The organism is Paenibacillus endophyticus, from assembly GCF_014192395.1.
GTDB lineage: Bacteria > Bacillota > Bacilli > Paenibacillales > Paenibacillaceae > Pristimantibacillus > Pristimantibacillus endophyticus.
On sequence record NZ_JACHXW010000008.1, the window covers coordinates 57672 to 173014 of the forward strand.

At 48.4% G+C, this 115343-nt stretch carries 107 protein-coding genes, 3 tRNA genes and 1 riboswitch (2 of these 111 cut by a window edge); of the genes, 23 read left to right on the top strand and 87 right to left on the bottom strand.

The genetic code is table 11. The annotated features are described in order from the left end of the window. Together FHS16_RS14870 and FHS16_RS14875 are read right to left on the bottom strand one after the other, a co-directional pair. Nucleotides 1-614 carry the 5' end (the start) of an extracellular solute-binding protein gene (locus FHS16_RS14870; RefSeq protein WP_183563687.1) on the bottom strand. The gene continues 679 nt to the left of window position 1, outside the view, so the window shows 614 of its 1293 coding nt (coding positions 1-614); the start codon lies at nucleotides 612-614; its stop codon lies off the left edge, out of view. A 130-nt stretch (nucleotides 615-744) separates the two neighbouring features. Then, nucleotides 745-2076, bottom strand: coding sequence for a PhoH family protein (locus FHS16_RS14875; protein WP_183563690.1), 1332 nt, complete (start codon nucleotides 2074-2076; stop codon nucleotides 745-747). A 115-nt stretch (nucleotides 2077-2191) separates the two neighbouring features. Here FHS16_RS14875 and FHS16_RS14880 point away from each other — a divergent pair, with 115 nt between their 5' ends. Then, entirely contained in the window at nucleotides 2192-2686 is a 495-nt protein-coding gene (locus FHS16_RS14880; RefSeq protein WP_183563693.1) for a YhcN/YlaJ family sporulation lipoprotein, read from the top strand. Nucleotides 2687-2770: 84 nt separating this feature from the next. Here the strand turns inward: FHS16_RS14880 and FHS16_RS14885 are convergent, their stop codons facing one another. From FHS16_RS14885 to FHS16_RS14915, 7 genes are all read right to left on the bottom strand, one after another. Continuing rightward, nucleotides 2771-3013 (bottom strand): hypothetical protein, encoded by a 243-nt coding sequence (locus tag FHS16_RS14885; protein WP_183563696.1) that lies wholly within the window; start codon nucleotides 3011-3013, stop codon nucleotides 2771-2773. A gap of 80 nt (nucleotides 3014-3093) precedes the next feature. Then, nucleotides 3094-4143: an LCP family protein gene (locus tag FHS16_RS14890; RefSeq protein ID WP_183563699.1), complete on the bottom strand. Its 1050-nt coding sequence runs from the start codon at nucleotides 4141-4143 to the stop codon at nucleotides 3094-3096. 17 nt (nucleotides 4144-4160) lie between these two features. Continuing rightward, nucleotides 4161-4433 (bottom strand): hypothetical protein, encoded by a 273-nt coding sequence (locus tag FHS16_RS14895; protein ID WP_183563702.1) that lies wholly within the window; start codon nucleotides 4431-4433, stop codon nucleotides 4161-4163. Continuing rightward, a complete protein-coding gene (locus FHS16_RS14900) occupies nucleotides 4430-4741 on the bottom strand; it encodes a YlaH-like family protein (RefSeq protein WP_183563705.1) in 312 nt (103 codons plus the stop codon). Before FHS16_RS14900 ends, FHS16_RS14895 begins: the two co-directional genes overlap by 4 nt. A gap of 184 nt (nucleotides 4742-4925) precedes the next feature. Next, nucleotides 4926-6767 (bottom strand): translational GTPase TypA, encoded by a 1842-nt coding sequence (typA, locus tag FHS16_RS14905; RefSeq protein WP_183563708.1) that lies wholly within the window; start codon nucleotides 6765-6767, stop codon nucleotides 4926-4928. A gap of 39 nt (nucleotides 6768-6806) precedes the next feature. After that, nucleotides 6807-7289 carry a hypothetical protein gene (locus tag FHS16_RS14910; protein WP_183563711.1) on the bottom strand — a complete coding sequence of 161 codons (483 nt, stop codon included), beginning with the start codon at nucleotides 7287-7289 and terminating at the stop codon, nucleotides 6807-6809. 158 nt (nucleotides 7290-7447) lie between these two features. Continuing rightward, nucleotides 7448-8119 (bottom strand): TerC family protein, encoded by a 672-nt coding sequence (locus tag FHS16_RS14915; RefSeq protein ID WP_183563714.1) that lies wholly within the window; start codon nucleotides 8117-8119, stop codon nucleotides 7448-7450. Nucleotides 8120-8258: 139 nt separating this feature from the next. Here FHS16_RS14915 and FHS16_RS14920 point away from each other — a divergent pair, with 139 nt between their 5' ends. Further along, nucleotides 8259-8957, top strand: coding sequence for a TerC family protein (locus FHS16_RS14920; RefSeq protein ID WP_183563717.1), 699 nt, complete (start codon nucleotides 8259-8261; stop codon nucleotides 8955-8957). Nucleotides 8958-8981: 24 nt separating this feature from the next. Here the strand turns inward: FHS16_RS14920 and FHS16_RS14925 are convergent, their stop codons facing one another. The 21 genes from FHS16_RS14925 to FHS16_RS15025 form a co-directional block, all read right to left on the bottom strand. Beyond that, nucleotides 8982-9872 (bottom strand): glycoside hydrolase family 43 protein, encoded by an 891-nt coding sequence (locus FHS16_RS14925; RefSeq protein WP_183563720.1) that lies wholly within the window; start codon nucleotides 9870-9872, stop codon nucleotides 8982-8984. 21 nt (nucleotides 9873-9893) lie between these two features. After that, nucleotides 9894-11543: an MGH1-like glycoside hydrolase domain-containing protein gene (locus FHS16_RS14930; RefSeq protein ID WP_183563723.1), complete on the bottom strand. Its 1650-nt coding sequence runs from the start codon at nucleotides 11541-11543 to the stop codon at nucleotides 9894-9896. A gap of 112 nt (nucleotides 11544-11655) precedes the next feature. Beyond that, on the bottom strand, nucleotides 11656-12987 hold the full coding sequence (locus tag FHS16_RS14935) for an ABC transporter substrate-binding protein (RefSeq protein WP_183564207.1): 1332 nt from the start codon (nucleotides 12985-12987) through the stop codon (nucleotides 11656-11658). A gap of 134 nt (nucleotides 12988-13121) precedes the next feature. Next, nucleotides 13122-13961 (bottom strand): carbohydrate ABC transporter permease, encoded by an 840-nt coding sequence (locus FHS16_RS14940; RefSeq protein WP_183563726.1) that lies wholly within the window; start codon nucleotides 13959-13961, stop codon nucleotides 13122-13124. Between the two features lie 5 nt (nucleotides 13962-13966). After that, a complete protein-coding gene (locus FHS16_RS14945; RefSeq protein ID WP_183563729.1) occupies nucleotides 13967-14881 on the bottom strand; it encodes a carbohydrate ABC transporter permease in 915 nt (304 codons plus the stop codon). Nucleotides 14882-14944: 63 nt separating this feature from the next. Next, complete coding sequence (locus FHS16_RS14950; RefSeq protein ID WP_183563732.1) at nucleotides 14945-16549, bottom strand: response regulator; 1605 nt, start codon at nucleotides 16547-16549, stop codon at nucleotides 14945-14947. Next, nucleotides 16524-18344, bottom strand: a complete 1821-nt coding sequence (locus tag FHS16_RS14955) for a sensor histidine kinase (protein WP_183563735.1) — start codon at nucleotides 18342-18344, stop codon at nucleotides 16524-16526. Before FHS16_RS14955 ends, FHS16_RS14950 begins: the two co-directional genes overlap by 26 nt. 168 nt (nucleotides 18345-18512) lie before the next feature. Next, entirely contained in the window at nucleotides 18513-19733 is a 1221-nt protein-coding gene (gene thiI, locus FHS16_RS14960; protein ID WP_183563738.1) for a tRNA uracil 4-sulfurtransferase ThiI, read from the bottom strand. A gap of 2 nt (nucleotides 19734-19735) precedes the next feature. Further along, the gene (locus FHS16_RS14965; protein WP_183563741.1) at nucleotides 19736-20884 is read right to left on the bottom strand and encodes a cysteine desulfurase family protein; all 1149 of its coding nucleotides are present in this window, start codon (nucleotides 20882-20884) and stop codon (nucleotides 19736-19738) included. 92 nt (nucleotides 20885-20976) lie between these two features. Next, complete coding sequence (locus FHS16_RS14970; protein WP_183563744.1) at nucleotides 20977-21651, bottom strand: lytic transglycosylase domain-containing protein; 675 nt, start codon at nucleotides 21649-21651, stop codon at nucleotides 20977-20979. A gap of 102 nt (nucleotides 21652-21753) precedes the next feature. After that, nucleotides 21754-22467, bottom strand: a complete 714-nt coding sequence (locus FHS16_RS14975; protein ID WP_183563746.1) for an HAD family hydrolase — start codon at nucleotides 22465-22467, stop codon at nucleotides 21754-21756. A 136-nt stretch (nucleotides 22468-22603) separates the two neighbouring features. Beyond that, nucleotides 22604-23206, bottom strand: coding sequence for a nitroreductase family protein (locus FHS16_RS14980; RefSeq protein WP_183563749.1), 603 nt, complete (start codon nucleotides 23204-23206; stop codon nucleotides 22604-22606). Nucleotides 23207-23340: 134 nt separating this feature from the next. Then, entirely contained in the window at nucleotides 23341-24945 is a 1605-nt protein-coding gene (locus FHS16_RS14985) for a DUF2339 domain-containing protein (protein WP_183563752.1), read from the bottom strand. After that, nucleotides 24926-25675, bottom strand: a complete 750-nt coding sequence (locus tag FHS16_RS14990) for a YwaF family protein (protein WP_183563754.1) — start codon at nucleotides 25673-25675, stop codon at nucleotides 24926-24928. The genes FHS16_RS14985 and FHS16_RS14990 overlap by 20 nt, the downstream gene beginning before the upstream one ends. A gap of 81 nt (nucleotides 25676-25756) precedes the next feature. Next, nucleotides 25757-26455 (bottom strand): LuxR C-terminal-related transcriptional regulator, encoded by a 699-nt coding sequence (locus FHS16_RS14995; protein WP_183563756.1) that lies wholly within the window; start codon nucleotides 26453-26455, stop codon nucleotides 25757-25759. After that, nucleotides 26448-27848, bottom strand: a complete 1401-nt coding sequence (locus FHS16_RS15000; protein WP_183563759.1) for a sensor histidine kinase — start codon at nucleotides 27846-27848, stop codon at nucleotides 26448-26450. The genes FHS16_RS14995 and FHS16_RS15000 overlap by 8 nt, the downstream gene beginning before the upstream one ends. Before the next feature lie 15 nt (nucleotides 27849-27863). Beyond that, nucleotides 27864-28598 (bottom strand): DUF6081 family protein, encoded by a 735-nt coding sequence (locus FHS16_RS15005; protein ID WP_183563762.1) that lies wholly within the window; start codon nucleotides 28596-28598, stop codon nucleotides 27864-27866. 28 nt (nucleotides 28599-28626) lie between these two features. After that, entirely contained in the window at nucleotides 28627-29538 is a 912-nt protein-coding gene (locus FHS16_RS15010; protein ID WP_183563765.1) for a prenyltransferase, read from the bottom strand. Nucleotides 29539-29795: 257 nt separating this feature from the next. Further along, the gene (locus FHS16_RS15015) at nucleotides 29796-31139 is read right to left on the bottom strand and encodes a GH1 family beta-glucosidase (RefSeq protein WP_183563768.1); all 1344 of its coding nucleotides are present in this window, start codon (nucleotides 31137-31139) and stop codon (nucleotides 29796-29798) included. Nucleotides 31140-31329: 190 nt separating this feature from the next. Beyond that, nucleotides 31330-33087 (bottom strand): methyl-accepting chemotaxis protein, encoded by a 1758-nt coding sequence (locus FHS16_RS15020; protein WP_183563771.1) that lies wholly within the window; start codon nucleotides 33085-33087, stop codon nucleotides 31330-31332. A gap of 84 nt (nucleotides 33088-33171) precedes the next feature. Beyond that, nucleotides 33172-33256, bottom strand: a riboswitch (cyclic di-GMP riboswitch). A 74-nt stretch (nucleotides 33257-33330) separates the two neighbouring features. Continuing rightward, complete coding sequence (locus FHS16_RS15025; RefSeq protein ID WP_183563774.1) at nucleotides 33331-34101, bottom strand: DUF1836 domain-containing protein; 771 nt, start codon at nucleotides 34099-34101, stop codon at nucleotides 33331-33333. A 257-nt stretch (nucleotides 34102-34358) separates the two neighbouring features. On the opposite strand from FHS16_RS15025, the gene FHS16_RS15030 reads away from it, so the two are divergent. Beyond that, nucleotides 34359-35678 (top strand): hemolysin family protein, encoded by a 1320-nt coding sequence (locus FHS16_RS15030; protein ID WP_183563777.1) that lies wholly within the window; start codon nucleotides 34359-34361, stop codon nucleotides 35676-35678. A 166-nt stretch (nucleotides 35679-35844) separates the two neighbouring features. On the opposite strand, the gene FHS16_RS15035 is transcribed toward FHS16_RS15030, so the two are convergent. Continuing rightward, nucleotides 35845-36978 (bottom strand): glycerate kinase, encoded by a 1134-nt coding sequence (locus FHS16_RS15035; protein WP_183563780.1) that lies wholly within the window; start codon nucleotides 36976-36978, stop codon nucleotides 35845-35847. 94 nt (nucleotides 36979-37072) lie between these two features. Here FHS16_RS15035 and FHS16_RS15040 point away from each other — a divergent pair. Further along, nucleotides 37073-37148 (top strand) — tRNA-Thr (locus FHS16_RS15040). 8 nt (nucleotides 37149-37156) lie between these two features. Next, a tRNA-Pro gene (locus FHS16_RS15045) sits at nucleotides 37157-37233 on the top strand. A 65-nt stretch (nucleotides 37234-37298) separates the two neighbouring features. Here the strand turns inward: FHS16_RS15045 and FHS16_RS15050 are convergent. From FHS16_RS15050 to FHS16_RS15060, 3 genes are all read right to left on the bottom strand, one after another. After that, nucleotides 37299-38681: a M48 family metallopeptidase gene (locus FHS16_RS15050; RefSeq protein WP_183563783.1), complete on the bottom strand. Its 1383-nt coding sequence runs from the start codon at nucleotides 38679-38681 to the stop codon at nucleotides 37299-37301. A 346-nt stretch (nucleotides 38682-39027) separates the two neighbouring features. Next, nucleotides 39028-41790, bottom strand: coding sequence for a glycoside hydrolase family 2 protein (locus FHS16_RS15055; protein WP_183563786.1), 2763 nt, complete (start codon nucleotides 41788-41790; stop codon nucleotides 39028-39030). A gap of 250 nt (nucleotides 41791-42040) precedes the next feature. Next, nucleotides 42041-43768: a hypothetical protein gene (locus tag FHS16_RS15060; RefSeq protein ID WP_183563790.1), complete on the bottom strand. Its 1728-nt coding sequence runs from the start codon at nucleotides 43766-43768 to the stop codon at nucleotides 42041-42043. A 166-nt stretch (nucleotides 43769-43934) separates the two neighbouring features. On the opposite strand from FHS16_RS15060, the gene FHS16_RS15065 reads away from it, so the two are divergent. Further along, nucleotides 43935-44144 carry a YrzA family protein gene (locus FHS16_RS15065; RefSeq protein ID WP_183563793.1) on the top strand — a complete coding sequence of 70 codons (210 nt, stop codon included), beginning with the start codon at nucleotides 43935-43937 and terminating at the stop codon, nucleotides 44142-44144. A 99-nt stretch (nucleotides 44145-44243) separates the two neighbouring features. Here the strand turns inward: FHS16_RS15065 and FHS16_RS15070 are convergent, their stop codons facing one another. The 4 genes from FHS16_RS15070 to FHS16_RS15085 all read right to left on the bottom strand — a co-directional run bounded on the left by FHS16_RS15070 (nucleotide 44244) and on the right by FHS16_RS15085 (nucleotide 48517). Further along, nucleotides 44244-45695 carry an amidase family protein gene (locus FHS16_RS15070; protein ID WP_183563796.1) on the bottom strand — a complete coding sequence of 484 codons (1452 nt, stop codon included), beginning with the start codon at nucleotides 45693-45695 and terminating at the stop codon, nucleotides 44244-44246. Nucleotides 45696-45864: 169 nt separating this feature from the next. Continuing rightward, nucleotides 45865-46602 carry a twin-arginine translocase subunit TatC gene (gene tatC, locus FHS16_RS15075; RefSeq protein WP_183563799.1) on the bottom strand — a complete coding sequence of 246 codons (738 nt, stop codon included), beginning with the start codon at nucleotides 46600-46602 and terminating at the stop codon, nucleotides 45865-45867. A 1-nt stretch (nucleotide 46603) separates the two neighbouring features. Then, nucleotides 46604-46819, bottom strand: a complete 216-nt coding sequence (locus FHS16_RS15080) for a twin-arginine translocase TatA/TatE family subunit (protein ID WP_183563802.1) — start codon at nucleotides 46817-46819, stop codon at nucleotides 46604-46606. 72 nt (nucleotides 46820-46891) lie between these two features. Further along, complete coding sequence (locus FHS16_RS15085) at nucleotides 46892-48517, bottom strand: PhoX family protein (protein WP_183564210.1); 1626 nt, start codon at nucleotides 48515-48517, stop codon at nucleotides 46892-46894. Between the two features lie 279 nt (nucleotides 48518-48796). Here FHS16_RS15085 and FHS16_RS15090 point away from each other — a divergent pair, with 279 nt between their 5' ends. The 4 genes from FHS16_RS15090 to FHS16_RS15105 all read left to right on the top strand — a co-directional run bounded on the left by FHS16_RS15090 (nucleotide 48797) and on the right by FHS16_RS15105 (nucleotide 52382). Further along, complete coding sequence (locus FHS16_RS15090; RefSeq protein ID WP_183563805.1) at nucleotides 48797-49813, top strand: alpha/beta hydrolase; 1017 nt, start codon at nucleotides 48797-48799, stop codon at nucleotides 49811-49813. Between the two features lie 61 nt (nucleotides 49814-49874). After that, nucleotides 49875-50465, top strand: a complete 591-nt coding sequence (locus tag FHS16_RS15095; RefSeq protein ID WP_183563808.1) for a DUF1989 domain-containing protein — start codon at nucleotides 49875-49877, stop codon at nucleotides 50463-50465. Nucleotides 50466-50592: 127 nt separating this feature from the next. Further along, a complete protein-coding gene (locus FHS16_RS15100; RefSeq protein ID WP_183563811.1) occupies nucleotides 50593-51366 on the top strand; it encodes a YqcI/YcgG family protein in 774 nt (257 codons plus the stop codon). A 161-nt stretch (nucleotides 51367-51527) separates the two neighbouring features. After that, nucleotides 51528-52382, top strand: coding sequence for an SDR family oxidoreductase (locus FHS16_RS15105; RefSeq protein WP_183563814.1), 855 nt, complete (start codon nucleotides 51528-51530; stop codon nucleotides 52380-52382). Nucleotides 52383-52454: 72 nt separating this feature from the next. On the opposite strand, the gene FHS16_RS15110 is transcribed toward FHS16_RS15105, so the two are convergent. The 4 genes from FHS16_RS15110 to FHS16_RS15125 all read right to left on the bottom strand — a co-directional run bounded on the left by FHS16_RS15110 (nucleotide 52455) and on the right by FHS16_RS15125 (nucleotide 57246). Beyond that, nucleotides 52455-52796, bottom strand: a complete 342-nt coding sequence (locus FHS16_RS15110) for a hypothetical protein (protein WP_183563817.1) — start codon at nucleotides 52794-52796, stop codon at nucleotides 52455-52457. 133 nt (nucleotides 52797-52929) lie between these two features. Further along, entirely contained in the window at nucleotides 52930-53811 is an 882-nt protein-coding gene (locus FHS16_RS15115) for a LysR family transcriptional regulator (RefSeq protein WP_183563820.1), read from the bottom strand. 91 nt (nucleotides 53812-53902) lie between these two features. After that, the gene (locus tag FHS16_RS15120) at nucleotides 53903-54541 is read right to left on the bottom strand and encodes an HD domain-containing protein (RefSeq protein WP_183564214.1); all 639 of its coding nucleotides are present in this window, start codon (nucleotides 54539-54541) and stop codon (nucleotides 53903-53905) included. 119 nt (nucleotides 54542-54660) lie between these two features. After that, nucleotides 54661-57246 (bottom strand): adenosylcobalamin-dependent ribonucleoside-diphosphate reductase, encoded by a 2586-nt coding sequence (locus FHS16_RS15125; RefSeq protein ID WP_183563823.1) that lies wholly within the window; start codon nucleotides 57244-57246, stop codon nucleotides 54661-54663. A 278-nt stretch (nucleotides 57247-57524) separates the two neighbouring features. On the opposite strand from FHS16_RS15125, the gene FHS16_RS15130 reads away from it, so the two are divergent. The 3 genes from FHS16_RS15130 to FHS16_RS15140 all read left to right on the top strand — a co-directional run bounded on the left by FHS16_RS15130 (nucleotide 57525) and on the right by FHS16_RS15140 (nucleotide 61324). Then, nucleotides 57525-59348, top strand: a complete 1824-nt coding sequence (locus tag FHS16_RS15130; protein ID WP_183563826.1) for a DEAD/DEAH box helicase — start codon at nucleotides 57525-57527, stop codon at nucleotides 59346-59348. Beyond that, complete coding sequence (locus FHS16_RS15135) at nucleotides 59345-60307, top strand: YqhG family protein (protein WP_183563829.1); 963 nt, start codon at nucleotides 59345-59347, stop codon at nucleotides 60305-60307. Before FHS16_RS15130 ends, FHS16_RS15135 begins: the two co-directional genes overlap by 4 nt. Nucleotides 60308-60430: 123 nt before the next feature. Next, nucleotides 60431-61324: a hypothetical protein gene (locus FHS16_RS15140; protein WP_183563832.1), complete on the top strand. Its 894-nt coding sequence runs from the start codon at nucleotides 60431-60433 to the stop codon at nucleotides 61322-61324. On the opposite strand, the gene FHS16_RS15145 is transcribed toward FHS16_RS15140, so the two are convergent. After that, a complete protein-coding gene (locus FHS16_RS15145; protein WP_246431763.1) occupies nucleotides 61315-61581 on the bottom strand; it encodes a YqzE family protein in 267 nt (88 codons plus the stop codon). The genes FHS16_RS15140 and FHS16_RS15145 overlap by 10 nt on opposite strands. A 65-nt stretch (nucleotides 61582-61646) precedes the next feature. Here FHS16_RS15145 and FHS16_RS15150 point away from each other — a divergent pair, with 65 nt between their 5' ends. Further along, nucleotides 61647-62348: an N-acetylmuramoyl-L-alanine amidase family protein gene (locus FHS16_RS15150; protein ID WP_183563835.1), complete on the top strand. Its 702-nt coding sequence runs from the start codon at nucleotides 61647-61649 to the stop codon at nucleotides 62346-62348. On the opposite strand, the gene FHS16_RS15155 is transcribed toward FHS16_RS15150, so the two are convergent. The 3 genes from FHS16_RS15155 to FHS16_RS15165 form a co-directional block, all read right to left on the bottom strand. Next, a complete protein-coding gene (locus FHS16_RS15155) occupies nucleotides 62313-63215 on the bottom strand; it encodes a divergent polysaccharide deacetylase family protein (protein ID WP_312890914.1) in 903 nt (300 codons plus the stop codon). The two genes, FHS16_RS15150 and FHS16_RS15155, sit on opposite strands and share 36 nt — an antisense overlap. 177 nt (nucleotides 63216-63392) lie before the next feature. Then, entirely contained in the window at nucleotides 63393-63821 is a 429-nt protein-coding gene (locus FHS16_RS15160; RefSeq protein ID WP_183563837.1) for an Rrf2 family transcriptional regulator, read from the bottom strand. Between the two features lie 79 nt (nucleotides 63822-63900). Beyond that, complete coding sequence (locus tag FHS16_RS15165; RefSeq protein WP_183563840.1) at nucleotides 63901-64500, bottom strand: xanthine phosphoribosyltransferase; 600 nt, start codon at nucleotides 64498-64500, stop codon at nucleotides 63901-63903. A gap of 81 nt (nucleotides 64501-64581) precedes the next feature. Here FHS16_RS15165 and FHS16_RS15170 point away from each other — a divergent pair. Continuing rightward, nucleotides 64582-64665 (top strand) — tRNA-Leu (locus tag FHS16_RS15170). 67 nt (nucleotides 64666-64732) lie between these two features. Here the strand turns inward: FHS16_RS15170 and FHS16_RS15175 are convergent. The 3 genes from FHS16_RS15175 to FHS16_RS15185 form a co-directional block, all read right to left on the bottom strand. Continuing rightward, nucleotides 64733-65044, bottom strand: coding sequence for a hypothetical protein (locus FHS16_RS15175; protein ID WP_183563843.1), 312 nt, complete (start codon nucleotides 65042-65044; stop codon nucleotides 64733-64735). A gap of 244 nt (nucleotides 65045-65288) precedes the next feature. Continuing rightward, a complete protein-coding gene (locus FHS16_RS15180; RefSeq protein WP_183563846.1) occupies nucleotides 65289-65543 on the bottom strand; it encodes a hypothetical protein in 255 nt (84 codons plus the stop codon). Between the two features lie 786 nt (nucleotides 65544-66329). After that, nucleotides 66330-67337: an oxidoreductase gene (locus tag FHS16_RS15185; RefSeq protein WP_183563849.1), complete on the bottom strand. Its 1008-nt coding sequence runs from the start codon at nucleotides 67335-67337 to the stop codon at nucleotides 66330-66332. A 363-nt stretch (nucleotides 67338-67700) separates the two neighbouring features. Here FHS16_RS15185 and FHS16_RS15190 point away from each other — a divergent pair, with 363 nt between their 5' ends. Then, complete coding sequence (locus FHS16_RS15190; RefSeq protein ID WP_281379122.1) at nucleotides 67701-68258, top strand: TetR/AcrR family transcriptional regulator; 558 nt, start codon at nucleotides 67701-67703, stop codon at nucleotides 68256-68258. A gap of 379 nt (nucleotides 68259-68637) precedes the next feature. Here the strand turns inward: FHS16_RS15190 and FHS16_RS15195 are convergent, their stop codons facing one another. Continuing rightward, nucleotides 68638-69036: a hypothetical protein gene (locus FHS16_RS15195; protein WP_183563855.1), complete on the bottom strand. Its 399-nt coding sequence runs from the start codon at nucleotides 69034-69036 to the stop codon at nucleotides 68638-68640. A gap of 155 nt (nucleotides 69037-69191) precedes the next feature. On the opposite strand from FHS16_RS15195, the gene FHS16_RS15200 reads away from it, so the two are divergent. After that, the gene (locus FHS16_RS15200; protein ID WP_183563858.1) at nucleotides 69192-69833 is read left to right on the top strand and encodes a copper amine oxidase N-terminal domain-containing protein; all 642 of its coding nucleotides are present in this window, start codon (nucleotides 69192-69194) and stop codon (nucleotides 69831-69833) included. A 413-nt stretch (nucleotides 69834-70246) separates the two neighbouring features. On the opposite strand, the gene FHS16_RS15205 is transcribed toward FHS16_RS15200, so the two are convergent. The 3 genes from FHS16_RS15205 to FHS16_RS15215 all read right to left on the bottom strand — a co-directional run bounded on the left by FHS16_RS15205 (nucleotide 70247) and on the right by FHS16_RS15215 (nucleotide 71590). Beyond that, nucleotides 70247-70483, bottom strand: coding sequence for a hypothetical protein (locus FHS16_RS15205; RefSeq protein WP_183563861.1), 237 nt, complete (start codon nucleotides 70481-70483; stop codon nucleotides 70247-70249). Between the two features lie 134 nt (nucleotides 70484-70617). After that, complete coding sequence (locus FHS16_RS15210; RefSeq protein WP_138752003.1) at nucleotides 70618-70938, bottom strand: hypothetical protein; 321 nt, start codon at nucleotides 70936-70938, stop codon at nucleotides 70618-70620. An 82-nt stretch (nucleotides 70939-71020) separates the two neighbouring features. Further along, nucleotides 71021-71590, bottom strand: coding sequence for a xanthine phosphoribosyltransferase (locus FHS16_RS15215; RefSeq protein ID WP_183563864.1), 570 nt, complete (start codon nucleotides 71588-71590; stop codon nucleotides 71021-71023). A gap of 274 nt (nucleotides 71591-71864) precedes the next feature. On the opposite strand from FHS16_RS15215, the gene FHS16_RS15220 reads away from it, so the two are divergent. After that, entirely contained in the window at nucleotides 71865-72575 is a 711-nt protein-coding gene (locus FHS16_RS15220; RefSeq protein ID WP_183563867.1) for a hypothetical protein, read from the top strand. A gap of 4 nt (nucleotides 72576-72579) precedes the next feature. Here FHS16_RS15220 and FHS16_RS15225 read toward each other — a convergent pair whose 3' ends face one another. After that, on the bottom strand, nucleotides 72580-73869 hold the full coding sequence (locus FHS16_RS15225) for an ArsB/NhaD family transporter (protein ID WP_183563870.1): 1290 nt from the start codon (nucleotides 73867-73869) through the stop codon (nucleotides 72580-72582). A gap of 119 nt (nucleotides 73870-73988) precedes the next feature. Here FHS16_RS15225 and FHS16_RS15230 point away from each other — a divergent pair, with 119 nt between their 5' ends. Then, nucleotides 73989-75029 (top strand): YkvI family membrane protein, encoded by a 1041-nt coding sequence (locus FHS16_RS15230; RefSeq protein WP_183563873.1) that lies wholly within the window; start codon nucleotides 73989-73991, stop codon nucleotides 75027-75029. A 28-nt stretch (nucleotides 75030-75057) separates the two neighbouring features. On the opposite strand, the gene FHS16_RS15235 is transcribed toward FHS16_RS15230, so the two are convergent. The 3 genes from FHS16_RS15235 to FHS16_RS15245 are packed head-to-tail and all read right to left on the bottom strand — an operon-like array spanning nucleotide 75058 to nucleotide 80777. Further along, complete coding sequence (locus tag FHS16_RS15235) at nucleotides 75058-78282, bottom strand: AAA family ATPase (RefSeq protein ID WP_183563876.1); 3225 nt, start codon at nucleotides 78280-78282, stop codon at nucleotides 75058-75060. 47 nt (nucleotides 78283-78329) lie between these two features. Continuing rightward, nucleotides 78330-79616, bottom strand: coding sequence for a metallophosphoesterase family protein (locus FHS16_RS15240; protein ID WP_183563879.1), 1287 nt, complete (start codon nucleotides 79614-79616; stop codon nucleotides 78330-78332). A 33-nt stretch (nucleotides 79617-79649) separates the two neighbouring features. Next, the gene (locus tag FHS16_RS15245) at nucleotides 79650-80777 is read right to left on the bottom strand and encodes a glycosyltransferase family 4 protein (protein WP_183563882.1); all 1128 of its coding nucleotides are present in this window, start codon (nucleotides 80775-80777) and stop codon (nucleotides 79650-79652) included. A gap of 130 nt (nucleotides 80778-80907) precedes the next feature. Here FHS16_RS15245 and FHS16_RS15250 point away from each other — a divergent pair, with 130 nt between their 5' ends. Then, nucleotides 80908-82080, top strand: coding sequence for a GGDEF domain-containing protein (locus FHS16_RS15250; RefSeq protein WP_183563885.1), 1173 nt, complete (start codon nucleotides 80908-80910; stop codon nucleotides 82078-82080). Nucleotides 82081-82088: 8 nt separating this feature from the next. Here the strand turns inward: FHS16_RS15250 and FHS16_RS15255 are convergent, their stop codons facing one another. The 10 genes from FHS16_RS15255 to FHS16_RS15300 form a co-directional block, all read right to left on the bottom strand. Continuing rightward, nucleotides 82089-82886, bottom strand: a complete 798-nt coding sequence (locus FHS16_RS15255) for a helix-turn-helix domain-containing protein (RefSeq protein ID WP_183563888.1) — start codon at nucleotides 82884-82886, stop codon at nucleotides 82089-82091. Nucleotides 82887-82920: 34 nt separating this feature from the next. Beyond that, nucleotides 82921-83172, bottom strand: coding sequence for a hypothetical protein (locus FHS16_RS15260; RefSeq protein ID WP_183563891.1), 252 nt, complete (start codon nucleotides 83170-83172; stop codon nucleotides 82921-82923). Next, nucleotides 83144-83398: a DUF2164 domain-containing protein gene (locus tag FHS16_RS15265; protein ID WP_183563895.1), complete on the bottom strand. Its 255-nt coding sequence runs from the start codon at nucleotides 83396-83398 to the stop codon at nucleotides 83144-83146. Before FHS16_RS15265 ends, FHS16_RS15260 begins: the two co-directional genes overlap by 29 nt. A gap of 4 nt (nucleotides 83399-83402) precedes the next feature. After that, a complete protein-coding gene (locus tag FHS16_RS15270) occupies nucleotides 83403-84194 on the bottom strand; it encodes a PhzF family protein (RefSeq protein WP_183563898.1) in 792 nt (263 codons plus the stop codon). Beyond that, the gene (locus tag FHS16_RS15275) at nucleotides 84191-84670 is read right to left on the bottom strand and encodes a hypothetical protein (RefSeq protein WP_183563901.1); all 480 of its coding nucleotides are present in this window, start codon (nucleotides 84668-84670) and stop codon (nucleotides 84191-84193) included. The genes FHS16_RS15270 and FHS16_RS15275 overlap by 4 nt, the downstream gene beginning before the upstream one ends. Before the next feature lie 119 nt (nucleotides 84671-84789). Continuing rightward, nucleotides 84790-85242 (bottom strand): GyrI-like domain-containing protein, encoded by a 453-nt coding sequence (locus FHS16_RS15280; protein WP_183563904.1) that lies wholly within the window; start codon nucleotides 85240-85242, stop codon nucleotides 84790-84792. 145 nt (nucleotides 85243-85387) lie between these two features. Next, nucleotides 85388-86296 (bottom strand): HPr(Ser) kinase/phosphatase, encoded by a 909-nt coding sequence (gene hprK, locus FHS16_RS15285; RefSeq protein ID WP_183563907.1) that lies wholly within the window; start codon nucleotides 86294-86296, stop codon nucleotides 85388-85390. A 91-nt stretch (nucleotides 86297-86387) separates the two neighbouring features. Then, entirely contained in the window at nucleotides 86388-87170 is a 783-nt protein-coding gene (locus FHS16_RS15290; RefSeq protein ID WP_183563910.1) for an ABC transporter permease, read from the bottom strand. A 4-nt stretch (nucleotides 87171-87174) separates the two neighbouring features. Further along, nucleotides 87175-87978, bottom strand: coding sequence for an ABC transporter permease (locus FHS16_RS15295; protein ID WP_183563913.1), 804 nt, complete (start codon nucleotides 87976-87978; stop codon nucleotides 87175-87177). After that, nucleotides 87978-88955, bottom strand: coding sequence for an ABC transporter ATP-binding protein (locus FHS16_RS15300; protein ID WP_312890917.1), 978 nt, complete (start codon nucleotides 88953-88955; stop codon nucleotides 87978-87980). The genes FHS16_RS15295 and FHS16_RS15300 overlap by 1 nt, the downstream gene beginning before the upstream one ends. Before the next feature lie 153 nt (nucleotides 88956-89108). On the opposite strand from FHS16_RS15300, the gene FHS16_RS15305 reads away from it, so the two are divergent. Beyond that, on the top strand, nucleotides 89109-89264 hold the full coding sequence (locus FHS16_RS15305) for a hypothetical protein (RefSeq protein ID WP_183563916.1): 156 nt from the start codon (nucleotides 89109-89111) through the stop codon (nucleotides 89262-89264). A gap of 60 nt (nucleotides 89265-89324) precedes the next feature. Here the strand turns inward: FHS16_RS15305 and FHS16_RS15310 are convergent, their stop codons facing one another. From FHS16_RS15310 to nrdI, 11 genes are all read right to left on the bottom strand, one after another. Beyond that, nucleotides 89325-91328: a glutaminase family protein gene (locus tag FHS16_RS15310; RefSeq protein WP_376769672.1), complete on the bottom strand. Its 2004-nt coding sequence runs from the start codon at nucleotides 91326-91328 to the stop codon at nucleotides 89325-89327. Between the two features lie 76 nt (nucleotides 91329-91404). Then, the gene (locus FHS16_RS15315; protein WP_183563922.1) at nucleotides 91405-93072 is read right to left on the bottom strand and encodes a type 2 periplasmic-binding domain-containing protein; all 1668 of its coding nucleotides are present in this window, start codon (nucleotides 93070-93072) and stop codon (nucleotides 91405-91407) included. A gap of 54 nt (nucleotides 93073-93126) precedes the next feature. Then, nucleotides 93127-94020 carry a carbohydrate ABC transporter permease gene (locus tag FHS16_RS15320; RefSeq protein ID WP_183563925.1) on the bottom strand — a complete coding sequence of 298 codons (894 nt, stop codon included), beginning with the start codon at nucleotides 94018-94020 and terminating at the stop codon, nucleotides 93127-93129. 13 nt (nucleotides 94021-94033) lie between these two features. Then, nucleotides 94034-94945 carry an ABC transporter permease gene (locus FHS16_RS15325; RefSeq protein WP_183563928.1) on the bottom strand — a complete coding sequence of 304 codons (912 nt, stop codon included), beginning with the start codon at nucleotides 94943-94945 and terminating at the stop codon, nucleotides 94034-94036. An 18-nt stretch (nucleotides 94946-94963) separates the two neighbouring features. After that, nucleotides 94964-98032: an alpha-mannosidase gene (locus FHS16_RS15330; protein WP_183563931.1), complete on the bottom strand. Its 3069-nt coding sequence runs from the start codon at nucleotides 98030-98032 to the stop codon at nucleotides 94964-94966. A gap of 25 nt (nucleotides 98033-98057) precedes the next feature. Then, a complete protein-coding gene (locus FHS16_RS15335) occupies nucleotides 98058-100247 on the bottom strand; it encodes a hypothetical protein (protein ID WP_183563934.1) in 2190 nt (729 codons plus the stop codon). Nucleotides 100248-100710: 463 nt separating this feature from the next. After that, the gene (locus tag FHS16_RS15340) at nucleotides 100711-101853 is read right to left on the bottom strand and encodes a GntR family transcriptional regulator (protein ID WP_183563937.1); all 1143 of its coding nucleotides are present in this window, start codon (nucleotides 101851-101853) and stop codon (nucleotides 100711-100713) included. 163 nt (nucleotides 101854-102016) lie between these two features. Beyond that, nucleotides 102017-104074 carry a GxGYxYP domain-containing protein gene (locus FHS16_RS15345; RefSeq protein WP_183563940.1) on the bottom strand — a complete coding sequence of 686 codons (2058 nt, stop codon included), beginning with the start codon at nucleotides 104072-104074 and terminating at the stop codon, nucleotides 102017-102019. A 394-nt stretch (nucleotides 104075-104468) separates the two neighbouring features. Further along, complete coding sequence (gene nrdF, locus FHS16_RS15350) at nucleotides 104469-105425, bottom strand: class 1b ribonucleoside-diphosphate reductase subunit beta (protein WP_183563943.1); 957 nt, start codon at nucleotides 105423-105425, stop codon at nucleotides 104469-104471. 46 nt (nucleotides 105426-105471) lie between these two features. Then, complete coding sequence (nrdE, locus tag FHS16_RS15355) at nucleotides 105472-107556, bottom strand: class 1b ribonucleoside-diphosphate reductase subunit alpha (RefSeq protein WP_183563946.1); 2085 nt, start codon at nucleotides 107554-107556, stop codon at nucleotides 105472-105474. Beyond that, nucleotides 107543-107902, bottom strand: coding sequence for a class Ib ribonucleoside-diphosphate reductase assembly flavoprotein NrdI (gene nrdI / locus FHS16_RS15360; RefSeq protein ID WP_183563949.1), 360 nt, complete (start codon nucleotides 107900-107902; stop codon nucleotides 107543-107545). Before nrdI ends, nrdE begins: the two co-directional genes overlap by 14 nt. Before the next feature lie 277 nt (nucleotides 107903-108179). Between nrdI and FHS16_RS15365 the strand changes: the two genes are divergently transcribed. After that, nucleotides 108180-108401 carry a hypothetical protein gene (locus FHS16_RS15365; RefSeq protein ID WP_183563953.1) on the top strand — a complete coding sequence of 74 codons (222 nt, stop codon included), beginning with the start codon at nucleotides 108180-108182 and terminating at the stop codon, nucleotides 108399-108401. Between the two features lie 218 nt (nucleotides 108402-108619). On the opposite strand, the gene FHS16_RS15370 is transcribed toward FHS16_RS15365, so the two are convergent. Beyond that, on the bottom strand, nucleotides 108620-109060 hold the full coding sequence (locus FHS16_RS15370; RefSeq protein WP_183563957.1) for a MerR family transcriptional regulator: 441 nt from the start codon (nucleotides 109058-109060) through the stop codon (nucleotides 108620-108622). A 351-nt stretch (nucleotides 109061-109411) separates the two neighbouring features. Between FHS16_RS15370 and FHS16_RS15375 the strand changes: the two genes are divergently transcribed. Next, nucleotides 109412-109696 carry a hypothetical protein gene (locus tag FHS16_RS15375; protein WP_183563960.1) on the top strand — a complete coding sequence of 95 codons (285 nt, stop codon included), beginning with the start codon at nucleotides 109412-109414 and terminating at the stop codon, nucleotides 109694-109696. A gap of 111 nt (nucleotides 109697-109807) precedes the next feature. Here FHS16_RS15375 and FHS16_RS15380 read toward each other — a convergent pair whose 3' ends face one another. From FHS16_RS15380 to yqeH, 8 genes are all read right to left on the bottom strand, one after another. Further along, entirely contained in the window at nucleotides 109808-110575 is a 768-nt protein-coding gene (locus FHS16_RS15380) for a class I SAM-dependent DNA methyltransferase (RefSeq protein WP_183563963.1), read from the bottom strand. After that, nucleotides 110572-111519, bottom strand: a complete 948-nt coding sequence (locus tag FHS16_RS15385) for a CvfB family protein (RefSeq protein ID WP_183563966.1) — start codon at nucleotides 111517-111519, stop codon at nucleotides 110572-110574. Before FHS16_RS15385 ends, FHS16_RS15380 begins: the two co-directional genes overlap by 4 nt. Further along, the gene (gene rsfS / locus FHS16_RS15390) at nucleotides 111516-111863 is read right to left on the bottom strand and encodes a ribosome silencing factor (protein WP_183563969.1); all 348 of its coding nucleotides are present in this window, start codon (nucleotides 111861-111863) and stop codon (nucleotides 111516-111518) included. The genes FHS16_RS15385 and rsfS overlap by 4 nt, the downstream gene beginning before the upstream one ends. Before the next feature lie 21 nt (nucleotides 111864-111884). Then, on the bottom strand, nucleotides 111885-112439 hold the full coding sequence (gene yqeK, locus FHS16_RS15395; protein WP_183563972.1) for a bis(5'-nucleosyl)-tetraphosphatase (symmetrical) YqeK: 555 nt from the start codon (nucleotides 112437-112439) through the stop codon (nucleotides 111885-111887). Beyond that, nucleotides 112429-113019 (bottom strand): nicotinate-nucleotide adenylyltransferase, encoded by a 591-nt coding sequence (gene nadD / locus FHS16_RS15400; RefSeq protein WP_183563975.1) that lies wholly within the window; start codon nucleotides 113017-113019, stop codon nucleotides 112429-112431. The genes yqeK and nadD overlap by 11 nt, the downstream gene beginning before the upstream one ends. Nucleotides 113020-113132: 113 nt before the next feature. Continuing rightward, on the bottom strand, nucleotides 113133-113438 hold the full coding sequence (gene yhbY / locus FHS16_RS15405) for a ribosome assembly RNA-binding protein YhbY (protein WP_183563978.1): 306 nt from the start codon (nucleotides 113436-113438) through the stop codon (nucleotides 113133-113135). Between the two features lie 67 nt (nucleotides 113439-113505). Next, nucleotides 113506-114375, bottom strand: a complete 870-nt coding sequence (aroE, locus tag FHS16_RS15410; protein WP_312890920.1) for a shikimate dehydrogenase — start codon at nucleotides 114373-114375, stop codon at nucleotides 113506-113508. A 30-nt stretch (nucleotides 114376-114405) separates the two neighbouring features. Next, on the bottom strand, nucleotides 114406-115343 hold the 3' portion of the coding sequence (gene yqeH / locus FHS16_RS15415; RefSeq protein ID WP_183564228.1) for a ribosome biogenesis GTPase YqeH. It continues 187 nt past the right edge of the window; only the last 938 of its 1125 coding nucleotides appear in the window; its start codon lies off the right edge, out of view — the gene reads right to left on this strand; its stop codon occupies nucleotides 114406-114408.

Here is a 115343-nt window from a genome sequence, read left to right on the forward strand (position 1 = left end):
TGCAGCTCGATCACCTTTAGCGCAGCTGCCTGGTAGGATGGCCAATCGGTAGGCGGCGCTTCAAGATCTGCTTCTTCGAGCAGCTCCTTGTTCCATACAATCAAATAAGGATTCACATCCTTCGGAACAGCCCATAAATAGCCGTTCCATTTAAGCGGCTCGAGTAAGCCAGTCATCTGATCGGATAGCGCATCACCAGTCATGATGCTGTCAGCAGGCTTAAGAAAGCCACGGACGGCATACGGCCTAATCCAGCCGTTGCTAAGCAGCATAATATCTGCAGCCTCTCCTTGCTGGCTTTGAAGCGACCACATGCGATAGGCGTTCTCCTTGGAGGCCTCGTTAGCCAGCTTAACCTGTATATGCGGATACTTCATCATGAAATTGCTATTCTGTCTTTCCAGCTGCTCGAACTCGGCATTTGTTAAGGAAACGTTTACATGTATGTTTGAAAGCTGATCGACCACCAATTCACCAGGTACGGGCTGAACGTTCGATTTGCCATCGGGTTTGCCGACGCTCGCAGGGTTAGCATTTCGTGAGAAGGGGATTAACAGCAATGCGGCCAGCAGTAGAGCGCCAAGTAAAAAAGGCACGTATTTTCTGGGAGTCACAGCTTTCTTCCTTTCTTCCTTAAATCTACTAAAAACAGGATAACAATAAAATGAAGGTTTGTCCAAATGAACCTCATCACTCCTTGTTTTATGATGCAAAAAGTCCCCTCTTAGCGAGGGGACTCATGAATTATAGGAGGTCTGCGGCGAGCTGTGCCAATTTCGAGCGCTCACCCTTCTCCAGCGTCATATGACCGCTGGTTCCTTCGTTCTTGAAGCGTTCTACAATGTGAGTCAAGCCATTGCTTATCGAATCCAGATAAGGATGATCAATTTGCTCTGGATCACCCATTAAGACGATCTTGCTCCCTTCACCGACCCGTGACACGATCGTTTTCACCTCGTGCTTCGTTAAGTTCTGCGCCTCGTCAATAATAATGAATTGGCCCGGGATAGAGCGGCCTCGGATATAGGTCAGCGCTTCAACTTGAATACTGCCCATGCCCATCAATATTTTATCGATATCACCCGACTTCTTCGTATCGAACAAATACTCCAGATTATCATAGATCGGCTGCATCCAAGGCCGCAACTTTTCTTCCTTCTCCCCCGGCAGGTACCCGATATCTTTGCCCATCGGAACGACCGGACGCGCGATCAGCAGTTTTTTGTATTTATGCTCATCTTCCGTCTTCAAGAGGCCCGCTGCAAGCGCCAGCAGCGTTTTACCTGTGCCCGCCTTGCCTGAGAGCGTTACGAGCGGGATATCGTCATTCAGAAGCAGCTCCAGCGCCATCCGCTGCTGCGCATTGCGAGCCGTGATGCCCCATACCGGATCGTTGCTTAAATATAAAGGCTCAAGCCTTGCGCCATCCTGGCTGACCTTGAGCAGCGCCGACTTGGACGTTCCCATTTCATCGCGCAATATAACGAACTCATTGGGATTGAGACGAATGTTCAAATGCATGTTGTTAACGGTCAGAAACCGATACGTATAAAACTCATCGATGACTGCCGGATGCACGTAAAGAGTCATATAACCCGCGTAAAACTCGGATGACACGACCACTCTGTCAGACAAATAATCCTGCGCCTGCAGCCCTAGAACATCCGCTTTTATGCGAACCAGAACATCCTTGCTGACGAGGACGATGCTTTGCTTCTCCTCTTCATTTTCTTGCTCTATATGATAATTTAGCGCTACCGCCAAAATCCGATTATCATTGGACATTTCACCAAACATCTCTTGGACTCGAATAAAGCTCCGATGGTTCAGCTCTACTTTAAGCAAGCCGCCGCTAGGAAGCTCTATCCCTTCGTGAAGATGTCCTTTCTCTCTCATCTTATCCAGCAAACGAGAAATTTGGCGCGCATTGCGGCCAAGCTCATCAGCCAACCTCTTCTTTGAGTCAATTTCCTCCAACACGACCGCGGGAATTATGACTTCATTATCTTCGAAAGCAAAAATCGCTTGCGGATCATGAAGCAGCACATTTGTATCGAGCACGAATATTTTTTTCATGAGAACCCTCCCGGCGTTGGATATCATTAGAGGCCATACATAGCAAATCGCTGCTGCGGGTACACTATGGCGGACAAGTAACTTTCGTTTTCAACGAGAAAAAGAGGTGGCAAACATGTTCAAATGGCTTACTTCAGCGATTATTGTTGCGATTGTAGCGACAGGTTGCAGCACTGTCGCACGTAATGAGACATCACCCTCTCCACGAAATAATGGCCGTGTCCAGGCTCAGCAAACCGAACCGAGAAAAAAAGAAATCAAAAACTCGGAGCAGGTTGCGGCACATCTGGAACAGTTGGCCAAAGGAATTGACGGAGTAACGAACGCGCACTGTGTCGTGTTCGGGAATACAGCCATTGTCGGCATCGATGTCGATGCCAAGATGGAGCGTTCAAGAGTTGGAACCATTAAATACTCGGTTGCCGAAGCCTTTCGCAAAGACCCTTACGGCATAGATGCACTCGTTACGGCAGATATGGATCTTTCCCAGCGAATCAATGAAATCGGTGCCGACATCAAGCGCGGAAGGCCCATTGCCGGCTTCGCTGAAGAAATGGCCGATATAATGGGAAGATTGATTCCACAGCTGCCACGTGACATTATGCAGTAGAGCCAAAACAGCAAGCAACCCTAAAAATGAATAAGAAATTGTAAATACAACCCTAAAGACACAAAAAGCCTAGTGAACATACCACTAGGCTTTTTTCATAGCCGCAGAAACTTGTACAACCAAGTTGTCCACAGCGAGGTTCTTATTCGGTTTATCGCACGCAAGAGTAGTGGACAAGCACGCGGCGTCAATCATTGCGTCCTCTGCTCTTGGAATGCTCGAGGTCCAATCGTCAGAATCCATATCCATGTTGAGCATAGGAACGATAGCTTGTTCAGACAAAACTGCGGTCGTTAGCTTGGATAGTTCAGATACGGTATGGGTCATTCGCATGACCTCCTTCTGGACAGATTCTATATTGGCCTCTGTAGTTGTATTATATCTAACATATTAACGGACGTCTACGGTTATTCAGCCAATTTTGATTGAAGCGCAGCCCGTGCTTCATCAAGCTTCGCATCATCCAAATAGACATAAGGGCTTCTCCAGGTGCCTTCAAGCGGAATAAATGTAATATCAGCCCGGCTAATGCCTATATAAGTTGACATCATATTTTTAATTTCCTTGGAAGGCATATCCATCGTTAAGTTATTGCCGACTGCTTCAATCAAAGATGGGATTTTAGTTACGCCACCGAATGATTTCAATTTGTCGGTAAGCGCCCCGATGACTTTACTTTGACGTTCGTTGCGTTCAAAGTCGCTTGACATGTTTTTGCCGTTATTGGACTTCCGATAGCGTACGAAATCGAGCGCTTTCTCGCCGGTTAGCACCTGTAAGCCTTTTTCCAAGTCAATATTCGTGCCATCTGCACTGTCCTTGTATTTCATGCGCATGTCAACGTCCACTTCAACGCCGCCCATCGCATCGACTACATCGGCAAAACCTTGAAAGTTGATAACAGCAGAATATTTAATATCAATGCCGAACAGCTTGCTCATTACATTACGAACCTCTTGCTTGGCATCCGCATACGCTGCTTCTTTTTTCAGCTTTTTCTCGTTTAGCGCATTCATATAAAAATCTGCATAAAAGCTATTTGCTTTGCGCGCCCTGTAACCATCAACATCTATGTTGGAATCACGGGGGATCGTTACAATTGTCGCCGATTTCGAATTCGGGTTGAATACGGCAACCATCATGACATCCGTGTTCAAACCTCCACCGTGAGATCTTGCGTCTATGCCCATCAGCAGCATGGCAACAGACTTCTTATCTACCGTTTCACCGGCAGGTATGTCGACCTCATTATCGACAGGTGACGATATATGGTCAACCGCTTCATCTGCTTTAAACACTAAATAAGCAAGTCCAGCAGCCACGATAAGGAGTATCGCGAACAGAAGAACAAAAAATACTTTAAGCACGGAGCGCTTTTTGCGCGGCTTTTGTTTTTTTGGTTTTGCCGGTTGGCGCGAACCCGTTCTTGGAGGTAATGTCGTTGTTCCTTTACTCATATGCTCCACCTTCAAGTTCAGTTGTATTTAGGATTGGATTCAATGTCCGAAAGCAGCTGCTCGCCACGCTCAAGTGGATAGAATTGCAGTTTCGTCCTTCCATCCTTCTCGTATTTGACATGAATCATCGTATCATCGGTCTTCGTTATCGCGTAATTCGACAAACCATGGTCCTCAGTCAAAATCTGCTCGAAAAACGTCAGCGTATCCAGCGCGGCTTGATCATCAGGCCTGGCAATGGCAACGAGTTTGATTTGAAGCCAGTTGAACAATGCGTCCTCGAGCTTCATTTGCCGGATTCCGCTTCCTGAGGCGAACGGCGTGCAGCTTTATTGTCTTTCCACTTGTCATAGAGCTGCCGCCCTCTCAGCATCAGCATCATAAGAACCGCCACGCCCATGCATTGAATAATGGGAAGCTTATCCACCTGGAGAATCATCAGGACGAAGGAACCGAATGCAATCAGCGCGTACACCAATATTTCTTTGAATAACGGCAATTTCTGCTGAGCGCGAAACACTTTGTTGAATATGTATATTGTAAAGCCGAGAATGATCAAATACGAAATGAGCTTATGGTCGCTTAGCCATGCCTGCATGCCGCAAACCCCCTTCAGTGAATGTTAACGGCTTTCGCCGTCATTTAGTTGCAACGCAACGAGGAATTGGGTGAAATATAAGTGGGATTATAAGCTTCATCACTTATAATCCCACTTATATTCTTAAAGAAAACGTAAGGCTTTGCATAGGTGCAAAACCTTACGTTTGTTTAATGGTTTGCTCTTAGACGCTTGCTTGAGCATTTTTGCGGTTTTTGTCCGCACGCTCGCGCTCGCTCTTATTCAAGATTTTTTTGCGAAGACGAATCGACTTCGGCGTAATTTCGCAATACTCATCATCATTCAAGTACTCTAGCGCTTGCTCTAGGGAGAATAACCGAGGGCTCTTCAGCGTTACGGTATCATCCTTACCAGCCGAACGGATGTTGTTCAATTGTTTTACTTTACAGATGTTAACGATGATGTCGTTCTCGCGCGTATGCTCGCCCACGATCATGCCCTCGTAAATTTCAGTACCCGGCTCCAAGAACTGAATGCCGCGATCCTCAACGCCCATCATGCCGTAGAATGTTGATGTACCGTTCTCGCTTGCAACCAGAACGCCTTGGTGACGTCCGCCAACCCCTGAACCTGCAAGAGGTCCGTAGCTGTCGAAAGCATTGTTCATGATGCCGTAGCCGCGTGTCAGCGTTAGGAACTGTGTACGGTAGCCGATCAAGCCGCGAGCTGGGATTTTGAACTCAAGACGAACTTGGCCATTGCCATGGTTAATCATATTAAGCATCTCAGCCTTGCGTGTTCCAAGACTTTCCATTACAGCGCCCATGCTTTCTTCAGGCGTGTCGATTAGTAGACGCTCGTAAGGCTCTTTCTTCGAGCCGTCAATTTCTTTGATGATAACTTCAGGCTTGGAAACTTGAAGCTCGAAGCCTTCACGACGCATGTTCTCGATTAGAATACCAAGGTGAAGCTCACCGCGGCCTGAAACGACGAATGCATCAGGGCTATCTGTTTCTTCTACGCGAAGGGCAACGTCCGTCTCAAGCTCTTTGTAGAGACGCTCGCGAAGTTTACGGGAAGTAACCCATTTTCCTTCACGGCCTGCAAACGGGCTGTTGTTGACTAGAAACGTCATTTGAAGAGTAGGCTCGTCGATTTTGAGAACTGGCAATGCTTCAGGCTTCTGCGGATCAGCAATCGTTTCACCGATATTGATCTCACGGATACCCGCGATTGCGATGATATCGCCTGCGCCAGCTTCTTCGATCTCAACGCGCTTCAATCCAACGAAACCGAATAGCTTCTCGATACGGGCTTGCTTATTGCCGCCTTCGCGAGTCATAACGGCTACCGTTTGGCCTTGTTTAATAATTCCGCGGTTTACGCGTCCAACAGCAATACGGCCAAGGTACTCGTTGTAATCAAGCAAAGTAACGAGGAATTGCAACGGCTGCGTTACGTCTTCTGTTGGAGAAGGAATGTTGCTTACGATCGTCTCGTAGAGTGCTTCCATGTTCTCGTCTTGCTTCTCTGGATCCATGCTTGATGTACCCATTAGCGCAGAAGCGTATACGACCGGGAATTCCAACTGCTCGTCGTTAGCGCCAAGCTCGATGAAGAGGTCAAGAACCTCGTCTACTACCTCTTGAGGTCTAGCGTTAGGACGGTCAATTTTGTTTACGACAACGATTGGCGTTTGGTTTGATTCAAGCGCTTTGCGCAATACGAACTTGGTTTGCGGCATACAGCCCTCGAATGCATCGACAACCAATAGCACGCCGTCAACCATTTTCATGATACGCTCAACCTCGCCGCCGAAGTCAGCATGTCCAGGCGTATCCACGATGTTAATCAAATAGTCTTTGTAGTTGATCGCTGTGTTCTTAGCCAAAATCGTAATACCGCGTTCACGCTCAAGATCGTTTGAATCCATCGCGCGTTCCTGAACTGCTTCATGGTCGCGAAACGTTCCTGATTGTTGTAGCAGTTTGTCAACCAATGTTGTTTTACCGTGGTCAACGTGGGCAATAATGGCGATATTCCGTAGGTTCTCTCTTGCTTGCATAACTAGTAATCCACTCCAATTGTTTTTTATTTAAAACTTTTACCAACGCTTGCGTTTGCTTAGCATCATCCAAACACCTGCTGCAATCAGCGCAACGGCAATCGCATAAATCCCCCAGCTCCATAGGAGCACAAGAACGACAAACACAGCCGACGCGGCAGCAAGCGCAATGGATGCCGAAAGCACAACACGCGGTCTGGATGAACCGAACAAATAATATTCGTAAAGGCCTGCTGCTACACCAAAAATAAACAACGGCCACAAATATTTCAAGCTATCCCATCCAAAAAGGTTGCAAACGACAAACAGCAGGGCATATACGACGAGCATTCCGCCTGGCACAAGCACAACTGCAGGAACTAATCTGCCGAAGTATAACACATGCAGAAGCACTCCGGGGATTAAAACGAGCAGCGGCCAAAAAACTGCGCCCAAAAAGCTGAATACACCTAACTTGCCCAACAAAATAACGAGCCCGGCTAACAGCAAAATAATTCCAGTGGAATATTTGTTATTAGGCATTCGCGCTTCCGCTCCTTACAACGCCAATCGCATATGTTGACGAAAGACGACAGTTTTTATCTATATTAGTTTATAGGAATTGTTCCGAAAATACCAGTACGTAGCGGGGGTCTGCACAAAAAAAAACCGAGCCGCCCTATTTTTCCCGAGCGGAACGGTCAATAAACGTCAAAATACCGGCTTTTTTTGACTATGGCAAGTGCGATGACGAGTGGCACGCAGAGCAAAGGTATCGCTTCGGCAAGCGTTTTGGACCCGTGGAACAACAGCTTGTTCAATCCCGGGTCATGCATTAGCATTTCGCCGGCGGCATAAGCGAGCAGCGCAGCGCCGATGTAAGACAGGGCAGGATACTTCTGCAACAGCTTGCCGAGCATCTGGCTCCCCCATATAATCATCGGAATGCTAAGCGCAATGCCGAGCATAATCAGGATCGGATCTCCTTCAGCGACAGCCGCAATCGCCAAGACGTTGTCTAGACTCATAACGAAGTCCGCCACTACGATGGTCCAGATTGCCGCGCCGATTGTTTTCGCCTTTTTGACTGTATGGTTATCCTGTTGTCCGCCTGCCTCAGCAAGCAGCTTCACCGCGATATAGAACAACAGCAACGCGCCAATCGCTTGCAAGAAAGGCACCTGGAGCAGCTTGATCGCCACCAAGGTAAGCACGCACCTAAGGCCAACAGCTGCGGCTGCTCCCCACCAGACCGCTTTTTTTCGCTGCTCCGGCGGCAGCTGGCCGCTGGCCATCGCGATAACAATGGCGTTGTCTCCGCTAAGCAATACGTTAATAAGCACGATTTCAACAAAAATGATCAGGCTGTCCAAACCGCATACCCCCTCTCATTCAGATGTATGTACAAGCTCGACTGAATATGTCCGAAAAAAAAAGGAATCTAACGCCAATGCTGGTCGTATCATTGTACAATCCAAGTCGTAATTGTTAATGGAAGGTGGGCCATGATTTATGGATCTATTTTCAGTCGAGTTTTTCTCGGCACTGTTGACGATCGTATTCATCGATCTGATCTTGGCCGGGGACAATGCCATCGTGATCGGACTGGCGGCACGCAACCTGCCGAAGGAGCAGCAGAAAAAAGCCGTGATATGGGGGACTGCGGGAGCGGTTGGCATACGGGTAATTGCCACGTTGTTGGTCGTGCAGCTGCTGAACGTGCCTTGGCTCAATCTGGTTGGCGGACTGCTGCTTGTATGGATTGCTTATAAGCTGCTCGTGCAAGAGGATCCCCATGACGGGATCAAATCCGGCAATACGCTCTGGCAATCGATTCGGACGATCATAATTGCCGACGCTGCTATGGGCATCGATAATGTCATCGCGGTTGCCGGTGCCGCGCATGGGGATACCTTGCTCGTCGTGCTGGGGCTCATTATCAGCGTGCCGGTTGTGGTTTGGGGCAGCACGATCTTTATTAAGTTAATCAACCGCTTCGCATGGATCGTTTATCTCGGCTCCGCGGTGCTTGCTTACACCGCCGCCAAGATGATTACGCACGAAAAATCTTTTAAAGCTTTTTTTGAGAATCCTTTTTATTTATGGGCTTTTATCCTACTCGTCGTCATTATCACGATCTTAGCCGGCTTGTTCACCAACTACTATAGAAAAAAGAAGCATGAACAGCAAAAAAGCAGCGAATCCCTATAAGGGATTCCTGCTTTTTTGGCATGCTCAAGGATGCCCGATGCTCCACTCTCCATCGACTTCAAGCAATTCAACGAATATCGCCCGCTCATCCGGGGTTCGGTTGGGTGTATGAATGGCGAGCAGCAAACGCTCTTCAAAGGTGTGAAAAACCATCCCATGACCGCCATCGTTCCGGTACAGCGCTTGCTCAGAATGAATCCATGGACCTGTCACGAGACCCGATTCCGATTCCGAGATCCCGAGCGCATATTGATTGTCAATGAAGCTTGCCCAAAGCATCATGAGTTTGCCTGACTTCGAAGTGAACAGATAGGGACCATCCGTCACAAAGTTGCTTCTCTCCGGAAATCTAGGCGAAACATAAGGGGTCGTCCAAGCCGCCTGAGACGCGGTAAACAGCAGCACCGGCTCCGAAACGGCTTCTTTTAAATCGCCGCTAAGTCTAACTGCACAAATTTCGCCATCGGCAACCTGCTGCCATTCATGGCAGAATACCATCCAAGGCTGTCCCTCCGCATCTATATATAAACTCCCGTCTAATGAGCTCCAGCTGGCAGGCGTTACAGGACCATCGCTTAATGGCTCGAAAGGCCCTAATGTGCTATCGGCCATCAGTACCGCTGTCCCAAGAAAGCCATTATCTAATCTCCTGAAAGTAGCGAACATATAGTAGCTGCCTCGATAGGAATAAACCTCGGGCGCCCAAAAGTTCGTATCCGCAAAAAAATCAACGGAAGGTCGAAAAACGGTAAAAGGACCTTCCCAACTTATCAAATCCGTGCTCACATAAGCTTCGAATCCTGTTCCTTTTCCCCATATATTTTTATCTGTGCTGCCGTACAAATAATAGTTGCCTTCCTCTATGACAGGCAATACATAGGGGTCTCTGATTTGTATTTGATCAATGGTGAGCATTGCGCGCACTCCTTTCTTTTCTTATCGATAGGCGGGGTTTATTATGCCGATATCTGTCCCTTTGACAAAAGAATGATTTTCATAATACTGCTGTTCATTCCCTTTTATTTGGAAATTCAATTCCTTATCGCCATAGTTGACCACGCCTGAAACAAGCCTAGTGCTCATCCCGACGATGCCCTTCAAGCTTCCATCACGCGCTGTTAGGATTCGGATGCCGCTAGGAAAGGACATGCAGCGTTCTCCATCCTTATAAATCTCGCAGCGGAGTCTCGTATTTACGAGTTCAAAGGTAACGCCATCGACTATGCGGCTATAGCCGGTCTCTCCCGCCAGCTCTTCCCCATGATCCATGTCATAAGGAAGCAGTCCCGTAAACCAAAGCTCGCCAGCCGGCGTAGGCAGGATGCCGCATAATCGCTCCACGTAATCAATCAAACAAAGGATGGAAGGTGAATAGGTCTCTGTAAAGCCCTCATCCCCTGTCCATGGGCTAATAGCCTGGGAGAAACGCGTAGCTTTGGCAAAGGACGCAAGAATCGGATAGATGATCCACGTAAGCTCCACATGGCGCCCATGATGCTCAAAGGCATGTGGCGTTCTGATTAAGCTGAGGAAATTCGATGGGCCGCCCCAGCTGTTGTAGCTCGAAAATGGATCAAATCTCGGATCATCCATTGCCAAGGACGTAAACGGATATTTAGCAAAAAACTTGCTCGTATTCAACAAATAACGCTTCAGCATCACGTCAAAGAACTCCCGTTCTCCAACCTCGCAAGCCATCACGCGCAACAACACATCCGACTGCACGCGCACCCATTCATCATTTCGGTCGAGGTCATAGAAAAAGTGATCCTCCTGGTCAAAGCAGTGGCGGAACAAGCTGGATAGGCTCTCCTTTGCTTTCGCGAGCCACTCGTCTCCAGAATGACCGAGCTCCTCGGCTATTCTCGCTAAGTACAAGCGCTGGCAATACATATTGGCCGTTAAATCCGGCGCAAGAAAAGGCAGGATTGGTGAATCCGGATTGAATTGGGAAGCATCGCCTAAGTGCGGGGTATCGGGAACATGCCAGAATCGCGGCGATAGATCATGCCCGGTGTCAAACGTACTGAAAGCTTCCACGCAGCCGCTGCCTCTCGTGTTGCGATTGGCGGCAATCCACACATCGTAGCTGGACATTGCGTCGTACATCGTCTGGAGAAATGACTTGTCCGGCTGATTCAGCTTGTAATGATTCCACACGCTGCGCGCAAGCGGCGTCACGAGCTGAATTTGCCGGTATGACGGCCCCTGCTCCGTTACTTTGTAGGGAATCAACCCGTCCTCCCGCTGGTTCTTTGCAAAAGATTCGAAAGTACGCTCCGACACTGACGGGATAAACCGAGACAGCAGCTCTGCATTAATGGTTCCTGTGCTCTCAAGCCAGCAGCCCAGGTAAATTCCCCCTTCATGCAGAATCGGCTCCTCACCTCCCGTCGGCACGATGCAATCCAGCAGCTTCTTTACGGCAGCATAATAAACCTGCTCCAGCTTGCCTGAACGCGCTGAGAACTTTACTCCCGAGCGGCTCCATTCCTCGATTACTTTTTTGTCAGATGATTTCCTAAGCTCCCCGATCCGCGCTTCAACCGAAACCTCGCGAAGCTTGTGCAGCATCCCATCGTTCATTATTTTCGCCTCGCCTTCTATTTCTTTCATGCAGGACGCATAGCCATTATAAGAAAACAGGCTGCCGCAGGGCAGCCTGTTCTCGTGGACACAGCTATTTATCATGCCGTGCTTATTGGTTGTTATTAAAAATTTTCAACGTACCGTTATAGAAATCTTTGACTGCTGCATCTACTTGCTTGCGCCCGAAGCCGATTTCATACATCGTCGTTTCGGCAAGCTTGGAATATTCGGAGAAGCCTGGCGGATTGTAGCTGACTGCGAACGGCTCCGTCTTCGTTGCGGAAGATACCCGGCTTGTGTAGTCGTATACAATTTTCTCCACTTCGTTCGCTTCTGCCTCAAGCAGTGTACGATTGGCTGCAGTTACGGGAACCCCGCGGTCATTACCCAATGTTTTGGCAACATCAGGGTCATTGATAAAGAAGCTTAGCAGCGTGGCAACCTCCTTCGGGTGTTTCGACTTTGCATAACCGGATAAGCCCTGGCTGGATTCAAATACAACGCCAGTCCCTTTCTCGCCTCTTGGCAGCTGGACCATGATCAATTCATCCTGCGTCAGCCCTTGCAGCGCAGCCAGCTGGTTCGACGGAATCAAACTCATCGCTACTTTGCCCGTAACCACCAAGGATTTGCTCGTATCACCCGGCGGATTCGATACTTGAAGCTCGGATGGTACGACTCCGCCCGCTTTGGAGGTATCCTCCCAATACTGGAACCATTTCAGCGCGTCAGCTTCTTCAAAGCCAAGCGTCCCTTTTTCCATATCGTAGAGCTGCTTCCCTTGCTGCTTTAGGCCGATGTCCATCCCGTCGATCGACATATTGTAGGTGCCATAAATACCGCCGCCGAGCTTGCTGGAGATATCTTTGCTGACAGCTGCAAATTCCTGCCAATCCCAGCCATCCTCAGGGACCGGCATTCCCGCTTTCTCAAACATCGTTTTATTGACAACGATGCCGCGCGCGTTGGCTCCTGCCGAGATGTGAAGCAGCTTGCCCTTAATGGTACCGTACTCCACCATCGATTTATCCATATCGCTTAAGTTCAGCTCGTTGCCGACATATGGCGCCAGATCGAGAAGCACTTCCTTGTTGGCGTAATCCACGACATTGCCACCTAAGAAGAAAACGTCTGGGGCCGTGCCCGAAGCCAGCTGCGTGTTAAGCTTGTCGAAATAACCCGTAGATGGCGCAAACTCTCCGACTACCTTAATGTTCGGGTACTTGCTTTCGAATAATTTTAACGCTTCATTCGTAATATCCGCTCTTTTTTGGTCTCCCCACCACATCATGCGAAGCTCGACCTGCTCGCCTCCTGCCGCATTGTTCCCGCCATTGGATGGTTGGCCATCAGAAGCGCCTCCGCTGCCCGTACCTCCTGAGCAGGCTGCCGTAACGACCATCAGCAAGCCCAAAGCCAGTGCCGCCATTCTTTTTTTCATCATGCTTCCCCCTAATGAATTAGTATGAATCCGTTCTCAAAATCAATGCTACCCTTGATTGTGCCCAATCGGAATTTGATTCCTTCGGTTGTTGACTATCATTTTTTTTGGAATCGCTTTAGCGCTCCTGTGAGCTACTTCAATCCGGTCGTTGCAATTCCATCCAAGAAATAGCGCTGGAAAATAAGAAAAATAAGTGTGATCGGAACGAGCGAGAGAGCAGACATTGCAAGCAGCGCTCCCCAATCGGATTGTCCTGTCGGGTCGAACAATGAGCGGATGCCTAGCTGTACAGTGAACAGCTTGATATCGCTCAAGTAAATCATTTGGCTGAAGAAATCATCCCATGACCAAATGAACGTGAAGATCGCTGCAGAAATTAACGCGGGAACCAGAAGCGGCATAATGATGCGGAAATAAATTTGTCGCTGGCTGCACCCGTCGATCGTTGCGCTCTCATCAAGCTCTCTCGGTATGCCTCGGATAAATTGAACCATCATCAAGATAAAGAAGGAATCATGAGCCAGCCATTTTGGCAAAATGAGCGGAAAATACGTGTTAATCCATTGCAGCTCATTGTAAATGACATACTGCGGAACCAGCGTCACATGGTAAGGCAGCATGATCGTGACGAGCATAAGCGCAAACCATAGCTTCTGGAACTTAAAATTCAGACGCGCAAAGGCAAAAGCAGCGAACGAGCACGTAATGACATTTCCGAGCACGCTCAATATCGAAATCAACCACGAGTTTGCAAAAAAGCGGCCAAACGCAATGCCCTGAAACCCTTGCCAGCCTTTGATGTAATTGTCGAGCGTGAACGACGAGGACCATAACCCCGGTTCAGTAAAGATAAGCTCGTTCGGCTTGAAGGAGCTGCTGATCAACCAAAGTACGGGATACAGCATCGCAATGCCGAAGAGAATAATCAACGCATGCTTCGTAAATCCCCTTAATCCTGATGCTTGAACCATAATGTTTATCTCCCCTCTTTGCTGTCGCCATAAAACACCCAATACTTGGAGGTCAAAAAGATAATGCCTGTAAAGATTCCGATAATGAGCAGCATAATCCATGCCAGCGCGGAAGCATATCCCATATCGAAGAAGGAGAAGCCCTTCATGTACAGATACAAAGTATAGAACATGGTTGCGTCAAGCGGACCGCCTCTGCCGTCCCCGATTACGAATGCCGGCGTGAACGCTTGGAAGGAATTGATGATGCTCATGACCAGATTAAAAAAGATAACCGGCGACAGCATAGGAAGCGTTATGCGGAAAAACTGCCTTGCCTTCCCCGCTCCGTCCACCTGCGCCGCTTCGTAAAGATCGGCCGGCACCTGCTTAAGGCCTGCAAGGAAGATGACCATCGCTGATCCGAATTGCCATACCGAGAGCGTAATAATTGTGTGCACGATATAGTCGGGATGGGAGATCCATGACGGCCCTTGAATGCCGAACCAGCTCAGAAACTGATTGACCAGCCCGTTGCCGTCAAAAATCTGCCGCCATACGATTGCGATCGCCACGCTGCCGCCGAGAAGCGATGGAATGTAATATACCGTCCGGTAAATGCCGAGTCCGCGTATCCCTTTGTTCAGTACCATCGCTACAAGCAGCGCAAAAGCCAAGCGAAGCGGTACTGAAATAAACACGTATTTGATCGTCAGCCACAAGGAGTTTCTAAAAGTATCGTCCTCCTTGAATATTTCCATATAGTTGGCAAATCCAATCCATTCTGGCGGGGTTAGCAAATTGTATTTCGTTAGCGATAAATACAGCGAACCGAGCATCGGTCCGAGCGTGAGACAGAAAAAACCGATTAACCATGGGAGCAAAAAAGTATAGGCTGTCAAATTATGCTGGCTGCCTAATGCCTTGCGGCTTGATTTCATCGCGAATACCCCTCTCTTACTGATGTAGTTCCATCATAAGGGAGGGGTGGATTCGGTTGAATGCTAATTTTTCGGGTGTTCGCTATCGTTTTTTTCAGATGGGCGCAATCGGAACTCGGAAGGCGTCACGCCGTACATGCGCTTGAATTTCGAGCTGAAATAGCTCGCGTTCGAGAATCCTGTCAGCTCTGCAATGTCCCAAAGCGTTAGCGTCGTGTTCTGCAAGAGGTGGATCGCTTCCGCCATGCGCGTCTCATTCAAATAAAAAATGAAGGTTTTGCCTGTTTTGGCTTTGAAAATTTCCGAGAAATACGATGCATTGTAATTGAATTTCTCTGCAATCATCGACAAGTTCAGATCATACATATAATTCTCGTCGATAAACTGCTGAGCGGCCTTGATGAATAAAAATGGATCCGTCTCGTTCGACTCCATCTGCCGGTTGCGCTCTATTCTGTCCGCTATGCCCATCAGAAAACGCTCTGCCTTCTCGACACTGTCGAGGCTTAAGGTCATTTCCGGCCTGAGCCATAGCTGTTCTCCGCCTTCCAGCGCAGTATGCGACGCTTTGGCGATCGGCTCAAGCATCAGGTACAGCTGGAATATAGCTTTAACGAAGCGCGGCTGCGAGCCATGAGCGGCAACCAGCTCTTGCCTGACGGCGGCTTGAAACGCCGCGAGCTCGCCGCGCACCAAATACCGCTCAATAACCTTTATGGCATGGTCAGCTTGCTCGCCTTGCGCGGCGCTGCTTCGTGCTTCATCCTTGCTTCCATCATACGGCAGGCTCCAAGCAAGCAGCGAGCTCATATAACCTTCTTTCCATTGCTTGAAGCCAGTAACGGCTTGTCCGACACCGATCCTCAAGTCGAACCGCATCAGGCTTCTCACATGGTCCTCCAGCGCTTCCGTAAATGTCCGGATAAGCTCGGCATCCTCCCGGAGGACGGCATGCATAAGTCCCGGATAGCTCAAATCCCGGAATACCTGCATCAACGCATGCTGCATGGACGCACATTCCCTGACTACCATTTCGAAAGGAAGCCGGAATGCATCCTCTGCCCGGTTATTCTTCCCTGCTGGCCCAGCCTGGTCCTTCAAGCCCACCGTCAAAAACCGCACCTGGCCCATGTTCCACTCTTCCAGCTCAAACAACCTTGATCGCTCCAAAACCAATGGTGCTTGCACAAGCTCCTCTTTCACCAGATGAACGATGAAGTGCTCCTTCATCTCCTTGTAATATTGGGATAAACGCCACTGGATCAGTGCAGCCTGGTCCTCGTTACTCCGATCCCTGTCCAGCTCGTTTCGAACGCCTTCCAAGGATTTCGTCAGTTCATCCCTCGTAACCGGCTTAAGCAAATAATCACGGGCTTGATTGCGAATGGCAGCTTTGGCATATTGAAAATCCTCGTATCCCGTTATGACGATTAGCCGCAATGAAGGAATAAGCTCATGACAGGCATCCATAAAAGTCATGCCGTCCATAATTGGCATATTCATATCGGTAATCACGACATCTATCGGCTCATTCGCCAATTTCTCCAGCGCCTCCCTTCCGTTCGATGCTTCGCCTGCAACATAGAAGCCAAGCCCCTCAAAGCTCACCTTTAACTGCAGCCCTTGACGAATTTCCGGCTCATCATCCACGATCAATACTCGGTACATGCCCATTCACCTCCTGTGCGGGTAAGATTAATTCAATTGACGTTCCTTCTTCGGATGAGGAGTCGATGCGAACCTCAAACAGCGATTCATAATAAAGACGGCAGCGCGAGAGCACGTTGCCAAGTCCGATTTGACTGCTTCTGCTTGTCAGTATTTGATCAAGCTGAGCCGTAGTGGAGCTCTCCAGCACCTGCCGCTTCTTCTCCGGTGTAAATCCCGGGCCGTTGTCAGAGACGACAAGATGGACCTTTCCTTCGGCATGCCTTACCGAAATATGAACCTTTGCTTCCTGCCGGTATGCGGCGCTGTATTTGACCGCATTTTCAATCAAAGGCTGAAAAATAAACTTGACTACCGAAAGCCTCTCCAGATTGCCTTCCTTCTCCATGGAGATGCACAAGCGCTCGCCAAAGCGAATCCTCAGAATGGAAATGTAATAATCAACGTAAAGGAGCTCCTCCTCCAGTCGAATAAGATCGTCATCCATCTTAAGCGAGAATCTCATCATTTTACCGAGTGACTCGATAACCTGCACCGTATCCTCCGTACGTTTCTGCATCGCAAGACTGCTCATCAGCTCCAGCGTATTAAAGAGAAAATGCGGGTTAATCTGCATGAGCAGCGCTTTGTATTCGGCTTGCTGCCTAAGCAGCTTCAGCTCGAACTCGGTCTTGATATGCTCCCGCAATTGATGCACCATGCTGCGGAAGGTCTCTGTCGCAAAGCCTACCTCGTTGCGCACGCTCCGCTGCGGCAGCAGCCTGCTCTCTGCGTTAGCGAAATCTCCCCGCTGAATATGTCGCATGGCGAGCACCAGCCTCGAGAGAGGCTTCGTAATGCCATGCGACAGCCAAGAGGCCAGAACCAATGACAATAGGAGTAGAATGCTCGCCACAATCCATATTGAGCTTCTCAGGCGGAATAGCTGCGCGTACAGGTCATCCTCGGATACGAAGCCGACGAGCATCCAATTCGTCTGCGCCAGCTTCTTGTATACCAAAATCTCTTTCTCGCCTTGCGCATTATTCATGTACAGAACGCCTTGCTTCCTCCAGCCCTGCCTAATTTCTTGCACCTGTGCCAGCATGTCCGAGCGCGTTTCGTAATCGGCCTGCGACAACATCGGTTTGCCGTTTTGATCCAGCAAATAAATAGTCCCGCTCTCCCCCAGATGAATGCGGCCGAGCGGCTCCAGAAAATAGTCAGCGCTTACATTGATCTTCATGACGCTTTTCGTCAGCGAAGGCTCATACGAGCCGATGGGCATAAGCATGCTTACAACCGGGTGTTTATTATTATTTCTTAATTCCGCTGCGTCTGTATGTGCCGAGATCCAATACTCTTCCTTGTTTTTGAAATTATTGTACCAATCTTCCTGCAAGAAAGAAGGATTCGTTACGACGAAGTTGCCGCTGCTGACCCACAGCCCTTCCTGTCTATAGATGGCAACGCTTGAGACGCTGGAGTAGCTGTTCGTCGTTTGCGTCAAAAACTGGCTCATATGGAAATGCGCCAAGTTGCGTTCCCCATCCGTAGCGCTCGGATCCGAGGCAATGGCGTTCCAGCTATTCGTTATATCGCTGTTGAACACAATGGAAGCCAGATCGTAAATCTGTGTTTGAACCATATCGATATAGGAACCGTATTCATCCATCTTTTCGAGAGCCGAGGATTCGATGTAAGAACGGATAATCGAACGTGACTGATTGAACAACAGAAATGAAAGCGTAACGAAGGATAAAACAAAAAGCAGCACAAAAATGGCGATCAACCGGCTTTTCAGCGAATAAAACATCAGCGCTTCTCCTCTCCTGCATGCCAATCAGCTGTTCCTTCCCAGCATTCAATCCATTTGCACTTCTTTCATAACCGATAGATTCATAACGAATGAAATAAAAAGCTGCTCCGATAGACGGTTAAGCCATCTCCGAGCAGCTCCATGAAATCCATAATGAAAAAGAGACTAGAACCAACTGTCCTCTCCCGCAGCTTGCACAGCGGTTTGATGATGAGGGGAGAGCAGGAGCTGCTCCGTGCCTTCGACTGCATCCAAGAGAAGCTGCTTGTAATTGGGAATGAGAGACTCAATCTTCTCTACAATCCTCAGATTCGGATTTGTGCTGGGCGACTTGGGCAAAAACAGCGTACAGCAATCCTCATAAGGAAGGATCGAGGTCTCAAAGGTTCCGATACGCTCTGCTAATCGAATGATTTCGTGCTTGTCCATCATAATCAATGGCTTCAGCAGCGGCAAATCCGCCGCGCGGCCTATGACGTTCATGCTTGGCAGCGTCTGGCTGGCAACCTGCCCGAGGCTCTCGCCCGTCACGATGCCGTTTGCTTTGTTGCGCTCCGCAAGCTGTTCTGTGATACGCAGCATGGCCCTGCGCATCAACGTAATGATCAGATTATCGCTCTTCGCCTGAACAAGCGTCGTTTGTATTTCCGTGAATGGAACCAAATGCAGCTTAATCGGCTCGCCGCTAAAGTACGATAATCTTTTCGCAAGCTCAATCACTTTATCCTTTGCCTGCTCGCTCGTGAACGGATAGCTGTGGAAATGTACGGCTTCCACTTCTAGCCCTTTGCGAAGCGCAAGCCAGCCCGCTACGGGACTGTCGATTCCCCCAGAGAGCAAGAGCATCGCTTTGCCATTGGACGAGAAGGGAAAGCCTCCAGCGCCAGCTATTACATCATAGAACACGTAGGTCGCTTCCTCTTGAATATCGACACGGAGTTCAACATCCGGCTTGTTTACATTTACTTTCAGATCAGGCATCGCGCGCAGTACATGACTGCCGACCAAATGATTCATTTCCTGCGAATTATGCGGAAACTTCTTCCATGCGCGCTTGGCGCTGACCTTGAATGTGCTGGGCTTCTCAGGCAAGGACTGCATCAATGTCAATGCTGCCAGTCTGATTTTCTCCAAATCCAATTCCGTGCTTATAACTGGACTTAACGACACAATGCCGAATAAATCCTTTAACCGGTCAGCAATAGGCTCGTAAGGATGCCCATTCAGCTTCACGAACAAGCGCCCGAATGATTTGAAATACGTAATATCCTCATAAGAAATTAACGCCTGCTTTACCTGCTCCAGCATCTTCTTCTCGAATCTATTGCGGTTTCTTCCTTTTACCATTAAATCTCCGTAGCGGAGTACGATTTGATCATAAAGCAAAATTAGGTCAATCTCCTCTCAAGCGGCTTCAGCTGTCTCACGATATCCGCAAGCGCTGCCGCCAACGCATTAATATCCTGCACCGTGTGCTCTTCGCCCAGGCTGATTCGTATGCCGCCGGCTGCATGCTCGCGACTTGCACCTAACGCAAGCAGCACGCGGCTTGGCTTATCATCCTTGGATGAACACGCGGATTTTGTCGATGCCATTATACCATGCTGCTCCAGCATATGAATAACCACCTCCGGCTTCATTCCTGGGTAAGAGAAATGGATGATATGCGAGGCGGATGGCTCAGCGCCATTAAGCTTAAGCTCCGGCATGCCATTTATATGTTGAATCAACTGCCGCTTCAGCTCTGAAATACGCCTCTCACGCTGCTCCATTCTCTCCATCGACATGCGCAGCGCCTTCGCGGATGCTACGATGGCAGGTACGTTCTGGGTGCCCGCGCGATATCCATTCTCCTGGGTGCCTCCATTCAGCAGCGGATAAAGAGTCACGCCTTCACGAATATATAAGAAACCTACGCCTCTTGGCCCACCAAGCTTATGGGCAGAGCCTGTCAGCAAATCAATGCCCGATTCCAACAGCTTGATCGGCTGCTTGCCCATGCTTTGAACCGCATCTACATGAAACATGATTGTGGGAAACCGTTTCAGCAGCCGGCCAATTCGTTCAATAGGCTGTATCGTTCCGATCTCATTATTAACATGCATAACGCTTACTAATATCGTCTCAGCGGTTAGCGCTGCTTCCAGCTGTTCCACGTTCACGTGACCCGTTTCGCCAACGGGCAAATAAGTGACGCGGTATCCCTCGTCTTCCAGCTGTTTGAATGCTTCATAGACCGATGCATGCTCGATTTGAGTGGTGATCAGATGCTTGCCCCTGCCGGCGTATTGCCGGGCAATGCCTTTGATGGCCATGTTGTTGGATTCCGTGCCGCCCGACGTAAATATCCAATTGCCGCTGCCCGTCTGCAGCCGCTCTGCCAGCACCGAACGCGAGCGTTCAATTAATTGGTCTGCCTGAATGCCAGCCCGGTGCAGGGAGGAAGGATTCGCATAAACGGATTTCATTACCTCTATCATCGTCTGGACGACCTCCTCATACGGAGGGGTCGAGGCGCAATGGTCGAAATATAACATACTTGTATAAACTCCTCTCCAAAAAGAAAAAGACCAGCGATTGCTCCAGCCATTGAGGCCGTAAGCGTAATCGTGATCTTATAGCTTCCGTTTTACTTCGCTTGCAGCACCTTTGCAACATAGCGCTGCGTTTCTTCGGGAAGCGCCTCAAGATTCTCGATTAATTGCTCGTTCGTCCTGATCCCCGTACGGTCAACCCTGCCTGGACCTGCATTGTATGCAGCCAGCGCTACCTGCTCATTCCCGTTGTACTTTTTAAGCAGCATGGCTAGGTACTTGGTTCCGCCATTAATATTCTGCGCAGGATCGAATGAATCCGTTACGCCGAGACCTCTAGCCGTGCCATCCATAAGCTGCATGAGGCCCTTGGCGCCTGAGCCCGATTGCGCATCTGAACGGAATCCGGATTCCGTCTTGATTACCGCTTGAATCAATGCCGGATCAATGCCATATCTCGCAGAAGCTTGCTGGATAAGCTCGTCGTATGCCGAAGGTTCGGCTTTGGATTCGCTTCCTTCAAGAAAAGAAATATTCGGCAAGCCGTTCAACGCGTCCAGCTGTGCTAGCGCGTCCGCCGGAAGCACGGGGACCGAAGATCCGTCCTCGGAAGCTGTGTCTGACATATATTGTGAGAGCAGCGTATCGAACAAGGAAGCTGAGCCATCGCCTGTCGTCGCCTGCAGCGGGTTCGATGCTGCCTTTAGATCCAAGCTTGGAGCCAGCTGGAGCTGCAATAATGTTTTGATAATGCGAGGGTCAATGCTCATGATATCCTCCTGGCTGTTTGTAATAGGCATAATAATGTCTGTTAAAACGTATATCGGTTTTTATTGTACATGTTTTTAGAGCAAACAGCCAATATCCATCAATTACTTGGATTGGATGAGAGAAAAAACTTCACTCATGTCCCCGCATTCCCAATATGCAAACTCAGATTCGCCATCATCCGGCTGCCGCCTTCTGCCGTTAAACCAGATAGGCCTCCAACCGGCAAGATATGATGGAACTACATCGTTATGCCAAGCATCACCGACATACGCGAGCTGAGCAGGCAGGAACGCCGTCTGCGCATGTACATGCCGGAAAACCTCCGGGTCAGGCTTGGCAAGTCCGATTCCATCCGATATGTATATATCATGCGGGTCAATCCAGCTGCGTAAACCAAGCGTTTCTATTTTTCCCCATTGATGCTCGACTGGGCCATTCGTAATCAAGCCAAACGGGATATTTTTTTCATGAAGCTGTTCAAATAGCCGTACCACGCCTTGGCGAAGAGAGATTGCTGTCTGTTCATGTTCGTAACTCTCTTGCAGATGCTGTGCCCATTTAGGGGATACATGCAGGCCCATATCCGCAAATGACGCTGTCGTACGCTCGATCCGAAGCTCCGTTAGAGAAAGTTGACCGTGTGCATGGTTGACCCATAACCGGTCGCTATGCCTTCTCATTTGCTTGAACAACTGCTCAAGCCGCGCTGCGTCCCCTGCAACCTCTCCGAAGCCGGCTGCCTGTAACGCCGAGCGTAAAGGAGCCAACTGGTCGTACAGCGTATCGTCCAAATCGAAGTAAACCGCTTTGATCACTTAAGCTCTAACACCTCTTTCCTCGTATTCCTCCAATCATACATAAACAAAACCGGCATGCGCAGCTGTTTCCAGTCCGCATGCCGGTTTTTCTAAGCAGTTCGCATAACCCATCAGTGGGCATTCAATCTGCTGCTTATTTGAATACTTTTACGCGCTCTTCGATCGGCTGGAACGTTTTCTCGCCTGGCTCTGCCGTCGGCTTGCCGAAAGGCATTTGAGCAACTAGCTGCCAAGAATCAGGCAGTGACCATGTTTTCTTAACCTCTTCATCAATAAGCGGGTTGTAATGCTGCAGCGAAGCACCGAAGCCTTCTTTTTCAAGCGCTGTCCATACGACCAATTGATGCATGCCTGACGCGTGTCCGGACCAGATCGGGAAGTTATGGGCATACGCAGGGAAGCTGGCCATCAAGCCGTCAACCACCGTTTTATCCTCAAAGAACAAGACCGTACCGTAGCCGCTTTTGAAAGAGCCCATTTTTTGCTCAGTCGCTTCGAATTGGTCTGCCGCTACGATAGCGCGAAGCGTGTTCGTCGTCAGATCCCAGAGCTTGTCATGATTGTCGCCTAGCAGTACGACTACCCGCGCGCTTTGTGAATTGAAGGATGAAGGTGTATGCAAAACCGCATGCTCCACGATTTCTACAATTTTCTCGTCAGAGATAACGGACTCCTTGCTAATTCCATAATAAGAGCGTCTTGCTTTTACTGCTTCCAAAAATGCTTGTGATGACATTGTTTCTCCTGCCTCTCAATTGTGTAATCAAAAATGCTCGTGCAAACCAGTCAATAACTTTACGTAAGTTACTATAAAATATATTCATCTTTTTGTCAAGGTGAACACAATCATTATTCCCGCCCGGTTTATTATTATGAATCGCTCGTTGCTTGTTTATCTTCGCTCGGCTTTTCGTCTGACTGAACCCGCCATTTCCCGTTAATCCACGTAATAACGAACGATATGGCGCCTAAGGTCAACAGCACGCCAACCTTATACAGCGCTTCTTGTCCGCTCAAATCCATAAAAATAGCTTTTATCGCTACGAGCACCAGAATGAACGAACCAAACCATTTGAACAGCACTTCTCTGTAATAGGCTCCCCATAATATGAGCAGCAGCGAATAGCAGCCCCAAGATACGGATAACGCTAAGGCCAAATAGACAGCATGCGACCCCGGCATATATTCTGTGAAAATATTTTCGATCTGCCTCGTCAGCAATCCGCCTACGATTAAGTGTGCCAGAAGCGCATACACATGTCCTAAAATGCGGTTTGCCTTCTCCGGTAAATGTGGAATAACAAGTGTTCTGGAGAAGTAGAATCCGAGCGCAGCAAGCAGTATCCATGCGATAGCTCCCCAGTTTAAAAAAGGCACATACATGCCGAACCACTCGCCGCGCGGCGTGTCCCAAGTGACGATATACCAATAGCAGCCAACGATAAACCATGCCATAATCGAAGCTAGGCTAAGCATCAGCCAGCCTTTGATTCGGCCGATCACCGCCGCCGCTGCGGCGATAAACCCCCAAAGCAATACGGTGACCAAAGGCTTTGAATCATATCCGCCTCCTATACTGCTCACTGAGATAAGGACCAACAACAAACCGACCAGAAAGAAGCTGGCTGCAGCAGGCGTTATCTTTTCCGTGGCGATATAAATGACGTAACTTCCGAGAAGGTATACGATCCCGATAAACGTTAGGATATATCCGTACGACACCTCGTGATTCAGAATAAGCAGCGCCCAGAAGGTAAACAGAATGCCGTTTGCAGCGTTGAGATAGAGATCGATGCCGTCGAAGCTTAGCTTGTTCAACCAGGATGACATCATCAAGCCAACTGTATAAAAGAGAAAGGCTGCCAGCGCATAACGTATCGGCATGCTCCATAGTCCTTCTGTTGAAGGCGTATAATGGATAAAATATACGATATACATCAGCCATGTGCCTATGAAGCTGACAACGCGAAGCTCATGCCACCCTCGCACGATGCTGAGGAAAAAGAAAGCCACATTAATCACCAGCATATACAAAAACAATGCAAACACCTGATCCGTCTCCGGCCGCATCAGGAGCGGTGAAAGCAATGCCCCTGCCATCGCAATATTGATGAGCAATCTCGAACTGTACTTATACGCATAGGCGGATATGAGTGCCGTCACGGCACTCATGCCCAGCATCACCGTCATAGGCTCCCAGAGCCGATAAAAGATGCCTGCAAAAGCGAAGGTCGCATATAGGATGCAGGCACTAAGGCCAATCATGATTTCACCTATCAAGCTGCTAGGCCTGCGCACCGCCAGTTTCAAACCGATGACACCGATGCCTGCTCCGCTCAACAAGCCGAATCCGATCTTCATCGCTTCTGTGATCCAACCTTGATCGAGTGAATATTTGAACAAGGTAATAAATGCGGTCATGACGAACAAGGCACCCAGCAGAGATGTCCAGTGTTTACTCATCGTCTCTTTCATGTCTTAGCTCTCCATTCATCCTTTTCTTTGTTCCTGATCTGCTTTTTTCCGCCCAAAGATCCACTCCCTTAACCAAGCCATATAAGCTAGTAAATAAGCAAAACGCGATTAACTCGAGCTGCAGCAAATACCATGGCCATGGAGCAAGCCAATCGAGTATGGACGCCGTTACTGGTTTGCGGGCGAGAAACATGAAATTCGTCGTGCCCGTCCATTCATTCGTAACAGCTGCTGGAATAGCCATTACATGCAGCCATAGCATCGCACGGAGCACGGAACGAAAAGTCGGACGGTACCGTTCAACGGCCACAATGAACAAAGCTGCACCCATGATGCTGATATGCGCGATAAAAAACTGGAAATAGCGGAAATGCGGGAAGGTCTCATCCAAATTAGGCGTTAACAGCGCTTGCAGGGCGCCCATGCTTCCAAGAAAAAAAAGCGCATCATACAGTCCCTTGCGTTTCGTTAACAGTACGACAGTGCCCACGAACAGCATGAGGCTGCACAATTGGAATGGAAGCGAGTGAATTGCCCAGCGATTATCGAGGATGTACGACAGCTGCAGCGAAATCTCACTGCAAAGAAGCAGAGCAGCAAGCGTCCACCTTGTCGCTTGATTCCGCCTTGGCTCACGCAGTTCGTTCCGAAAAATAACAACCAATAACGTTATGACGCCAAACAATACGAGCCCTGCTGCATGCGCAGCTGAGAACATCTCAAATCGCATTCACAATCCCCCTTACTTTTGCGAAAGATATGTTTATATTTCCATTTTGTAGAAAAAGGCATAAAAAAAATAGTACCATCTTTATCTGGTACTATCCTTGTCATTCTTCTTATGGAATAAGCCCATCTCTTTGGCTTTATTCGCTGCTTCGCGGGAGCCGCTCAGATTCAGCTTTTTCAAAATATGATTCACGTGATTTTTGACCGTTCGTATCGATACAACAAGCTTGTCGGCAATCTGCGGCTGTGTATACCCCTGATCGATGAGATCAAGCAGTTGCAGCTCGGAAGGCGTGATCAGATCCCCAAGCTTCTTCACCTCGAACTCTCGCTCCAACTGCTTCAGACGCCGGAATTCCTCCCGCATGTTCTCTGCTACTGCCGCATTGATTGGCGACTGGCTTCGATAAGCGGACCGTATCGCTTCAGGCAGCTTCTCGAAATCCGATTTGATTTGGTAATCGATGGCTCCCGCTTGGAAAGATCGGAAGATCAGCTCTTTCTCCTCCATCGAGGTGAGCATGATAACCTTTGCTCCCGTGGCAAGCGCGGCCTCTTCGGCAAGGAGCACACCTTCGGGGCGGCCTTCCAGCATGATGTCCATCAGCACCACATCCGCTGGCGTAGATTGCTGCAAGCCGTTCTGCAGTGCAAGCCTGACGTCTTCCGGCTTGCTGGACGTCCAGACGACCTCCAGATCAAGCTCTTTATTAATGTAAGCGACTAACCCCCGAAGCCAGTCAAGGTCATCCTCAACAATCCATACCTGGATTTTATTCATTTGTATTACTCCTTTCCGCATAGGCGGCAGAACGTTCAGCTTGAATCGCTCGTTTAACGAATATGAGAAAGACGGACGTTCCAACCCCCGGCTTGCTTCTTAGGTTTAACATTCCTTTGTGCTTGCGCATGACATGGTAAGCGTAAGGCAAGCCTAATCCAAAATTGATGTCGCTTCCGCTTTTTGTCGTATAAAAGGGTTCCAACACTTTCGCTGCTTCACTTTTGCTAAGGCCCGGCCCCGTATCTTTAATCTCGACTATAAGCTCGCGCTTCGTCTCGCTTAATTGGACAAGCAGCTCTCCTTCGCCCTTCATCGCTTCCAAGGCATTCGCTGTAATATTGCCAAGCGCCTCGCTAAACTGGGCAGGATCGATCCGGCATACCCATCCTTTAATCAACGATGTCTGCAGCGTAACAGACCCAAGTACGGGTCCATAACTCTTCATGGTCTGTTCAATAATCTCTGCCAAGTCCACAGCCTCCACGCGGAGCATCAGATCCTCCGTGCGCCGATGAACGCGCTGCAGCATCTCCTGCATATGGCGCGATGCGCCAAGCACCGTCTCGATGTCAGCCAGCAGTTCCTTCTGATCCGTAGCAATCGCATATGCCTTCATCTTCTCGGAGAACAGCCTCATTTTGCCTGCATCGTTTTTGATGGCATGATTTAGTATGGCAGTACCCGAGGTAACCGCTCTCAGCGTAGAGTCATATCGCCTGCGATCGATGTTGACGCGAACGCCCATGAATCCGTATGTAAATAATGCAATGACAAAAACAGTCACGCCTAATCCGACGATCCACGTGTTATATACCCACATTCTCAGCATACCAAAGCTTGGAAACACATAATTCATGACCATGCTGAACATGACTGGAGGCAGCACAACGGAACAAATGATCCAGTGCGTTCGTGAAAAGGAGGCTTGAAGCTGACGCTTCAGCAGCACTTGAACCGCCCCATACACAATATATGGCACCGCCCACCACACCACGATCTGAAAGGAAATAGGATACATTCTCGTATAAAACGGCGTAAAAACAACACATAACACAATCGGTATAAGCAGCAGAAAAGGCATTAACGCCTGTATGCGTTTGGTCATGCGAACCGGGCGATACGCGTTGGCAAACAAAACGAAAGAATAGGGAAGCCCATAGTAGGATACTAGAGAGGAGACTGCTTGCAGACGGTAAAGGAGCTGCTGCGCAACCTCATTCATTCCGGCTTCTGCTGCAGCAGGCAGCCATTGCAAATCCAAAACGGCAGCAAGGGCGCCTGCGCCTCCCGTAAACGCGACAGCGCCCAACCAACGATTAACGGCCGATCGCCGATCAGAGAGCCATATGATGGCTGCTATTGCCCACAGTGCGATGAGAACGAATAACATAAAGCAGCTCCTCCACTATCCTTGCTCAGTTATTTCAATGGTGATCGGAGACCATTCCCCAATAACTGTCTGTCCATGCACAGAAACGCTTCCTTCAGGCGTCAAATCCTTCTCCGTCATGATGCCGAGAGCCACGGTGAATTGATTGAACTTAACCGGAACGTTCCTCTCTCTTCTGACTTCGTTTCCGTTAACGAGAAAGACCACTTCATCCTTTGCGCGATTGTAAGTGATTTTGTACACATTGAATGCTTGCGCCTCAAAGTCTGTGTCTTCCTTGAACACGCAGAAATACCTAGTTTTATCGGATTCAGGCACCTTGACGCCTGGAAAAGGAAGAACCGCGTACACGCTTGCGTACTTATCGTTCCCGGCAAAAAAGTCGAGTGCCCCGCCTGTTGTGAAGTCGAGCAAATTCAATGAGACAAACCCGTCATATAAATCATTTGGCGCCGTGTGCTGCGAACGTGCGCGAATTTGAAGCTCGAAGCTGATGACACCTGATTCGGGAACGAGCACGGGTTCTGCGGAATAATACATATGCTTCGCATTGTCCAGAATTTGAATTTGATCATTCGAGCGGCTAAGCGGCGCGCGTACGTAAAGCATGCCATTTCGTACGATAACGACCGCATTCGGCTCGCGGTATTGCCAGAAGCTTCCATCCTGAAGCGGGAAGCCGCCGATTTTCCAAACCTCTCCTTCATTTAATATCGTATGAAAATCACCTAACGTCCATTGTTTATCCATCTTATTACCCACCTTCTCAGTTGATTGCCTACACAAGTCCTTGAATCCATAAAGCAGCTATCAGTACCGTTCCGCAGCGAAACGTCGCTTTCACAGAGGCGCCCATTAATGGAACGTACGCTGCCGAATCATTGCGCGTCGATAACCGGCCGTATACGCGGTAAAGCGGGACAGCTGTCGGCAAAGCGAGCAAAGCATATACTGGGAGCGAGTCCAATGCCACGCAAACAACGAGAGTAAAATAAGCGAGCGCCAGCAAAACACGCGAGAATAGCAAAGCCCTGCGTTCCCCCCACACAACGACTAACGTCCGTTTACCTGCTTGCTTGTCCGCTTGCCAATGCAAAAAATGATGGTTGAACAAAATGAGAGTCGTCAACAGACCAATCGGCAATGAAAGCAGTAATGCGCGGTAATCGAGCTGCGAGGTTTGTACGAAGTAAGCGCCGACGACAGGCAGTACCCCGAATGAGATCAGAATCGCAAGCTCGCTGTAGCCTTTGCCGCGGTAACCGAACTGGATAGGCGGCGCCACATAGAAATAAGCGATTAACGCCCCAAGAATGCCGAACACTAGCGCAAGCCAGCCGCTTAACACGCTTAGGATAACGCCGCATATCGCTGCAATGCCGAACAAGCCCCACGTAACTGCTGCAAAAGCGCGAATGCTCCAGGTGCCTTTCGTCAAATACCCCGAATTTGTCGGAATGACGCCATCCGTTGTTTGAGCAGCCGTATCCGTGCCGTTATAATAATCCCATAAATCATTGATCATATTAGAGAACAAATGCGCCGCTCCTGCGCCAATAATCGTAATCACGAACAAAAATGGATGGAAAACGCCGTTCCAAACATATGCGCCGAGTGCGCCTAGCGCTACTGGAATAAGCATCACGGGCAACACGCTGACCCTGGATGCCTTTAGAAATTGTTTAAACATGGATGTAGTCACTGCTCCCTTTGATGTCGATGGTTCAATTGAACCACTTCTATTTGCTGTAAGTCAACAATTGGATTAGGATCGGCTCCGCTTTGGCTTGCTTATGCATGTCGCTGTATGCATTCAGCTTCCGGCTCTGTATTTGCCCGCTGCCACTCCTTCATTTCGGCGAATGGCATGCGTATCCTACTTTTCCAGCACAAAGAAGCAGGCAGAATCCCCTTCTCGGGCTCTGCCTGCTTGATACGGCCTGACGATTAAATCTCTAATTGGTTGGCAGCCACGAGCTGGCTATACCAATGATAGCTTGCCTTTGGCGTTCTCTCCAGCGTATTGAAGTTGACATGAACAAGTCCGAACGGCTTCGAATAACCAAAGGCCCATTCGAAGTTATCCATCAATGACCACACCATGTAGCCTTTGACGGGAACGCCAGACGCAATTGCGCGGTGCAGAGCCATTATGTGATCGCGAAGGAAGCTAATTCTCGCTTCGTCATTGATTTTCCCATCTTGCAGCTCTGCCTCATAACAAGCGCCATTCTCGGTAATGTAGATTGGAATTTGACCATAGGTTTCAGTGATCCAAGTCAGCACATGGTAGAACCCGTCAGCATATATGTTCCAATCAAAATCCGTTTTGGCAAAGCTTGAGCTGATTTCTTCGCTGTCATACATATCATTGCCTGCCGCATGACGAATCAAGCTGCCTGTATAATAATTGATGCCTAAGAAATCAATTGGCTGCGAAATAATAGCCATATCCCCAGGTTCAACCTTCACCTTGAAGCCCTTGCTCTCATACCAATCCGTCAAGAGCCTCGGGTACTCCCCCTTCAATACAGGCGAGAGAAACCATTCGTTAAAAGAACCGTTGCGTAGCTGAGCAGCCTTCACATCCTCTGGGGAAGAACTGTAGGCCGTTCTCCATTCCGTATTCGGCGCATAACCAATCTCGCCTTCGATGCCAAGCTCACGGAATCGTTTAACCGTTAAGCCGTGTGCGACTAGAATATGGTGAGCGACATCAAGAGCAGCCTGCATATCCTGCTTGCCTGGCGCATGTGCGCCTAGGTAGTTGGATAGTATGGAAATGCACCAAGGCTCGTTAAGCGTAATCCATCTTTTCACCTTGCCGTTGAATTTACGGAATACCGTTTCTGCATATTGGACAAAAGCATCCATTGTCGCACGGTTTTCCCATCCGCCCTCATCCTGAAGCGTCTGAGGCAAATCCCAGTGATATAGCGTTACAAATGGTTCAATGCCATTCGCAATAAGCTTGTCGATCAGCTCCTCATAGTAATCAAGGCCAGTCGGATTAACATCTCCTCTACCTTGAGGAATAACGCGCGGCCAAGCTATCGAGAACCGATAGACGGAAACGCCAAGCTCCTTCAGCAGTCGAATGTCATCATCTACGCGGTGATAACTGTCGCATGCCACATCACCGTTGTCTCCATTAAGCACCTTGCCCGGTGTTTTCGCGAACGTGTCCCATATGCTGGCACTCCGTCCTTCCTCATCAAACGCGCCTTCGATTTGGTACGCAGCAGTCGCCGTTCCCCATTTAAAATCTTTTGGAAATTGTACAGTCGTCATTCTCCACTACCTCCAGCTGTTTTCTATCTATCTTATCGGTACAACGGTTTATTATACTGCTCGTACAATGACTAACCTAACGCCCTTGTGACTTTTTTATGACAAACCAATAGGCCCTCTATCGACAAGCTTGCAAAAAAAGAACGCTTCAGCATGTCGCTGAAGCGCCTGTTGTTTATGTGTCTTCCTTTTAAAGCTTGAATACAGATGCCTTTTCTTTCAGCTCATGCGATGAGCCGGTCAGCTTCTCTGCAAGACTGCGAAGCTCATCAGAAATATCGTTTTGCTTCACAGACAGCTCACTCATATGCTCCATTTTCCCATTAACGTCCGTGGATGTGTTCAGCAGTTTGTCAACAGCGGAAACGATATGCGTCATTCCTGCTGTTATCTCGCTTATTGCCGTTGAAATCTCGCTCATCTGGTCAGACAATACGCTGCTTTGAGATTCCAAAGCTTGGAACGTGCCGCTTGCCGTCTCCGATGCTTGTCTTGTCGATTGAATCACATTGGCAAAGCTTCCGATCGTTCTGCTGCTAGAGGCAACATCGCTTTGGATAAGCGTCAATTCCTTTGTAATTTGCTTGGATATGGTATCCGTCTGGCTTGACAGCTTCCTAATTTCCTCCGCCACAACTGCAAAGCCCCGACCGTGCTCCCCTGCCCTTGCGGATTCTATGGATGCGTTAAGCGACAACAGATTCGTCTGCGTATTCAAATCCTGAATGCCGTTCAAAAACTTGGAAACATTGTTGTATCGGCCATTCATCGCTTCAAAAGCTTCCGTCAGCTTTGCGAATTGCTCAACGGTTTCGTTAACCATGACGACAACGCCTGCCATTTGCTGGGAGCCGCTCTGGGACGACTGCTTCATTTGACGCATGTCATTGTTTATGTATTCGCTTGAAGCAGCAATCTGCTCGGAGCTTGCGGATATTTGCTCCGTTACCGCCGAAATCGATGAAGCATCATCATATTGCGATAGCAGTGCTTCACGGCCCAGGTCAACCTGACCCTTCACATCCTCTGAAGCTTGGCGGTTGCTTCCAATCATCGTATCCATGTTGCGCGATACGTGAAGGACAGATTCGCTGACATTAAGCGTGGCCTTTATCGTGTCTCTTAAATTGTCTCCCATTGCGGCTAACGCTTGATCAATTTCTCCGAATTCATCGGAGCGGGCCAGCTTCTCCTGACTTGTGAAATCATTGCTGCCATATGCGCGTATGCGTCTTGTAATGCCGGTAAGCCCCGTTTTAATCGATTGGGTGACGCCATAAATCATAATTGCAGGCAATATGGCAAGCAGAATGACGTTTATAAGCACGATGATATTGGCGCTCGAAACATCGCGGTTCAGATCGTTTTGGGTAGCTTCTGCGTCATGCGTGAGCTTCTCATGCATGGTGTCGTTCGAATAGCTGAGAATAACTGTATATACGCTGATTAGATTGCTGATACGCAAGGACTTCTCTTCAGCTGTTAAACCTGATACATCGGTATTGGTTTGATTGAGATTATCGAGTGCAAGGCGAAGAACGCCTATTTGATTGGCATAAAGCTGGTCGCCTTCTTTGGCTGGAGGATATTTCTTGTCCATTTCGATCAGCTGCTTTTCAAGCTCATCGATATTGGCAGGGAGGGTTTCCAAGTCTTTCATAATAGATGAAGCATCGCTATTCCCGTTCTCGATTGCATCCACCATTAGAAGCATGGCTTTCAGCAGTTTATTAGATATTCCTTGATAATTCCTCTCGGCACGCGACAAGTGATCCGAATCCTCGACAGAGCCTGCAACCGATACGTTCTGAACATAAATAAATGCGCCTGCTCCTAGATTAAAGAGGGTGATGATTGCCGTAATTAGAAATAACCTGGTCGTAATTTTCCTCATGTTCATTTTCTTCGACAGCATGCTCGTTTTCCTCAACCAGTCTTTCAACACCATTCCACTTTCTCTCCTCTGTCCTTCTGAAAAAGCAAAAAAGCTATCCAGCCACAGGAGGCGGACAGCTTCTTAGCTCTATATCCTTCCGGCGGTCTGGCGACCTTAGCATAAATGCTTTAGGCCCATAACTTTGCGTCCTAGCCTTTCGGCAAGTTTGCCATTTTCAGATTGTCTATGTTTGTATTTACAACATAATCCAGTATAGGACAATAAAGAGTTTCTGTATATCCCTATAGAACTATTTTATTCGGGACTTAGAAACAAAGTCGCATTGCAATAACGCCTGGAGAGAGAATGAAAATAGGACGTTTGTATGGAAATGACAGCAATCAGCAAAATATTGCGCACGGCTTCCCATTGATTGTCCGTTAAATTAGGCAATTGGTTCGCGAACTGATTGGCTGACGAGCGAATAGCTTCCTCAGTCAAAATATCTTGATGCGGATTTTCCTTCAAATGTCCGGAAATATCGAGCAGCTGATCATTGTTTGCATCCAGTTCTTCAAACATACTCGTGTACGATGCATATAATTGAATAGGACCGACCAAATCGGCCTTTTCATCCTCAGGTTTTTTAAAAACAATCTCAAATAGCTTGCGAATGGATTCAAAATCAAGATTTGACTTTAAATCATCAATAATGAACAATAACGCAGCCTGATTGAGCGAATATTTTTTACCCGCCTTCGGGCAATCGAAATAAGGCTTAAAATCGCGCTTTACCCAATTTTGCATGGACGTTATCGACAGATTCGAATATTCGATCAGCTGGCCGAGCGCAGCAATTTCATGAAGCGAGAAACCTTTGAGCTCATTGCCTTTAATAAGCTTCTCAATGATCGGAGGCAGCAGCGTAGACAGAAATGCCGGCAATCCTGCACCCTTCTCCAAATCGTATTGATGCGTCTTGGTCCATGCGGCTTGCAATACCTGCAGCGGCTTCTGGTTATGCTTCCCGTCCAGCGCAAGCAGCAAGCAAGCCATCTCTTTTCGAGTAAGCGTAAAGGACTCCATTTCCCTTCCTCCTCGCGCTTTCGTCATATGTACCTTTTGTTACAAGTTCATATGAACTCATCATATGCCGGAGAATGACAGTTGTAAAGGCTCGAAAATCAATGAGAATGCGCTTTTCCATCTCGTAAAATCGCTCTAATAGCGCATAAAAGGCTGTTACCGTTTGAAATGGCGTTTGTCATTTGCTGTAATCATTCGTTATAGTAGATCATAAGAATACAAAAAATATAAATATAAAAGGGTAGTGAGAAACGAAAATGGGTATAGGATTCAATTTATTCATGATTGCTCTTCTTATTTTATTAACTGCTTTTTTCGTCGCAACGGAGTTTGCCATCATTAGACTTCGCTCCAGTCGGATCGATCAGTTAGTGCTTGAGGGCCGGAAGAACGCGCTTGCCGTTCAACGGGTTACGAGTAATCTGGATGCCTACTTGTCAGCCTGCCAATTAGGTATTACCATCACAGCACTCGGGCTGGGCTGGCTGGGAGAACCAACAGTTGAAAAAATGCTTTTACCCTTGTTTGAGCGTCTGTCCATAAATGATGACATCAGTCATATTCTATCCTTTTTCATTGCATTTATTTCGGTCACATTCCTGCATGTTGTAGTCGGAGAGCTCGCTCCAAAAACGTGGGCGATTCAAAAAGCCGAATTTATCAGCTTCCTTACCGCAAAACCGATTATCTTGTTCCACAAAATTTTATATCCTTTCATTTGGTTGCTTAATGGCTCGGCCAACACGCTAGTCCGCCTATTCGGACTCAAGCCCGCCACTGAGCATGAAGAAGCGCATTCAGAGGAAGAAATTCAAATTATTCTAAATGAGAGCTACCAAAGCGGAAAGATTAATAATACAGAATACGGTTATGTGAGCCGCATCTTCGCATTCGATGAGCTGCTCGCCAAGGAAATTATGGTACCCCGCACCGATATGATTTGTTTATACACGAATAAATCGCTTGCCGAGAATATGCAAATTATTCGCAAGGAGCAATATACGCGTTTCCCTGTTGCGCTTGAGAGCAAGGACAATATCGTCGGAATGATCAACACGAAGCAGCTATTCTTGGAGTACGAAACGGATCGCGACCTTGATTTCAAAAAGCTGGTTCATCCTGTGTTAAGCGTATCAGAGGTAACACCTGTCAAAATGCTTCTGAAACGAATGCAGCTTGAACGCGTTCATATTGCCATCCTAGTCGATGAATACGGCGGTACTTCCGGCCTAATTACCATTGAAGATATTTTAGAAGAAATCGTCGGTGAAATCCGTGACGAATTCGATGCAGACGAGCGCAAGGAAATCGAGCAGCTTGCAGATAACTGCTACTTGCTTGATGGCAAGGTATCACTCAGCGAGCTGAGCGACCTTACAGGAATGAACTTTGAGGAAGAAGACGTAGACACGGTTGGCGGCTGGCTGTACAGTCAAGTTGCGGACCCTAAACCTGGCAAAGAGCACTTCTATGAAAATTATAAATTTATTATTCGTGAAACAAGCAAAAACCGGATTCGCAAGGTTGAAATGCTAATTGAGCAGCAAGAACAAAGCATTGAAGGCGAAACGGCATAAGCGAGCTTGCATTCTCAAATGCCGATTTTGAATCATTCGATTTCCGCTTGTTCTATAATATTGCGTAAATAAGACCCTTCAGCTCCGCTTTTATAGTGGCGTTGAAGGGTCTTTTGCCCATTTTATACCATTGGCTGTTACTGGTTTACCCTATCTGTCAGCCTTTTCAACGCGGCGGATGAATAAGATGAATGATCTGTGCCATTCGTTCCTGCATCCATTGCTCTGATTGCGACATCGCTTCCCCTAGTGTACAGGGGCCCGGCACGATCGAGAAGCATGCTCGCAAGCCAAGCTTTGTGGTCGAATCCTGATCAACTGCAACCGAGCCGCAGACGGCAATAACCGGGATGCCTTGTTTTGATGCCGAGTCGCACACCGTTTCGATCACTTTACCAGACCCGGTTTGACCATCTAACCTTCCTTCACCAGTTACGATCCAGTCCGCACCGCGAATTTGCTCATCGAAGTTAATCCTTGCCATGACCAACCGTGCTCCAGGCTCCATAACAGCATCCAGAAAGGCAAATAACGCAGCAGCAGTTCCTCCAGCAGCACCGCTGCCGGGCATATTCGCCACATCCAGCCCTGTATGGGATTCGATCACTGCCGCGTAATGCAGCAGTGCGAGGTCAAGCTGCTCTACTTGATTCTCGCTCGCTCCCTTTTGCGGTCCATAAATACGGGATGCGCCATGCTGCCCGCATAACAGATTGCGCACATCGCAAGCGATGGCAAATTGACTTTCACGTGCACGTGCATCAAATGCCGATTCGTCTATAGTTTGAAGCTGTGACAAATACATACCGCCTCTTGGAAGCTCTGCTCCCTCCCCGTCAAGCAGCTTCATACCCAGTGCCTGCAGCAGCCCCGCTCCGCCATCGTTAGTCGCACTGCCTCCCAAGCAAATAATAAACTGACGGAAGCCCTTATCCAAGGCGTGAAGAATCAACTCACCGGTTCCATAAGTCGAAGCAAGCGCTGGATTCCGCTCATCGTCATGCAGCCGGGTGAGCCCCGATGCTTCCGCCAGCTCAATGACTGCCGTCATGCCATCCCCCAGTATCCCATATTGGGCTTCTACACGCCGATGGAGAGGATCACGTACTTCCGTTTCCAAGAAAAGCCCTCCCGTTGCGCCTACCAAAATCTCCATAGTCCCCTCTCCGCCATCTGCCATCGGCATAGCAACCAGCTCGGCGCTGGGCATGACCGAGCGTATGCCTGCTGACATCGCTTGAACCATCTGAAAAGCATTTGCCGAGCCTTTAAAAGAATCCGGTGCCAGTACGATTTTCATTTATTTCATCCTTCGCATCTTTTTTTCAAAAAAAGACTTGCAATTATATTGGTATATATGTAATAATACATCTTGTGTTTAACGAATCACACATGCCGTTGTAGCTCAACTGGTAGAGCAACTGACTTGTAATCAGTAGGTTGGGGGTTCAAGTCCTCTCGACGGCACCATCTTTTCTCGGGACGTAGCTCAGCTTGGTAGAGCACCTGGTTTGGGACCAGGGGGTCGCATGTTCAAATCGTGTCGTCCCGACCATCCCTTACGAAATACATAACTGACATACATAGAAGGAAGAAGCTTGATTGCTCAAGCTTCTTTTTTTATACCCGCTTGCCGGTTTCCTGCAGCAGCCGCGCAATTTCCTCAAACCCGCTATCCATCGCATAATCCGCAGCTGTATACCCCGTCTCGTCCACTATAAGTGGATCAGCGCCTGCTTGCAGCAGAAGCTTCGTCGATTCCATATCGCCTTCTGTCGCGGCTGTCATCAAAGGTGTCCAGCCCGTACTGTCCTGCAGATCAGGATTCGCGTTTCCCTCCAGCAGCAGCTCGACCACATCCACGCTGCCATTATAAATCGCAATCGTCAATGCCGTCTCTTCATAGGTATGCTCGAATAGATTTAGATCCGCACCCGCATCGATAATTGCAGAACCGCTAGCCGTATCATTTAACTGTGCCGCCCACATAAGCGCTGTCCAGCCCTCAGCATCCGCTGCATCCGGATTGACACCGGAAGACAATAATTGCCGGACAAGGTCGGCATCCCCTTCCAATGCTGCGCCAAGCAGCTCTTCTTCTGCATTAGCACCATCTTCAAACTGGCTCATAAAGGTAGCGATTGATTTTGAGAAAATGATGCCAGTCGAAACAGAGCCCAGCAATACGAAAACAGCGGCTACTGCAATGACAATTCCAATGCGTGAAGTATGGAACACGATACTCGATGAGTAGCCAGCGAATTGCTGAAGTGCATGAATTCGTTTCGGCAGCGGCGGATGAGTGGAGAGCCTTTCGGCAAGCCATACGAAAAAACCATTTTCATAGCTGCTTTGCAGCAAATACTCCTCCCGGTCGACACGTCGATATAGCGTTTTGCCAATCGCTAATATCGTCAACCCATTCATTGCTGCCTCAGCATCGTCAATGTAATAAGCTGCCATGCGATCACAAGTATATTCACATGCCCTTGAATAAGCCTCTCCAAGAAAAGGGAGCCACATAGCCGGAATAATGAATAGTTGCTTCATGATATGATTGCGCTTGATATGGGCAAGCTCATGGGTCAGTACAAAAGCAAGCTCCCGCTCACCGCCGGATTGAATCAGTTCGAACAAATCAGCGTAAAGAACTACCATGTTTCGTCCAAAAAAACGGGAAGCGAACGCGTTTAATATGCCGCTCGACTCCATAACGTATAAATCCGGAACAACCGTAAACCCCATTTTGGCGCATTGCTCCTCGGCAACCGCGAACACTTCAGGAAATTGCCTAGGTGTGATGCGTACGCCGTTCATTCGTATATTCGCCATCATAATCGCTTGGGCTATCAAAGGTATGACAACAAGAATAGGAATTAATAACATAAAAATAATAGAAAAAAATAAGGCTAAATAAACAATAATACTGAAAATAAGCGCAAGAACATAATAACGCTCCTCTTTCTGGTAAATCAATATCGGTTCGTTAGCATTTGCATTCAACAATAGGCAGCTCCTTCAAAAATAGTATCCACATTATACACGATTTCCCATTGTTATTATATAAGAAAAGGAGCCAGCGCTGCTGCGCGCTGGCTCCAAATGCTTAAAACATCTATTGATCCGATTCATCCCATTTTTTGGAATAGGCCTTTTTAGTAATCCACAAAGTCAACCAAGTAAGCAACACTACAATTATAGCCGCAAATATCCATACGCCAGCAGGAACGTCCATCCGTATGTACCCCCTTTTATCATATGAATCTATTTTACATGATAAAAGGTTGGCATGACTGCTATAATCGTTAACAATTTCGCAATTATTCTTTTATGCTGAAGCATTCATTCATCAAAACGAGCCTTTGCTTTGCACGAGAATATCGATTGGGTATCGCCCGGCATTTCGTCCATATAATGCAAGCCCGCCTTCATCTGCTGCGAGCACCAGCTTAAAGCTTCTTGAGGCATTCAGCTTCGCGGTAACCGTGCTCGGGAGAGTGACCTTGCATAAGTAACCGTATGAGCCTGCCTCCTCCAGCTTATTGTTAACGGCCTGATAGTGCCATGACAACGCGCCTCGGCTATCTGCTGGATTGTCGCGAAGGATGAAGGTCTCAACCAGCTCATCATCGATTAGAATGCTCAGCTTCGCCTCGTGGCGTTCAGAATCCGTCATATAATAAGTATTCGGATTGAATTCCGGCTCGTCAAGCGCGCCATGCATATAAGAAATATCATGCTGCTTCTCGATGCTTCCTTCCACATTGCGCTTCAGCAGCCGCTTGGAGCTTGCTTCAAAGGCGAGCTCGATATCATAGATGGCCGATTGCTCGGACACGGATGGCAGCTCCACCTGATAAGTAAAGCGGCCAGCTCCACCGCCATTTGCCTTATTGTCTTGAAGTGCATTCCAGCTAATAGGAAACGTACTCTCTGCGTAGCCTGCAGCCGGAATGCTGATTATGCGGCCTTCTGCTGTATATTTGCCATTAGCTGCTTGGCTGCGTACATCAAAGGTCACAAAATTGCGTGTAATAATGATGCCGTTAGCAGTCATTAGGCGAACCGCAAGCACGGATACGGCATCCTGATCTGGCATGATCAAGGAAAGAGCCGTTAAACGTTCCACGCCGTACCCCTTCCAATTAACGGTTTCATTGCCGGATGCGTGAACAATCCGCGTTCCAAGGTTGTCATGCCATAGCTCCCATGACAGCTGAAGCTCCTGACCGTGATATCGTTCCGCGAAGCTTGAGCCAAGCAGTTCAATAGCGAGATGGGCACCTGCTTGCAGCGTCTGGCATGGAGGTGCGTCAATGACGACAAAATCAGGGGTGTGAAGATCCGCAACCGTCATCCCTGGCACGTACCATTCATAGCCAAACAATTTATCTGACCCATCTAGACGATAATACCCGTTATATTCATTGACGACGTCACGGAATTCGGTAAATACGAAGCCGCACATTTTGTCATGGCGACGGAATTCATTCATCATGTAGCGATAATGCCAAGCAAGATCGCTCTCCCCCGCGCCGCCATCGATCCCCCACACATTCCCGCATTCGCTGTTCATAAGCGGTGCATCGGATTGCGTGTTGCCTCCAATATAATTGAAGGTAGAGCCACGGTATGTTTTTTCTACCACTTCAGTAACATGTGCTCGAAGCTCATTGTAGCCATTAATGTAGAAATGCCAGGTATTGATATCCGATTCCACATGATCGTAATTGCATGGCGAATTGTCTTCGATAATCCGCGTTGGGTCAACCTGCTTTGCAAACCGGTACATGGAGCGAACCCACTCCTGCGTCTGCGGCAAGAAGTTATTCGGATGCGTGGCGTCTGTCGTAAGCGATGTCGATTCGCTGTTCGTCTTTAAGCCCCAGGTTTCATTGAACATGACCCATGAAAAAATAGATGGGTGATTGTAGTCTCGATCAATAATCTCGCGCGCTTCGTTTTCATACGATCGCTTAGCCTGATCATCCGGGTCTCCCCAGAAACAAGGCATATCCTCCATTACAAGAATGCCGAGCTTATCGGCCCAATAGAGCTTGCGTGGCTCTTCCGGCTTGATATGAATGCGCACGAAGTTTAAACCAAGCCGCTTCATTAAGTGGATTTCATTTTTCATTTCTTCATCGGACGGGTAGGTGAAGAAGCCGGTTGGATGGAAAGATTGATCCAGCGTTCCATTCAAATACACTGGTTTTCCGTTTAACGTAATCCAGCGATAGCTACGATCACCTACAAGCGCGGTGGAGATTTCGCGAATCCCAAAGTAAGTGCTGACGGTATCGGTCTGCCCGTTGCTGCTTAGAACAACCTGCCCTTCATACAAATATGGAGATTCCGGACTCCATAGCTTCGGTGCTTCAACCTTAATCACAGCCTTGATGACATTCGTGCCTTCAGCAAGCTCAGCCTCAACTAGGTGGGTTACGGACCCTTCAGCGAATGTGAAAGCAAGTTCCGCTGAGCCACTCTTATTAGCGATAACGGTTGTAACGATTTCAACCTTGCCGTCTATACTTGTATTAAATTTTGAATCTCGAACATAGTTTTGTGGACGAGCCTCCAGCCATACAGGCTGCCAAATGCCGCGGATTTCCCCATAGCCTTGCTTGCCCCGAGCTTGGTAATCATGATCGTAATCCTCAGCACGCACGATAATCTGATTGCTTCCTTCCAAGGACCAAGCATCCGTTACATCAAATTCAAACGTACCATATCCGCCTGAATGGGAACCCACTGCTATCCCGTTTACCCACACATCCGATTTGTAATCAACCGCGCCGAAGCGCAGAAACAGCCTTGACTCGCTTGCTGCTGGAGCCCATTGTACTTCTTTGCTATACCAAGCGATGCCCTTCTCATTGCTTCCTATGCCCGAAAGCGGGCTTGCCCATGAGAAAGGAACGATAATTTCTGAAGCGAATGACTTTCCTTTGGCTTGATGCCAACCTTCCGCCTTGCCTTGATTGCCATGATCAAACGAAAATGACCAGGTACCGTTCAGATTCATCCAATCCGCACGCTGCCAATCTGGGCGCGGATACTCTGCTCTCGGTATGCTTACTTGCGATGTTTGAACCATATTCGTAACCATTAACATCACACAACCTTTCCAATTTGAGTACAGGATCAATATCCATCAAATGTAGTTTTAAGTTAATCATAAATGCAAAAATAAACTATTTCGTAACAAGAATACGTCTTCATTTGCATATTTGTCAACTTAATGTTTACCTTCATGCCTATAGTCAACTAGTTATTAATATTTAAGTTAACTTAAAGCACAACTGACCTTATGCAACAATAAAAAAAGAGCTGTAATCAAACAACCCTCTCGTAAAATGCTATAGTTTTCTCATCTGGCTCGTTAACACTTCTGAAGTCAGCCAGCGTCGAAATAGGAAAAACAAAAGAATCGAAGGTAAACTTAACCATGCGCCTAGCTGCATGACCTGCATCGCCGACACCTCTCCTCCTGAAAAAGTCAGCTGTTGAAATTGTGCGATTGGCGATTGCTTCTCAGGCTCTGTGATATAAAGATAGGATGGATAATAGCCATTCCATAGCGCGACAAATTGCAGTACACCTAGCGCCAGAAGCGGCTTCCATACCTTCGGGATAAAGAGCGTGAAAAACGCATGCAGCTCTCCTTTTCCGTTTGACTCGGCCAAATCTTTCAATTCGCTATGCCGTGCATTAAACATACTTTTGAGCACAAATACTGCAGCAAGGTTAAAAAAACCTAAAAATAGCTGCGGGAATATCGTACCTAGCATTCCCAGATTTCGTATGTATAACAATTCGTTAACCATTCCGCTAGCCATCACCATCACGATTAACAAAAACAGCTTATATACGCTTCGGCCAGGCAGCCGTTTCACCGTGAGCGGAAAGGCGAGCGTTACCGTCATCAATAAAAAGACAATAACGGCTGCTATATCCACAGCGAGATAGACAATAACATTCCAAAGAGTGACAATCCCCTTCAAGGACTGATCGGGATTTCCAGAGCCTGTAAACGGATAAATAACAAGCATATAGAGCACAAGAACAACAAGAACGCTATAGAAACCCGCTAATACGATGCCCACTACGTTTCTTTGCGAAGAATTTGCCGCTATTTCGGTTCTATTCATTGTCGTTTGAAACAGCTCATTCAGAAAACGTCCTTTTACCACACGATACGCGGCAAGCGTGAAAACCAGCTGGATAATGAACTGGATGAACCATGCCGCCGTCGTGTGACTTGCTTCCATCGACATGATCCCCATTTGTTGATTATAAATATCCAACGTTGCCCCGGTCGATCTCGTCAACGGACTAACGATATTGGTAATAAACTCATGATCTAACGTGAAAATAGTGGAAAGCTGCAGCAGCATAAACGCAGATACAGCTCGAAGGGCCGGAAGTACGTTCAATTGTACATAGCTGTTTGAATGGACTTTAGGCAAATGGCTTGAGCTGGCATGCTTGGATGCAATCGCTGCGAGTGCAATAACGATCGGGATTCCGCATGTTTTGACGCTCTCAGCCACTATGATGATCACCCTAATCCATTCAGTGTCAGCAGCCACAAAAGCTTCCAGCGTGAAAAACGGCGAGCTAGTCGGCGAAAGCATGTAGATAACGATATAGGCAAACACTACGGATGGAATGAAATACGGGATGAGAAACATCGTTGCGAATATTCCTCTCAGCTGCTTGGATTTCAAACTGCTCAATGCCAGTGCAAGTATGAACGAAGCAGCACCACTGAGCCATATATAGCTGGTTTTGATTACGATTGTATTCAAAACGACACTGCGGAAATCCGGATTTCCGAATAAATCAAAGTAATGGTTTAATCCCACCCAATCACTTTCAAACAAGCCTTGAAATACTTTGTAATCGACCATGGAAAGGATGACCCCATAAACAAAGGGAATAATCTTGAATATTGCAATTAACAGCATCGCAGGCAATACGATTACATAATGCAGCTTGTATTTCCATATCAGCTGCGGAATGCTTGCTTTGTTGCTTTGCGGCTTCGTTTCATTTTTCTGAATATTTGTTGATGCCTGTTCCATGCTGGACCCCTCATTCATTTCCTAATTTTTTACTAAATTATAAGGTTTATCCGCTAAATTGTATAGATATCTATTGATCTCGCTGCTTCAGAACCTATTTGTAGTGTGCAAGCTCTGCGCTGTATAATAGGAGAATCAACTTATATGATCGTTAGGAGAAACGCGAATGGACTTCCGATTGGATCTCATTGAAAACAAGGTTGAATTTTTCGAGGCGTATGATTTAAAAACATTGGAGCAAAAGATTGATCAGCAAATCGAAAATAATAAAGGCTTGCTGCTAGAAATCCACCATATTAGCCATCATGCCGTATTTCATCCTAAAGCCGAAAAAATGCTCTACAGCGCCGTCGTTCATTTTAAAGCCAAAAAATAATGCCTATTTCATCAAAACGCTCCCGGCACTAAGCTGCCGGGAGCGTTTTTGTGTTGTTTTTCGTTAAGGAATCTATCCTGCTGAAACCATCAATTCCAATTATATAAAGCTCCTTAGCGAAGGCGGCCGCCTGACGAGACTAGCCTGCTCGTATGAGTATGCCAGCTTGATCAGCTTCGGCTCCTCATATGCTCTCGCTGCAAAGGAAACGCCAAAGGGCACGCCTTTCTCCGTATAGCCTGCCGGTACGACGATGGATGGATAACCTGCACGCGATGTGATTCGCGCGCCGAAATCCGCCGGGAACAGCAGTGCGTCCAATTCATATTCCTTCATAGTCGCATCGAGCCCCCCATCCTTGCATAAACGGAGATCCGCTGCCCTATCCCGCAAATAAGTCGTTTCTGTCTGTGTGCCCGATGTCGTCGTTTCAGCAGACAAGAGTGTCGATTGCCCGTACTTCAGCGTCTCGACTGGATGCTCGTTGTTGAACGCGATAATGTCCTTAAGCGTACGAATTTTACTTCCTGGCGGCAATTTGGACAGATAAGCATTTATCGAGGATTTGAACTCATTCAAAACGACCGATGAATATTTGATCTCCCTAGCCGTGCGAATATCGGCAGGATCCACAATAACCGCACCTTGCTTTCTCATTACCTCGACAGCATCTTGAAATATCGCTAGCTGATCTTCCGTCAATTCCTCAAAGAAATAATCTCTTGGAATGCCGATGCGTGCACCTGCAAGCCCCTTTGAGTCAAGAAATTGGCTGTAATCGGTCTGCTTGTGCCAGATGCTCGTACCCATCGCTGCGTCTGATTCATCATATGCGGTAATGGCATTCAATACATGAACGGCATCCATGACCGTCCTAGCCATCGGACCTGCTGTATCCTGCGAGTTCGACAGTGGCAGTATGCCCGAACGGCTTACTAAGCCAACAGTCGGTTTGATGCCAACGGTCGAGCTTAAGTTGCCAGGGTTCAATATCGATCCCGAGGTTTCCGTTCCAATGGAAGCCATGCAGAAATTGCACGCCACCGCTACGCCTGAGCCGGCACTTGAGCCGCCCGTTGGAGCAGATATATTGTAAGGGTTAAGGACTTGTCCGCCGCGGGAGCTATAGCCGGATGGCATCCCGTCCGTCATAAAGTTGGCGAATTCCGTCATGTTCACCTTGCCCAGCAGAACGGCACCGGCTTCCCTCAGCTTTTTCACGATAAACGCGTCTTCTCCTGCAAAAGAGCCCGCCAGCGCGAGTGAGCCTGCACTCGTATGCATGTGGTCGCCGGTATTGATATTGTCCTTCAGCATGATGGGAATGCCATGCAAAGGTCCTCTTGGTCCCTTCGCAGCACGCTCGCTGTCTAGTGCTGTAGCAATAAATAAGGCATCGGGGTTCAGCTCCAGCACGGAATTAATCGTCAGGCCGTCTTTGTCATGGGAGGCGATTCGGTCGAAATAACGCAATACGAGCTCGCGTGAAGTAAGCTCGCCTGATTGCAAAGCTGATTGAACAGATGAGATGGTTGCCTCAACGATTTCCATATCCCTATTGCCCCTTATATATTCCGAATGTGTGCGGTACGAGCCTAGTATATACTATATTTTGGCAGCTAACATCTTCTACTTCTATAGTCCCGCATGGAGCAATCGGTTTTAAAACAAAAAAAAGAGAAAGTCCACTGTGGACTCACTCTTACTTGCTCATATGGTGCTATGCCGTCATTCCGCCTTCGCCTGCAAGCTTCAACTGCTTCCGATAAACGATCTTAGAGATTGAGATGCTGATCTCATAGAGCAAAAACAAAGGTACGATGACGATGATATCCGATAGAATATCTGGAGGGGTAATCGTGATTGCGACAAGCGCCAATATGAAATAGGCAAGCTTACGCGCTTTCGCGAGCCTATTCGGATTCAACAGGCCAAGCTTCGTAAGGAACATGACAATGGCCGGCATTTCGAAGAGAAGACCAAAAGGAACTGTCATATGAATCATGAATGTAAAATAATTCTGAGCCGTATACATCGTTACAAACGATTGAGCTGCCATTTGATTCATGAAATGCAGCACCATGGGGAACAAAATGAAATATCCAAAGCAAATACCGATAATAAACAATAAACTAATTCCCGGTATGAACAAAAGTGCGGCGCGTTGCGCCTCCTTTGGAATGGCAGGCGTAACAAACTTCCAAGCCTGATAAGCTGCAATCGGAAGCGTAACAGCAATGGCAACCACGCCTGCGATCATCATATATACCCAAATGACATCAGAAGGTCCTAGCAGAACAAGCTTCTGATCCATATTCCTTACCAACCATTGATATATATCCTTAACATAAATGAATGCCGCAGCCATCGCCACTAGGAAAGCCGCAAGCGTGCGAATGAGCCGTGACCGCATTTCATCCAAGTGGCCGATTAAGCTTTGATCGTTCGGGTTGACCATCTTATTTGGCGTTCGACGCAGCCGTCTCAGGCGTCTTCTCTTCCGGTCTCTTATCCTCATCTTCACCATTCACAAGACCGCGCGTTGCCCCTTTGAACTCGCTGAGCGTTCTCCCGAAAGCACGTCCCAGCTCTGGCAGCTTCGATGGCCCAAATATAATCAGCGCAATGATCAGGATTAGTACTAATCCTCCGATTCCAATATTGCCAAACGGCATATGCTCAGCCCCATTCTCAGTTAATGGAGCCGCAGACAAATCGTCTGCGGCTTCCCGCAAAACAAATTTCTGTTAGCCTAATTTAAAACCGCTAATCGCGACGACCGCGCATCTCGCTTTTTTATCTCCAGCACGATGCGGCCACAAGCTCGAAGGCTTGCTTAAATCAGATGTATTCTCCCCTGGATGCTGAACCGATAAAAACAGGGTCTGTTCATCTGGCGTGAAAAATGGTCCTGTAAGCTCGCTCTCAATGGGAGCGGATGCAAATTGCAGCGCCATTGCCTGATCCGGACCGCTTGTCGGGATCACGAATAGGCCGTTGTTCATAAATGATTTATGAACGCCTTTATTTTGACTGCTGCTTGAAATATCCGTGACGACCCACAGATGCCCGTTAGAGTCAAATGCTAAGTTATCAGGCGAGCTGAATCCTGATTGCCTGCCGCCGGCTGCAAAAATCTCAAAGTCGAATTCCAAAGCGCCCAAATCGCTGTTCGATTCGAAAATACGCGTAATATGACCGTGAATATTGCCGTGATTATCGTTGTTTGTGTGACAGATAAATACCGTATTGTCAAAAGGCGAGATTTCGATATCCTCCGGTCGATCTGTAGGCGTTCCGCCAACTAATAGCGCAGCCTCTTGGCAGAAAGTGACAACATCGCCTTGGGTTTTGAACTTGCTCAGCACCTCCGGCTTGTCCTTGGCTGCTTTCGTTACCTCGGCAAGCGTGACCGGCATCCACTTCCCGCTCTTCAGATTGGCGACATAAAGAGTTCCGTCCTCAAGCAAAGCGGAGTTAGCCCGACCTTTCAGCTTATCGAATTTGCCCTTGCTTATGAATTTATAGATGCATGCATCCTTCTTGTCATCCCCCATATACACGACTACTCGTCCATCCGGAGCTAGTCCCATTGCCGTATTCTCATGATTGAAGCGGCCAAGCGCCGTATGTTTTTTCAAATAAGACTTATCAAAGGGATCCACCTCAACAACCCAGCCATAATGCGTCTCCGGGAGTTTGGAAGCAGCAGCCGTCTCTGCGAAGTTTTCCTCGCACGAGAGTACGGTATTCCAAAGCGTCACACCGCCGGAGCAATTCGCAAACGTGCCTACTGCCGTAGTTGCTCCGCCAACAGCTGTGCTGCCTTTTGCGGGACCTGTAAGATCGAATTTGGTGAAGCCATTAATCCTTCTTGCATACGATGAGGTTTTATCCATTTTCCATGTACCCTTCTCATCGCGGTAAACCTCGATAACAGACATCCCTTGGTAATAGAGATTTTTATGCAATTGATCTGCCGTCATCTTCCCGTCCTTCACGGGTCCTATTGAAAATATCGTGCTGTATTCATGATTGTTAACGAGCAGACCTCTAACATTTGAGCCTTTCAGCGGAAAAAAAGCGTTATAGTCGCAGCCTGAGCCAAACTTTTCGCCCGCTTCATTAATCACATCGTCGAAAGCGGCTACTACGTCGTATTTGAAGTTTTTAGGCAGCAGCAGCTGGTCTTCCTTGGAGGGGGCAATTGGCTCGAAATAGCCACTCACACGATTCGTGTTAAACCCAAACAGATGATCGGCCGTAGAAGACATCGCTGACGCCTTTCCGTTTAACACTCCCAAGCCTGCTGAAGCAGTTGCGAGCGCAGCTGCGCCCGTACCTAAATACGAAAGAAAGGTTTTGCGGTCCATCGTTTTATTCAACTTTTCCACTCCTCATTAATGTGATCCACTCATAGACAAGCATAATAAGGAAATGTTAAGCCACTGTCACCTTAAACTGGAATTATTGTAAACGAGGGAATGATTCTCATTGCTGTTTTTGCTGTAATGCAGTGACAACGAGATGACAATACTGTATTCGAAACGGACTGTATCCGCTCATGCCCTCCAAATTGCTTTAAAGCAGCATCCCTGTTATTTTTAAATCAGTTTTTGATTTCCGAACAATAGACGGAGGAATGAATAAAGATGCCTTGGTACACGATTGGAATAGGAATCGCAGGTTTGGCTGTTCTGCTAGTCGTTTTATTAACTGCGATCAGCTACTACTTCTATAACATAGCCATAAAACGAAATGCGAAGGATTTTCTTAGCGGCAATCCAGATTTGGCGCAAATCCAAAGCGACGGCAACGAAGCAGAAGGTCCCTCATCGCTAGCGGGTGCCTTTGAGTCTGCGCCGATGGTGGAAACAGGCGCCGAATGGGTCGAGAAGCAGAGCTATGAAACCTTGCGCATCACCTCACATGACGGACTACGCTTAGTCGGTTATTATCTAGCCGCTAAAAACCCGACAAACCATATCGTCATTCTCGCGCATGGATATTCCGCGCAAGGCAAGGATATGGGCATCATAGCCAAGTTTTACTATGAGAAGCTAGGGTTCAACGTGCTGATGCCTGATGATCGCGGCCATGGCAGCAGCGACGGAAACTATATCGGCTTTGGATGGCCGGACCGCAAAGATTATTTGCAATGGATTGGTAAGATGCTCGAGGTGGTTGGTGCACGCGCGCAGATTGCTTTGCATGGCATTTCGATGGGAGGGGCTACCGTGATGATGGTAAGCGGCGAACAGCTTCCGAAACAGGTAAAGGTCATTGTGGAAGATTGCGGATATACTTCGGTCCATGACCAGCTACGCTACCAACTGAAACGCATCTATAAGCTGCCGGCTTTTCCCATTCTTTCAGCCACCAGCTTGCTGACCCGTCTACTGGCAGGCTATCGCTTCAAAGAAGCGTCCGCGCTTACGCAGCTGGAGAAAAACAAGCTTCCCACGCTTTTTATTCACGGTTCAGAAGATACCTTTGTTCCTGTCGAGATGGTGTGGCGGCTGTATGAAGCCTGTAAGGCAGATAAAGCTTGCTACATAGCAGAAGGCGCGGGGCATGGACTTGCTTATGCTACGAACACGCCGGCATATGAACAAGCAGTTGTCGACTTTATTGGCCGCCATATGAGAGTAGGCCAATCTCCTGCATGACACGCTGCTTCGTGAGCCATACTGTGTAGATATACAGGCTACATGAAGCAGGGGGATGACAATGAATGAGCAAAAATGGCGGATACCGGCTAATGAAGGCGTCGGCTTGCGTTTAGAAAGAGGACAGATTTTAAGAGTAACAGACGTGGAAGGCGAACAAGTTGCTGACCTAGTCGCATTTCTAGCAGACGATAGAAGTGAACGGCTAGATCCCGGGGTAACGATGGACGTCCTTCATGCGATGAAAGTGAAAGTCGGCGATATGCTTTACTCTAATAAATACAGGCCTATACTAACTATTATTGCCGATAAAGTCGGACAGCATGACTTTATCAATTCCGCCTGCCGCCCCGAAATGTATGAGTTTTCATACGACAAACCAAAGCATGCGAGCTGCTACGACAACTTGAACCAGGCGCTTGCACCATACGGTATTCCTGCGCCTGATCAGCATTATTCCTTCAACCTTTTTATGAACACGGTTATTGATCCTTCCGGCCAAATCAGCGTCGAGCGCCCGCTTTCCAAAGCTGGTGACTATATCGAGCTGCGTGCTGAATTGGATTTGATTATTGCCATATCTGCTTGCCCCTGCTCCGAGAGCGCCTGCAATGGTTTCATATGCACGCCTATCGAAGCAGAAATCGTTTAGCTTCTTCTACCTCGAACGCTTCGTTTATCAGCCATTTTTGCAGCTTTGCCGCTGACGCAGGCATTCACCTATAAAACCTCCTTCGCATAGTATGCTTCGTCGTACTTTCTGAAGGGGGTATTTATTTATGCCCAAGTTAACAAGCAAAGCATGGCTTGATGAGCACTTATACGAACTGCCAGACTGGCAGCAGGAAGCTTTCCGCCAATTTGCCAACATGATCGACGATCCGGCTGGCAGCTTTCCCTGCATTCCAGGCCGCCATGGCTTTCTCAATAACAATTTAAGATTCGGGTTCGCATCTGATCCAAGGGAAGAGAATGCCATTAACATCGTATCGGAATTGCTTCAGCAATATGGCGATATTTCGCGTGAGACGGGAAAATACGCCTCTCTCGTCATTTTTTTCGAAACGCCTGCTGAGTGCCTAGATACTTATACTATGGATCAGTACGAGGTTCTGTTCTGGTCCGTTCTAAGCCGCATCAGCGCAAAGGACGATGCACCTTGGCCGGAAGGTATCTCCACCGATCCTGCCCATCATTCTTGGGAATTCTGCTTTAACGGGCAGCCATATTTCGCCTTCTGCAGCACGCCTGCTCATACCGTTCGCAGAAGCCGTCAATCCCCTTATTTCACCATCGCCTTTCAGCCGCGCTTCGTATTCGAGAAAATCAATGATTCCACAGCCTTTGGGCGCAATATGAGGAAGCTCATCCGCGAGAAACTGGTGGAGTATGATGGCATACCTGCACATCCATCGCTCAAATGGTATGGGCAGGAGGATAATCAAGAGTGGAAGCAATATTTCTTGCGGGATGATGAGAGCGCTCCTTCCAAATGCCCTTATACTTATATGAAAAAAAAAGTTAAAGGACTGGGTCGGCTCTTTCATAAATAAGGTTAGGGCAAGAGTAAGTATGAAGCTTGCTCTTGCTTACCAACCCTCTATATCGTGTGATCCGAATAATGAGCGGGCTTTTCTCGGATCGCCCATACATAACCGGAAGCCCGCTTCGATATGCTTAACTAAAAGCATGCGAGTGCAAAGGAGGCTGAGGAATGGGTCCTTTCTCCCCTGATTTGTTACAGGGAAAAGTCATTTTAATTACAGGCGGCGCGACCGGCCTTGGGCGGGCAATGGGTGAGACGTTCATCGCACATGGGGCGAAGCTTGCCATTGCCAGCCGCAAAGAGTCTATGCTCCAGCAAGCAGCCGATGCGATGGGATCCGAAGCTTGTCCCGTGTTCTACAAAAGCTGCGATGTGCGCGACCCCCTCCAAATTCAAGCACTTATCGATGCCGTCGAAGATCAGCTCGGGCCAATCGATGTGCTCGTCAACAATGCTGCCGGCAATTTCATCAGTCCAACAGAACGCCTCTCTCCGAAAGCGGTGGATTCGGTTCTGAACATCGTGTTGCATGGAACCTTCTATACGACACTAGAGGTAGGCAAGCGATGGATCGAACAAGGAAGAAACGGCACCATGCTGAATATCGTAACCACTTATGCTTCTACCGGCTCTGGCTATGTCGTCCCTTCCGCAGCCGCGAAAGCAGGCGTCCTGGCTCTCACAAGATCGTTAGCGGTGGAATGGGCGAAATACGGCATTCGTCAGGTTGCAATAGCACCTGGACCCTTCCCTACTGAAGGCGCTTGGTCACGCCTGTCTCCCACTGCTGCGCTGGAAGAGCAAATGAAAGCTCGAATTCCTCTCGGTCGCGTAGGAAACAAAGAAGAGCTGGCAAACCTAGCCGCTTATCTCGTTTCTGATTATGCGGCTTATATGAACGGCGAAGTGGTTACGATTGACGGCGGGGAGTGGCTGCAAGGAGCCGGTCAGTTTAACGGACTATCCGCAGTGGCAGATGAGGAATGGGATTCGCTTGCTGAATTAACACGCAAAGGCAAGTAAGGATACAAAAAAGAAAAACAGCTCATTTCTCAAGGAGAAATGAGCTGTTTTAGGGATTTAAACGATTGGTTGTTATTCTCCGTCAGTCTGCTCCATCGGACGAGCGCCGGGACCTCTGCCGCCAGAGCGGTTTCCACCGGTGCGATTGCCTTCAGTGCGGTTGCCACCAGTGCGATTGCCTGCAGTACGGTTTCCACCTGTGCGGTTGCCTCCAGTGCGGTTTCCACCACTGCGGTTGCCTCCAGTACGGTTGCCACCGGTGCGGTTGCCTGCAGTACGGTTTCCACCTGTGCGGTTTCCACCAGTGCGGTTGCCTCCAGTGCGGTTTCCGCCTGTGCGTTCCCCTCCCGTGCGATTGCCGCCTGTACGATTGCCATTCGAGCTGCTTGCTGCTTTTTTCTTGTCTTTTGCCATATGCGTAATACCTCCTAATAGAAGCTACTTACAACATATGATGCAACTCTAGCTTTTGTAACAAGGCAAATGATTGTTTTATAGAGTTATAGAATCGAAGGCCTCTTGTTCACCGAATGGAAGCAGCTTGAATCTAAAATGAAGAGACTCGGCTTCTTATTAGTTCTATAAACTTCCTTGCCGCAAAACCAATATATTTTTCCTTATGATAAATCAGTCCAATCGTTCGTTTAATAGAGGGATTGATGATCTTAACGGTTTGAATGGCATCCGATTTATGAATCGATATTAACGTTCTCGACAGTATCGAAACGCCTGCTTTTGCCTGAATAAGGCTGAAAATGGTCTCCATCGCATCCGTTTCAACGATTGGATTCAATACGATGCCGACTGCTTTGTAAGCATTGTCCGTCTGCTCCCTGCATTTATAGGTTTTGGGGAACAGAATAAATGGCTCTTGTGAGATATCTTCCAATTGAACGGATTCGAGCGCAGCGAGCGGATGTTCATGGGAAAGCGTTAAAAACAATTCCTCCTCATACAACGGTACGGAAACGATCCGCTCATCGATGACAGGCAATATAGTGAGCGCCACATCGAGCTCATTGTGCACGACACGCTCTACGACTTCATCCGTCCCCCATACCTTCATCTGGATGTCAGGGAACTGCGCATGGAATTGCACCGTGGCTGCCGACACAAGCGCGTTCAATTCACCCGGCAGCGCGCCTATTGAAAGGCTGCCGCGCTTGAGCGTTTGCAGCTCTTCCATTTCACCCTTTGCACTAGCCATGCTTTGAAAGATATGTTCGCAGTGCTTTAATAAAATAGCTCCTGCTTCCGTAACCATCGTTTTTTTACCGATCCTGTCAAACAGCTGAACACCCAGCTCATCCTCCAAGGCCTTTATTTGATGGCTTAAAGTTGGCTGAGTAACACCGAGCCGTTCAGAAGCACGAGTGAAGTGAAGCTCCTTGCACAATGCCTTGAAATACTCCAATTGTCTAATTTCCATAGAACCTCCGCGTACCCTTTTGATTCCCCATTATAAACAACAAAAACAGAAAAAACACCCATAAGCAGCGATGTCTTCCCTGTTTTGATTATTACTCATTCCAAGGCGAATGCAAAACACAATCACAAAAGTTAGCCGGCTTAAATCCAGGAAGCAGCAACGTACAAACATCGGCTTTAATATTCCCGAAGGTCGTCTCCGGCTTATGCTTGAAGCCATCAAGGAAAGAAGGCAAAATTTTGCTCTTGAATTGATCGCGCGGATACGCTTTTACTACTTTTTCACGGATCTCCTCCGCTATACTTTCAAAGTTCTCTCCCATCACGTCGTACCCGACTCCCGAATAGATAAGAGCCACCTCCGGCTCCTTGAACTGAGCAATGCCAATCGTTGTATGCAAGGCAATCGCATCCCAAACAAGCCGAATGGAATCGTTAGGCACGCCATGCTGCTGGAGATAGCTCTTTGCTGCGTCGGCGCCGTCTACTTCAAAGCGTTTGTCCGGACTGCTATAATGCTTCGTTAGCCCCAAGTCATGAAACAATGCGCTAATGTAAAGCAGCTCTGGATCGAATGCAATGCCGGCATTCCTGCCTTGCAGCGCTCCGAACACATATACCCGATGGGAATGGTTCCACAATAAATCATTGCCATGCTCGCGAAGAAGCTCTGCAGCCCCAAGCGCCAGCTTGCTATCTGGAATCTTGATATCCGCAACCAAATTTGATATTACAACCAGCCTCCTAAAAACATTTATTAAGATAGCTTGATTGTAATGGAGGAATAATCATTGATCAATATTATCGTTTCTATCAATATGATAGATAAAACACATGATTCATTACAAATCTAACACCTGCTATACCCGCAATTCGTACATTGCTTGCAGCCCTCGATGTTGATCAAGGCCGCCGAACCGCAGGATGGGCATAAATCTCTTAAGGACGCAGCTGCAGGATGATGGGCCTTACTCAGAGCTTTATCTAATGGAATATGGGTAGCAGCAGCTGTCTCCTCTCCGCTCTCCGCATGCAGCTCCAGCGCTTTGGCGACGGCGTCCGCAATGGACTCCACCCGGTTGGCGCCGAAACCGATTGCTCCCGAACCTCCAATCCCCTTTAAGTGCTTTACGAGCAGCTTCACCTTGTTCCCATGATCGCCGTAACGCAGAAATAATGAGCATACGCGCCCCAGAGCCTCCGCCATTGCGAATACGTCGGAGCCCGCTTTGCCTACATTCAGAAAGATCTCGCCCGGTGTGCCGTTCAAGTCATTAATCGTAATATAAGCCATGCCGAAAGGTGTGTTCACTTTATAGGTAGCCCCTCTTAACACCTGCGGTCTCCGCTTGTATTGTTTATCGAGCACTTGTTCAGCCGCTAAGTCGGGCACAACCGCTTCTACAAGATCCGCATCGAAATGATCGTCATGATCGGCGTCAGACGCCATAACAGCTGCCGACTCCGTCTCAACAGCTGTATGTTCATCCTCAAGCAATGCTCCGTTCTTCTCCGTTGACAAGACTTGTACATCACGGCTTCCATCCCGATAGATCGTCACGCCTTTGCAGCCGAGCTCAAATGCAAGCTCATACAGCTTCCCTGTTTCTTCAACCGTAAAGTCAGCCGGGCAATTCGCTGTTTTCGAGATCGAACTGTCTACCCAGCGTTGGATAGCCGCCTGAACGCGAATGTGATCCTCCGCGGATAAGCTCATCGCCGTGACATAATAATCGGGGAGCTCCAACCCAGGATTGGCAGCCTTCCAATCTGCTGCAATAGGCACGTCTTGCTTGTCGTAGCCTAATCGGCTTTGTCTGTAATACTCGAATGCAAAATAAGGCTCAATCCCTGTCGAGGTTCCGACCATTGTCCCTGTGCTACCTGTCGGAGCCTGCGTAATGACCGTCACATTCCGCATTCCCTTCTCGGAAACGGCTTCGCCAATTTCTGGAAACGCATGAATCAAATTTTTCATAAAGCCGCTCTGTACGTACTTATCCGCTTCGAAAGCTTGGAATGAGCCTTTCTCCGCTGCAATTTCTGTAGACGCCAAATAAGACTCACGGGCCATAAACGCATACAGCTTATCGAGAAACGCCAAGGATTCCTTGCTTCCGTAACGAATTTCCAGCTTGATCATCAGCTCGGCCAGTCCCATCGTTCCGAGACCAATTCGGCGTTCAAGCTTCTGGTTGCGCTCATTTTCTTCGAAATGGTAAGGCGTCTTATCAATGACATTATCCAGAAACCGCACGGACCAGCGTGTCACCTGAGCAAGCTCCTCCCAAGCGACATCCTGTGTTTTCTCGTCGTAGAACTGCGATAAATTCACGGCCGATAGGTTGCATACGCCCCAGCCAGGCAGTCCTTGCTCTCCGCAGGGGTTCGTGCTGACGATGGGGTTGAAATACCAGCTGTTCGACATTTGATTGTAATATTCCATAAAAACAACGCCAGGCTCCGCGGACTTCCAAGCTGCATCAATAATGGTTTGCCAAATATCGCGCGCACGCACCGTTTGATAATGGATGACTCTTTTCCCCAGCCTCTTCCATTCCTCCAGATCACCTGACCAGAGCTCGTCGTAGTCCTTCTCCTTCGTATCAGGAAATACAAGCTCCCAATCCGTGTCCTCCTTCACTGCCTGCATGAATGCATTGCTTACGCATACCGACAAATTCGCATTTGTAACTTGGCCCATCGTTTGCTTGACCGTAATGAACTCCAGCACATCCGGATGCCAATCATTCAGCATAAGCATTAATGCGCCTCTCCGGCTTCCGCCCTGCTCGATTAATCCCGTCGTATAGCTGAACAATCCCCCCCAAGACACAGCGCCGCTCGAAGAACCATTAACTCCGGCTACGATAGCGCGGCGAGGACGAAGCGAGGATAGGTTCATGCCTACTCCTCCGCCCCGCGCCATGATCTCAGTCATATCGGACAAACTCGCCATAATGCCGCCACGGCTGTCTTTCGGCGAGGGAATGACGTAGCAATTAAACAAAGTCAGCTCTTCGCTTGCCCCGGCGCCTGCCGCGATTCTCCCGCCTGGAACCAACTTCCAATCATTTAGGATATATCTGAATTTCTCTCTCCACTCATCCTGTTTCTCTTGGCTCTCTTCAACGGATGCCATAGCTCCCGCAAGCCGGTCCCACATCTCCTCTGGCGTTTTCTCCACCGTCAAAGTGAGCTTCTCGATGCTCGACTCCGTTTGTTCGCCGTTTCTGAGCTTCACCTGTACCTGATTGCCGACGCGCGCGACCACTTCCCCCACTTCTTTTACAGGAAACTTCGGATCATCCTGCGTCAATACGAGGACGGTGTCTCCAATCTTCGTCAGACTCGTGTCCGCGTTTTTCCAAGCATACCGGTCCAAAAATATTTTCTCGCTTAATCCCTCAAGGCGACTTCCTTCTGCTTTCCCCATCTACAACGATTCCTCCTTCAGGTTATCGCGCTATAACCATATGTATCTCCATACTATGCGTTTAGCACAATATATTGTGTCGTTTAAACATTATACTATACTAGATATTGATTTTCTTGCTTCTGAATGGCGGAAACCAACAATCTCCTCCGCTTACATGCACACTCTCGCCAATTTGCTTGTCCATACTCTTTTTTATGCGGCATCTTATTATTATTGAATGAAAAGGCAATACTGATTACAACTTATCCCTTATACTGCGGAAGGAGCTGCACTTGATGACATTTCAAACAACGCCGCAGGCTGCTTCAGCCGAAGTCGGCCAAGCTATTACCTCGCGCAAGCTGCATCCGCTTGTCGACCTGCAGTGCGACCGCACCTGGTTCGAGGAGCTGCAAAATCGCCAGACACGCGGCGGACCATGGGATGATTGGACCCTATACCAGCTTGCTATGGAAGCCGAGCAAGCAAAACGAATAGAAAGCTTCGAGCAGCTGCTCTGCCTTCGGTCGCTTCCTTCTTTCGAGCCGATGCCGCATCAAATCAGCACGGCGCGCAAGGTTGTGCACGAGATGGGCGGACGGGCTATTCTTGCAGACGAGGTCGGACTCGGAAAAACGATAGAAGCGGGTCTCGTGCTCAAAGAATACATCGTGCGAGGGTTGGCTAGACGCGTCTTAATTCTCGTACCCGCTTCCTTAGTGCTGCAGTGGGTTCGCGAGCTTAATCAAAAATTCGGAATCTCGGCCGTAGCCCAGAAAAAGGCGCATACTTGGGGCTATGACGTAGTTGTAGCATCGATAGATACGGCAAAGAGAGAGCCTCATCGCGAGCTCGTGCTTAACACCGATTATGATCTCATCATTATTGATGAGGCTCATAAGCTTAAAAACAAAAAAACGACGAACTATCAATTTGCCAACCTTTTGCGCAAGAAATATTGCCTGCTGCTTACCGCCACGCCGATTCAGAATGATATGGATGAATTGTTCAATCTCATTACCCTTTTAAAGCCAGGACAGCTTGGCGGATTGAGCGACTTTGCTGCCAACTTTGTCGTAGACAAACGCGTGCCTAAGAATGAGGATCAGCTCCAAGAAGCGCTGTCCGGCGTCATGATCCGCAACCGCCGCGGCGACGGGGGCATTCACTTTACGAAACGATTTGTCAAAAACATCCCGCTCACCTTATCCGAGGACGAGAAGGCGCTTTATGACTCGGTAACCGGATTTGTGAAGGAGCGTTACGAGGAGAGCGGCGGCGACTTAACCAGCATGCTCTCCCTAGTCACATTGCAGCGCGAAGTATGCAGCAGCCGCGATGCCGTCTTTTTAACGCTGGTCAATCTATTCAAAAAAACAGCCGAGGATTCTCCGATGCGTCCGCGTATATGGGAGCTTGTCGAGAAAATCAAAAATATAAAAGCGAATACGAAAGCCGAGAAAGCGATGGAGCTCGTCAAGGAGATGAATGATAAAGTCATCATTTTCACCGAGTATCGGGCTACGCAGGAGTATCTGCTGCAGTTCTTCCGGGCACAGAACATGATTGCCGTGCCTTACCGCGGCGGGATGAATCGAGGCAAAAAGGACTGGATGATGGATTTGTTCCGGGGACGCGCACAAATTCTCATTGCAACGGAAGCAGGCGGCGAAGGCATCAACCTGCAGTTTTGCCACCATATGATTAACTTTGATCTGCCTTGGAATCCGATGAGGGTAGAACAACGGATCGGACGCGTCCATCGACTTGGCCAGACGGAAGACGTCAAAATCTACAATCTATGTACCGTTGGCACGATCGAGGAGCATATCGTGAACCTGCTGCATGAGAAAATCAACTTGTTCGAGCTCGTCATCGGTGAGCTTGACCATATACTCGAACGATTCGAGAAAGGAGACGGCTCCTTGGAACAGCGGCTTGCCAAAGTGCTGCTTGAATCAGGCAATGACATTGATTTGAAGCAAAAAATGAATCATCTGGGCTCGTCGCTTAGCCGGATCCGCGAAGAAGTAATAACGGGTGATCAACCGCAGCCTGCCAGCCCCGACCTGATCGTCAATTTGGATTCGCTTGGACAAACCGTGGAGGTGCAGCCTTGAACGAGAAGCAGGTGCACAAGTTCGTCAACCGCTACCTAGAAGCGACAGAATGCTCTATTTTAGAAAAATCACCCAATCATTTTACAGTGAAGCTCTCGCCGCATGCAGACCGTGAGCTTACGAATCGTCCCTACTATTGGAGCTTCGTAGACCGCGTAAATGCCGAGCCCGAGACGATGACCTTTCTATTCGTTACGGACAAGAACAAATATGATGCTGCAGAGGAAGCCAAAATAAACGACGCTGCGATCAAATCCGCGCAAGCTCCAGCAGAAAATGCGCAGGAGGCAGCTGCCAATGCAGCACTAGGGAGATCGCTCGGCTTCGTTCACGGCAATCTTGCCGCACCTGCCCGCGTACCGCGCGAGGACTTGTTCTTTGGGGCTCGTAAGCTGGATATGCTGTTCGACGCCGCCAAGGCAAAGGGAAGCTACGTTTATTTATTCCAGGAACCAGACAAGCGAAGCACCAATCCTTTCTCTTCGACACCCTATACGGCTTGGCTTGGCGTCAATATGCGCGTAGAATTTGCTTGCGATCGCAAACGCGAGGAGATCCATTGCTTCGGCGTTTCATTAGCGACTGGGCAATGCGTGGAGCTATTTTATGATCGTTTGCTCACCCATAAGCTTACACCGCGCCTGCCTGCGAATATTCACATTACCAAAAACGGGATCTCTTACAATAAAGCGCTCAGCATCGTGGAGCAAACGCTAGAGCGCAAGCTGCGGGCATATGACTACAGCTGGGCAGAGAGCGCTTCTGCACGTTTGGAAGAGGAGCTTGAGCGAATAAGCGGGTACTATGAACCTCTTGTTGAGCATGCCTTGGCGGATAACAAACCAGCTATCCAAGAACAATTCGCCCAGCGTCAATCTGAGATCAGGTGGCAATATGAGCCGCGTGTGACCGCATCCGCTATAAACTGCGGGATCTTCCATCTTGAGGGCATCGACTGACATGAAATTGACGATATCTGCTGCAATACGCCAAAAAAAGGCGGTCATGCGGCCGCCTTTACCTGACAGGTTGCAACAGCCTTCTTGGGGCATGTCCGATACAATAGCAAAGAGGTGATCATTTTGCGAAAAAAATTCATAAAGCTGACAGCAGCATGCGTCCTAACCGCAATTGTGCTATATGCTGGCGGGATGCAGCAGCAACCCGCTTCTGCGCTCTCCACTCCTGCAGCAACCTACGAGCCTGTTCAGCAGCAAGCCGAGCAATGGGTGCAAGAGCTGTCGTCCCAACATTCATTTGCCGCGTGGAAGAAAGCTGACCTGGTTATATCACCAATTGGCCCAGGTACGCATAGCTGGCTGGTTCTCGTAAAGCTTCAAAAGCAAACCGTTGGATACCTGATTGTACATGCGTTTGAGTCAGGCGGCTATCAACTAGGTGAATATGGGACAAGCAGCACGCCTCCTTTCGACCAAGGAACATTATCCCGATCGGTCAAGCAGCTTGAATTGCTGCAGCCAGCGTCACAAATCGAACCTCTTTACATTAACCCCTTGCTGTCAGTATGGAAAATAGCCGATGGCAAACAATCTTATTACACCGATTCATCCAGTGGCGAAAGCCTGCCTATTCAAGATAAAGATTGGATCGCGGCTGCCGCTGCAAAATCGGCTGCTCCCCTTCCGGTGCAAATCCGTAAGCCTGCTAAAATTATGAAACAGCTGAGCCTGCCTTCATTCCAAACGTACGACCGGCTGCCTTGGCTGACCGACAAGCCGCTTGCGGTAAACGCGCATGCCTACTCTCCGTTATTTGTTCGAATAAACAACAAAGAACAGCTCCGATACACCGCAGAGCTGTTCCAAGATCAAATGAGGTATGTGTGGTCTGTAGTCGGTTATCATAAATGGGACAACGGTCCGATATACCTTGCACTCGAAACAAGCGAGGACGGTTCGGATAGGCGCTATATCCCAGTATCTTTGTTAATTGAACTCGGCAGCTTCTACCGCTGACGCGAAACGAGCCCTCTCCACCACAAAATAATGCTCATCGGTCCCCATCCGAACCACCGCGTCAGCCATGGTTCCCTGCGTGCTTTGGCTGATGTTCGCGTCTGTTTCCGCTCTTCCCTCGGCGTTTCGATATAAGCCACGAATTGCTCTGCCATATATTTCACGTACTCATCGCCTTTTGCCATAAGTCCCGCCTCCTTCAGCTCAGTAATAAGATGATACATTAAGTTTGCCCCGGACCAGCCGAATGTAAACATGAATGAGTTGCCCTCCAAAAAGCCACGCTAAGCATAAGTCTAAGTGATCTGGAGGAACAACCATTATGTTTCGTACACTAATAATTGGCTCGATCGCACTATGTCTTGCATTATGCAGCAGCTCGACAAGCGCGGACGCTTGGCCATTGATGCCGGTTGGCTCCAGACAGGAGTGGACGCTTCCCACTACTGTTGTCATTATCGATGCCGGACACGGGGGTATCGATGGAGGTGCATCTGCAGCCGATATTTTGGAGAAAGACATTAATCTCGCGATTGCGCGCAAGCTTTACTTGGTTCTTCGCAGCCAGCATATTCCCGCGGTGCTTAACCGCAATGGCGACTATGCCTTAAGCGATGACAATCGCTGGCATCTTACCCGCTCTAGGCATCGCAAGGATTTGTCCCAGCGACGTCAGCTAACGGAAGAGATCGATAGCGAGCTGCTCATCAGTCTGCATGTGAATTGGTCCAAAAAACCGACGGAGAGAGGACCGCTGGTCCTGCATCAAAGCAGCGGCGAGAGCTCCTTGCTGGCTTTCTGCATACAAGACGCGCTTAATCGCCAACAAAATACGGCCTTCCTCCCGCGTGAAGGAAAGCCGTTTTATTTGCTCAAGCGAGTAGCGGACCCTTCGGTCATCGTCGAGATGGGCTTCATAAGCAGTGCGGCAGACCGCACCATGCTGACAGATCCCGTTCGGCAGCAAGAGGTGGCCGAAGCCATCGCTTCAGGAATTAGGCAGTACAAGTGGATCGTTCATTGAGCTGCCGCGTATAAGCGCCGTCAATTTTACAAATTGCACGTTTGGCTGCATAACAGGGATCGACTGCTGAAGGACCGATGCTGTAAATTTGCCGGGAGGCCCTACATGTCCGATCGTAATGCAGCTGACGTGCGATTCCAAATGCTTGCGCAACACACCGATTTGCTTGGAGATATGCTGTACGGAGTATACGTCATCAAGGAACACGTCATTCGAGACGATCGGTACTCCAATCTCCTCGGCGATTTTGGGAACAACTGTTTTATAGGTGGTTCGGCTGTCCAGGAAAAACAACCCTCGCTCCTTGCATACGCCAAGAACGATCCGCATCATTCTCTCGTCAGCCGTCACCTTGGAGCCCATATGATTATTCATTCCAATCGCATGCGGCACATCATCAATTGCAGCTTCTACCCGTTTCTTAACCTCTTCGTCACTCAAATCCGTCGTTAATGCGCCTGGCCCCAGCCATTTCTTCAAGCCTTTATTCGGCTCCATGGGCATATGTACGATGATATCGTGGCCGAGTCTATGCGCTTCCTCGGCATCCTGCTTCGTTGTTGGCATAAATGGCATAATCGCTGCCGTTATTGTAATGGGCAGCTTCATCATCTCCGCCGTTCCATTCATTCCGTTGCCGAAATCGTCAATCACAACAGCGACAGCACGCTGCTCTTGTTGATTCGACGTCTCTTGCAAGGCTGAGCCGGCCCAATCTTCCGAGAGCGCGTAGCTGGTCATGCCGGCTCCTGCCGAATATAAACCGCATAATATCATTACAGCCGCAATTTTAACGCTCATATGCCCCCAGCTTTTCGAATGCCGAACCTTAACTTCCCATGTCTGATCTTTCTGCTGTCTGCCCACTGCTGCACGCACCTCTCGCCTTTTACTATCATTGTTTGTGAAAATGCTGGGAAATATGCTAACCCTATCACAATTGAGCCGTTTCCATTTTCACCCAAATAAAATCAACTGGCATGCAGCAGCAACAAAAACACAGCAAAAAAGAGACCCTATGCAGGCCTCTTCTTCTATCACTGTTTATTCATCCGCCTTGCTCATAACATCTAATGAAATCTGTTCGAGCGTAATGCCGGCCAGCTTATCTGCCATCGCCTTCTGCGCCTCGTTAAAAGCGGCTTCCAGCGATGACTGAATATGGCGGCCAACCGTACAATCAGGATTAGGCTGCTCATGGATAGCAAACAGCTCATCCTGTCCATTGTTATGGACCGCGTTGTATATATCATTCAACGTAATTTCATTTGCCGGCCGAGTGATGACGGCACCTGCAACGCCTGCGCTTGTCAAGACAAGCCCCGCTTTGTTCAACATTCCCATAATTCTTCGTATGACGACAGGGTTTGTATTCACGCTGCTAGCGATAATGTCTGATGTCAGACGTGATGTCTTACTCGTCTCAAGCAACGTCATAATATGAACGGCAACGGCAAACCTATTGCTAGTCAACGTGTTCACCTCCTGTATGGTCAAAAACCGATACCATCTTTATGTAAGCATTATAGTTACATGATCCTTGAATTGTCAATTAAACGCTGCGGTCTGTACGATTCGGGTCAGCGACAAACGTTGCTTTGCCCTCCGACAGAGAGGCAATCCTTGCTAATGAATGAACAAGATACCCTAGTTCAACCAGTTTGTTTCTGCCTGGCTGAAATGCTTTCTCGATCACAATCCCTATCCCGGCCACCGAAGCCTGTGCTTGCTCTACGATTTTCGCTAAACCAAGTGCTGCATCGCCGTTCGCGAGAAAATCATCAATAATCAGCACACGATCCTCTGCTGTTATGAACTTGCGCGAAACGGTAACCTCGCTCTCCTCTTGCTTCGTAAACGAGAAAATGCTCTCCGTGTACAGGTCATCCTTGAGCGTAAGCGACTTGCGCTTTCGTGCAAACACGAGCGGGACGTTCATTTGCAGCGCAGCCATGACAGCAGGCGCAATGCCTGAGGATTCGAGCGTGAGCACCTTTGTAATTTTTTGCGCTTCAAAGAGTGCCGCGAAAGTTTGGCCAATGCTATACATAAGCTGCGGATCGACTTGATGGTTCAAGAATGAATCCACCTTCAGCACATTTTCATTTAATACGATACCTTCTTCAATAATCTTTTGTTCTAATTGCTTCACAACCGTTCCTCCATTGTTCAAAAATAATATTGACATTTCCACCAAAATCATGTTATGATATCTTCTGTTGAAACAAGTTATGCGGCCGTGGCGGAATTGGCAGACGCGCTAGATTCAGGTTCTAGTGGTGTAACAGCCGTGGAGGTTCGAGTCCTCTCGGCCGCATCCTCTATGAAGAAATGGCATTTATTCGGTCTAAATAATATAAGTATAGCACAATGGCTTTCTGTTTTTAATAAACAGATGCTAGTGTGCTTTTTTTTGTTATAGTCACCGCATTTGCGAATTCGGGTCTCTGCAATTTTCCAAGCGTACTTTTAATTCCAACGATCGGAACCATTTCTCTTTCATTACGAAGTTCATTTCGAATTAAAGATTCATCTATGTTGGGTTCAAAAAAGTAGCCGATTATTTTATATCCATGACCACTGGCAGCATCCATATATTTCTGACGATCCAATTTTGTTGGATTCGTATTATCATCGACTAATGATTGTTTTGCACATAAAGCATTCGTTAGGTTCTCATCAAATGGTTTAATCAAACCACGAGTATACGTGTGAAGTGGCAGCCATCAATTCTTAAAATGACTGGAAGCCTCCGAGGCAATATGTGACGAAAAGCAATTTCGTAATCCTTCATTCGATTACCGAAATCATCTTTTTTCATGTCGATTTTTCTCCCTTTTGCAGCATTAATGAATCTTATTCTCTAAGGATTGACGAAGCTTCATTATACCATTTTATAGGAATTTCTAAAATCGAAGTTACCTTTAATTAAATCCAAGTTTATGTACATTCAATTAAATCATGCTGGCATCCGATTTTGGGGTCATCAAGCATACGCCAATTGTTATCTACTATATTTAAATTCTCTTTACAGTAATCATCGGCATCCTCTACCAGCTCAAACCAATAGTCCGCAAAACATGGCTTATCTTCATAAGTATGATATAAAAAAACGTACGCTCCTTCATGCGTTTCATATAACATTACTTTTTTTATTGGGTTAGTTGATTCTTCAAGAAGCTGATATTTTCTCATATAATCCCCTTAATCACTATCTCATATATTGATTTAAATCATTTAGCGCAAACTAAACTGTCAAAAGCGTTTGCAACTTTTTCAGGAAACAAATCTTAAAATAATTTATTACTTCTTGAATTTAGCCTTAACCAAAACAATGACTCCACCAATAAAAATGCCAATAATAGCCCAAGCTGTAATAAATAAAATCGAATCCATGATTAAGCTCCTTTTGTTGTTTATATTTTACATAAATGAAATTAGTCTCTTATTATAACATGTTAACTGGCAGCGAATCTGCAACATTTTCTAGAGTTACGTTTTCAGGGTTGGCAATAAACTTCATTTTTCGTTTATGGTCATAGACATTACATGATTCTTCATCAGTGGGGTCTGAGATAAGTACCCCATGTCTTAACTCCTTTATCTCACTATTGCAGCTTGAACCAATGTGCTATGATGCTCGTTAACCTGGTAAAGCAGCCGTTCCTTCTCACTGTCCGACCTCATATCCTTATTAAGCTATCGTTCTCCCTCTGCATAATATGAAGCAAAACTACTTTTTTCATCGGAGCATTAAACGATTTCACACATACGCCAGTTGCTCGTATTATACCAAAAAATGGGACAGCGCAGAATTAGTCCTGGGCTGTCCCGTTTCTCTGTTTAGTTAATGATATGCTGTCCAGTAGTCAGGTTCGTTCCCATTGCTAACGGGATTGCTGAAGCATTGGTAGGTGAGAATATTAGGTGGCAGAACGCCCTCAGCGAGTAAAGGCTTTCTGCTGCCCTATCACTTTTCTTCTATATTGCAAACGTTAAACCTATCAGCTGTTCACTAAGGCGCCATAGTCGTTCTGCCGCATCGGGATCAACCGCATATGGCATCACGCCGGAGTCCGTTAATGTCGAATTGTTGTCCAAATGAAATTCGGACTCAGCGTCCTGCCCGAGAGGGGCGATATCGCAGTTCTCGCAATAAATGCCCCCCCTATTGTTAAGCTGTGGGCTCGTCGCACACCACACGCTGGTAGCAGCCCCTTGCCCTACGGTCTTGAGATTTTTCGTTGGGTCGAGAACAGGCTGTCCGTTTTCGTCGATGACGCCCGCCGCACGCAGTTCCTCATTCGAGAGATGTTTTTCGAGACCTGTGCCGACGATGCTGCCCGGATGAAGGGAAAAGGCGCGTACACCGTCGGCATGGCCACGCTTGTCAAGCTCGAGCGCGAAGAGAATGTTCGCCGTCTTCGCCTGACCATAGGCCCCCCATCGGTCATAATTACGTCGCTCGTAGTTGGGATCATCGAACACGACGGGGGAAAAGTGATGTCCCCAGGAAGAAACTGAAACCACCCGCGCTCCGTTCGCCTTGCACAGCGCAGGCCACAGCCGCGCGACAAGCTGGAAATGGCCCAAATGGTTCGTCGCGAATTGGGATTCATAACCTCGCGAATCGCGTGTAAGAGGGGATGCCATAATACCTGCGCTGTTTACCAAAATGTGCAGCGGCTGACCTGAGGCAAGAAACTTCTCAGCAAAGGCATCGATCGAGGCAGGGTCCAGCAAGTCCATTCCTTCAATTTCAATGCCATCGATGTCCGCAAGCGCGGCCGCGGCTTTGTTGCGATCACGTGTCGGGACGATGACTTTGGCTCCAGCAGAACGAAGCACACGCACGGTCTCAAGACCAAGACCGGAATAGCCGCCGGTGACGATAGCAATTTTGCCGGATAGGTTAATACCCCTGATAACGTCTTCGGCTGTCGAAGACGCTCCATAGCCGGTGCCGATGGGAGTTTGTTTCGTTGTCATAATATGCTCTCCTTTAAATGTTTTATGAAAAATATGACTTGAATAGCTGATAAAATCTTTATTTGAATAATCCCGTAAATTTTGAAGTATTACGTAAGTGATAACCACTAACGGTCCAAAGCGTTTCGGCAAGTTTGCTCGATAGCCTATTCACGTACGCCAGTCATAAGCTTGCTATCCGCAGGAACAATCGCCGCGATGTCCACCAAATAAATATGGCAGCCTTTGCTCGACAGTGTTGATTTATGCCTTAATCATGATGATAGATCTCCCTCGCTATTTATTTAGACAAAAAACGTAAAATGTCTATGTGTCTATATTATACGACTGGACAAAGATTGTAAAGTGTATAATAATAAATTCATGGACGACAAAAAGAAACTGCATATTATAACCGTAGCATTGGACGTGTATTTCAAGTATGGCTATAAGCGAGTGTCGATGAATGAAATAGCACAGGCCGCCGGTATTTCACGTGCTGGTCTCTATTTGTACTTCAAGAACAAGGAGGAAGTTTTTAACGCTACGATTCTACATTATGGCGACACGCTCATTGAAGAAATTGTGGAAGGACTTTCTTCCAAGAAAACGCCTGAAGACAAAATTTTATATGCGTTCGAAGTGTGGTCAATTAACAATTTTGATCAATCATTGAACTCTCCGGAAGTAAAAGAAATGACCGACAGCTCTTACGAATTCGCCCAGGAGGCACTCGACGCAAGCTACAATAAACTCGAAGTCGTTCTGATCTCTATTTTGGAATCGCGATCAACATCCTCCGGCAGCCCAAACAGCCTTTCTCCAGAGAAATTGGCTCATCTTTTAACAAGCGCATCGCGAGGGTTTAAAATTGTCGCCCGAAACTCGTTGGAGCTTCGCCAATTGATTGAAGACTTGCTCCGAATTATTCTTACCGCTTAAGAGAGGAATGGTTCTTCTCTGCTAGCTGGAAAGCTTACTGTAAGGCGGCTTTTTTTGCTTTTTATTTTTCAATAAAACTTCCTAAATCCTAAAAATCTACGTAAATCAAAGTGTGCGACATCTAAGTCGCACGAACTGAAGTCACCTATCAAAATGAAACTAAGGCTGCCAGCTACTGGCAGCCTTAGTTTCATTTTTGACTGTGTGGTGTATTGAAGGCCGACCATTTTTCTTGGTTTTATTTACGCAGAGGGAATGGTCAATAAGGAAATCATTAACGCGAAAGTATTTTGAATAGATCTCAATATGATCTGAAGCCAGCCCTACTTGACTCAAAGCGCGCCTCTCTGCTCAATAGCTCATTCAAAAATTGAAGCAGCTAGGAATTATTCAATAATGATTTCCCTAAATATTCCTTTACCTGACTCAAAAACGGGGTTTCTAATGCGATCCCATTGATGTCAACAATAACGTACATCGGAAACTCCTTAACACCTATTGCTGCTGCCCAATCCATATTACTTTCTTGTTCTTGATCCCAAAACTGAACTTTAATGATTTCTTTTGTTATTTCAGGATTAGAGTTATGAAAGAGGTTCAATTCTGTTGTTTCACTGTCAGGAAGATCGTTTTTATAAAACAAATGAATCGCATATTTTTCTGTCTCTGATGGCTTTAATTCTTTCATGACTTCTTCTTTTGTTGGACCTCCACAACCTGATACCAAAGAACCAATGATCATAACAAGAGTTAATAAAGCAAGGTATTTAAGCTTCACAGACAGTCACCCCTTCCTTTCTATGGCGTTATACGTACCAAATAAGCTGTTGTTGCGCTAATTCCATAATGAAAATATCGAAACAATTCGCATTTTTGGAGTACATCCTTGAGCCGCATTTATTACAATTCCTATCATATCCTGGAGGTTACAGCATGAGAAACATAATTATTTCTGGAATTTTAGCAACCGGACTACTCTTGAGCCCGATTTCTGCTCACGCAGCTATCACAAAGTTAGACGGAGGAAAGTTGATTGCTGGGAGAGTATTCGTTCCTATACGGGAAACAGGGGTAACGTTGGGAGCTAAAATCAATTGGGATTCTAAAACAAAGACTGCTTCTCTTGAGAAAGATGAAAAGAAGCTAATTGCAAAAGTTGGTCCATTCGTTAAACTCATTGATGGAAGAGTTTATGTTCAGCTTCGTGAAGTAAGCAGCATATTTTTTGCTAATGACCCGTTTGGTTGGGACTCCGCAACGCTTACCGCAGGAAACAGCAACCTTATGTCTTCGGTTGCTCCATTGCAGACAAGTGAAGCGTTAAAAATAACTTCAAATGCGATTTCCAAGAAAAAAGAGTGGGTACATCTTCTTGAAAAAGCGGACAATGAGGAACTTTCTGGGAGCTTAACTTGGGATGGACTTGATACATTCAAAGTTGTTTATTCTGTTGAATGGCATGTTTATGAAGCATATACGACAGGAACAATTGAGGTTAAAATGAAGAAGTCTGGAAGCAAATGGATTCCTTCTTCCTTCAATTACAGAGAGTCTTGGGGAGTGATCATGCCTTAATCGTCAGAATAGGCTCTACTTCATCAACGATCTAAGTACAGCTGCGCTGCCTAGATAGCTGTCCAATCCATCTACTTTATCCGTGATAAATGAACCTTGACGGTTAACCTTTAAGAGTTCCTTCTCTTGCTGCTTCCTATTGTAAGATTCCTTCACAAGCTGGCTTAAACACGTTTCTGGCACCATATGCTGGAAACGCAATAAAGGAAAAATGACAACATTTAGAATAATATCATCGTTTTATGTAACTAAGACAAGACATGAAGGATATTCATGAAGCTGATCATGATTTCAGTTCTATTGTTGCTAACTTTAACGTGATGTTTACATCGCTCAGCTTTAAGACTTATTCTCATAAAAAAAGCCAAAGAGCCTCCGCCAGAAAAAGTCGGAGGTTCTTCCTTTAGTACAGATTACTCACTGATAGAAGTCTTGTTATCGAATAAATTCACACGTTCCTCAGACACAGGCGCAAAGCTGTATGTACGGCTTAGCTTCACCACGCGTCGACTGGGCCGCCGAATAACGACAGAAGTCTCATCCCAAGCGACGACGATGCCATGTACGTCGTTCGCTTCCATTGCATCTCTTACTACCCTAATGGTTGCTCCGCTGACACGAAATGCATCCAGCTGCTCTTCGCTTATCATTTGCGTTCCTCCCTCCTTTTAAAGCCTATCCATTCTTTAAGGTATTGAAAAACCCCAATGGATGCTCACGCATACATTGAGGTTTTCTTTCACCTATAAGGTAATCATCGGCACACTGCCGAAATACCATTCCGTTAGCCAGCATGCTCCTTGGCATCATTGGTTTCATACCACTCATCGAGCACTCGCGATGACATGACGCGTTTGCCAATATATTCGCTCTGACGGTCAGTAAACTGTTCCCGCCATTCAATAGACAGCTCATCGCACAGCTTCACGATCGTTAACAGCTCTGACCATGCTACATAGCGTTTGTACCAGAAAAACTGTGGATGCTCAATCATATAAGGATATAGATCATCAAATTCCGTATGTTTACAATCCAATGCACGCTCAAAGTGGACTTTCGCGCCGCTTAGCTTCGTATACATAAACTCTGCAGACATTTCCCCCATAACATGTGCCTCCCCTCGATCACTTCTGTATCATTATAAGCGATAATGCCGAATGGGAAAAGAGCATTTGTGCTGGAACATTCTACTCAAACTGAATTTCACCGTTATCAAGTGATGAAATACGCACGAGCGGCTCTACACGAATTCCCTGTTCCCGAAGCGTTCTGCCTCCGGCTTGGAATGACTTCTCGACTACGACGCCAAGGCCGATCAGTGTCGCGCCTGAGCGCTGAATAATTTTGATTAAACCGCGAGCGGCATCGCCATTTGCGATAATGTCATCAATGAACAATACCCGATCTTCATCATTTAGAAACTGTTTGGATACCATAATATCGGTAACCATACCTTTTGTAAAGGAAGGCACGCGCTCTACGTATGCATCTGGATCCGCAATCAGCGTCTTCTTCCGACGAGCAAATACAAGCGGCACGCCAAGCGTAAATGCAGTCGCATAAGCTGCAGGAATGCCGGAGGATTCCACCGTTATAACCTTCGTAATATGCTCTTCCGCAAAGCGCCTAGCAAACTCTTGTCCCATTTCCATTGTCAATTGCGGGTCGACCTGGTGGTTGATCAAAGCATCCATCCGCAGTACATTGCTCGACAATACGGATGATTCTGCTAAAATGCGTTTTTTTAAGCTCTCCATCTTTCATTACCTCCACCAAAATCCTTTTTGATAACGTACCATAGGTCAGGCAAAAAGTGCAACCCTATGGAAGGCATCAATAGGAATGCTTATGAATTCAAAGTATTTGTTAGGAATAATTTCAAATCACCGGTAAAAAAGAGCAACTTTTTCCACTTAAACAGCGTCTAATAGAATAGACTCTTGCCACTGCTAATACTTGAAAATTCAATTTTCCTTATACTAATAAACTTACATACCGATTATATAAATAGGCGAGAAAGGAGCGTGCATCTTGAACCTTTACCAGAAAAAACCTGCAAAAACGGCAATGCTTGCTGCTTCCGCGCTTATCATTCTATTAACCGGCTGCCAAAGCGCAATTCCCAAAGAAACAGCTGGCACAACCAGCAACGTCGTTTCTCCCAGGAACGATCAAAACGATTCGCCCGACACTCCCCAGAAAAATTATATTGAAACGGAAGACGGCGAGCTAAGCCCTGTTGAGCCATACTGGAACGCGGCAGATACAAGCAGCGATGCAAGCGCCGAAACCTCCACGGTTCGCAAGGATAAGGATACGAAGGCTTCCGTGCAAACAGAAAGTGAAGATCCCGAATGGAATCCCGATCAGCCGATGCTCAAAGGCGTTTCCATCGGAAACGATCATTCCGCGATTACAAAACGTTTCGGCGTCCCGCTTGACAGTTACAAGCTCGACGAAGAAAGCGAGCCCATTACCGTGCTTGAATATGACGGCTTCGCTATCGGCATCAATCCTTTTCAGTCCGTTCAATTTGTCGAAGTGTTCGGCAAAAACATCTCTGCGGGGCTAAGCGGCCTTCAAGTTGGAGACAAGCCCGAGCTGGCGCTGCGCACACTCGGAAAACCCGAGAAGCAAACCGCGTATTTGCTTACTTACGAAACTATTAATGCTCTGCTCAAACTTGATCTTGACCCCGTCCATAATGAGATTGTTTCAATTAAGTTGCTCGCTCTTAACTGAATCCCTACGACCAATCCAGCATCCATAAGCCGAGTAATGCAAGCAGCAATATAGGTAAGGTTAACACAAGCCCGTATTTCATATACTCGCGCCAGCTTATTTTTATGCCTCCTTGCCCTACCAGCTGAATCCACAACAAGGTGGCAAGCGATCCGATTGGGGTCAGCTTTGCACCGATCGAAGTGCCGAGCAGGCTCGCAAAAGGCAAATAATCTGGACCGCCAACTTGTTCAATGGCAAGCGACGAGATCAATACGGCAGGTAAATTATTAATAGCAGCCGCAAGCATCGCAAACAGCAAGCCCGATCCAAAGATGCCTACCAGCTCGCTTTTTTCCGCAGCTCGCTCGATTACCTCTGGAAACCACGCTGTAGCTCCATGCACATGAAGGCTATACACGATTAAATTCATTGACAAGGCAAACAAAATAATAAGCCATGGCACCCGCAGAATCGTTTCCTTGAATGGCGCGCGCCTCGCTGAAGCCGAAGCTATCCATTGAATCGCCGCACAGCCGAGCGCGACTGCCGCAACCGGAATGCCAATCCTCTCCGAGCCTAAATATCCTATCATCATTAGTACAATGTTCACCCAAGATAAATAAAACAAAGGCTTATGTGCGATTGCCGAAGCAGGTTCAGGGAATAGGTTCTGAGCTGTTTTTTTTGTTGATGTCTTCCCTATCGGCTCCCAGAAATAAACAACCGATACGACAATCGTAGCCACAATCGCGATCATACCAGGAAGCAGCATCCGCGAAGCATACTCGCCAAAGGAAATATCGAAGAAATCTGCCGTCAATATATTCGTCAGATTACTCATCATGAGCGGTGCGCTTGCGGTATCGGCCATAAATCCAACTCCGACTAAAAACGTTAATCTTTCGCTTCGCGACAGCTTCAGCAATGATGTTACTTCAAGCACAATGGGAACCATTATAAGTATGGTCCCGTCATTGTTGAAAAACACCGTAATCATAGCGGCCATGATAGACAAGCCTATAAATAAAGCTAGCCGCCTCTGATGAAAACGATGAACGATATGTAGGGCTGCCCATCGAAAGAAACCGTTATAATCGAGCAGCGACGTAAAAAGCATAATGCCAATAAGCGAGAAAGTCGCATTCCAGACAAAACCCCAGATGTAAGCCGCATCCTCCGGCTTCAGCAGTTGCGCCGCAAACAATAAAGCGGCACCCGCCAGGGCGATAAAGGCTTCGTTAATCCCTTTAGGTTTTATTAATATGAAGGTTAAGGCCGCAATAAATACGGTCAACGTAATAAATAAGGACATGATTGTGCTCCTGGCTGCATATTTCGAACAACATGTAAAATTTTGAAAAAAGTCATGCCTGTCCCGGTTTGGACATACCTTCTATATAGAAGAGGTCATCGAACGGAGGACGGTAGACGATGTGGAAACGTACTGGTAAGGTGTTGCAAATCGCCTCCACCTACATGGGAACAATTGTAGGCGCAGGTTTTGCCACTGGTCAAGAAATATTGCAGTTTTTCACCCGATTCGGGTATTGGGGCTCCATCACCATTGCATTGTCAACCGTTTTATTCATATGGCTAGGCACCAAAATGATGCTCATCGCCAGCCAGATTAAAGCAAAATCATACGAGGACTTGAACAAAGCTTTATTCGGCGATAAATACGGAAGGCTGATCAGCCATTTCATGCTGGTTGTGCTGCTTGGTGTAACAGCCGTCATGCTCGCTGGTGCAGGCACCATCTTCTACGAGCATTGGAATATTTCATATCAATCCGGTTTGCTGATTACAATTGCAGCCTGCTACTTCCTGCTGCGAAAAGGCATGAACGCTATTCTGACGGTTAACGCGATCGTCGTTCCTGTCATGCTTCTTTTTACGGTGCTCATTATGATCGATACGTTCCATACGCCAGGCGCAGACAAGTTCCTTACGCTTGCAAGCGACCATTCCATATGGGCCGCATGGGCTTCGCCATTTCTGTACACCGCATTCAATCTCTCTATGTCACAGGCCGTGCTCGTCCCTCTAGGCGCAGAAATCAATGACAGGAAAGTCATCATAGCCGGTTCATGGGTCGGCGGCATCGGCATCGGCTTCATGCTGCTCGCCGGCCACATTGCCTTGTCGGTCCATATGCCGGGCATCCAGCAATTCGCCATTCCGATGGGCGGAATCGCGCGCCAGCTAGGTCCGAGCGTGCAATTCATTTATATTTTTATTATTTTCGCAGAGATCTTCACCACGCTGATTGCCGACATTTACGGCCTGACCCTCCAGCTCCACGAACGCCTCAAATGGGCGCGCAGCTTAATCGTTCTGCTTATCCTTGCCATCTGTTATGTAGCCAGTCAAATCGGCTTCGGCATGCTGCTGTCCACGCTGTATCCTTTATTTGGGCTGGTAAGCTTCGGCTGGCTCATACTCATCATCCGCAAACGAGTATCGGCAAGCTGAGTCTGTTCAAGCGCTTTTGCCGGTCAGGTTACAGCTGAACCAACAAAGCCTCTTTCACGTTTGAAAGAATCTCGTCGCGGACATGCTCATGGCAGGTCATGATTATCACTTGTCGTTCATGGGATAGATCCGACAACAATCCGGTAACGGCTTGCAGCCGGCTCCGATCGAAATTAACGAATACATCATCTAACATAAGAGGAAGCTTGGCACCACGCGAGGCTTCCTCTGCCAAAGCCAGCCGCATGGCTAGATAAACCTGCTCCGCCGTACCTCTGCTGAGCATTCCGCTGTCAATGATTCGTCTTTCGGACGATTCCAGCCTGATGCCAGGCTCACCAGGTGTCGACAAGACCCGAATATACTTGCCATCCGTCAGCTTTCCGATAAATTCAGATGCTTTCCTTAGAACGACAGGCTGTCGTTCCTCTTCATAAATACGCTTGGTTTTGCTTATTAATGCAGAACTAACCGCCAGCACCGCATAACGCTCCGCATCCTTCTCCAAGCTCGCAATGGTCATTGCTCTATCGGAAAGCAGCTTCTGATGCTCCTCTTCCCGCAGAAGCTGATCAAGCGATTGCCTGAGCCTTCCCCTTTGCTCCAGAAGCTCCCTTTTCGAATTCTCCATCGTCTGAATTACTGCTTGCGACTCCATTTGCATGGACTGCAGCTCGTCTTCATCGTAAGAGGCATACAGCTTCTCCAGCGCCTGCGCTCTTTCACTGGACATCCCCGCAGTAAGCTCAAGCGTAAGCTTGGACAATTCGAGCTCAAGCTCCCGTAACGAACGACGATGCTCGATCGCCAGCTCATATTCGGCTTGGCTTGCAAGTCCGGCCTCCTTTAATCGCAAATCCATCTGATTAGCGATTTCTTGCTGCTGCAGATCTGCTGCCCGCTGCGCTATTAACAGCTCATCCTGGCGCGATCGTATGCCGAGCGATTCCTGCATGGCTGCTGTATGCCGGCGAATCTCCGCATGCAGCAGCCGCAGCGCGAGCGTGGGATCAGCCGCAAGCTGCGCCTTCGCTTCCTCGAGATGCCCGCACAGCTTGGCGGCATGCTCGGCATATGCTGCCAGCTGCTTGTCCGCGGCGGCTTGCTTTGCTGCCAAGCGGTCATATTGCTGCAGCCGCTGCAAAGCTTGCTCGGCGAGCTCGAAGGCTTCCAGCGCAGCTGCCGGGGACATTCCCGCCGGCAGCGAGCGAGCTGCAAGCCAGCCGGCCCATTGCCGGGCGGCGGCTTGTCTTGTCTGCGCAGCGGCGGCGGCTGCCTCGCTGCGGCTTGCAGCGTGCGCGTGCAGCCGCTCCAGGCGGCGTGCGAGCTCGCTGCTGCTATTGTCGAGGCGCTCGCTGTGCTGCAGCGCCTCGAGGCACTGCTCCACGGCAGCTCGCAGCTGCGTACGTGCTTGCTCTGCTGCGAGCAGATGCTCTGGCGAGCTGTCTTGTTTGGAAGCAAGCAAGGCAGCGGCTGCTTCCTGCGGTTTCTTCACGAGCGCTTCCAATCGTTGATATACTCGCTGCTCCATTTGGCTTAATGCCTGCTGGCTGCTTCCATTTCTGCGGTAGCTTCTGCTTCTGGTGTCCCGCTTCCGCAGCATAGCTGCAGCGGCAAGCACAAGCGCCGCTCCAGCCAGCGCGAGCGCGGCAACCCCCGATCCGCCGCCTGCCCCGGCAAGCGCGGCAGCCCCAAGCGCCAGCGCGGCTCCGCCCGCTCCCGCCGCCGCAGCCCACAGCAGGCCGGCTCCGCCCCGCCCTGCTGCCGCCGTCCCGCCGCCCGCAGCGCTATCGCGCGCGGAGCCCGCTCCGGCAGAGCGCACCCGCTCGAGCTCCCACTCGCGCAGCGCGCTGTCCAGGGCGTTCCACGCCCCCTTCAGCGCATCTCGCGCAAGCGGCAGCACCTCGAATCCGGTGCTGTCCCCAAGCTGCGCTCGCCGCTGCGCCTCCCGCATGGCGGCGGAACTCGCCTCCTCGAATGCTGCCGACGCTTCCCGCTCCTGCTGCTTTAGCGTCTCAAGCTCCGCCGCGAACCGTTCCGCGGTTCGCGTGTAATCAAGCTCCTCCTGCCTCGCGGTCCTCACGTAATCGCGATCGGCAACGGTGACATGCATTTCGCGAAGCTGACGCTCCGTCCATTCCGGCGCAATGCTGGTAACCAGTCTTGCAATCATCTCGTCATGCTCGCTAAGCTCGGACGCAATCAGCTGCGCATCCTCCTTCAACTGCCGAATATGCTCTGACGTTAGCAGCAAAGCCTCCGCTTCCTCCGTCAGCGTGATGATTCCATCGTCATAGACCGTTGCCTCCTGTTGGAGCTCAAGAAGCAGCGACTTCTGCCGCAGCCGCTCGCTTTCACTCTCCAGCTCTGTTCTTCGCCTAAGCAGCTCCATCCAGCTCTTTTCGTCAAGGGCATCAATCGCGCCTGCATACGCGATGGTTTCCCGCTCGATCTGCAGCTGCTGCTTTCGCAGCCATATCTGCCTTGAGGATACAGCCTTGCCTAAAAGCGCTTGTCTCGCTTCCTTCCCAGGCTTCTCCTGCTCAAGCAGGCTCAGCGACTCATCCACGCTTGCCGACTGTATTTTTAATGCATTGTAAGCGAGGATCGCATCTTCCCGCTTGCGCAGCTCCCCATCGAGCTGATCAAGCGATTTCAGCTGCTGATTCATTTGCTGATTCGTACCGCGCGGTTTGAACAGCTGTTCCATCTCCAGGGCAATACGCCTCTCTGCCATCGCGATCGTCTTGCCGTTATCCCAGCCTGCTTGATGCAAATAACGACCAAGCTCATCACCGGACAGCGCACCAACCTCCTGCAGCTCCGTAAGCGTAATCGCATAAAGCTGTCGGTACAGCTTCTCGCTGACACCGCCCAAATAATCGCGCTCCCATTCCACTTGCGTAAGCGCTGCTGCCTCAGGGTGCGTCTCATCTGCACCCGGCATGCCTGCAATCTTTCGCAGCGTCAGCTTGCCAGAGCCATCCGTAGCATAACGTTCAACAAAAAAAGACTCCTCGCCAGCACCTCTAACGATCAGTCTCCCTCCATGCCTTCCGCCGTTTATCGGCTCTTGGCGCTCATTGGGCAGCGTTCGTTTCGCAAATCCAAACAATATGGATCGAATAAAACCAAACATTGTGCTTTTGCCTGCTTCATTCGGGCCATATACAACAATAACAGGCGCATCTAGCGAAATTTGTTTGCTGTAAAGCTGCCCGAAACCGTCAATTTCAGCCTTCAAGAGCTTCATGCGATTGTCTCCTCCAAGTCAATTAACGTAAAACGATACAGATGCTTTCAGCTTTCCCGTTCATTTCCGTGCAGCAGTCCAAGCACAAGCTCACGCCCCTGCTCGAGCCAATGTTCCGGAAGCTCCTCCCATTCGCTTCGCAGCAGCCTTCCAAGCTTGGCATGACTGGCTGCGCCTTTTATCGCATCCTGAGCGAATGCGCGCCATTTCAGCTGATCTTTCGACAGCTCCATGCTCATCCGATAGAGCTCACCGGCAAAGCTGTCTTCAGCTTCAAGCTCCTCTGTACGAATCTCGGCTCCTGTATTCGCTTCGAGCGCATAGACATGGATCCACCTTTCACCTGCGTCTAAGGCTCTGCCTTCCTGCAGCTGCTCAAGCAGAACACGAGTGACAACCGGCTCCATTAGCTTATGATGGAGCGGTCCTCGGCCATTCAAGACCATACGCAGCATGACCATCCGGCCATCCGACTCCGTCAGTGCAAGATCCAGCTGCTCCTCAAGCTGCAGCAGCAGCTCCTGCTCGCTGCCAATGCCTGTTATTGACATGCTCCGCTCTAGCCAGCGCACGCTGTCAAGCGGGACAAAAGAAAGATCCAACACTTTGGCAGCCGTCACATCAATCATCAAACAGCCTTTGGCACCCGTTTCACGAGGGTTTCGACCCTGCAAGTTTCCTGCGTATACGACATGGGGATACTCATGCAAGACACGGCGATGATGTATATGGCCTAACGCCCAATAATCAAACCCTTTGCTGCCGATAAGCTCCTGCAGCTCGCATGGCGCGTAAGGATCATGAGTACCGTCGCCATCGACGTTGCCATGCAGCATCGCGATATGAAATGGAGCCTCCGGCTGAGTCTGATAGGCGGCAGCCATATTTTCGGTCACGATGCGGGTGCCATAAGATCTGCCGTAAATAAAGGCAGCCAGCTCACCGCTTCTGCGGTAAGCCGGCCGATATTCCATCTGATCCGATCCAAAAACAACAACATTGGACGGGAGCTTAAGCTCCGCGCGCGCCCCGCTCAGCGGATCATGGTTCCCATGAATGACATAAACGGCAATGCCATGCTCCTCCAGCTTTGCCCACTCCTTCACAAGAGCAAGCTGAGCCCGCAAAGAGCGATCCGCCTCATCGAACAAATCTCCGGCTAATACAATGAAATCCACTTGGTTCCGAATGGCAGCTTGCGTCAGCTCCCGAAGCGCTGCAAAGGTTGATTCCATTAAAGCTTCCCTAACAGGGGCAGGCGCACTGGCAAGCCCGCGAAAAGGGCTATCCAGATGCAAGTCTGCCGCATGAATGAAACGAAAAGGCACCGACATCGGCGACACCACCTATTCCCATAGAATAAACCGTTATTCCGGCTTCATATGAACGTAGACTTTCTTCAGCTGCGAGATTACCCTCGACAACGAATATACCTTTTTGGCTTTCTCCGAGCCTGCTCTTGCGAGATGGTAGCGATAGGCAGGGTCGGTAACGACCTTCTCAAGCGCTTCGGCAAGTGCTTCCGGGTTCTCAGGCGGGACAAGCAATCCGTTGATGCCGTCTTCGATTTGCTCCGCTATGCCCCCCACATTAGTTCCAACAAGAGCGAGCCAGCATAACGCCGCTTCAGCGAACACGGAACCGAATGCTTCAGCTCGCGAAGGCAGCACGAATACGTCAAAAAACGGCATGAATTCCTCTGGATGCAGCATGTAGCCATAAAAAATAATATCATCGTACAAGTCCAGCTCGACCGCCAATGCTTCAAGCTCTTCGCGAATCGGTCCGTCTCCGATAATATGGAGTACGAACGGATGTCCTCTCCGCTTCAACTCTGCACAGGCATGGAGCAGCACGTCGAGTCCTTTTGCTGGGACGAGCCTGCATACAGTAATAAGCTGCGTGACGGCATTTTCATGGGAAATCGGCTTAAACCGTTTTTCATCAAACCCATTCGGAATGACCTTAATTTTCTCCGGATGGTTGATATGCGGTGCAATATAAGATCGGAACGATTCAGATACCGTAAGCAAATGATCCGCTTTCGCTTCAAGTTCTCCGTAAAGGCTCATTAGAAAAAGATGCTCGGGTCCGCCCTCTTTGATTTTCCCATTCAAGATTAGCTCTCGCTCGTAGCTGGAATGGATGGTAACGACTAGCGGTGTATCCGGGAACAGCTGCTTCATAACAAGCGCGGCAATCGGATGATGCGCATGTATAATATCGTACGGCTTTTTAATTCTCATTTTGGTCCACCATACGTAATCTTTGTAGGTTTGTATATATTTGTCTACCATTGTATTCCCGCTGTAGACCGTGTGGTCGAAGGTCTCGAATTGAACCTCCTCTTGCCCTTTGCTGCGTACACGCTTCGGCAATGAGAACAACTCCATTTGCCAGCCAAGCTTGATAAAACGATCTTGAATGTACGGGATCATGGAAGAAACTCCGCCCGGCTGCTCCGGTGGAAAAAACAATGCTTGTAAAATATTCATGCGTCCCATCCTTTCGAGGTCAAACATCATGCAAATATCTCAGCTATTCGATTACCGTAAAACATGATATATTAGAACATATGTTTCTGTAAAGCTATTGCATCCCATACTAGATAACGGTGGTTAACTCATGTCAATTACACAATGGCTCTCAGGCCCGAACGGGCAGCTGCTTTCGTCGTCAGCTGTTATCGTCATTCTAATCCTAATGCTCTTCATGTCGATCAGGCTTTATGTAAGCTACCGCAACAAACGGATCTATCGCTTGCTCATTACGGCCATTCCCTTAATCATTGCCAAGCAATGCTTGCTGGTCGTACTCGCCTACCCAGGCTGGTCATTGTCGCCTTATCTGTATTTGAGCTTCACGATCATGCAGATCATTTCATTTATTATTATAAACTTTGTTTTCATGAAATTATATACTCATCGCTCAGCCGAGCTGAAAGTGATCCCATTTATCATTATGAGTATAATGACACTTGTTGTTGCAGGCATACAAATTGCTCTTTCGCCTTTTTCGGCTGAGTCGGCCGTTCACACAGGGACCGTCACCTTCCCTGCTCTCGACTTTTACGGACTGATCGTGATCCTTATGGTCATGCTGGACACAAGGGGCGCTGACCTTAGCTCCAATTATTACGCAAGCTTGATCGTTTTTTTCGCGAGTGAGCTGGCACGACTCGCTAATGTCTACGTTTTTCACGAATCGATGCTTTGGTTAATCTCGCTTAGCCAGCTACTGCCAATCGTTTATTATACCTTGCTCTTTCTCTTGCTCTTTGAATGGGTAATCGAACGGCTTATGTTTACCTATCAATCCTCCATTATGGACGGCTTGACGGGGCTTTATAATCGCCGGCATTTCTATTCCAAGGCAGAGCAGCTGCTTCAAGGCAGCAAATCGATGGCAATTATTTTTTGTGACATTGATAATTTCAAGAAATTAAACGATACGCACGGTCATCACAAGGCTGACGGCGTGCTTAAGCAGGTTGCCGAAATCATCAAAGAGGAATCAAGCGGAATTGGGGCTGCTGGGCGTTACGGTGGAGAAGAGCTGCTCAGTTGTGTAAGCTCTGAGCGAGTGAAGCCTGAGATCGTGGCCGAATCAATCCGTCGAAGAGTGGAGCTGGAAACGATGGTTACGATAAGCGTCGGCTTCAGCACCTCCAAGGAGAGCAAGGCCGTACAGGAGATGATCAAGCAGGCGGACGAAGCTATGTACCTTTCGAAAACAACGGGCAAGAACAAAGTAACGCCGTTCAAAGCAACGTCTGCTTCTAAAAAAACACTTGCCTGACCCCAGCATTAACAGCTGGTAACCGGCATAATCCGCTTGAGAAAGTTATTCATCAGTAAGGGTAGGGAAATCAGGATCGGAGGGTCATCCGCACGCGGTTCATGCAACATAACCTGTTGATATGGAACATTGTCGTTCGCAGTTACGATTATGGGCTCCTTCGATCTTGTCCGGAGTGTCGCATGCGGGAGCAGCATATCTTTGGCTTGCGTGCCCCACGAAATGGACGTTGCCATCAAATAATAAGTGCCCGGTTTAATATCGGCCAGACAGAAATGGCCTAATGAAGAGAGCAGCGTGCCGTACAAGGGCAGCCCTTCCGGTATCGGTCTCGCGAATAATCCAATAAGTATGATTCCCTCGAACGGCACTACGGCTTGTACGCTCCCCTCGACTCGGTCATGATGCTTCGAAGGCAGATACAGTGACTTCCAGCCATTCAGCTGCTGCAGCGCATCCAGTTGTTGGCTGGCTTGCAGTTTTGAGTTTCGGAATTCTGACGGCGTAACGCCGACCCTCTCCGTAAATCTAGATGTGAATGTGCCGAGGCTTTGCTGGCCGATTTCCAAACCGACATCACGAATGCTTAAATGGGTCTGCAGCAACAAATCCTTAGCCCTCTGCAAACGAAGCGAGGATGCATAATATAAGGGAGAGAGGCCTGTTCTCTCTTTGAAGATGCGTGTGAAATGAAAGTTGCTGTATCCGGCATAAGCAGCTAACTTCGAAAGCGGGAGCGGCTCATAAATATTATTGTGAATATAAGCGATCACTCCGTCTATTTCTGCATACCGATCCGTAACCATCGCTGCATCTTCCTCCCGTTATGCTTCTACTCCATTACAAATAAGAACTTATGTTCGTGTATATAATAGCATACCGCACAAAAGAAGGAAACAGTCTATTTGCTACAAATCGGTGTGCAGCTTTAACGTTAATTTGCTTTTTGCCTTTTGCTTTTTGCTTTTTGCCTTTTGCCTTTTGCTTTTTGCCTTTTTCATTTTCTTTTTTCTTTTTTCTTTTTGCTTTATACCTTTTTCTGTTTTCTTTTTTCTTTTTTCTTTTATCGTTTAGTCGTAATCGGCTTCTCAAGGGCATAAAGCTCGTCTTCAAGCGTTTGCATGCGTTCAAGGACAGCTTTCCGCGCATCGCTAATGGCATGGTTATATAGATGGGGGCCAATCTCTTGTATAACGAAATCGAGCAGCTGTTCTGCTGCGATCGAACCAATCGTTTCTGAACGCTCCAGTTCGAAATATTGTTGTATCTTTCCGGTTAACTGTTCTTTCTGCTCCTTCGGGAGCTTCATCATGAACATATGCTCAACCCTCCAATTGACCTTTTAAAACGGTTATAGCTTGTCCCGACATATAGACGCGCTCCCCATCCGGCTTAACCTTGACGACCCCGCCGCGAGCTGATGCTTGATATCCCATTAGCTCGTGCTTGCGCAGGCGTTTGGCCCAATAAGGGGCCAGAGCGCAATGGGCCGAACCCGTTACAGGGTCCTCGTCAACTCCGGTTCCCGGATAGAATGCTCTCGATATGAAGTCATAGCGCGAGTCTTCGCTCTTGCTCGTTACGATTACGCCCCGCGCGTCAAGCCTGGCAAGCAAGGCAAAATCCGGCCGCAGCGTTCGCACCGTCTCTTCGCTGTCCACCTCAACGAAATAATCCATGCGGTTTCGCCCGACAAACCTTGGAATAAGTCCAAGCCCCTGCACAAGCTCCTCTGGAGCAACTGTTCCAATCGGATGCTCTGAAGGGAAATCCATATCTATCCATTCCCCGTTTCGCGAAGCGGTAAGAATGCCGCTTTTGGTATGGAAGCGCGCCGTTTCATCTTGTAGCAATCTCCCAGATTGCCACATCGCATGCGCAGTCGCCAGCGTAGCATGGCCGCATAGATCCACCTCCTCCTGCGGAGTAAACCAGCGCAGTCTCCAGCCATCCTCTGACGGAGCCACGAATGCCGTTTCAGATAAATTCATTTCCATCGCTACCCGCTGCATCCAGCTTTCAGACTGCGGCTCATCCACGAAGCATATAGCAGCCGGATTTCCCTTATAGCGTTCGTTCGTGAACGCGTCTACGATGTATAAAGCAAAGCTCATTCTTTATCCCAACCTCTCGTCATCCAAACGTACCCTAATGCAGCTAGAACAGAACCGTATATAAGATGGCCTGAAACCCACATCATAAAGGCAGACCAGTCCAGCATCGAGGGCGTTCGCTCTGAAAGCTGTGTCAACGGTATCCACGTACAGCAGGCGATGGCTGCGCCCATCCCGAGTCCAAGTCTTAGCGGCGAGCTCCAAATGCTTAGTAAAACTAAAAAAAGAATGCCCAAAGGCAACGCTGCCGACAAATGAAGCAAAAACTCGAACAGCTCCGAACGAATGCTCGGAAGCCAGCCAATAAAATCAACGTTAAGGAGTAGAACGTAGACGCCTGTTCCGGTTAATTGTCCAAGCAGCTTCATTACCAGGCCGAGAATGACTCCGCTCAGAGCCCCAGTCAGAAGGCCGAATAAGAGCAGCATGAGTAGACCTCTATGTCGTACAGCGCGCTTGTCTCTAACCGAATACACGATCCCCGCTCCTCTCTGTCAACTTACAAATAAAAAGTGCCTGCCTTCGCAATCGGATCGGCAGCAAGCGGCAGGTATGCCGTTCTCCGTTCCACTTGCGCGCAAGCACTCTATATGGGTTATCCTTTGAGGGGAATGAGCAGCTCGACCGGCTCTTCCTCCAAATGATGCTCGTCAATATAAAACAATTCCAGCGAAACCGCGTTATCCTGTTTCTCTAACCGCATCTCACTTATCCACGCATGAAGCTGCTCGTATCCTTCACCGATTCTTTTGTTGGAACAGGCAACCATCGCGTATCGATGCTCAGGGATCGTGAATTGAACCATGCCTGGTGGAACTTCCTCCAAATGCTGAACCTCATAACAAGCCCAGTAGGTAGCGAAAGCCTCATTGCCGAAATACGGACTATACAGCACCGTTGATTTGACAGCGTCGTTCAGCTCATGCTTGCGCGTCAAAAACTCGGTTTGCAGCCTAATTGCCTCATCCGGAAAGGATGAATAAGGTCCGCAATAGCTAATGCCTGCCAAGTGAAGGGCTGGCTTTGATACGATTGAGCAGTTTTCCACGCGATTTCCTCCTTCGAATCTGTCAGGACTTTTGCGCTAGGATGAGCTTTTTCTGTTCATAGTGTATCATGTTTTGACTCTCAATGGGTAGTTGTTTACATGATCATCATGCGCAAAGAGACATAGCTGCCTGGTCTTCATCAGCTTACTCGACTTCCAGCCTTTTCATGAATTCTTCCAGCGCGCTGTATCCCTGCTGCTTCAAATACCAATTGTTCGCAGCTGCTTCAATTAATCCTGCGACGTCCCGACCCGGCTGCAGCTGAATCTCGATATGCGGGATTTGGACGCCCATATATTCCGTAAATTTTGGCTCAAGCTCCAAATCATTGTTCAGCTCATTGTCTCGCCATTTGGTAAGCTCAATGTCGAGAACGATTCTCGTCTCATCCTGGAAGGCCTGTCTTCCATATAATCTCACAACATTGATAAGCCCAATGCTTCGCAGCGCAAGAAATTCCTTGGTCTTCTCGTTATGGGTACCAAGCAGTGTACGTGAACTCAGCTTCTTGAGTACGACTATATCATCCGCGACGAGTCTGGAGCCGCGTCTTATGAGGGTATGCGCGGTTTCGCTTTTACCTATGCCGGACTTCCCGCGCAGCAATATGCCAATACCGGACACATTTAAGCATATGCCGTGTATAGATATCTCAGGTGCGAGCGTTTTGAGAAGATAGGCGTCCAGCATGCCGAGGAACTGTGCCGTAGCCACATTCGTACGCAGCAAGGGTATTCCCTCCTGGTCGCAATATTTGGTCAAATATTTCAATCCTTCTTGTCCTGCAGTGACGACAAAACAGGGCGGATGGTATTTGACAATATTTCCGATGTGGTGATTGCGTTCGTTCTCGCTCAAGCTGTGCAAGTAGGTAATTTCTTTCTTGCCTAGTATCTGTATATGCTCTTGCGGGAAAAATTCAAAATAACCGACAAATTCAAGCCCTGGACGATAGGCCCTCGCCTTCATGATTTTTCGGTCAAGCTGGTCTACGCCTGCGAGCACCTCCAGCGAAAACTGCGCTGCTAGCTCGCTTACCTCAATTGCTTTCATCCTGCTGATCCCCCTTCGCTGCTATGTTTTTGTTAAGGGTAAGGATTCCACGCGACCCGTCATTTCCCTGCCGCTGTAACCAAATCGTCATCTATGAGCCGGTTGAACGGTAATGCCGGACTCCCACATGCCACACCAACAAGCATGGAACGATAAACAGGATGCCAGCGATTGGAGCCAGCATGTAGGGCAGCGGATTGCCCGTCGTCTTGTCCAGCAAATAAAGCAAAGGCAAATAATTCACGCAGCCAAACGGAATAATGAACGTGAAAAAGCGCGTTACCCATTTCTGGTAAATATTCAGCGGATACTGTGCCATTTCCCGTCCGCCGTCGGTGAAGATGTTAGCAATCTCCAGCCCCTGTACCGTCCAAAAGCACATGGTTGCCGCAAGAATGAAAATTCCCGTAAAAATAAACACCCCGCTCACAATCATAAAAAGCAGAACAAGTCCTTTCAGCATCGTCCAATCCGCTAATTGCTGGCTTACCGCCCATCCGAGCACAATGATGCTTTGAACGAGCTTGCCTACTCGAGAAAATTCAAATTTGGAGCCGAGCACTTGCAATACGGTGCTGCGGGGACGGACAAGGAAGCGATCGAAATCTCCGTTGCCAACGAGAGCGGAGAAAGAATCGAACCCTCTTGCGAAACACTCGCTTAGCGCATATGACATATGAATGATGGAGAAGCAAAGCGCGACCTCAGAGAATTCCCAACCCTTAATTTGGCCGAAGCGTTCAAACATGAAGTAAAGCCCGGCAAATACCGAGAACGGAATGAGAAATTGCCCGAAAGCGAGCAGCCAGAACGATGTTCGGTACTGCATTTGTGATTTAAATAAAATCTCGATATATTTCCCGTACAGCTTCATCTGCTTACCCTCCATTTACAACAACGTTGCGTAGTACTCTGGCCATTGCCAATTTCCCGATTGTTATCAACAGGGCAAGCCAAACGATCTGGATCGCGATTCCTATCAGCGCTTCGCCTGTTCCAATATGACCGGAATAGACACGGAACGGAAAATCGGCAGTCCAGCGGAACGGCAGCACGTATACAATGCTTTGCAGCCAATCCGGCATAAGTGGTACGGGAATGACCATGCCCGCCAAAAATTCGCCGATTACGCCGAACATAAGCAAAGAGCCCGCTGGCGACAACGTTACAAACACCGATATGTACATGAGCATGGAAAGCGAAACGATCAAGAAAAGACCGAGTAACAAGGCAAGCACAAACATTATAAAGGCAGCTGGGTCTGCTGGCAGCGGCAGCCGGTAAGGCTCAGGCAGCAGCAGCGCGACGGCCAGGATAGGCAAGCTTCTTAACAGCGCACTCGACAGTCGCTGTGCCAGCAGCTTCGCATACCATAAACCATATAAACCGCTTGGTCTGCAAAGCTCATACGCGATGTTGCCTGATGTGATGAGCTGGAAAAGCTCGTTATCACGAAACCAAAGCATGATAAAAGCTAGGAATGCCTGCTGCAGCCAGACGTAGGTGATGAGCTGTTTCAGCGTAATTGGCGGATCTGTTACCGTTCCGCTGTAGAACGCTTCGAACACCATAATAATAATAAAACCCCAGAAAAATTGCGTGGCAACGCCGGCAAGTGCTGCCGTGCGGTATTGCAAGCCATACGTCAGTCGCAGCTTAAAAACCGAAATATAAGCTTTCATTATAGCTGATGCTCCTTATAGAGCTGAATGATCATATCTTCGATTGGCAGCGTGTCAATGGCAACATCAAGAATCTCAACCTGCTGGGACAAGCTGATTAGCACTTCGCTGATGACCGTCTGGGCAGTGTCCACGCTTAGTACCGCTCGCTCTGTCGTCCAGGATTCAATAACCGCCCCTTCTACCTTGAGCGGCTCAGCATGATGGCTGTAAACGACCGTCATCGTTTTTAACGTTCCGAACTGACTGCGAATGGCGCTTAAGCTGCCGTCGTAGAGCAGCTTGCCCTTGCCGATAAGTATTATCCGATTGGCAAGGGCTTCGATGTCATTCATATCATGCGTGGTTAGAATGACGGTAACTCCTTTCTCCTCATTAATCGTACGGATAAAGCGGCGCACCGCAATTTTGGATACTGCATCCAGGCCAATCGTGGGCTCATCCAGAAACAGGACGCTCGGGCTATGCAGCAGCGATGCGGCGATCTCGCAGCGCATTCGCTGGCCTAGACTAAGCTGCCTCACCGGCATATGAATAATTTCTTGCAGCTCTAGCGTCTCGGTTAGCAGCGCCAGCGTACTCTGATACTCCTGCTCGGGCACCTTATAGATATCGCGCAGAAGCTCGAAGGAATCGATTACCGGCACATCCCACCACAGCTGCGAACGCTGACCGAACACGACTCCGATATGCTTCACGTATTGTACCCGATCCTTCCAAGGCGTAAAACCCATGACCGTACATGTACCGACGTCCGGCACAAGAATGCCGCTCATCACTTTTATCGTTGTTGATTTCCCCGCTCCGTTCGGTCCGATATAGCCGACTATCTCACCTGGCTCAATCGTAAAGGAAATATCGTTAAGCGCTTCCACAACCTTGTATTCTCTTTTGAATAATGCCTTCATTGCCTCTTTGACGCCAGGCGAACGCTTTGCAACCTGATAGGCTTTTGATAAGCCCTTTACAATAATCACTTTTTGTACCTCCGTACATGTTTTGGAAGAAGAATATTATCACTCCTTCGCGAGTGGTGTCAATGTATTTTTCAAGCATGAGAGAATCGCATATGCTTCATTAGACTAACTTCCCATTTCATAGCACACACTAGCATGAAAGGAGCTGAGCCTATGGAAGAAAAACAGAAGAAAGCAGACGAAGCAGCCTACAAACCAGATATGACGAATTACGATTTTGTCTGGGGCAGTGACCAAGACGAATATGTAAAAGATAAAACATCAGCTGATGCATCACCCGAGCAGACAACTGTTCAAAAGGAAGAATAAGAAGAAAAGGGCTTCCCCCCGTCATGTTGGATGACGAGAAGGAAGCCCTTCGCTTTAGTATTACGCAATCGGTTTTAGTAAACGGATAAAAAGGCCGCCGACGACGGAACGGTTCTGAAAATTGAGTTGCTCGCCTGTTAGCGTATCGTACCAATCGGTTACAGGAACACGGCTTGGCGATTCATTCATAAAATGCCAGATCGGAGCTATCGCCTGCTCGAATTCTGCTTTGGAGCTTAACATAGACGCACACCATACGAGCCAATCGAGCTTCGTATACGTATTTCTGCTATCGAGCGGAGTGCCGAATTTGTTCTGTTTGCCCAAGTAATGCCGATTTTCTCGTTCAATGACTTGCTGCGGGAATAAGTGAAGTCCAAGCAGCCGGTCCCACACGAGATTATATTTAAGACTCCAGCTCTCCTCCGCGCTATCAAACGTTAGCTTGTAATGATCGCCCGCGTTCGCCATGCTCACCCAATTAGCTGCCATTTCTTTTGCAGCATCGTAGTAAGCGGCTCCCTCAGGTTCCCCTAACATCCTGCATAGGATCGCATATGCGCCGATACCGTTAATCGCTTTAATAGATAGGTTCGTGTTATGCGCCAAATGACCGGCAAAATCATCCGTACACAGTTGATTGGCAGGATCCATGCCGTTTTCTTTCAAGTAAGCCGCCCATTCGGTCAAAAGCTCCCAGTGATCTCTAGCAAAGTCTGCATTCTGCTCGTAAGAGCAAACGGCTGCCGCCATGATGAGCATATTGCCGCATTCCTCAATCGGCATTTGGTTCTCCAGCTCATTCTCGCCATAGACTTGACCGTTCGCAACCGGGTAACAGCCTACATCATGCGGCGCGAATTGAAATCGCCAAGCTGCGCTGCCTGCATATCTGAATATAGGCCTGAGCATCCCTTTGACCAGCTCTGGATTGTAGAGCAAGAACAACGGAATCGATGGATAGCTCACATCCACCGTGGCGATGCAGCCATTGCTGAAATTTTCTTTGGAGAAAAATAAGATCTCTCCATTCTCATCGTTTACCAGCTTATGTGCCGCGATGGCCTGCCGATAGGAGAGCGATAATATGTCACCGTAATGACTCCCTCCTTCTATACTGCTCTCCTCCGTAAGCTTTCGGTTGAATGCTTCGCATTTGGCTTGTATCTCGTCATATTGCGCAACAGCCAAAACGAGCATTTCTTCAAAGCTCATCCCGTTTCTCCGCCAATACGCATCCAGCTTCTCGCCGAAATATTCGATGGAATGGATATCGTCATACGCGGCAACCACATATTGCGAGGCTTGCTGATCTTGTACCAGGCCGAAATCCAATACAGCAGCCATCACCGGTGTCTGCTCCTCCGCAGGCCGCGGGTAAGCCTCATCATCGCCTCGCGGCAGGTGCCCTTCTTTCATGAATTGTTCTCTGACTTCATAAGAATGAATCGTTGTTTCTTGCTTGTCTGACTGCGGGATTGCCAAATACACATAGCCCCAATCAATGCGCGTATCATCGCCGGTTCGAGCCAAAACGGGCTGCTCTACCGTACCTATGCACATCGCTTCTATGCCGCCGTCGATTGATTTGCGCGACCAGCCTACCTTTTGATCCGTCGTATTCACACATAATTCTGCAGATATATCCATATAAATTTTGACTTCATGCGGCTTGCCGTCTGTAGAACGAACATAGAAGGTCAAGTAGGACGCAGGTCTTGACAACAAGTCCAGATCATCCAGCAGCAGTGGGCTGGTGAATAACACGACCAACTCAACGCCATCGGCTTCGAACGTATACGTGGTAGTCACAGCCTCAACCTTTAAGTCTTTCTGTACCATTACGCTCGGTTGTTCGCCGCTCGCATGCTCATTCAACTCTAATTTCCCCATGAATACGCGGGCATTGCCGTCAATCCGAATGATGCCCGTCATGCTGTTGCGTTTATTCGTCCAATGTCTCGTATGATCGTCGTACAAATGATCCGATGCCGACCATACGCTGAAATAAGGATCTACTGTCATCAGAGGGACAGAAGGGGGTCTAAACGATTGCGACACCATATGCATCTCCTTTTTCTTCATCTTGTAAATGGCTGGTGTTGCTAAGGGGGAGCAGCCAGGCTCCCCCTTAGACTTATTAATTCGGCAGTTGCATCGTAACTACTTCTTTGCCCTTTAGGTTTTCGTTAGTAAATTTCATCGCTTCGTCATAACCTGTTTTCCTCATTTGCTCGCGCAGCTCATTCAAAATCTTCAGCGCAGCTTCGTCCGACTTCGCATATACCGCTTCTTTCCAAGCGTCATTTGTTTTGTCCATAGAAGGCTTCAACATTTCCCATTTATCGGATTTAATGATGACGTCGCCTGGGTTGTAAGCGGTAATCACTTTAATGCCGTTCGGGCGCAAAATTTTACGGGCATTGTCCATCGCAGCAATCCGCTCTTGATCGAGCCAAATATCGCCGCCGGCAACCGAGTTGATGCGATCCATTCCCGACATGGAGGAGAAGCCGATCTCAAGGCCTTCGTTTTTGCGGGCAGTCAACTTGCCTGACGTATCAGCGGCAAATTTATCGAACCATTCTTTTTTCGCTGTCGGCTTGCCATTCTCCATATCCCAGTGGACGCCTTGCACCCCATAGCGAACGAGCATGAAGCCTTCATCGGAAGCGAGATAATCGAGCAGGCGCAGCGCGGCATCCACATCTTTGCAAGCTTTTGTAATCGCTGTCACGTTATTGCCTTGAATCCCTAGATCGACTGGACGGTCCGGCTCCGCTCCCGCGCGTTCAAGCGGACCAACCGGTATAAAGTCGCTGCCCGGATTCGCCTTCACATACTCCTTCGTCGCGTCGAGAATGGCAGGATAATGCGCGGCAAGGATGGCTACGCGTCCTTGTACGATTTTCTCCTTCGCGATTGGATCTGTTTGGGTGAACGCTTCCGCGTCAAGAAGACCCTCGGACAGCAGCTTGCGGTAGTACAAGGTGTAATCGTCATAGCCTTTCGAGAAGAAGCTGTTCTCGATTGTTCCATCTCCGTTGTCAACATATCCGGCACCACCGTAAAACATTGTATTGGCGATTCCGACAGCCCATCCGTTGCTGAACCCGCCGAGCGGAATGACCGGTTGGCCGTTGGCTTGAAGATTCGCATCCTTGATTTTTTTCAGGAATTGGTAGAACTCATCTTTCGTTTTAACCGATTGCGGATCGACGCCAACGGCTTCCGCAATATCCTTGCGCACATAAAAACCGTATAACCAATCCGTACCGTCCTTGTCGGTGGCAGGCTGGTTCTGCAGCAGCAAGTATTTCTTGCCGTCATATGCGTCAATGCCTTTCTCGTACAACGCAGGAGGAACATTTTCTTTGGCAATCGATTTTGCTAAATTCGGGTATTTGTCCAGCTTATCCGAGAAGTCGACCAATTGATCTTCTTTAGCTGCTTTGATGATGCCGTCAAGCTCTCCTCCCCAGGCAGGTCCCGTATAAATATCAGGCAAATCCTGAGTCGCGAAGATTGCATTGACCTTTTCCGTTTCGCTGCCTGTCGTATATTCCCATTCTACCGTGACGCCGGTCTTCTCTTTTATCACCTTCTCCACCGGGGTCATATCCATTTCGGCACCGCTAGAGCCGTTCCAGTTATGAAGGACTTTCAGTGTCACTTCCTTTGTGCCGGAAGCTCCCCCATCGCTTACCTCATTATTAGCATCGTCCTTGTTCGCACAGCCAGCCAGAACGCCAGAAAATAGAACGGCTGCAAGAAACAGCTTTGCCCCTTTTAACCCCAAATTCCTCATAATACCCCTCCATCTCAAATTAGAAAAATATGATAAAGTCCTTCGAGAAGACCGTTATCCTTTGACAGATCCGATCATGACACCCTTAACGAAATACCGCTGCAAAAACGGATAGATGCACAGAATCGGAAAAACGGTAATAACGAGCAGAGCCATCCGCAGCGATTCAGGCGTTGATCCGCCTGCACTTGCGCTTATCGTCTGGCCGCCCTGCTGTGCTGAGCGCTGCATCGAGGAAGACAATGCTTCCGCTTGCGTAAGCATTTCCTGAAGCAAGGTTTGTACGGGAATTAAGGATTTATCCGAGACGTAATAGGCTCCCGTAAACCAGTCATTCCAATGGGCGACTCCGATAAACAAGGAGATGGTGGCAAGCACGGGACCCGACAGAGGCAGAATGATGCGCATAAATATCTGAAAATCACCGTATCCGTCAATACGCGCAGATTCCTCGAGCTCTTCCGGAATGCCTTGCAGAAAGGTTCGTATGATGACAATATGCATGAAATTGAACAGCATCGGAATGACATACACCCAAAAAGTATTGATGAGATGAAGCTTTTGAAGCGTAATGAAAAACGGAATGAAGCCCGCGCTGAATATCGTCGGCAGGAAAATGTAGAAAGCAAAAAACGATCTTCCCGGCAGTGATTTTTTGGATAACGCATAGGCCATAAGCGTACTTAGCCCTACATGCAGTAAAGTACCAAGCAGCGTTCGGGCCAATGTGATTTTGTAAGCCTGCCAAATTCTCGCATTCTCGAATACCTCCGCATAATTGTCGAGCGTAAGCTTGCGGGGAAGGAAGTATAAAGCGCCAAGCATGGAGTCCTTCCCGTCATTAAGCGAGTACGCCAAAATATAAATAAATGGATAGATCATCGAAAATCCGACCAAAGCCAGAAAGATATAGTTGAGGATCGTAAATATGGACAAATGGCGTTTCATCTCGTCACTTCCTTTAGAAGAGGGATACATCGCTAACCTTACGGGCAATGCGGTTGACCGCGAGAATAAGGACCAAGCCGATGACGCTTTGGAACAAGCCGACCGCCGCGGCATAGCTGAGCCGTCCCTCGCTTATGCCGGATTGAATGACATGCACGTCCAGCACGCTGCCGATGCCTGCAGTAGCCGGACCGCTAAGGAGAAGCAGCTGCTCGTAGCCAGCGCTCATCAAGCTGCCAATCGATAGAATGAACAGTATAATCGCAATGTTGCGCACGCCTGGTAAAGTCACATGCCAAATTTGCCGAAACCGGTTCGCTCCGTCGATCTTTGCAGCCTCATAAAGCTGTTGATCGATGCCGGCAATAGCGGCCATATAGATAATCGAGTTCCACCCGATGCTCTTCCAAATATCCGAGCCCACAATAACCTGATAGAACCAGGAGGTATTGTATAGGAACTGCACAGGCTCCATCCCTAAGGCAATTAACAGCTCATTGACTGGCCCCCCGTGTAGAGAGAGGAGCCGTTGCATGAGGGTAACTACGACAATCCAGGACACGAAGTGCGGTAAATAAGAAAGCGTTTGCACGGTTTTCTGAAATTTAATGCTTCGTATCTCGTTCAATAGAATCGCGAGCAGGATCGGCATTGGGAAGCCGATGAACAGCTTCATGAAGCTGATAATGATCGTGTTGCGGAGAATTTGCTCAAATTTGTAGTAATCGAAAAATTGCTGGAAATATTTCAGACCCGCCCACGGACTGCCGGTAAAGCCTCCCGAAAAGGTATAGTCGCGGAATGCGACCTGAACGCCGAATAACGGCACATAAGAAAAGATGAAAAACCAGACGAGACCGGGCAGCAGAAAGAAGTAAAACACTTTATGCTGCCAGATTTTCTTCCAAAGCAGAGATGAACGCATAAGCTCTTTCTCCTTTCCCTATAGAGTCATCGCTTGATTGGCCAAACGCAAAGTCTTGATCTCAAACGGAGTGAAGGATAATGCTATTTTCCCGTTTACAACCGGCACGGTTTGAATGTTCTCTTCCATCAAATCGACCAGCCACGCCTCATCGATATGAAAACCTAGACTTAGCGCAGCGTTAACGCTCGTACCGGCCGCCTCGTACAGCCGTACAATAAGATCGTCTCCGTCCTCTGCCTTCTTCACCGTTTCTACCATCACATTCGGATGATCCGCACTTAGAATGGTCAACAAGGGTGCGAGCTTGCTCGCACTCTCGGTGCGTGAAGCAGCCTCTGCCTTAAGCGGGATATTGAGCTCGTAGCCGCGTTTATAAATCTCCGCCTGTACATGGTTTCCCTGATGCGGGTAAAGCGAATAGGTGAAAGAGTGCTCCGCGCGATCGGCTTCAGGATCAGGACTCGTGGTGCTGCGCAGCAAGTTCAGATCCAGCAAGCTGCCCTCCGCTCTGTGTCCGTACTTACAATCGTTCAGAAGCGCTACACCGTAACCCGGATCCGACAAATCGACCCAATGATGCGCGCAAATCTCGTCCTTCGCATAATCCCACATCGTATTGCGATGCGTTGGCCGTTTCAAATAACCGAACTGAATCTCGCAGCTCACAGTGTCAGAACGGACATTTACTGGAAATGAAGTGCGCAGCATCTTGCCCGTTTCCCGCCAATCGACATCCGTGACGAAGTCGATCCTTCGGCTTCCTTCCATCAACACGATCTTTTGCGTCAGCGTTGATGCTCCGAATGCATACCTTTGGACAATGCCTGCCGAGGGACCATCCACGAATTCAACCGCATCGCTTAGACGCATGAACAGACTTTCTGTTAGGCGATAATCCTGACGGAAATCCCACGCATCGCCTGAGTCATGATAAACGCGAAGCTCATTGGCCTTTTCATCCATAGCTACAACCTCGCGCTGATGCTCCTTATCATAAATGGATGCAATAGCGCCGCATTCCGCGAAAGTAATCGCAAGCAAGTCGTTCTCTATCCGCATAGGCGCCTTCGAAGCCAGCGACTCACGAACGGGCGATTCCGTCATCGAATCCGCTGCGGCAGCAATTTCTGCTTCGGCCTGTGGCATGCGCGATCCTGCCACTGCATAGCCCATTGGCGGTACGATGGCATACAGCCACTGCCCGTCTATTTTCAGCCATTCGTTCCGCTCCCAAGGCAGGGAGTTGAAGACGACAAGCTGCTCCACTTCTGATTCTGATTGCAATTGGCCAGCTATAGAACGGTAGGTATCTGATATCATTTGTTCAACACGGTCTAGTAAGATCGCGTATCTCGCCAGCGACTCATCATACACCCGTTTAATTGAGGAGCCTGGTAAAATATCATGGAACTGGTACAGCAGCACTTCTTTCCAAATCTCCTCTAATTCTTCGGCTGGATAGCGGTATTCGTTAGTCAAACCAGCCAGCACCGAAGCAAATTCCAGCTCTCGCAGCGCCTTCTCCAGCTTACGGTTATACTTTTTGTTTCTTGCTTGGCTCGTCAGCGTCCCTTGATGCTTCTCTAGGTACAGCTCCCCGCGCCAAGATGAATACCGTTCCGATCCTTGATTCAGCTTTTCGAAAAATGCGGAAGAATGCTGCTGCACTACCGGACTGAGGCCAAGCAGGTTCTTCTCGCGGGCGAGCCGCTCCAAATGCTCCTCACCCGGACCGCCTCCGCCATCGCCGATGCCAAACAGCATGAGGCATTGCTCCGACACATTTTTGTCCAAATACTCTGTTTCCGCTTTCATGACCGAGCGCGGTGCAGCCGGGCTATTGTAAGTATCCTCTGGAGGCATATGCATCAGCACCTGCGAACCGTCGATCCCCTCCCACATGAAGGTGTGGTGGGGGTGCTTATTGTACACGCTCCAAGACAGCTTCTGTGTCATCATATAGTCAACGCCGGATTTCTTCAGCATCTGCGGCAAGCTTGCCGTATATCCGAACACATCCGGCATCCATAGCGATTTCATCTCCTGCCCGAATTCCTTCTGGAAATATCGCTTCCCGTACAAAATTTGCCGGACAAGCGACTCGCCGCTCGGCACATTCGTATCGGCTTCCACCCACATGGCGCCCTGAAGCTCCCATCGTCCCTCGCGCACGCGCTGCTTGATCTCTTCGAACAGCTTCGGATAATACTGTTTCATCCACTCGTAGAGCTGAGGCTGGCTTGCCCCAAAGACATAATCGGGATAGCGCTCCATCATGCGCAGCGCCGTTGAGAAAGTTCTCGCTCCCTTGCGAATGGTTTCCCGAATCGGCCACAACCAAGCGAGATCGATATGCGCATGACCGATCGCACTGACCGTCAGGGCTGGATCGCCGCCGCGCTTCGCCAGCTGCCTGCCAAGAATCTCCCGCGCACGAGCAACGCGCTCATCCGTGAGTTCAGTCAGCAGCAGCGACACATCATATAAGGCCTGAAAAATTTGCGTTTTCCGCGCCGAACCCTCAGGCAGCCGCTCCGCTGTCTCAAGAAGCACTTCTCCATCGTAATACAGCTGTCTTAATTCCTCGCGGCAAACGGCGATTACCGCTTCCTTCAACGTACCGCTGCGATACCGGCCGAACAAATCATTGCAGCCAGCGTCACCCCATAGATCAATAGCTTCCTGACCTGTTGCGCTTTCGTTCACGTGTACGACCCGCTTGCCTGGCAAGCCGAGCGAATAATCAAATTCCGAGTTAATATTCGTTAACCCCTGCACGGGTGAACCATCATCGTCTACGAGGCACAGCTCTCCATTAATATCAATCAACAGCACGATTTTCGACCCTTTGACGGATTCATCTGTCTGGCCGGTGAAATGAAACCATGCGCAATCCCATAAGTTCCCCCACCGGTCACCTGGAGCGAGCTCTACCATTCGTCCAGACCTCCGCTCCGCAAAGGAAACAGGCTCCGGCGTTACCCACGCTTGAACGCGCAGCTCAGACAATGGCGTGTAGATTTGTTCCTTCCAACCCTCCAGCATCGATTTCAGCTGTTCCGGCCTGATCGTCTCATATGGCATATCTAGTCTCCTTTTTCAACTATGATCAGCTTTCCCATCTCACTTTCACAACCACATCCACATCGCTGCGATGCTCGTATTTCAGCAGAACCGTCTCAGATGCCGCATCCCACTCGAACAGGATGATTTCTTTTTTGCCGCTGCATGCCAGCATGGCTGACACCGGCTTCTTCGGACAATAAAACCTTGCCACCGCCCGTATGCGCTCCGGACCCTTTACTCGAAACTCAAACCCTGCTTCGCTTTGTGCAAGCGCTTCAATTCGTGAAGAAGCTGCGATGCATTCGACTCCCCCATGAGCGGGTCTTCCCTTTACCACATCATACAAAAAGGCTTGCTCATCTGGAGCCAGGCTAACCTCTGGCAAAATCGGGAGCTCCGGATCGAATAAATCAATGACAGGGCCTGCAATCGTGAGTGGCGTCTCTGCTACGGATTCTTCCAGCACAGCGGCTATGATATACGGGCCTCTCCGCAGATGGAAGTAGTGCTTGGTCTGTAGCTCTACTGGCGCGCTCGCAACCGAGCTAACCGTACTCGCTACCATGTCCAGAAGCGCAGCGGCACCTTCGGCGGAATTCGCGCAAGAGTCGGGATTGACGGCTAGATATCCAACCGCTCCTTTACCCACTGAATTCACGCTGCTATGTGCACCGTCTATATCCAATTGCGCGAATAGATGCTCTCTCGGAGAGGCATAGCTCAAACTTCCTTCATTCCACCAAGCGCGAATCGAGTGGTAGGGATCTGAGTCGTCTCCCACATAGATGAGTGCTCCTCCGTTTCTGACCCATCCGGCTAACGCAAAATGCAGATCCGGAAATTCTGGCTTCATGAACTCGTAGCTTAGCAATAGGACCCGGTAATCACTCAGATAATCCGCGAATCTGCGTACATTATCCAACTGCACGGGTCGAACCGGAATGCCTTGTTTGAGCAGCGGCAGCGCCAGTCCATAGAAAGAAGAGAAATCGAGCAAGTCCGTGTCGCCATTCGACGCGAGAGCAGCTGTACTCGTCCCGTCATACTTGTTTAACGGATCAGAACTATTTTCATCGAACTTCAAGCGTTGGAACATTGCCGAATCTGCAATTAACACGCCAACCCGCGACATCAATTCCTCGGCTGGCTCCAATTCATGTTCCATATTTCCAAGCGTATGCATGATGTTCAGCAGCATGGTAGCGTAGCCTGGCGGTATACCTTCTTTCCCGCTGCCGTCTTCCGATGGATATTGCCCTTCAAAAACCCGTCTCGGCCAAGGTGATACCTCATAGCGGGAAACTTCGGGATGAAGCAGTGAAGCCACTACGATTCGGCAATAGTTCTGCTTGTAATCCGCCCAAGTATAGGTTGGATTATCTTCGATTGGATCGTGAAGAAACCACATCCGTTTCCCCGTTCCCCTGACCAGCTCTTGCATAATGCCATACTCGAGATAGGCGGTTTCGAAGGTTCTTTCTTTCCTTATCCCTTTATAAACATTCGGTGTTCGCGACGTCCCTGTCCAAATTTGGGCAATGTAGCCATCGACTGAGGGAAGATCAATTAATTGCGATTCCGGACTTACGATTCTCCACTGCGTGTAGTTGATCAGACTATGGGTCGGCACATAAAAGCGCAAATCACGTTCGTACCGCGTCAAGGCATATTCCTTTAATTCCGTACATAAACGATCCAAGCTGCGAGTGTATAGATGCGCCTTTAGCTTTGAAGCTCTGAACTGTGCATCTGCGGACGAATGAGGCGGTGACCAAGGCTCTCTGTAATACAATCGCCATTCCCGCTTGAACGCTTCCGAATAACCTCCATTTACCCAAAACTCCGGCTCCTCCAAATGAATGGCCTCTACGCCAGCGTCGACCGCTAAACGAATGGATTCTGCCAAAAAATTCGTATAGCTCAGGGTAGGGACCATATAAGGAATATCCGGCGTAACGCCGTGTATGATGCGTTCGCCATTCCTGTCGGTCTGTGCCTCATCCCAGTGGTTTCGCCCATCCACATGTCCATCTAAGTAATCTTGATAATTTCCCCATGCTACCCCGGTCATCAAATGAATAATGTAGCCTTTTTCGCTCCACTGCCGAATTCGTTCCGGCATCGTCTCATCGATTCCGTAGACCATAACAAAGTCGGTCTGTAAGTCATAGGAAGCGCCATACGGCGCCGACTCCTGAAAACCCGTTTTTTCTTCGCGTCGATCTCTGGCCAAATGCAAGACCTCCTCGCGGACGGTATAGGTTCTGAATTGCCATTTATTTGGTTTGACTAATTCTTCCTCAGTATAGCTTTTTATATGTATATATTCAATATAAAGTTTTCTCATTTTTTGAAGAGAAAACAACCAACTTTTAATCTTAAATTTACAGTTTAAGGGAATTTAACTGATTCATAAGCACTAAAAAACTCGAAAACATCATTTCCGTTCGTCTTCCAGCCTACTTCTCAGCATTTTCGTGAGTCACACAAGAAGAACTTTGTCGAATAATATGTTTTAATTCCTTTTATTATATTTAATATATTTAATTCGTAAAATGATATTCAATCCATTCATCCCTTTGAGCCATTGATTAAAACCATCCATCAAAACCTTCATATCATCCCAGCACAAAGAAAAGGCTGCCCAGTTGTCATCGAGAATGACAGTCTGAACAGCCTTTTCCATCGCAGCATATTCACTTGCATGCACTTGTCGTATGCCGAGTAATTAACTCTGGTTTTATAATGATTTTAGTATATTTCCCCTTATTGTCTTCGCCTGAATGAATGCGATTAAGCAGCAAGCCTGCCGCTTTATATCCGATTTCATGCTCAAACTGCTTAACATGCGTGAAGTCGGTCACTCCTTCTATAATGGCTGCGGAATCGTCAAACGTAATAATCGACAGATCCCGAGGGACATGCAGCCCCGCTAGTTCTGCCATATGAAGAATATGAGCGCCAAGTCTCCCATTGAGCGTAATATAAGCGGTAGCCATTCGGTTTTTGACATATCTGAACAACGGATGAGCTTCTGGCTCACCGGCTTGCTTTATGCTGAATTCGGTAATGATATGAGCAGGGTTGATGAGCGCGCCTTTATTTTTAAGGGCGTTCATATAACCATCGATCCGCTCCTGAACCGTAACGGTTTGAAGGGGAGAATCCGAGCAAATGGCGATTTCGCGATGGCCTAATTCCCAAAGGTGATCTACGGCTAGCTGGGTACCGATTCTACCGTCTGACGCAATATAATCAGTCTCTACGCCAGGCAGAAAACGGTCGATTAGAACGAACGGAAAGCCGCTGAATTTCATGCTTAATATTTCTTCGTTATACTGTCCTTCGTCAACCGGGAAAATCAGCAGCCCTTCAACGCCAAAATCCATAAATAGCTTTATGGCTTCCTTTTCTTTCTCCAATACTCCGCCAGTCAATTGAATGACCGATCGGTATCCCTTTTCCAGCAAGCCTTTTTGCATTCCATCGATTAATCGAATGGAGAAGTAATCGTCAATGCTAGGCATAATGATCCCAATTAACCGATCCCTCAAACCTTCCTGCTGTTGACCTTGAACCGATACCAATGGGCGGCTGGATTCCGGCAACTCCGGCTTGGTTTTGTTGACGAAGCTTCCTCTTCCCGGAACCCGAATAATGGCACCTTCATTCGACAAGCCAGCCAATGCGTTCACAACTGTAATTTTACTCACGTTAAAGAGCTCCATAAGCTCCTTCTCTGTAGGGATACGGTCACCCTGCTTCAGGCCCGAGGATAGTATAAGTTCTTTAATATAATCCTGAATTTGCTGATACAATGGCATGCGCTCATTTTTCATGTTTTCACCAAAAATTCTGTATATTTGTTATGTTATATATAATATATGTTTTGATTGTTTTTTTCAATAGTTTCCAGCCTTCCTATATGAAAATACTCAATAATCTAATTAGAGAGGACAACCGCAATGTCCGGTGTCCTCTCTGTTTCTTTTCTATCTTTGATTACGGTTTAGCAGGCAAGCCATTCGCACTGCGGATTAACGAGAAATATTGATCTGCGCGGACAGCTTCATACTCCGACCCCAGTTTCGCTTGCAGCTCTGCAATGTCCGAAGGCGTCAAGCTCCAAGCGAGCAAGCCCAAGGAGATGAACATCGGGGACTTGCCATCCCATTTCGCTTTGGCTTCTGTAAGAATCCGCTCGCCATCCTCCACTGTGCTGATGCCTTGAATCGTAGAGACAGGAAGCTTACCGTCAATAATCTCTACGCCATGACGATCCTCCCAGCTTAGGAACAGCCCCGCAGGCTTATATTCCTTCATATAAGCAGCCGCATGTGCCTCACTCAGCGGTACATTCTCGCTGTTCACACGATTCAGCACGTAAGGAATCGTCATGCCTGTCTTCTCCATGTATGAATTAGATTGCTTTAAGAAATCAGCAAATGATTTTGCTGGCCATGCATTCGGATAAAAGTATCCTGCTCCTGATGGCCCGGCGATGAGTAGATCATTTTTCGTAGCGGTCTGCCTGTAATAATTCAGCATCGCAGGCGCACCATCATAGAGCAATGGACTAGATGTCCAGTTCAGCGGAACGTCGCCTCGGCTCGGATCATCCCAAAGGATCCGCATTCTATGCTGATTATACTGGAAGTTGTCACCTTCGCTGAACGTATACGTCACGTATATTTTGTTTTCGAGTTTTGGCGCCTTTACCGAATTGTCTTTAAAAGCTTGCGCTTTCGTTCCCGAGAATACGGTAAGGTTGCTGAACCAATCAGCCGCAAGCACATAAACGCCATAATTCGATGTAATTTCAACCCCGCTGAACTCGCCGTCCGTATCATTGCTGAACCAGCCTAGATAAGGCGTTCCCGGCTTTACTCCTGCAAGAATTTTTTGGAACAGCTCCTTCTCTTCCGGTACGTTGGAATCCAGCCAAAAAACCATCGCTTTGTTTGCTACCGCATAATCTCGCAGATAACCATACGGTTCCTTCTGCTCAGAGGATACAGGCTGAACATTGCCCACAGACACTTTATATTGGTTCCACATATCAACGGAAGCCGTCAACTGCTTCGTACCTGCAGGCGGGGTGAATTTGTAAATAAAATAACGGCCATTATCCGCGAATCGATGCCCGCCGTCTCCAGTGGAAACCTGCGAGCTCTGACGATCGTACAGGAATGCCTCTTCTTCCGGTGTTCCCGGTATGAATGTCGCGATGGTTTGCCCATCCGCTTTAACCGTCACCTGATGTACCGCGCTCCCCCAACCATCCTGGGTATATGCATCATCAAATCGGAGATAGACGTCAGATTTGCCAAGGCTAGCGCTTAGATCAAGCTCATATATCTGTCTATTCGCGCCATCGCGCTCCTGCGTTTTATCTTCGGCAATGACCGTGAATAGATCGCCTTGATTCTCAGGAAGCCTGATTGAGGTTTCAGGGCTAAGTCCTACAAGCATTTTATGCGTCGTTTGGCTCCATAGATTGTCATATTGCCACGTGTAAGCATCCAGCCTATTCTTGAATTTTCCTTGCAGATCCTCCACAACCTTCAAGTCGTAAGGCGCAGCCTTCAGCTTCTCAGCGAGCTCAGGGCTTACGACTACAGAGCCCTTCAACCCCGCGAGCGTGGTCGCAACATTGACAGAGTCTGGAACTTTGGGGTCATAGATAACCATTCCGTTGATTTCCTTCTTATACGTACGGACAATTTGCCAATAATCGTCCCTAACCTTGTAAGTGACATCCAGATCATTCAGCCAGGTGAATTTTCCTTCCTCTTTGTTTTCCAACAAATAAATGCGCGGCTCCGCACGGTTTACAAGCCCTTGCAAGGTCGCCATCATAATCTTTATATCACCGGGCGCATCATAAATATCTGCCACATCCAAATGCTTAATTTTCGAGAATTGGGGCAGAGCTTGCTTCTCTGGCCAAGTAATCGTGCTCGCTTGCGGCTGCGGTTTGGATTCGGCGGCAGACGCCCCTAAAGACATGGAAAGCGTACAGACAATAGCGACTCCTATTACGGTTAGCTTACGCAACATGTTCTACACCTCGGTTTAGTTGTTTTTTGGGAGGATAGCTTTCCGACATCCGCATAAACTCTCGCCCCTTCCCGCGCAGTGTTGTCTCGCTTCCTCACTAATATATATTTATTATATTCATAATGTTATTACAACTACTTCGACAAAAGCTCCTATGCTATGACATCAATATGATTCTCTTGTTGCACATTTTAGCATTTGCGTTAGTTATTCTCGCCTATAAGTTCTAAATCCCCTTCAAAATAACGATTTTCCAATTATGTAAGCGCTTAAAACATAAATTTTAATCTTCTAATGCTTTAGTTCTATCCCTGAACAAAAGAAAAACCTCTGCGGCTACAAATGATCTTGTAGCGGCAGAGGTATTATTTGTTATATAGAAGTGCAATGCTAATTAAAAGTTGAATACGAAGTCATCATCGTTCAGTGGCTCAACATGAATCGTGCGTACGTAGCCATTTCCTTTTTTGGAGAAGAAATCATGCTGCTTGGTATGCGTGCTAATTCCGTTGAACACGATTGGGTTAACCGGCTCTTCCGGGAAATGCGGCTCCATGCCGAGGTTCATCAGCGCTTTGTTCGCATTGTAGCGGACGTATACATTCACTTCCTCAGCAAGGCCGAGTGGCGCGTACAAATGCTCTGTGTACACGACTTCGTTCTCGTACAGCTCATTCAGGAGCGCGTACAACTCGATTTGAAGCTGCTCTTGCTCCTCCTCGCTAAACGTAGCGAACAGTTCCTGCGCAAGAACACCGACGTACAAGCCATGGATACTCTCATCGCGTAGAATCAAATCGATGATTTCGCCGCTGCTCGTCATTTTGCCTTGTCCAGCTAAGTAAAGCGGATAGAAGAAGCCGCTGTAGAACAGGTAGCTTTCTAGGAACACAGACGCAGCCATTGCTTTGTATAGCTCTTTAGGTCCCGTAATATTCGAATACCAAGAAGAAATAAGGTTCGCTTTCTTCTGCAGCTGCTCATTGCTTTCTACCCATAAGAAGATCTCATCGATCTCCTCGCCTGATGCTAAGGTCGTGAAAATGCTGCTGTATGACTTGGCGTGGATTTGCTCCATCATGGACATGAAAGAGAGTACAGCTTTGCGCTGCAGACCGTCTACATGCTCCAGAATCTTCGGCATGCCGATGCCGCCTTGAATCGTATCCAGAAGTGTCAGGCCGCCAAGCACGTTTTTGTAAAGCGTGCGCTCAGCGTCTGTCATTTCCATCCAATCCATTTTATCGTCCGACAACGGAATTTCTTCATCCGTCCAAAATTGCATAACGTTTTGTTGCCAGAATGTTAACGTAAAATCATCATCCGGGCGGTTCCAGTTTACTGCTTTCATTTGATAAGCTCCTTCTTTGCTACGTAAGCATCAATTAAAATAGAACTTAAACAGCACAGCTTGTGCATTCCTCAACGGAAAGCCGCTTCGTTCTTGTGTAATAGAGAGATTTAAGCCCTTTTTGCGCAGCATAAACATAGAAACGCGCCAGTTCCCGTGTCGTCACATTGCTGTTTACATGAAGCACGGACGAGATGCCTTGGTCAATATGCTGCCCAATTTCGGCTATGAGATCAATCAGTTTGAACTGATCGATATTATAGGCGGATTTGTAATAGAAATAGTTTTCTTGTGCCAAATATGGCATCGGGTAATAAGTAGTCGAGTTCGCATAAGTACGCGTTTCGATATGCTCAACGATCGGCATAACGCTAGAAGTTGCGTTCTGGATATACGAGATGCTTTGCGTTGGTGCGATTGCAAGGCGGTAAGCATGGTATAACCCGTGCTCTTGTACTTTAGCCTTCAGTGCAGCCCAATCCTCCGGCGACGGAATTTCCATGCCTTCGAACAATTGTTTAACGCGATCCGTTTTGGGACGGTAATCCGTCTCTACATAACGCGTGAAATAAGTACCCTTCGCGTACTCGGAGCGCTCGAAATCCTTGAACGTAATACCGCGTTCTTTTGCGATCTCCATGCTTTGCTCCAGTGAATAGAAGTTCATCATCATAAAGAATACGCCGGCAAAATCCTTCGCTTCTTCACTTTCGTAAGCAATTTTGTTTTTGGCGAGGTAGCCGTTCAGATTCATCGCGCCAAGACCGACGGAATGAAGCTCTTCATTTGCCTTACGAACGCCCGGAGCGTTGTCAATATTGGACAAATCGCTGACTGTCGTCAAAGCTTCAATGCCGACATGTACGGATTCTTTAATCTTTTTATGCTCCATTACATTCACGATGTTAAGCGAAGCCAAGTTACAGCTGATATCGCGTTGAATGACGTCTTCGAAGCCGTAATCCTTTATTTCTGAAGTTTCCTGCAATTGGAAGATCTCCGTGCATAGGTTGGACATTTTGATCGAACCGATATCCTTAAGCGCATGCACGCTGTTGGCGTTGGACTTGTTCATAATGTATGGGTAGCCTGATTCTAGCTGAATCGAAGCGATTTTGGTCAGCATATCACGTGCATTCATAACCTTTTTACGAGTGACAAGCTCATTGGCGAGCAATTCCTCGTACATCTCGTCCATATCCATGTCGTCAAGATGCTTGCCGTATGCTTTCTGTACAGAATGCGGGCCGAATACGAATAACGGTTTGTTTTGTGCAGCAAGCTCATAAAATTTGTTCGGAATGATCAGGCCGATAGACAGCGTTTTGATACGCGCCTTTTCGTCAGCGTTGATCTTCTTGCAATCCAAGAACTCAATAATGTCCCATCCGAAAATATTGTAGTAGCCGGCGCCTGAGCCTTTGCGTTGACCCATTTGGTCCGCATAAGAGAATGCATCCTCCATGAGCTTCAGGACAGGCATAATGCCTTTTGCAGCACCTTCTACGCCTTTGATCGGTTCACCGCGCCCACGAAGCTTCGAGAGGTTAACGGCAACGCCTCCACCGATTTTGGAGAGCTGCATGCAAGTGCCTAGCACGTAGTTGATGGAGTTAAGGGAGTCATCCATTTCGAGCAGGAAGCAGGAAACCATTTCGCCGCGGCGGCTTTTGCCTGCATTCAGGAAGGTTGGCGTTGCTGGCTGCAAGCGCTGGTCAATCATCGCTTCAGCAATTCGAAGTGCTCTAGCTGCGTCGCCTTCGCCAAGATGCAAGGCAACAATCGCTACGCGATCGGAGTATTGTTCCAAATATTGCAATTTATTGTTAGTCTTCATTGCGTAATCCTTGTAGAACTTCGATGCCGCCATGTAGGACTGGAATTCAAAGCCGCTGCTCGCTGTCAGCGTAAATACGGCCTCAACCTGCTCATGTGTATATTTTTCATATACATTATCGTAATAATCGTTCTCGATTAAGTAGTTTAGCTTATGTTTGAGGGAGTCGAACTTCACGCTCTTCTCAGCCACTTCTTCCATAAATGCCGCGACAGCCTCTTTATCCTTCTCAAGCTGATAGAATCCGTCCGCTCCGCGCTGCATCAATTCGTTATTCAATTCAATATGCTTCAATGGTTCGCACCCTTTCGACAAAATGTTGCGTATCTTGATTCGTGCCTGACAACTCAAACTTCAAAATCACGGGGACAGCATACTTTTGGGAGATCGTGTCCGCGCTTTTAGCGAATCCGCTTCCCCAGTTCCGGTTGCCGCTGGCAGAAACGCCGCGAAGCATGTCCGCGTTGTTCTCCAAAAACGAAGTGACCTTCTCCGGCACCTGGCCAAACCCAGTTGTATACGTGACCAGCACGAACGGTTCGTCCACTGCTGCCTTCTCGTCAATAGGAACCGCCCGCATATTCAATTTTTTGATGAAACGCTTGACGTTACCTGTTTTGGAATCATAGACAACTAGCATAACACGTTCGCTCCCCTACTGAATTCAAGCAATCAAAAAGCGCCTCCGACTAGCAAATCCGTCAGCCGCGCCAGTTCAAGGTTTACCATTGGTAATCATTGAAAGCACCAATCCACATCAATATGTAGTTGATGTTTTTGATTCTACATCAATATATAGGAGTAGTCAATGAAAATTATGGAGAAAATATTAATCTACTTTTTTGTCGCACTCGACTATTTTAACAGATGAGGATATGATGGGATAGTGACATTTTATTGCTATTTAGGAGGCGCGCATGAACATGAAATCCGACGCAGAACACATACGGAAAACGATAGACAAGCTGTTCAAAGATGCGGGCTATACCGTGCCTGAGCTGCTTATTTATATCGAAACACTCGAAAAAAACCATGAACAGCTTGCCCTACAAATGAACAAAATGAAGCTTGATTCCGTGCGCAAAGCATCAGCCGCTGCAGGCATGAACAGCCGGTTGAAAGATGCGCTTCGTGAATAATTGGCAACGCGAGACACAAGATCTAGACATATACAAGACTGCGATTTGAATAAATCGATAGCACTTCTCGTTCACTAGGCTCCCACTGATAAAATATTACAATCAGCTTCAAAATCTGATAGAATCCGACTTCTAAATACTATATGTAGATAAGATTGAAAGGCAACCCGCTCGCATGCCCAACTTCGTCCAGCATGCTGGCCGGTCGCCGCCTCCATTTAGCTAACGCTTCTGTTTGCTCCCGGAGCATTCGGCATGCGTTTCTCCTCTTCGGGGAGCGAACAGCCCTCAGCGGCAAAGTTGCCCCGTACCAGCCTGCTGTCAATAAGATCGATAATCTGCTGCAAGGAAGCAACCTGCTGCTCGATTTTACGTTTATGGCTTTGAATCAAGTCGAATACTTCCGGTGATGCCTGAAGCGCATCGTTCCGAGCTAGATCTAGGTAAGGCTTCATTTCGTCTAATGACATGCCTCTTTTTTTCAAGCAAGTGATGGGCTTCATCGTTTCCACGTCTTCAATCTGGTAAATCCGATGCCGGTTGGCCTTGCGTTCCGCTCGCGGCAGCAAACCAATTTTCTCGTAATAACGAATGGTATCCTCGGATAAACCAGCCTGCTCTGAAGTTTCCTTGATTGTCATCCCTATCGATCCCGTCATTCAATAAGCCTCCTTCCTATAACAATCCATCCATTATACAACTTGGAGTGAACTTCAGGTCAACAACTGTCGACAAAATTTCCTACACAGCAACCCGCTGCCAAATAAGGATTTATTCCGCACCGTAGCCCCATATGTGGTATTGATGGAGCTGAAACAGCTCTTGTTGAACGGTTCATTAAAAACCGTCATCAAAACGCATTTAAGTTTATCAAACATTTTGATTCAGAAAGGCTTCAGCGCCCAACCGAGTTTACGAAGTTGTTTGGCCCCTACGCGGCTTCCAAGCTAGCACTCTCATTGTAGACACGAGAACTCGCTCCCAAGCTCGCTAACGAGGGCATAAAGCTTTTGAGCGTGGATCCAGGAGGGAACAATACGATTCGCAAAGGCAAAGGCTCCGGCATCCCCTTTTACCTGATGCCGATTATCAAACTGTTCTTCCCACATTCAAGCAAAGGTGCAGAGCTGCTTTATAATGGAGCGTTAGCAGCTGAGCATGCGGCATCCGGAGACTTTTTAATAAATGGCCGGGTATCCCCGCTGAATTTCACCGAGCAAGCCCATAAGGTTCTAGCAAGAGTAAAGACTATCTATATGAAGGAATTCAATCCAAACAACGCGCAGCACAGCTGAGTCAAATCATATTCGGCTCCGCAGTGAAAGACGAATAACGCGAAACAAGGGCAACTCCACAAGATACGCTATCTTGTAGAATTGCCCTTGTTTTCGATGCTGATGCTGTCGTTATTTGACAGCGGCGAAAAAAAGCCGCTCGGAATCACTGTCTGCCGGTTTAAGCTCGAAATCGGCATATCGGTCCACCATCTGAAAGCCCGCACGGCGCAAGGCAGCCTCAATCCAATCAGGATCGTAAGCTCGCTGCACATGCGACTCCTCGAAACGCTGGAATGCTGAGTCCCGATCACGCGAGAAAATAGTCAAATGATGCTCGATCTCGCAGCGCTCCGCCTCGAAATCACAGGTCCATATGTAGGCCACATCCCGTTCGTCTAAGACAAAAGGCTGCTCTTCCGAATAACGAATGAGCTGCTTAGGGGGATGCATATCGAAGAGGAAGCTCCCCCCGTCCCGCAAGCCAAGGTAGGTTGCACGGAAAGCAGCTTCAATATCGGCTTCTTCGGTTAAATAATTCAAACAATCACAAAACGATATTACCGCATCTACCGGCTCCTGAAGCTCCCACTCCCTCATGTCCTGCTGCAGCCACCTGAGTGATCCTGACCGCGGCCTAGCAACGAGCTGAGGGGGCTCATCCCATTTGCTGCGAGCAACCGCGAGCATGTCGGATGACAAATCAATGCCGTACACATGAAAGCCCGAACGTGCCAGCGGGATAGATATGCTGCCGGTACCGCAGCCTAGGTCAACAACCGTTGCGGGCATACCGTAACGCGACCAGCCGGCTCTTGCGAAGCCTAGCCAATCTGCGTAGGGCATATCCTCCATGAGCTGGTCATATACGGTAGCAAACTGACCGTATGAGCTGGTCATTGCCCGTCAGCTCCTTCAGCCTCGCTGCTGTGCGCATCGGCGTTCTCTACCTGGACCGCAGGTGATTGATCAGCCAAATAAGTCCAGCTGCCTTTTTGCGTAACGAGCCTTTCTCGCATGAGCTTGCCGACGGCACGTTTGAATGCGCCTTTGCTGATCCCGAATTTTTGTTTAATGATGTCTGCATCGGTTTGGTCGGAATACGGCATACCGCCGCCTGGCCGCTCCTTCATGAAAGCCAAGATGCGATCGGCATCCTCTATCCGACCAACCTCTTTACGCTGCGCCATGGATAGATTCGCTCTGCCATCCTCGCGAATGAAAGTGATACGGGCGCTAACGCGTTCGCCAAGCCGCAGCGGACGAATGCGTTCAGCACTAGGAATTAAACCATAGACGCCAAAGCCAACTACGCCGCCATCAATCATAACGAAGGAGCCAAGCTGCAGCGTTTTCGTGACCCAACCCTCAACCCATTGATTATTCCAACTGTCAGGAGCAGGAAATACAAGCTCCGACAGCTCTTCCTCAAATGCGATTTTGGCCACCAGCCTGCCGATCTTGTCATGCTTCATCACAACAAATACTTCGTCCCCTGGAAGAGGACGGTATTCTATGCTCTCCGGCAGTTCTGAGAGTGGAAGCAGCAATTGCCTGCCAAGGCCCATTTCAAGAAAACATCCAAGTCTAGGATGGACATCCGCAACCTGAAGGCGCGCTAGCTCGCCCAGCTGAAGCAGCGGCTTCTTCATCGTTGCCGCTAAGCGATCCTCTGAATCAAAAAACAAAAAAACTTCAACTTGATCGCCAATTTTCGGCTTCGAGCCAACAAGCTCGGTATAGTGCATAAGCACATCCGACTCTCCATTGCTCAGAAAATAACCATAAGGCGATACTTCTCGGTCAACCCTAAGCGTTTCGGTCGTACCGGCTACAAAACTCATGCGAACTCCACAACCTTCGCATCGGACCAAAGCCGCTCGATATTGTAATATTCACGCTCATCACGGTGGAATACGTGTACAATCACGTCTCCGAGATCAATCAGCACCCATCTTGCCGAGTCCATGCCTTCAATGCCGCGTATACGCGTGCCGTTTTTCTCTGCCTGCTTGCGGATCTCTGTCGCAATAGCCTGTACCTGCGTATCTGAATTACCGCTGCAGATAATGAAATAATCCGCTACCAAAGAAACCTCTTTTAAATTTAAAGCAACGACCTTAACCGCTTTTTTATCTTCTGCCGCTGCGACCGCAATTTGAAGCAATTCATCTGAATGTACCGCCATCTTTTATCCTCCTCTAACCTATTATTCTAATAAACCATTTCTCGCTTCAACCGTTAGCGGAAAGATCCGTTTCCCCTTCTGAATCAAGAAGGAAATCGTTGAGTTAAAACCAGCTAGCAAGGCTTCATCCAGAAACTGCTCGCTTAGTCTGCGAATATCGTTCACACCAGGGAAATCCCGGCCCGGCTCCATATAGTCAGCCAGACAAACGATTTTCTCCAGCTTAGTCATGCCCCGTCGCCCTGAAGTATGATACCGAATAGCATTCAGCACTTCTGAATCCGTAACACCGTATTCGTGCTCAGCTATCCAAGCACCTACAGGGGCATGCCATAATTCCTTATCGTAATAGAGCAGATCAGCAGGAAGCGACTGCTCCTGAATAACCTGTTTCATCCGCTCCGTTGGCCAGTACTTGGCTACGTCATGAAGAATAGCAGCTAGCTCAGAACGTACCGGGTCTTCGCCGAAACGCTTCGCAAGAACGATTGCCGTATCCATCACGCCCTGTGTATGGAGCCATCTTCGCTCCGGCATCTCTGCCTTTACCTTTTCGATCATTTGCTCACGATTCATACAGCTTGTGCCTCCTCATGTAGCTATACACCAAATCAGGTATAAGATATCGTGCCGAATGTCCGCCGTCCAGCTTACCGCGAATCATTGTCGAAGATATCTCGATCGCAGGCATCGGAATCAGCATGATCCGCTCCTGCAAATAGTTCGGCAAAGCCGCCAGCTGGATAGGTGTTCCGGGACGCTCCAAGCCTATGAAGGAGACCCGGGCTGCCAAATCCTCGATCTTATGCCATTCAGGCAGGTCATTAATGCGATCCGATCCGATAATATATGCGAAAGAATCATTGGGATTATGTTTCTGAAGTTCCAGAACCGTATCATAGGAGTAGCTGATTCCCCCGCGCTTCAGCTCTATATCGAGCACGCGGAAAGCGGGGTTGCTCCGTGTAGCTTCGCACACCATCTCGAAGCGATGCAATCCGCTTACACCTGGCTCATTTGCTTTGAGAGGAGGACCGTAAGAAGGAATAAACCATACCTCTTGCAGGCCGCATAGCTCACGCGCCGTTTCCGCCGCAATCAAGTGCCCGATATGGATGGGATCAAAGGTGCCCCCCATAATGCCAATCTTACTCATTCTGCGAACGCCTCCTTGAATTAAAGCACATGCGGAGCTGCCGCTTTCGCTAGCCAAACCTGGTAAGGAAGCTAGTCCCTTTGCTCAGCCATGCTCCGAACGATCAAGCCGATTTATTTGCGGGCTGCGCTCGGCAGCTCAATTTGTTTATTGTCCTTAGATTCTTTGTATAGAACAATCGTCTTGCCGATAACCTGTACAAGCTCGGCTCCGGCTGCAGCAGCGACTTCGGCTCCGATTTCTTTCGGATCGTCCAAGCAGTTGTTCAGTACGGAAACCTTAATTAGCTCCCGAGATTCGATTGCTTCTTCGATATGACGAACCAAATGATCGTTTGTGCCGCCTTTTCCTACTTGGAAGATAGGAGTCAGGTGATGAGCGAGTGATCTTAAATAACGTTTTTGTTTGCCAGTAAGCATGTGAATAGTTCCTTCTTTCATCTCGATGTTTCATTTATTTAATCCGTAATAACAAATGAATGACAGGTTATTGCTGCAGGGAGGCGAGTACCGTCTCCCGCATAGCCGCTGCCGGAGCAGGCTGGCCAGTCCAATACTCGAATGCATAAGCGCCTTGATAGATAAACATGCCGAGTCCGCCGTGAATGCGGCAGCCGCGCTGCTCAGCTTCCAGCAGAAACTTGGTTTTTAAGGGATTATAAATCAAGTCGCTTGCGACAGCATCCTGCTTCAGCCAGCTTGCATTAACCGGTGTCTCCTCGATATTCGGAAACATACCGACGGACGTCGTGTTGATGACAATATCTGCCTCCTCGCAAGCGGCTTGAAGTTCATGATGCGTGATGGCGATTATGTCTGCTGCATCTTGCAAAGAAACTGCTAGTTCCTGCGCCCGATCAAGAGAGCGGTTGGAAATAGTAATGCGAGCGGGACGCTCATTCGCTAACGCATATACGATTCCGCGGGACGCTCCGCCCGCACCAATGACGACGATGCGCTTGCCAGCCAATTCGCGTTCCGCTTCTTCCTTTAATGAACGGACATAACCGATTCCGTCCGTATTATAACCGATAAGACGTCCTTCTTCGTTTACAATCGTGTTTACCGCGCCAATCGCCTGCGCGCTGGCATCGATTTCATCAAGCACGGACATAATGTCCAGCTTATGCGGGATAGTCACGTTTACGCCGCGAATTCCCATTGCGCGCACGCCTGCAGCAAAATCCGCAATTCGATCAGACGTAACATGAAATGCCGTATATACGCCATTAATTCCCGTTTCCCGAAAGGCACGGTTCATCATGATCGGTGATTTCGAATGCCGGATCGGATTGCCGATTACGCCGAACAAGAGGGTATTGCTGTCAATCCGATTTCCTGCGCCCGCGTTCGTCACAGTAAATTCCCTCCCAGAGGCATTGTTGGACTAAATCATTGAATCACGGAGCATGACCTTAACGCCCTTTGGCGCATAAATATCAATAACAGCCCCGCCAGTTCCGTTCACTTGAATCCAGCCAAGACCAGAAATGAATACATCCTTGTTTACGCCTCGTTTGACGCGCAGCGAATGCCTCGTCCAAGCCGGAATCGTCTCAAGCTCTTCAAGTGTAGGTCCGCCAAGCAGTTGACCGCGGTGATCCGCATAAAGCTCATCAGCCCGCTCCAGCTTCGTTCGGTGCATATTGAGTGCATTAGACACGTAGAACGTGAAGGATTGGCGATCTCCCTCGACGAAATCAAAACGGACAAGACTGCCTATAAACAGCGACTGGCCTGAATTCAATTGATACACGAGCGGCTTAATCGGCTTGTCCGGCAATAGCGAGCCAAGAAAGCTGCGCGGCACAACCTCGGTCATACGCGTCGTGTATACGATTCCTGGTGTATCGATAATCGCCTTCCCATCCTCGAGCGGGATATGAACGGCATCAAGCGTCGTTCCCGGGTAACGGGAAGTAGTCAACTCGCGCTCCATATCGCTGTAGTCTCTAATAAGCCGATTAATGAGCGTTGATTTGCCTACATTAGTCGCGCCGACCACATACACATCGCGGCCGTTCCGATACTGCTCGAGCGCTTCAATAACGCGTTCGAAGCCCATATTGCGTTTCGCGCTGCATAAGACGACGTCAACGGTCCGCAAGCCCTCTTCCTTCGCTTGCTTCTGAACCCAGTTCCGCAAACGATTGACATTCATCGCTTTCGGAAGCAAGTCAATTTTGTTCACGACGAGCAGTACCGGGTTGTTGCCCACGAATCGCTGCAATCCCGAGATTAAGCTGCCTTCGAAGTCGTACAAATCGACAATATGCACTACAAGGCTATCCGTACTTCCGATGCTGCCTAGCAGCCTTAAGAAGT

Excerpts from the sequence above, each read along its gene's own strand:
- FHS16_RS15230 (WP_183563873.1), top strand. The coding sequence starts at position 73,989 with ATGTGGAAACGTACTGGTAAGGTGTTGCAAATCGCCTCCACCTACATG.
- FHS16_RS14940 (WP_183563726.1), bottom strand. The coding sequence starts at position 13,961 with ATGGTTCAAGCATCAGGATTAAGGGGATTTACGAAGCATGCGTTGATT.
- FHS16_RS14875 (WP_183563690.1), bottom strand. The coding sequence starts at position 2,076 with ATGAAAAAAATATTCGTGCTCGATACAAATGTGCTGCTTCATGATCCG.
- FHS16_RS15290 (WP_183563910.1), bottom strand. The coding sequence starts at position 87,170 with ATGAAGCTGTACGGGAAATATATCGAGATTTTATTTAAATCACAAATG.
- FHS16_RS14990 (WP_183563754.1), bottom strand. The coding sequence starts at position 25,675 with ATGCGATTTGAGATGTTCTCAGCTGCGCATGCAGCAGGGCTCGTATTG.
- FHS16_RS15010 (WP_183563765.1), bottom strand. The coding sequence starts at position 29,538 with ATGTTTAAACAATTTCTAAAGGCATCCAGGGTCAGCGTGTTGCCCGTG.
- FHS16_RS15365 (WP_183563953.1), top strand. The coding sequence starts at position 108,180 with ATGAACATGAAATCCGACGCAGAACACATACGGAAAACGATAGACAAG.
- FHS16_RS14930 (WP_183563723.1), bottom strand. The coding sequence starts at position 11,543 with ATGAACGATGGGATGCTGCACAAGCTTCGCGAGGTTTCGGTTGAAGCG.
- FHS16_RS14895 (WP_183563702.1), bottom strand. The coding sequence starts at position 4,433 with ATGAAGCTCGAGGACGCATTGTTCAACTGGCTTCAAATCAAACTCGTT.
- FHS16_RS15015 (WP_183563768.1), bottom strand. The coding sequence starts at position 31,139 with ATGACGACTGTACAATTTCCAAAAGATTTTAAATGGGGAACGGCGACT.
- FHS16_RS15125 (WP_183563823.1), bottom strand. The coding sequence starts at position 57,246 with ATGGGGAAAGCAGAAGGAAGTCGCCTTGAGGGATTAAGCGAGAAAATA.
- FHS16_RS15330 (WP_183563931.1), bottom strand. The coding sequence starts at position 98,032 with ATGCCATATGAGACGATCAGGCCGGAACAGCTGAAATCGATGCTGGAG.
- rsfS (WP_183563969.1), bottom strand. The coding sequence starts at position 111,863 with ATGGCGGTACATTCAGATGAATTGCTTCAAATTGCGGTCGCAGCGGCA.
- FHS16_RS15325 (WP_183563928.1), bottom strand. The coding sequence starts at position 94,945 with ATGCGTTCATCTCTGCTTTGGAAGAAAATCTGGCAGCATAAAGTGTTT.
- FHS16_RS15225 (WP_183563870.1), bottom strand. The coding sequence starts at position 73,869 with ATGTCCTTATTTATTACGTTGACCGTATTTATTGCGGCCTTAACCTTC.
- FHS16_RS15000 (WP_183563759.1), bottom strand. The coding sequence starts at position 27,848 with ATGTTATTCGTTCTCATCGCACTGTGGGCAATAGCAGCCATCATATGG.
- FHS16_RS15090 (WP_183563805.1), top strand. The coding sequence starts at position 48,797 with ATGCCTTGGTACACGATTGGAATAGGAATCGCAGGTTTGGCTGTTCTG.
- FHS16_RS14885 (WP_183563696.1), bottom strand. The coding sequence starts at position 3,013 with ATGACCCATACCGTATCTGAACTATCCAAGCTAACGACCGCAGTTTTG.
- FHS16_RS15270 (WP_183563898.1), bottom strand. The coding sequence starts at position 84,194 with ATGAGCTTTGCTTTATACATCGTAGACGCGTTCACGAACGAACGCTAT.
- FHS16_RS15380 (WP_183563963.1), bottom strand. The coding sequence starts at position 110,575 with ATGACCAGCTCATACGGTCAGTTTGCTACCGTATATGACCAGCTCATG.
- FHS16_RS14900 (WP_183563705.1), bottom strand. The coding sequence starts at position 4,741 with ATGCAGGCATGGCTAAGCGACCATAAGCTCATTTCGTATTTGATCATT.
- FHS16_RS15200 (WP_183563858.1), top strand. The coding sequence starts at position 69,192 with ATGAGAAACATAATTATTTCTGGAATTTTAGCAACCGGACTACTCTTG.
- FHS16_RS15210 (WP_138752003.1), bottom strand. The coding sequence starts at position 70,938 with ATGGGGGAAATGTCTGCAGAGTTTATGTATACGAAGCTAAGCGGCGCG.
- FHS16_RS15295 (WP_183563913.1), bottom strand. The coding sequence starts at position 87,978 with ATGAAAGCTTATATTTCGGTTTTTAAGCTGCGACTGACGTATGGCTTG.
- FHS16_RS15235 (WP_183563876.1), bottom strand. The coding sequence starts at position 78,282 with ATGAAGCTCTTGAAGGCTGAAATTGACGGTTTCGGGCAGCTTTACAGC.
- FHS16_RS15205 (WP_183563861.1), bottom strand. The coding sequence starts at position 70,483 with ATGATAAGCGAAGAGCAGCTGGATGCATTTCGTGTCAGCGGAGCAACC.
- FHS16_RS14910 (WP_183563711.1), bottom strand. The coding sequence starts at position 7,289 with ATGCCTAATAACAAATATTCCACTGGAATTATTTTGCTGTTAGCCGGG.
- FHS16_RS15150 (WP_183563835.1), top strand. The coding sequence starts at position 61,647 with ATGTTTCGTACACTAATAATTGGCTCGATCGCACTATGTCTTGCATTA.
- FHS16_RS14935 (WP_183564207.1), bottom strand. The coding sequence starts at position 12,987 with ATGAAAAAAAGAATGGCGGCACTGGCTTTGGGCTTGCTGATGGTCGTT.
- FHS16_RS15255 (WP_183563888.1), bottom strand. The coding sequence starts at position 82,886 with ATGGTTACGGATCGGTATGCAGAAATAGACGGAGTGATCGCTTATATT.
- FHS16_RS14995 (WP_183563756.1), bottom strand. The coding sequence starts at position 26,455 with ATGAATAAAATCCAGGTATGGATTGTTGAGGATGACCTTGACTGGCTT.
- FHS16_RS15055 (WP_183563786.1), bottom strand. The coding sequence starts at position 41,790 with ATGGTTACGAATATGGTTCAAACATCGCAAGTAAGCATACCGAGAGCA.
- FHS16_RS14880 (WP_183563693.1), top strand. The coding sequence starts at position 2,192 with ATGTTCAAATGGCTTACTTCAGCGATTATTGTTGCGATTGTAGCGACA.
- hprK (WP_183563907.1), bottom strand. The coding sequence starts at position 86,296 with ATGAAAGCAATTGAGGTAAGCGAGCTAGCAGCGCAGTTTTCGCTGGAG.
- FHS16_RS14925 (WP_183563720.1), bottom strand. The coding sequence starts at position 9,872 with ATGCTCACCATTGATCAAATACAAATCAGAGACCCCTATGTATTGCCT.
- FHS16_RS15185 (WP_183563849.1), bottom strand. The coding sequence starts at position 67,337 with ATGACAACGAAACAAACTCCCATCGGCACCGGCTATGGAGCGTCTTCG.
- FHS16_RS15240 (WP_183563879.1), bottom strand. The coding sequence starts at position 79,616 with ATGTCGGTGCCTTTTCGTTTCATTCATGCGGCAGACTTGCATCTGGAT.
- FHS16_RS14945 (WP_183563729.1), bottom strand. The coding sequence starts at position 14,881 with ATGAAATCAAGCCGCAAGGCATTAGGCAGCCAGCATAATTTGACAGCC.
- FHS16_RS15310 (WP_376769672.1), bottom strand. The coding sequence starts at position 91,328 with ATGGTGTCGCAATCGTTTAGACCCCCTTCTGTCCCTCTGATGACAGTA.
- FHS16_RS15340 (WP_183563937.1), bottom strand. The coding sequence starts at position 101,853 with ATGAAAAATGAGCGCATGCCATTGTATCAGCAAATTCAGGATTATATT.
- FHS16_RS15060 (WP_183563790.1), bottom strand. The coding sequence starts at position 43,768 with ATGGAACAGGCATCAACAAATATTCAGAAAAATGAAACGAAGCCGCAA.
- FHS16_RS15065 (WP_183563793.1), top strand. The coding sequence starts at position 43,935 with ATGGACTTCCGATTGGATCTCATTGAAAACAAGGTTGAATTTTTCGAG.
- nrdF (WP_183563943.1), bottom strand. The coding sequence starts at position 105,425 with ATGAAAGCAGTAAACTGGAACCGCCCGGATGATGATTTTACGTTAACA.
- FHS16_RS15115 (WP_183563820.1), bottom strand. The coding sequence starts at position 53,811 with ATGGAAATTAGACAATTGGAGTATTTCAAGGCATTGTGCAAGGAGCTT.
- FHS16_RS15305 (WP_183563916.1), top strand. The coding sequence starts at position 89,109 with ATGGAAGAAAAACAGAAGAAAGCAGACGAAGCAGCCTACAAACCAGAT.
- FHS16_RS14920 (WP_183563717.1), top strand. The coding sequence starts at position 8,259 with ATGGATCTATTTTCAGTCGAGTTTTTCTCGGCACTGTTGACGATCGTA.
- FHS16_RS15020 (WP_183563771.1), bottom strand. The coding sequence starts at position 33,087 with ATGGTGTTGAAAGACTGGTTGAGGAAAACGAGCATGCTGTCGAAGAAA.
- FHS16_RS15070 (WP_183563796.1), bottom strand. The coding sequence starts at position 45,695 with ATGGAAATCGTTGAGGCAACCATCTCATCTGTTCAATCAGCTTTGCAA.
- FHS16_RS14950 (WP_183563732.1), bottom strand. The coding sequence starts at position 16,549 with ATGTACCGAGTATTGATCGTGGATGATGAGCCGGAAATTCGTCAAGGG.
- FHS16_RS15110 (WP_183563817.1), bottom strand. The coding sequence starts at position 52,796 with ATGGCAAAAGACAAGAAAAAAGCAGCAAGCAGCTCGAATGGCAATCGT.
- FHS16_RS15095 (WP_183563808.1), top strand. The coding sequence starts at position 49,875 with ATGAATGAGCAAAAATGGCGGATACCGGCTAATGAAGGCGTCGGCTTG.
- FHS16_RS15320 (WP_183563925.1), bottom strand. The coding sequence starts at position 94,020 with ATGAAACGCCATTTGTCCATATTTACGATCCTCAACTATATCTTTCTG.
- FHS16_RS15245 (WP_183563882.1), bottom strand. The coding sequence starts at position 80,777 with ATGAATATTTTACAAGCATTGTTTTTTCCACCGGAGCAGCCGGGCGGA.
- FHS16_RS15025 (WP_183563774.1), bottom strand. The coding sequence starts at position 34,101 with ATGGAGTCCTTTACGCTTACTCGAAAAGAGATGGCTTGCTTGCTGCTT.
- FHS16_RS15080 (WP_183563802.1), bottom strand. The coding sequence starts at position 46,819 with ATGCCGTTTGGCAATATTGGAATCGGAGGATTAGTACTAATCCTGATC.
- FHS16_RS15085 (WP_183564210.1), bottom strand. The coding sequence starts at position 48,517 with ATGGACCGCAAAACCTTTCTTTCGTATTTAGGTACGGGCGCAGCTGCG.
- tatC (WP_183563799.1), bottom strand. The coding sequence starts at position 46,602 with ATGGTCAACCCGAACGATCAAAGCTTAATCGGCCACTTGGATGAAATG.
- FHS16_RS15265 (WP_183563895.1), bottom strand. The coding sequence starts at position 83,398 with ATGTTCATGATGAAGCTCCCGAAGGAGCAGAAAGAACAGTTAACCGGA.
- FHS16_RS15030 (WP_183563777.1), top strand. The coding sequence starts at position 34,359 with ATGGGTATAGGATTCAATTTATTCATGATTGCTCTTCTTATTTTATTA.
- FHS16_RS14890 (WP_183563699.1), bottom strand. The coding sequence starts at position 4,143 with ATGAGTAAAGGAACAACGACATTACCTCCAAGAACGGGTTCGCGCCAA.
- typA (WP_183563708.1), bottom strand. The coding sequence starts at position 6,767 with ATGCAAGCAAGAGAGAACCTACGGAATATCGCCATTATTGCCCACGTT.
- nadD (WP_183563975.1), bottom strand. The coding sequence starts at position 113,019 with ATGAGTAAGATTGGCATTATGGGGGGCACCTTTGATCCCATCCATATC.
- yqeK (WP_183563972.1), bottom strand. The coding sequence starts at position 112,439 with ATGAATCGTGAGCAAATGATCGAAAAGGTAAAGGCAGAGATGCCGGAG.
- FHS16_RS15215 (WP_183563864.1), bottom strand. The coding sequence starts at position 71,590 with ATGGAGAGCTTAAAAAAACGCATTTTAGCAGAATCATCCGTATTGTCG.
- FHS16_RS15130 (WP_183563826.1), top strand. The coding sequence starts at position 57,525 with ATGACATTTCAAACAACGCCGCAGGCTGCTTCAGCCGAAGTCGGCCAA.
- FHS16_RS14965 (WP_183563741.1), bottom strand. The coding sequence starts at position 20,884 with ATGTTATATTTCGACCATTGCGCCTCGACCCCTCCGTATGAGGAGGTC.
- FHS16_RS15190 (WP_281379122.1), top strand. The coding sequence starts at position 67,701 with ATGGACGACAAAAAGAAACTGCATATTATAACCGTAGCATTGGACGTG.
- FHS16_RS15315 (WP_183563922.1), bottom strand. The coding sequence starts at position 93,072 with ATGAGGAATTTGGGGTTAAAAGGGGCAAAGCTGTTTCTTGCAGCCGTT.
- FHS16_RS15145 (WP_246431763.1), bottom strand. The coding sequence starts at position 61,581 with ATGTTTACATTCGGCTGGTCCGGGGCAAACTTAATGTATCATCTTATT.
- FHS16_RS15370 (WP_183563957.1), bottom strand. The coding sequence starts at position 109,060 with ATGACGGGATCGATAGGGATGACAATCAAGGAAACTTCAGAGCAGGCT.
- FHS16_RS15035 (WP_183563780.1), bottom strand. The coding sequence starts at position 36,978 with ATGAAAATCGTACTGGCACCGGATTCTTTTAAAGGCTCGGCAAATGCT.
- FHS16_RS14980 (WP_183563749.1), bottom strand. The coding sequence starts at position 23,206 with ATGTCATCACAAGCATTTTTGGAAGCAGTAAAAGCAAGACGCTCTTAT.
- FHS16_RS15005 (WP_183563762.1), bottom strand. The coding sequence starts at position 28,598 with ATGGATAAACAATGGACGTTAGGTGATTTTCATACGATATTAAATGAA.
- FHS16_RS15345 (WP_183563940.1), bottom strand. The coding sequence starts at position 104,074 with ATGTTGCGTAAGCTAACCGTAATAGGAGTCGCTATTGTCTGTACGCTT.
- FHS16_RS15105 (WP_183563814.1), top strand. The coding sequence starts at position 51,528 with ATGGGTCCTTTCTCCCCTGATTTGTTACAGGGAAAAGTCATTTTAATT.
- FHS16_RS15180 (WP_183563846.1), bottom strand. The coding sequence starts at position 65,543 with ATGAGAAAATATCAGCTTCTTGAAGAATCAACTAACCCAATAAAAAAA.
- yhbY (WP_183563978.1), bottom strand. The coding sequence starts at position 113,438 with ATGCTTACTGGCAAACAAAAACGTTATTTAAGATCACTCGCTCATCAC.
- FHS16_RS15385 (WP_183563966.1), bottom strand. The coding sequence starts at position 111,519 with ATGAGTTTTGTAGCCGGTACGACCGAAACGCTTAGGGTTGACCGAGAA.
- FHS16_RS14970 (WP_183563744.1), bottom strand. The coding sequence starts at position 21,651 with ATGAGCATTGACCCTCGCATTATCAAAACATTATTGCAGCTCCAGCTG.
- FHS16_RS14985 (WP_183563752.1), bottom strand. The coding sequence starts at position 24,945 with ATGAAAGAGACGATGAGTAAACACTGGACATCTCTGCTGGGTGCCTTG.
- FHS16_RS14955 (WP_183563735.1), bottom strand. The coding sequence starts at position 18,344 with ATGTTTTATTCGCTGAAAAGCCGGTTGATCGCCATTTTTGTGCTGCTT.
- nrdI (WP_183563949.1), bottom strand. The coding sequence starts at position 107,902 with ATGCTAGTTGTCTATGATTCCAAAACAGGTAACGTCAAGCGTTTCATC.
- FHS16_RS15250 (WP_183563885.1), top strand. The coding sequence starts at position 80,908 with ATGTCAATTACACAATGGCTCTCAGGCCCGAACGGGCAGCTGCTTTCG.
- FHS16_RS15100 (WP_183563811.1), top strand. The coding sequence starts at position 50,593 with ATGCCCAAGTTAACAAGCAAAGCATGGCTTGATGAGCACTTATACGAA.